We start from the raw sequence: 115343 nt of genomic DNA, 5'->3' as shown, positions 1-115343 counted from the left end.
TATGAATCTAACGTGGAATGGGATACAGAAGCAAAGACTGAGTTACCTTTTGAGCAATTGAAAGATAATGCAATGCAATTTTTAGAGATTATTTCTGGTGATATACACCATAAATACATGCTAGAAGAACAATCTGTTTCGAATGATGATACAGAAGAATTTGATGACGATACAGATGAGGATTTCTTCAATGTGGATGAATATGATGAAGACGAGCATGCAGACGAACATGAAGATGAGCCAACGACTATGTTTACTTTTATCCCATTTTTCCGTGAATACAAATTAGACAAATACTCTGTCCTAATTGAGGTAGGTATACATACAGGAATTATTCGTTCATGTCTGTATAGCGCATTAAATATGGAGGCTATTCGAGGTATTAATACTACACCAATGATTACATTGGAAGAAGCGGATGCTATATATAAACAGAGTTTGCAGATGAAACTTTCACGTTTTGAAGCTATAGATGAAGATGATGAAATGACCATTTATAGCTTAAATTACTCTATTAACGCCCTTTCTGAAAATGGTGTGATTGATAAGATTAATGCTGCAACAGGTGAAGTTACGTACACTGAATCAGATATTGTTAGAGGCTAAAAATTAGTTGTAATGATAAGTATTCTGAATATTCAACTAAATTTTCGTTGACAGTGAAAGTTCGGTACTGTAGACTGTGAACAATGATAATTGAATACAACCTCACTTTCTAATAGTTGAGGTAGAGGCGCGATATCTATTAGTCTATAGTGGAGCTTGAGAAACTATGAAGCTATGGAGAAGGAGATGTCGCCGAAGTTTGTAAAATACTCGTTATTACATGCTGGGTCTGTAGTTAATAGCTGCAGGACTGTCTCAATAAACCTCCCAGTTTATTGAGTTGTGCTATCTCATTTAGGGTAAAGTAGGGTGTTTGGGCTAATATACAAAGCGACCTAAGTTCATCTTGGGCCGCATTTTTTATACGTATATTAGCCTTTTTTAGTATCTTGAAGAAGAATGTGGATATTAACTAAGGGGGAGACATATTATGAAAAAAACATGGTTATTTCTTTCAAGCATGATGCTATTATCGATTTTACTACTAGCAGGTTGTGGGGATAAGGAAACGGATTCAGGATCAGGTGAATCTACTAAAGGGGAAACAAAAAAGGAAATATTCAAAGTGGGTATGGAAGCGGGATACCCTCCGTTTAACTGGACACAAAAAGGCGATTCAAAAGGCGGTGTGAAAATTGACGGTAACTCTGAATACGCAGGTGGTTATGATGTTGAAATTGCTAAACGTGTGGCAGATGCATTAGGTAAAGAATTAGTGATTGTAAAAACAGAGTGGGACGGTCTAGTACCATCATTAACTTCTGGTAAAATTGATGCAATTATGGCAGGTATGTCGCCAATTGCAAAGCGAAAAAAGACAATTGATTTCTCGGATAACTACTACAAATCTGAATTTGTAATGGTCGTTAAAAAAGGCAGCAAATACGAAAAAGCTACATCTATTCAAGATTTTAGTGGTGCAAAAATTACTGCTCAGTTGAATACAACACAATATGCAGTATTAGACCAAATTAAAGGTGTAAAAAAACAAACGGCAATGGATAATTTCCCTTCAATGCGTGTAGCATTAGAATCCGGTGTTATTGATGGTTATTTATCTGAACGTCCAGAAGGTATCAGTTCTTCTACTGCAAATGACAAATTTGCAATGGTTGAATTTACAGATAGTTTTAAGGCATCAGAAGAAGATACATCAGTTGCTGTTGGTATTCAAAAAGGGAGCGAATTAAAAGATAAAATAAATGAAATTTTAAAAGGTATCTCCGAAGAAGAACGTACGGAAATCATGGATTCAGCGATTAAAAACCAACCAGCTGCAAAATAATGTATGTCGGATACCGGCTGCATATAAAGCAGTCGGTATTATTGCTTTTGAAGGAGGAACAGAATGAGTATTGATTGGATTATAAGCATAGTGACTGAAAACTGGGAAATGTTCCTTCGAGGGGCATGGATGACATTATTAGTTGCTGTTTTTGGTACAATTTTTGGTGCTATTATCGGATTATTAATTGGTGTTATAAATACGATACCAAAGCCAGAGCGAGGTATAAAGAGATTATTCCTGAAGTTTATTAATGTAATATTAGCAATCTATGTGGAAATTTTCCGAGGAACACCAATGATTGTACAAGCAATGGTAATCTTTTATGGTTCTGCTCAAGCGTTTGATATAGATATGAATCGTACATTTGCAGCAGTTTTAGTTATTTCTATTAACACAGGCGCGTATATGGCTGAAATTGTACGTGGCGGTATCACAGCTGTTGATAAAGGTCAATTTGAAGCGACACAAGCGATTGGTATGAGTCATTGGCAAGCAATGATTCATGTAGTGCTACCACAAGTTGCGCGCAACATTTTACCAGCAACAGGTAACCAATTTGTTATTAATATTAAGGATTCATCTGTATTGAATGTCATTAGTGTAACTGAGTTATATTTCCAAACAAAATCGATTGCAGGAAACAACTTCCGTTACTTCGAATCGTTCTTTGTAGCGTGTGTTTTATATTTAATCATGACGATTGCGATTACACGTATTTTACGTTACTTTGAAAAACGATTAGATGGTCCACAAAACTATCAAATGCTTGATGATTTAGCTCAAGTAGAAGGTGGAAAAGCATGATTGTGAGCAAAGGAGATAGACTTATGAAAAATGTAATCGAGATACAACATTTAAGCAAATCCTTTGGCACAAATGAAGTTCTTAAAGACATTGATTTCTCTGTAAACAAAGGGGAGGTTGTCTGTGTCATTGGCTCCTCAGGATCGGGGAAATCTACGCTTCTACGTTGTATTAACTTATTAGAAAGACCAAGTGGAGGACTGATTATTTATCAAGGTGAAAATATTCTAGATAACAACCATAATATTAATAATTATCGTACAAAACTTGGTATGGTATTCCAATCATTCAATTTATTTAATAACCTGAATGTATTAACAAATTGTATTGTAGGTCAAACAAAGGTTTTAAAACGCTCTAAAAGTGACGCTGAGAATGTTGCTATGAAGTACTTGAAGGTTGTAGGATTGGATCGTTATGTCAATGCAAAGCCACACCAATTATCAGGTGGTCAAAAGCAACGTGTTGCTATTGCTAGAGCGCTGTCTATGGAACCAGATGTCTTACTTTTTGATGAACCAACATCTGCGCTTGACCCAGAGATGGTTGGAGAAGTTTTAAAGGTTATGAAGGAATTAGCAGGTACAGGTCTTACGATGTTAATCGTGACACATGAAATGGAATTTGCACGTGAGGTTTCAGATCGTGTCGTTTTCATGGATAAAGGGGTCATAGTGGAAGAAGGTTCACCAGAGCAAATTTTTAATCATCCACAAAATGAGCGCACAAAGGCATTTCTAAAACGCACGTTTAAACAATAAGGGTATTGAATAAGAAAGCCGTTCTCTACATCATTCGTTTGATGTAAGAAACGGCTTTTTATATAGGCCACTTATTGTTGATTGCTTTTATGAACATGGAGGTATTCTTTTTACTCCCCATAATAGGTGAATATACATAGGAAAAACTCCGTTTAAATATACGGTCTTCTAATGGGATAACAGCGAGTGTCCCTCTTTTTAATTCATGTTTAATAACACTCTTTGATAGTAGTGTAAGCCCATCAATTCCTTGTGTCATAAATTCTTTTAACCCTTGATTGCTGCTAATGGAGATAAGCGATTTAATATTAATACTATTAGATTCTAGTACATGAAGTAAGTAATTACGTGTACCTGATCCTTCTTCTCGAGTTAGCCATGTGTGATTATGTAAATCTTGAATTGTTACGCTTTCTTTTTGGGCAAGTACATGCGAAGGTGAGGCGACTAACAATAACTCGTCTTCCATAAAAGGTTCTACAATTAACTCTTTATTGGTTGTTTTACCTTCAATCAAGCCGATATCTACCTTCAACAATTGAACAGCTTCGACAACTTCATCGGTATTTCCTATTATTACTTCCAGGTCAAGTTCAGGGTATTTTTGCTGTAAAGTAACGAGTAATGAAGGTAGTACGTATTCGCCAATGGTAAAGCTTGCGCCAATCAGCAGTTTTCCTTTAATTTCATTTTGAAGTGTTAGAATATCCGATTTAGTCTGATCATAAATGGCTAACATTTGTTTAGCGCGGTCATAGAGAATTTCACCAGATGGGGTAATTTTCAGCGATTTAGGTGAGCGTAAAAACAACTGTGTATTAAACTCAGTTTCTAAATTTTTTATGTGTAAACTAACGCTAGGTTGAGAAATATGGAGGTATTCAGCTGTTTTCGTGAAGTTTTTTATTTCCGCTAAAGCAACGAATGTCTTTAAAGCATCGTAATACATTAAATTCCTCCTTATTAGAAATACTAATAGTCATAATTACTTATCTGTATTTTACTGATTATTAATTCTCCAGTAAAGTTTAGGTACAAACAAAATAAATGGGGTTAAAAAAATGAAGAAAATAATAAATGTGCTACCTGGATTGATAACTTGTATTATTATTGCCTTTATTGGAATGGTATTTGGTCGTTTCTTTCCAAGTTTAGGCAGTGGGTTATTTGCTATTTTAATAGGTATTTTGGTTGGTAATTTGAAGTTTGGGTCTAACTCGATGTTAAGGCCAGGAATAAAGTTTTCAGAAAGTAATCTACTATACTATTCAATTATTTTATTGGGTGCAACGCTGACATTTAATTCTTTATTTAATATTGGGTTAACAGGTATCTCTTTTATTCTTATTCAAATGGCTGGGACAATTGTTTTTGTCATTTGGTTGGGAAAAAAATTAAGTTTTGGTGAGGACTTTCGCTTATTGATGGCAAGCGGTAATGCAGTTTGCGGGTCTTCTGCAATTGCTTCAACTGCGCCAGCTATCAATGCGAAAACGTCTGATATGGCTGTATCCATAACAATTGTAAATTTATTGGGTACGGTTTTGATGATTTTTTTACCCGTTATCACGAGTACCGTTTTTCATAATAATGTTTTGCCATCTTCTGCTCTAATCGGTGGGACATTGCAATCGGTAGGGCAAGTAGTTGCTAGTGGGAGCATAGTTGGTGAAGCAGTGAAAGATCAGGCAGAAATTTTTAAAATCAGCAGAATTATTTTCTTAGCGCTGGTTGTGTTTGTTCTAAAACGCGTAAAGATGGCAAATCAGGAAGTTCAAGAAGCTGCTAAAGAAAAATTCAGCATGGGTTCAATTGTACCTTGGTATGTTGCTGGTTTTTTATTACTATGTATTATCAATAGCATTTTACTATTTCCAGCATCAATTACACATCCTATCAAAGTTTTTGGGAACTATTTGGAAATTATAGCGCTTGCAGGTATTGGTATGAGTGTTAATATAAAAGATTTAACACAGCATGGGTGGGAATTATCTGCCTATGCAGGTGGGATTGGTCTATTCCAAATTATTTTCGCGTTGATCCTAATATTTATTTTGCTTTAATACTCTTAAATAGTTAAGTTGTTCGCAGCTCAAAATCATACAGACAGTGAAGTTGAATGGAATATGATAATGAAAAAACCTCTCTTAAATGAGAGGTTAAAGTCTATTTTTTAAATAACAGGTATATGAAGTATGGCGCACCAATAAGAGATACGATAATACCTGCTGGAATGCTACTGAAGCTTATAATATTACGCCCTATAGTATCCGCAAGTAGTAACAGCCAACCGCCAGTTAAAATAGCTACTGGTATGAATAACTGATTTCTCGGTCCTACTAATGCTTTCGCAATGTGAGGCGACAAAAGACCAATGAAGGCAATACCACCCGTCACTGAAACTGCAGAAGCAGCTAAAGCTACAGCAGTTAAAAGTAAAACAATCCTTTCCTTCTCTAGCGAAACGCCCACTCCTATAGCGACAGGTTCACTCAAGTTTAATAAGTTTAGCTTATTCGCCTTAAATAGTGTGAAAGGGATTAATATAGCAAGCCAAGGCAAAATTGCCCAAACAAAAGGCCAGTCAGTTCCCCAAATATTACCCGCAAGCCATTTGGCGATAAAATCCACCTTTGTACGTTCAGCTGATGAGATTAGAACAATCATCACGCCTGAAAGCGCCATTGAAAATCCAATACCGACCAAAACTAAGCGTACTGGTTGTAGACCTTCTTTTTTACTATAAGAAAATGCATATATCAATATAGCCGTTAACAAAGCACCTAAAAAGGCGACTGCCGGTAAGACATATATAAAAGATCCAACATCAACAGGGAAAAATAAAAAGAAAATAGCTACGCCAACTCCGGCACCAGCATTAATCCCGATAATTCCTGGATCAGCTAAATCATTACGTGTAATGCTTTGTAAGATAGAACCAGATAGGGCAAGCGCCATACCTGCTAAAACTGTTATAAGAATACGAGGTAAGCGTATTGAGAAGAGCACGAACTCTTCTTTGAAAGTACCGTTACCGAGAATGGTTGGAATGATACGGTCAAATGAAACAGAAGATGCACCCATTCCTAAACTGATAATAAATGTTGCTATAATTAATACGCATAGTATCAATATGATTAATCGTTGTCTTCTAATCAAATAAGGTGCAATCATGAGAATACTTTGCCCCCTCTACGAACAATGATTAAAAAGAACGGTAGTCCTAAAACAGCAATAATAGCAGCGATAGGCGTTTCATAAGGTGCGTTAATTGTGCGTCCAACTGTATCAGCTAACAGCATAAAGGAAGCCCCTGTAATTGCTGACATGGGAATAACGAGACGATAATCCGTACCGACAATGGCACGCACGATGTGAGGTACCATTAAACCGATGAAGGCCATATTCCCTACAAGTGCTACTGATGTTCCAACTAAGATGATAATGATGAAAAATAAAATGATTTTTACACGCATTGTATTTTGTCCTAGGCCAACTGCTACTTCTTCACTTAAACTTAGTAAAGTGAGCTGTCTTGAGAGAAGGAGAGCTACAATTAGACCTACAATAATAATAGGAATAATTAGCTGTAACTGACTCCATGAAGTGCCCACAAGGCCTCCAGCTGTCCACATAGAAACATTTTGTGAAATTTTAAAGTATAAGGCTACCCCGTCAGCTATTGCATAAAGGAATGCAGAGACTGCAGTTCCAGCTAACACCATTCGCAGTGGAGAAAATCCACCTCTTTTTAACATGCCAATTCCAAATACTAAAACAGCGCCAATTGCGGCACCTATGAAACATGCAATCATAATGCCAAAATAATTTGTGGAGGGTAGAAGAGCAAAGGTGATGGCTAGAGCAGCATTTGCACCAGCGGTTAGTCCAAGTAAACCTGGATCTGCTAATGGATTTCGTGTCATGCCTTGCATAATAGCACCCGCAACAGAAAGGGCGGCACCAACAAAAATGGCGCCGACCTCTCTTGGTAAACGGATTTCTCGAATCATCGTAATGGTATCACTCGCTGAGTCTGAAGTAATAGCTAGCCATACTTCTCTTACAGAAGTATTTGCAGCACCGAATACCATAGCTACTGTAAATATACAGATCAGAACGATAATTCCTACTATGAATTTAATAACAAACGGTATGGATTGTTGTTTTTCTTTTGTCATAGTTAATCATCATTCCTATTTTAAAATTAGTAATACTTATTTTCCTAAGAAATGGTCTTTGAAGAATTCTAATTGATATTCTAGAGTTAGCGGATCATTGAAATAGAATTCATTAGCATTTACTTCATATACATGCCCATTTTTAACAGCAGGAATGTTTTTAAATGTTTCTGTTTTTTGGAATGAATTATCACTATCCGAGAATTTACTTAAGATAACATAGTCACCAGCATAATCAGGTAAGACTTCTTGAGATAGAGCATAATAGCCGTCTTTTAAGACCGATTCTTCTACTTTTTTAGGCATCTTTAATTTCATTTCTTGATATAAAATTTCTGTTCCACGGCCCCAGTGATCGCCGTATACATATAGGTCTTTATTGAAATTTTCAATGACAGAAACTGTTGTATCTTCCCCGATTTTAGCTCGGATTTCATCACCTGCAATAGCAGCACGTTCTTTAAAATCATCAACCCATGCTTTTGCTTCTTTTTCTTTGTTTAATAATTTACCAATTTCTAAATGTTGTGTAAGGTAGTCTACTTTTCCGTAAGTAAATGTTACTGTCGGAGCGATTTCTTTTAGTTTATCAATGTTTTTAGCAGTTGAAAGACCAATGATTAAGTCTGGTTCAAGTTCTATAATTTTCTCTATATCTTCATCTGTTACTTCTTCAACATCTTTTAAAGTTGAATCAAAGCGAGGATTCATTTTTGCCCAAGCATCAACCCCTACAAGTGGTACATCAAGTGACATTACGTTACCTGCAAAAGAACCTAATACTACTACTTTTTGTGGGTTAGCTGGCACTTCTACTGGGCCATTTTCAGATTCATATGTAATCGTCTTCGGCTCATTGTTTTTATCTGCTGAAGTATCCTCAGCTTTATCTTCAGTTTTATTGCCACAACCGGCAATGATTAGAACGAATAATAATAAGAATGGAAAAAATAACTTTTTCATTTTTCTGCTCCTTTTAATAAATCATATGTGACACACATTGGTTTGTTTGTTCTAGGATCTTTTCCGATATGGGCATCGATCGCGAATACTTTTTCAAGTACATCAGCTGTAATAACATCCTCGCAATTTCCTGCCTTCACGATTTCTCCATCTTTTAAAGCAATAATATAATCAGCAAAACGTGCTGCTTGGTTTAAATCATGTAATACCATGATAATAGTACGTTCTTGTTCTTCGTTTAACTTTTGTAAAAGGTTGAGAACTTCTAATTGATGAGCTAAATCTAGATAAGTTGTTGGCTCATCAAGGAAAATAATCTCTGTCTCTTGTGCAAGCGCCATGGCAATCCAAACACGTTGTCTCTGTCCGCCTGATAATGAGTCAACAGAGCGATATTTGAATTCAGTAGTTCCTGTTACATCGAGAGCCCATTCAATGACGTCATAATCCTCTTTTGTTAGTCGACCTAGTCCTTTTTGATAAGGAAATCTTCCATAGGATACAAGTTCTCCGACGGTCAATCCACTAACACTCTCTGGTGTTTGAGGGAGAATAGCCATTTTACTCGCTAAGTCCTTCGTGTTTTGCTTAGCAATATTTTCACCATCTAGCAAGACTGCACCTGATTGCTGTGAAATAATACGAGTCATTGTTTTCAAAAGCGTTGATTTACCACAACCATTTGCGCCGATGATCGTTGTAATTTTCTTATCAGGAATTGATATACTCAATTCTTTGACAATTAAACGGTCACCATAACCAATGCTTAAGTCATCTGTATATAGGCGAACCATGATATGACTAACCTCCGTTTACAAAATAAAATTAATAGTTTACAATTGAGAATGAATTTCAGTATCATTGCACATGCTTAAATATAAGGTCAATGATATTGAAAGTCAATTAATTTGTTGAAATGATGACATTAGATAGATACATAAATTTTTTTATACAAATTAGGAGTGTTAATATATGGAGCTAGAAGAGTTATACGATGTTACTGTCATTGGTGGAGGACCAGCAGGATTATATTCAACTTTTTATAGTGGATTACGTGAAATGAAAACAAAAATCATTGAATATCAACCTTATTTAGGCGGTAAATTACATGTTTATCCAGAAAAAATGATATGGGATGTAGGGGGACATAAGCCACTTCCTGGAGAGCAATTGATAGAGCAGTTAGTCGAACAAGGATTAACGTTTAATCCAACTGTTGTTCTAAATGAAAAAGTAGAATCTATTGTAAAAAATGATGGAAATCTTTTTGAATTAACGACAGCTTCAGGAAACAAGCATTACTCCAAAACGATAATAGTTGCAGTTGGAAGTGGTATCTTGAACCCAACGAAAATTCAAGTTGAAGGTGCAGAGAAATTTGAAGTATCGAACTTGAATTATACAGTAAAATCCATTCAACGTTTCAAAGATAAAACGGTCATCATTTCTGGCGGTGGTAATTCAGCGATTGACTGGGCAAATGAATTAGAGCCAATAGCCAAAAAGGTATATTTGACATATCGAAAAGATCAACTAAATGGACATGAATCACAAGTGAATCATTTATTAGAAAGCACAGTTACATCCTTCTTTAACACATCTATTACAAAATTTATTGCTAGTGATAATCGAGAAATAATTGAAAAAGTAGAATTAACAAATCATCAAAATAATGAAGTAGAGTATGTAGAAATTGATGAAGTCATTATTAATCATGGTTTTGAACAAGATGCATCTTTACTTCAAAATAGCGAAGTTGAAATTGATATTGCGGATAACTTTTATATTGAAAGTAACTCTTCTGGCGAATCATCAGTAGCAGGTTTATATGCAGCAGGTGATATTGTGAAATATGAAGGTAAAGTGAATTTAATTGCTGGCGCTTTCCAAGATGCAGCAAATGCAGTAAATAAGGCTAAGAAGTATATTGAACCTGAAGCAAGTGGTGTTGGAATGGTGTCCTCACATAACGAGTTGTTTAAAAAACGTAATCGGAAGTTAATTGCAAAAATGATGGAATGTTAAAGTATGTTGTTAATTTCAGGATTAGTACTACTAGCCAACCAATTATATAGTATAAAAAAGAAACCCGATAAAGCCAGTACAACAACTGACTGTTTAATCGGGTTTTTATTTTTTTATAAAAGGAAGCTAATTGAAAAATTAATATAATATAGAAAAACAATGCTTTTTATATGAAGGTATTTCCTTAACCATAAATGACCAATCTAACTGCATAAGCACTCATCTGTCACTAAATTGAGAACTAGAACGAAGAGATTTAGTATTTTAACTTTTTCTACTCATCCTCCTATTACCTTGGAATTTGCATTTAATATCTTTGGAGAAAAATATTAAGAATTTAAACAGTTCATTAGTAAACAACTTAAGTCCTCGCGTTCCTTGAATTGACCACAATATTTGTTTAACTTAAAGATTATTTTTTTGATATAAGAAGAGCATTAAGTAAATGTTTTTCCTTGTAAATAGAACAATGGTAAAATGGCTTAGTAATTGCGTTTTCATAAAATAGAGATTTTTAAGCAAATGCATTTTTATTGGTAATTTATTATAGGAGAGTTCTAATGACCAATTTAAGTACTAGGTGGAGGAAGTCCGAGTTGATATGGATAATTCTCATCGCTATTTTGACAGCTATTAGCAGTGAGATAAAAGTGGCACCTTTCAATGGAGAGAATTTTAGATTTGGTCTTGGGAGCATTATGTTCCTTTTACTTATATTAATCCGACCGCCTTATGCAATTATAAGGGCTGGGATTGTTACGGGATTAACGGTAGTTTTATTCCGAATTATGAATGATGTAGCGTTTAATTTGTTTGATTTTACGGAAAGCTTAAAGCAAAATGCTCCCGCCTTTATTTATTACTTTATTTTTTCTAGTGGTTTTCGAATATTTGGCGTTGAAAAGTATCAAGATAAACCATTGCGCTTAGGCATATATGCAACACTTCTTGAAATTGTAGGGAATAGTGCAGAGCATATCATTCGCTCTTTCTTAATAGGTGAAACGAATATTGATCTATATGATCTGGGACTATTAAGTGCAGTTGCTTTATTGAGAAGTTTTTTTGTCGTAGGTTTATATAGTTCAGTCGTTATTTCAGAGCAACATAAACGATTAGAGGAAAAGCTAACGGTAGACTCAGGTTTATATGTAGAGACGTTATATTTACAAAAATCAATGAATCATGTAGAGAAAATTACAGCTTCTAGCTATGATCTATATCGTAAATTAAAGGACATTGAGCAAAGAGAGCTAAGTGTGAAGGCTTTGCATATTGCCCAAGAAATTCATGAAGTAAAGAAAGATGCTCAGCGTATATTCTCGGGTTTATCAAACATCACGCTTAAAAAAACAAATGATGTATATTTTTTATCGAATTTACTGGATTTTGTTACAACGGCCAATAAGAAATATAGTGAGTTATTAGGTAAACAAATTGTTTTTCATGTGAAAATATCCACCGATTTTGAAACGAATCAACAAATTCCGTTATTAGCTATGCTCAATAATCTTGTAGCAAATGCGGTTGAGGCAATAGATGATGTTGGTGAAATTTCAATTGAGGTGTCTGATATAGAAATGAAAACGTGCTTTAAAGTAAGTGATTCTGGCAAAGGCTTATCTAAAGAAGATTTAGATGTTATTTTCGAACCAGGATTTACGACGAAATACAATAAGCAAGGTGTTGCAGCAACTGGAATTGGCTTATCACACGTTCGCGAAATTGTACAAATGCTTGAAGGGGATATTTCCGTTAGAAATCTTGGAATTGGCTTGGTTTTTAGAATCGAAATACCAACGAAGAATATTCGAAAGAGAGTTGAATAATCCTGCGTTATTTTATAGTAGATGATGATGCAGCTAGCCGCCGAATGCTGAAACAAATAATTATTGAAGGTGATTTGGGGGTAGTAATTGGGGAGGCTGATAGTGGAGAAAGTGCATTGCCACTTATTTTGTCAAGCCATCCTGATCTGGTATTAATCGATTTATTAATGCCAAATTTAGATGGTATTGAAACAATAGAACAATTGGGGAAGCAAGGATTTAAAGGTCATTTTGTGATGATTTCACAAGTCGTTAATAAGGAAATGGTAGGACAAGCATACGAAAAAGACGTAGAGTTCTTTATCCATAAACCCATCAATCGAGTGGAAGTGCAAAACGTCTTAAAGAAAACAGCAGAGCGCTTTTTATTAAAACGATCACTGCTCACGATTCGTGAATCATTAGTAAATTTTGAAGAGACCACGAAAGAAGAGACGCATCGAACTATAAGAGATGTAGTGTTATCCATTTTGAATGATATGGGTATTGTAGGGGAAGTAGGAAGTGATGACATTCTATGCATAATGGAATTGCTGATTAATCGTAGTGAATCTTCCATGCAATTGCCGGCTTTAAAGGATTTGTATGAGGAACTTGCATCTGAAACAAAGAATAACGGTGTTGAGATAATGAAAGAAAGTAAGGCCATTGAGCAACGCATTCGTAGAACGATATTGGCCGCAATGAATAATTTAGCAACTTTGGGTGTTGTCGACTATACAAACCCCGAGTTTGAATATTATGCGCCACGCTACTTTGAGTTCTCAGAAATTCGAACATGTATGCGTTCGATTCAAGAGGATTCTAAAATGATTAGGAAGATAAAAGTGAATGTGAAGAAGTTCTTACAAGTGTTATATGTAGAGTCTTTAGAGAAGTATCAACATCCACCTAAATAGGTAGAATAGTTAGTGGAAAAACAATATAATTATTATATTTCAAAATTTTTTAATTAAATAAATGTCGGATTCTGTCGGATTTGATAAGTCGTTAATAAAATGTGAATAAGGCTTTTTCTGTAAAAAGTAAAACAGAACAAAGGGGTGACTTATTGATGAAGAAAAAATTTAAGATAAGTTTAGCTGTCCAAATATTGATCGGGCTTGTGTTAGGTATTACAGTAGGTGCAATTTTCTACGGTAATCCAAAGGTTGAAACTTATTTACAACCAATTGGTACAATATTCTTGAATATGATTAAAATGATCGTTGTGCCGATTATTGTTTCTACATTAATTTTAGGTGTTGCTGGAACAGGTGACATTAAACAGCTTGGTAGATTAGGAATAAAAACACTTATTTACTTTGAAGTTGTAACAACAATTGCAATTGTTGTTGGTTTATTGGTTGCTAATATATTCCAACCGGGTGTTGGTGTAGATATGAGCGCTATCACTAAAGGTGATATTTCTCAATATCTACATACAACTGAAGAAGTTCAAAGTCATAGTTTTGCTGATACAATTATTAATATTGTTCCAACGAATATCATTGATGCTATGGCTAATACGGACATGTTAGCAGTAATCTTCTTCTCTGTATTATTTGGACTTGGTGTAGCTTCTATTGGTGAGAGAGGGAAACCAGTTCTTGCTTTCTTCCAAGGAACAGCAGACGCTATGTTCTGGGTAACAAACACTGTTATGAAATTTGCTCCATTTGGTGTATTCGCATTAATCGGAGTAACCGTTTCAAAATTTGGTTTAGAATCATTAATTCCGTTAGGGAAATTAGCGATTTTAGTCTATGCTGCTATGATATTCTTTATTATCGTAGTATTAGGTTCGATTGCAAAGCTTGTTGGTATTAATATTTTCCGTTTGCTTAGAGTATTAAAAGATGAGCTGATTTTAGCATACTCTACCTCAAGCTCTGAAACTGTATTACCAAAAGTGATGCAAAAAATGGAGAAATTCGGTAGTCCAAAGGATGTTGTATCTTTTGTAATACCAACTGGATATTCGTTTAACTTAGATGGTTCTACGTTATACCAAGCGATTGCAGCCATTTTCATTGCACAAATGTATGGTATTGATCTAAGTATTACAGAGCAAATTACATTAATGCTTGTATTAATGATTACTTCTAAAGGTATTGCAGGCGTACCAGGTGTATCTTTTGTAGTATTATTAGCAACTCTTGGTACTGTAGGAATTCCACTTGAAGGTTTAGCGTTTATCGCTGGTATTGACCGTATTCTTGATATGGCCCGTACAGTTGTAAATGTAGTGGGTAACTCTCTTGCTACAATTGTTATGTCTAAATGGGAAGGTCGCTTCGATTATGAAAAAGCTGCCGCCTACTTTGACACACCAGAAGATTCAGTGCGATAAATAGCTTAGTGAAAGACTTATTTTCACTCGCATCTATTACAAGTCGGACAAGCTTTTAATAAAATATAATGGACTCCACTAACGGCGATGTTAGTGGAGTTTTTTGTTTTCCAATGTCTATTTAATTTTGGGGTAGTTGTCTATGACATCTAGTTGACGTATTGGAATGCTATAATGTTTGAAAAAAGAAATTAACTGCGATTTGGAGGGATTTGTATGGATAAAGTACTCATTGTAGAAGATGAATTTGCGATTAGCCAAGTGCTCAAGGCATATTTACAAAAGGTGAATTTTCAAACAGAGCAGGTCTATGATGGTTCTGATGCAATTAAGAAATTCCATGAATTTAATCCTAATCTCGTGTTATTAGATATTATGCTCCCTAGAAAAAGTGGTTGGGAGATCTTAAAGGAAATACGTCAAATAAGTACTTGTCCAGTTATCATGTTAACAGCTTTAGGAGAAGTCAATTATCGTCTTGAAGGGCTAAATGAAGGTGCCGATGATTACATTACAAAGCCATTTATTGCTGAAGAGGTTGTTGCACGCGTAAAAGCCGTTTTAAGAAGAACACAAGGTGATAAGGCCCTTAAAAGGAAATTTGGTAGCTTAGAAATTAACTTACAATCACATGATGTACATGTGATTGATCAAGAAATAGATTTAACACCAAGAGATTTGTCAGTATTAATGTTTCTAGCAGAGCATCCAAACCAAACATTTACACGAGATCAATTAATTGAGCAAGTGTGGGGATGGGAATATGACGGTAGCGACCGCGCAGTCGATTTAGCAATAAAGAGATTACGTAGATCACTACAAGACTGGCCTGCCGAAGAAGGGGAAATAAAGACACTTCGTGGATTGGGGTATCAGTTAAGTGTTAAAAAACCATAAAAAGAAAAGGGTATCCTTAACGCGCTATTGGACTACGCGCTATTTGTTAACTCTTTGTATAGGGCTAACGATTATTGCGTTTATATCAGCAATCTGGTTACGTCATACAACACTAGCATATCGTTTGGATATGATTGAGTTCATGGCAGAGGAAACGACTCACCGCATCTCAGATAATGTTGATGCAGGAATTCCAAAGGGTGAGAATCCTGGACTATTCAGAGAGCGGGATCGTTTTATGAATATGGATATCAAGCCGGTCATTTATATAGTAGATACTGAAGGTAAAATTATTTCAAGTAATCGTCCTAAAGGACCGCAAGAGCAAAGTATTCAAGCTGATATATTATCGTCTAGTGATGAGGTACAGAAACTTACTTATAAGGGAACGTCAAAAGTTTTTTATGCAGTAAAGAAGAAAATTGAAATTGCCGATGAACAAGTCGGTTGGGTAGTGATTGTAGAATCAAAAGAGAGACTTACACATTTAAATCAAGAGTATGGTCAGTTGGCGATTATGATAGGTAGTTTAGCTTTGCTAGGTTTAGGTGCAATTTATTTTTTATCAAGAAGGTTAGCTACACCAATTAAAGAGGTTGCTGCCGCAGCAAAACAAGTACAAAAGGGCAACTATAATATCAAACTTCCTGAAAATCTAAAGGAAGAAGAAGTGTATGAACTTGTTCGTTCATTTAAAGAGATGGCAATGCGCTTAGAACAACTTGAGTCAATGCGAACTGAATTATTAGCAGGTGTAACACATGAACTAAAAACACCTGTAACCTCTATTAGTGGTCTGTTACAAGCGATTCAAGATGGAGTTGTTTCAGGTGATGATGCTCGTGAATTTGTTAAAATGGCGATAAATGAAACATCAAAATTAAAAACTATGGTTGGCGATTTATTGGCATTCAACTCATTTGCTGTGAACGCTATTCCTGTAAAATTTGAAAAACTTGAGATTAACCAAATGGCAAAAGACGTAGTTAATCAATGGAGGCTAATGCAGGACACTGACGATATCCAGTTAACACTCACCACATTAAAAGAGTTAGTATCAGTGAATATCGATGCTATTCGTTTTCAACAGATTTTCACTAATTTATTTACAAACGCTCAACAAGCTATGAAAGGGCAAGGCAATATTAAAGTCGTTTTGCATGATGAGCAGGAATCGGTTGTTATTACTGTATCTGATTATGGAAGAGGTATCCCAAAGGAAGAACAGGATCTAGTTTTCGAACGCTTCTATCGAGGTGAAAATAAGAAATACGAAGTGAGGGGCTTAGGTTTAGGTTTACCGCTTAGTAAAATGATGGCGCAATCCATCCATGGCGATCTACAACTGGTAGAAAGCTCTGAGAAAGGTACAACATTCAAATTAATAATTCCAAAAGTAAATAAATGATAATGAACAAAAAATCCAATTCGATCATAAAGTCGAATTGGATTTTTTTCTTTCATAAATATAAATCCCGACATTTAGCTGACACATTGATTCTGTAAAGTAGGTTTTGTAAAGAACAGAACATAAGGAAGGATGAAATAAATGACAAACGAAATATCAGAAGATAAAAAAGGGAAGGGTAAACGCCTTATACTCGTTATCGGAATCCCGTTAATTTTTCTAATGGCGTTAATTACCTACTATGTAACAGTACCAAAGGAAGATGATTACGTCGCCAAAATTAACGGGGTAAAAATAACCCAATCAGAGTTAAATAAAGAACTCGTTTCTCAATATGGGACAGATGTACTTAGTACACTGATCACAAATAAAGTCATTGAACTAGAAGCTGCAAAGAAAAAGATTACTGTTTCAGATAAAGAGATTCAAGCGGAGCTAGATGACTTGCAAAATTCTTATGGTGGTCAAGAGGCATTTGAAGCTGCTTTAGAATCTAACGCTATGACATTACAAGATGCAAAGGACAACATCAAGACGTATTTAACAACTACAAAATTAATAGAACCAACAATAGATATTACCGAAAAAGAGCTAAAAAACTATTTTAAAGAAAATAAAGATACTTTTTCTCAAGAAGAACAAGTACAAGCCAGTCATATATTAGTTGAAAATAAAGAAACAGCAAAAGAGGTAGAGAAGAAAATTAAAAAAGGTGAAGACTTTGCAGAACTAGCTAGTGAGTATTCAACTGATACAGCAAGTGCTTCAAATGGGGGTAACCTAGACTATTTTGGAAAAGGTGTAATGGACGAAAGTTTTGAAAAAGCTGCTTTTTCCATGAAAGTGGATGAAATAAGCGAGCCTATTAAAACAGATTATGGCTACCACATTATTCAAGTTACAGGTAAAAAAGCAGCAAAGGAAGCTACATTTGAAAACTCAAAGGATGATGTAAAAACAGCTTTAATGAACGAAAAAATAAATGCCAATTATTCAACATGGCTGTCATCTTTATATGAGGATTATGAAATCGAAAATGCTTTAGCTGATGGGAAATAAGTGATAAAGGGAGCAAGAAAATATGAGATATCAAGATGAGTTTACTGTTAAAGGTCGAAAAGAACTCAAACATGCCATCTCACTAATGGATTACACCATTTTACGTAATAAATTACAACATGTGATGAAACTTGATGCGCATGCTGGTGGTGATGGGAAGTATTTAATTCGTAGCGTGTATTTCGATAACTTTGAAAACAAAATTTTGAATGAGAAAAAAGAAGGTTATTTCAAACGTGATAAATATCGCATCCGTATTTACGGCCATAATTCAGCATTCATTAATCTTGAAAAGAAAAGTAAACGAAACAATTTAACTTTTAAGGAAAAATGCCGTATTTCATGTGATGAATATGAATCAATGCGCATTGGACAGATAGACTGGATGGAAGAGGATGAACGCCAACTTATTCGTGAATTATTTATTCAAATGTCTTTATATCAATTGAGGCCGATGACAGTTGTTGATTATGTTCGCGAAGCGTATGTTTACCCATATGGGAATGTACGTGTGACATTTGATGGCCAAATTAAAACAAGTTTTCGTAATACAGATATTTTTAATCCAGATTTACCTATGGCATCTGTATTTGATCCAACACAAGTAATTTTAGAAGTGAAATACGATGAATATTTACCGGATGTTATCAAAATGATGTTGCAAATTATGGATCGTAGACCTGATGCATATTCAAAATATCAATTAAGCCGTATGTACGGTTAATACTTTTTGGAGGAATTAATAATGGATGCAACAAATTTCACAGATATTTTCAAATCAAGCTTTATAGAGAAAACGTCAGCTTTCTCGCTAACAGATGCATTAATCGGACTCTTTGTCGCATTTATCATTGGCCTTTTTATCTACGCAGTATATAAAAAAACATTTTCTGGTGTAATTTATTCACACACTTTCAATATTTCTTTAATGATTATGACAATGGCCACAGCACTTATTATTATGGGTATTTCTTCAAATGTCCTTTTGTCCCTTGGTATGGTCGGTGCTTTATCAATTGTTCGTTTTAGAACGCCTATCAAAGACCCGATGGATTTAGTTTTTTTATTCTGGTCTATCGTATCAGGTATTTTATGTGGTGCCGGGTTTATTCCATTAGTAATCCTAGGATCAATATTAATTGGCTTAGTGCTAGTACTATTCGTCAATAGAATCACAATTGAAAATCCATATTTATTAATCATAAAATATGCAGATTCAACAGTTGAAAATGCTATGGAAAAAGTTATTTCATCTCAATCAAAAAAACACGCATTAAAATCAAAATCAGTGATGCCTGGTGAAGAGTTAGAAGTAACTTACGAAATTCGAGTAAAAGAAAACGATTCAAAATTCATGAATGATTTAACAGCTATTCAAGGTGTGAAATCAGCAGTAATGCTTAGCTACGATGGTAACTTCACTGCTTGATACAAGGACCACAAATCATCGTAAAGGAGTTACAGCATGATCAAAAATAGAGTAGTATACGGCATTCTCGCTGTACTCGTGATTGTGTTCATATGCGCTGTAGGAATCTTACCCAATCTTTCTTTGAATTCCAAGAATACAGAAACAACTTATACAAATAAGGTATTTAACAAAGATAAAGTAACCACAGTCGATCTTGAAATTTCTGATAAGGATTGGCAAGACATGTTAGATAATCCGCTTGATGAGGAAATTAAAGAAGCAAATGTTACTGTAAATGGAAAAATACTTGAACATGTCGGTGTACGTACAAAAGGTAATTTGTCGTTGCGCGAGGTGGCAAGTGATGAAGATTCAGATCGATACAGCTTGAAAATCGACTTTGATTATTACAATGACGAGCAAAGTTTATATGGTTTGAAGAAGCTGAATGTAAACAACAATTATAGTGATGCAACGCTGATGAGAGAATATCTTTCTTATCAGCTAATGGAAGAAATGGGCTTGCCAACACCCTCATACTCATATATGTATGTAAGGGTGAATGGTGAAGATAGAGGACTTTTCCTAGGTGTTGAACAAGTGGACGAAACTTTTCTAGCCAGAAATTTCTTAACCAATACCGGGTCATTATACAAACCAGATGGTACAGGCAGTGATTTGAAATGGATTAGTGATGATATCGATGATTACACTGGTTTGAATGCAAAAACAAGTACAGATGATTCTGATGAAGAAGCGATGATTAATTTCTTAAGTGCTATTAACAATAAAGGTGCTAGTATTGAAAACACAGTTGATGTGGACAATATGTTGCGCTATTTTGCAACAAATACAGCACTAGTAAACCTAGATAGTTATCAAGGTAACATGAAGCATAACTATTATTTATATGAAGAAAAAGGCAAGTTCTCCATTATTCCTTGGGATTACAATATGAGCTTTGGAGGTTTTGGTGCAGGGGGAGGCGGTGGCGGCCGTGGCGGCCGTGATAGACCCCAAGAAAACACTAACGAAAATACAGAAAAAGATTCTTTAGCTACTAAAGATGATGGCAATTCTGAAACAAAATCAACTACTGAGAGTAAAGCTCAAGCAGGCTCAAATAGTGATGAACAAATGGATATGAAGGGTATGCCTACACCTCCAGAAGATGCGCAAGGTCAACCACCTAGTGATGGTGGACAAATGCAGCCACCACAGGAAAATGAAGAAGTAAGACCTAATCAAGTTCTTACAAATAATGCTAATCAAGAGGCATCAACAGACACTACAATAACTTCTGAATCAAACATAAAAGAGGCTAACGGAACATCAGATGTCACTAAGGATAAAAATGTTATCGAAAAACGTGGAGGTATGGGCGCAGGAAATGGTCAGTTGATTTCTGATTCAAGTATCAATTTCAGTGTAACAACACCGGTCTCTGGGACGTCTTTAGAAGAGCGTCCATTATTAAATGCTCTACTATCAAATGATGAATATCGTAAAAAATATGAAGAATATTTAAATGATATCGCTACAAAATATTTAACAGAGGATAAAATTGCAATAGAGACTGCTAAAATTGCAAAATTAATCACTCCTTATGTTGAAAAAGATCCAACGAAATTTTATACAACGGAAGAATTTAAAGCGGCAGTAACAGGTGATAGTAGCTTACCTGAATTTGCAAAACAACGTTCACAATCAATTTTGAAACAACTATCAGGTGAATTGGTTGTAGATTCATCCACCTCTACAGGTGATAAAGTAAATCAAAAAAATCAACTAAATACAAATGCTGATAAAGATACTACCGCAAAAACTAACGCGGAAACCAAAGAAGAGGGTATACCAAATCTACCTGGTAGCGAAGATTTTGATCCAAACAATATGCCTGAAAGAGGACAACCTCCATATGGTATGCAAGGTGGTCGTGGAGGAGATGGTGTGCAGAATCTAGGTGTACCCGATAAAGAAAATCAGCAAATAAAGGGTTATTCAAGAGACACGACTATAATAAGTTCTATAGCTATTGGATGCCTAATTATAGCCACGATTTTCGTCTTCCTATTTAAACGCAGACGATAAAAGTAACAAATGAATAATCACTGCCGGTACCAGATTACCGGTACTGGCAGAGAACCCACCCAACTTACTCTTTAAAAGAGACAAAAGGTTGCCAATTGATTGTATAGCACATCAATCTATGGCAACCTTTTGTTATTTAAAAAGTTAGTGGTTAGTGCTGTTAACTAAATCAACTGATGTTAGTGGAATTTCTTATATGTATGTCTTCCTCCGATTATTAATAAAGTAAGTAGTTAGATTTTTGTTGAAGTTAATAAAATATAACTCAAAGAATATAAAAGAAGCTAGCTGTGTCGAGCAGCTAGCTTAAAAAAAAGGTATTTTGTCGTTGAAACATTTAAATAAGCGGAACTTATTCTTCAGATTTTGAAATCCAAAGTTCACGGCTCATTTAAGCATTTAATAAAAACGGATTGAGAAGAGTGAGTTAGTAAATGAATAAAAGAATTTAGCCTCCGTTGCTAGACCCTAGAGTTCATTTATAACTTCTCGAACAATTATTAGAAAGGTTTTCAGATTCAAATCTGCACGATGTGAATCACGAAGTCGTTGCCTTAGGAAGTTGAATTCCAATATTGAGTTCGTTTGTAATGTACGATTCCTCATTGAACGAACGGTTTCTTCAGCATAAAAACGAATGATTCTCACCAATTACAGCACCACTACTAGTAATGAAGGAAGCTCATTTTGCTAAATAAGTCGTTTAATTCACAAATTCCCTTCCGTTAAATTATTATTAAATTGTGAGACCATTATAAGTTAAAATTATTAGATAATCAAAAGTTTTAATTGTGAAATATTTAATATTAAAGATTGGGTGAACAAAATATGAATGAACTACAATTTGATCAGCTTTTACAAATTGAGACTACAGGCAATCAGTATGGCTATCCAACATTGACGCATTACCACCGCTATGAGCCTACGCCATACGCCGCACTAGAACAACTTTTTGAGAAATATAGTCTTGAAAGTACGGATTGTGTGGTGGATATGGGGTGTGGTAAAGGACGTGTACCTTTTTATGTGCATCACCGCTTTCATACAAATGTTGTTGGGGTTGAAATGAATTCAACTTTTTATGAAAATGCTTTAACGAATAAAGTTCAATATATGAAGAAACACAGTGTGAAAAATGGTGCAATTGATTTTGAATGTGTGTTAGCACAAGATTATTTAGTTCAGAAAAAAGATAATGTGTTTTTCTTTTTTAATCCATTTTCAGTTCAAATATTCCGTAAAGTTGTAAATAATATATTACGCTCAATTGAATTGGAGCCTCGTCAAACTAGCCTTATTTTATATTATCCATCAATAGATTATGTGCAGTTTTTACAATATGAGACTAATTTTGAATTAGAGAATGAGATATTTCTTAGAGAAGTTTCCATTCATAATGTAAATGAGCGAATATTAGTATTTAATTATATGTAAATTATATCCATAAAAAGTTACTGTAAAGACTTATGTCGTATAACTTTTATGAATAAATAGGCTCTTTAAAGAAGAACTTTACATTTCACTAATAAATATTTTAATGTTAAAATATATTTGTGGATAAAAGGAGTTGTGATAAATGAGAAAATTAGATGAAAAAGTAGTAATTATTACTGGTGGAGCTGGCGGTATCGGTGGCGGTATGGCAAAAGCAATGGTTAAAGAAGGCGCAATCGTTGCAATCGTTGACTTAAATGAAGAAGCTGGAGAAGCAATGGCTAAAGAATTACAAGAAATTTCTCCAAAATCATCATTTATCCAAGCTAACCTTATGGATCGTGAGAATTTAGGCAATATCGTGAAGACAGTCGCCGAAAAATATGGTAAAATTGATGTCTTAGTAAACAATGCTCATGCATCAAAACAAGTATCTATTGAGGAAACAACTCAAGCAGATCTTGATCTATCATTTGGGACAGGTTTCTACGCAACATTCTATTTAATGCAAGCTGCACTTCCATACTTGAAGGAAACAAAAGGAAATGTTATTAACTTTGCTTCAGGTGCTGGTTTAGCTGGACATGAAACGCAAGGTGTATATGCTGCAGCTAAAGAAGCAATTCGTGGTATTACACGTGTAGCTGCTAACGAATGGGGCCGTTTCGGTATCAACGTTAACATAATTGGACCGCTTGCAAATTCACAAGGTGTAGAAGCTTGGGCAAAAGCACAACCAGAATATTATGAAACAGTTAAAAACAAAATTCCTTTGGGACGTTTTGGTGATGTTGAAAATGATATCGGTCGCGTAGCAGTATTCTTAGCTTCTGAGGATTCTCAATATATTACTGGTCAAACAATTATGGCTGACGGTGGATCAATAATGCTTAGATAAGTTTTTCTGCAATCAGGGGAGGACAAATTGAGAGACACGAATATTTTTAAACTTATACATGCAGTTGAATTAGTTAACAATGCTAATATCATTCGATTTTCACAAATGTTTCCACATAATATAGGCATATCACCTATATTAGCTCTGAGTGAGTTAAAGATAAACGGACCACAAAAGCAGACTGTTTTAGCAGATAAACTCGGTTATACGCCAGGCGCTATGACGAATATTGCAACAAAGTTAGTAAAAAATGGCTTTGCGGAACGTCAATATAATGCTAATGACCGTCGTCATGTTTTATTAGCTATTACAGAAATGGGAAGTAAGGTGTTAATTGATGCCCAGTCAAAGGGACATGATTTAGCATTGGAACTTTTCAGCGTATTAAGTGAGGAAGAGGTCGATCAATATTTGGCCATCCAAAATAAATTGTTGAAAAATGTAGCAAAAGAAGAGTTATAAAAAAGCTTAGTTCTCACATGGGAACTAAGCTTTTTTTATAAGATTATAAGCTTGTAGAGCACGTTTTCTTGCAAAATTATGTTCAACAATAGGGAAAGGATAGTCTTTACCTAATTCTATATGTGCTAATGCTAATATTTCTTCCGAGGCTTCCCATGGTTGATGAATAAATTTTTTGGGAAGATGCTTCAATTCGGGTATCCATTGACGAACGTAATCGCCATTTGGATCAAAACGTTTGCCTTGAGCGACTGGATTAAAGATACGGAAATAGGGAGCAGAGTCAATGCCACAGCCAGTTGTCCATTGCCAGCCCATAGCATTATTGGCGACATCAAAATCGATTAGCTTTTGCGCGAACCATTTAGATCCCTCTGTCCAGGGAACTAGTAAATGTTTAACCAAGAATGAAGCAACTACCATTCGTACTCGATTATGCATATAGCCTGTCGCTTGCAATTCCCGCATACCAGCATCCACTAATGGATAACCAGTTTGTCCTAACGTCCATTTGTTGAAATCACTTGATGTACCTTCCCATTGAAAAGTGTTAAATGCTTCTCGCAATGGCTTTTTAGGCATAGAAGGGAAGCGGATTAGCTGATCATATGCAAAATCACGCCAAACCAGTTGTCTTAAAAACGTTTCAGTAGATGGACCTTGTATTTCGTGAGATTGAATAGAATGCCAAATCGATTTCACACTAATATTCCCCCAAACTAAATAAGGAGATAGAAGTGATGTAGCCTGTGCGCTAGGCAAATCTTTATAGCGTTCATATTTATTAAGTCCATATTCCAGAAACTCTGTCCAATGACTAATCGCTGCTTGTTCCCCCATTTCCCAATGTAGATCTAGCCTAGGTTCTAAGCTGTTAGGTGATAATAATTGTAGTTCATGTATTTCTAATGATTTAGGTAATGTATCTAGAGTAGAAGTCATCTTCGGAATGGCATAAGGAGTGGGTACATGCTCTTGCATAGTTCTCTTCCAGTAAGAAGTGAATACTTTATATGGTTCATGGTTTTTATTTAAAATGTTGCATTGTTGATAGAGAAGATTACCGGGAAATGATTGTACTTCAATTTTGGACTTAGAAAGTTGTATTTCAATCTCAAATAAGGATTGCACCATGAAAGGTTCGTAGCATCTATTATAAAAAACCGCGTCAGCAGAAGTTTCTTTTATAAGCTGCAATAACTCATTTTGGATATTGCCATTACGTATAATAAGAGGTATTCCTTTTGTTGCTAAATCTTGTTTCAGCGAAATTAATGATTGATGAAGTGACCATTTTGCAGCAATACTATCCGTATAATCGAATTCTTGATCAGATGGCCAAATAAAAACAGGTATTATATATCCTTGTTGAGCAGCTTCAAAAAGTGCGGCATGATCGTGGATTCTTAAATCTTTTCTGAACCAAACGATTATTTTTTTTATAGTAATACCTCCATTTGTAGTCCAGTAAATAATTAGGAAAGGGTGATTGTAGTGAGAAAAAAAGATTTCTTAATAAAGAGTATTATTGCAGGTACTATCGCAGGTCTTTTCCTAGGCTTCCTTTTTAAATATGTTGAAGTCACTTTCAACATAAGAGTGTACACATTGTTGTTGAATATTGATTTTATTCCCATTTTGGGAAAGTATAATTATCCGGAAACTGTGGAATTTCTATTGCATCTACTTATTGCCGTTGGGTTATCGGCTTTTATGGTATACATAATTTACTTTAAAAAATTAATAAAAAGACATCAATTAATTGTAGTGGTTTTGGTATCGGTATTAATCGCTTTAGTGTATTTTCCAACGACAGTACTATCTAATAGAACACCTGACTTTACCTCGATTGAAGCTTTAGTTGTGTGGATAGTTGGTCACCTTTTATTTGGTATAGTATTGGCCAGTCTTTATTTTATATTGTTCAAAAATAAAAAGGTTTAGGTATTTTTATTGAACACCTAAACCTCTAAGATAAAAATCAACAATTTGTTTTGTCGCTTCATCTATAGAAGGGAATATGGGCTGCGATTCTGCATCTCGGTAATTTCCTACGTTTAATAAAGACATGAAGGAGTGTGTGGCGAATTTAGGGTCGAACTTTGGCATTTCACCTTTGTTCATAGCTTCTATTAATACATTTTCCATTGCTTTATACATTTGCTCTTCAGATTCTTTCATCATTTGTAGCTGTTGATCGGATAAATGCGTTTTGGCATCTCGCATAAAGCTTCCCATATCGACATCAATTGTTGCGGATAACTGAATTTTAACAAGCTGATATAATCTTGCTTTTAAAGGTGCATCTGTTGCTAAAATTTGTGAAATACTCAAAGCAATTCGCTGCATCATATGAACCATAGCATCTGTAAATAAATCTGCTTTCGAGGAGTAATAATAATAAACACTCGCTTTTGTAATGTCACATTCTTTCGCGACATCATCCATGGAAACAATTTTATAGCCGTGTTGAATAAATAATTTTGTTGCTGTATCTAAAATAATCGTTTTTGTTGGTTTTGTAGTTTGGTTTTGACGAGGTCTCCCAAGGCTACGTGATTTCGGCCTCACTTGAACGCCTCCTACTTGGTTATTTTACGTATATTATAGCATATTAATTTAAACCACTTGAAAAATTAACTAACCAGTATATATAATAAAAGCAAATGCATTAGGAAGGTGGTAAAACGTGAAAAAACATCCATTAGAAGCATGGGGAGAATTAGTTGGAGGAAAGAAGTCACGTTGGATTGCACTTATAACATGGGTATTGCTCGTAACGGTTTTATCATTCATGTGGCCACAAGTAAACAGTATTGATAATGCATCAGCTGAAAATGTTCCAGCTGATGCATTGTCTCAACAAGCTACTAAGTTAATCGAACAGGAGTTTTCCGATAACTCGGGTAATCCATTATTAGTTGTATGGCATAGGGATGGGAAATTATCGAAAGCTGATTATTCAGCTATTCAAAATGTATATAAGAAATTAGCTGATAACCCATTAGAACAACAAACAGTATTACCTCCATTAGGTAAGTTACCACCCAAAGCTTTAGCTGCAAGTGCATCTGAAAATGGTACAACAATTGTAACGCCTATTTTCTTTGATAAAGATGCTATTACAGACGACCTTGAAAAAAGCACAGATGAATTTAAAAAACTTGTAAAAGAAGAATTAGGGAAAGACCCATTTGTTGCAAAATTAGGTAGCGATGAGTTGCAACTACGTCTATCAGGACCAGTTGGAATTCAAATTGATGCAGTTAGTTTGTTCTCTTCAGCAGATATTAAACTAATGATTGCAACAGTATTACTTGTTTTAGTCCTACTTATTTTGTTATACAAATCACCGCTACTAGCAATAATTCCACTTATTATCGTTGGATTTGCTTATGGGATTATTAGTCCTTCATTAGGTTTCTTTGCAGAGCAAGGATGGATTAGTAAAGATGCGCAGGCCGTATCAATTATGACCGTTCTACTATTTGGGGCAGGAACAGATTATTGTTTATTTTTAATATCAAAATATCGTGAAATATTACTAGTGGAAGAAGATAAGTACAACGCGATGAAACTTGCTATTAGAGATTCAGGCGGTGCTATTGCAATGAGTGCTTTGACAGTTGTTATTGGTCTAGGCACGCTTGGACTCGCACATTATGGATCTTTCCAAAGATTTGCAGTGCCATTTAGTTTTGCAATATTAATAATGGGAGTTGCAGCACTAACGTTATTACCAGCATTACTAGTTCTATTTGGACGTGTAGCATTTTATCCGTTTGTCCCACGTACAGTGGATATGGAAAAAGCTAGAGCTAGGCATAAAAATACACCTTATAAAGAACCGAAACCACAGCATAAATTTAGCCGTAAAGTGGGTCATTTGGTAACGCATAGGCCTTGGCTTGTTATTACGGCAACTATAATTTTACTTGGAGGCTTAGCGGCTTTCGTGCCACGAGTACAATTTACTTTTGATATTCTTTCTTCATTCCCGGAAGAGATGGAATCACGAGAAGGATTTAAGCTTATTTCAGACAATTTTTCTCCTGGAGAACTCGCTCCAGTGAAGGTGATTGTTGATACAAAAGGTAAGGATGTAAATATACAAAAAAATCTAGCTAAATTAGATTTTATAGATGGCGTAAGTGAAGTGCGTCAAGGTAGTAATAATAAAGATATTCAGTTGTATGAATTAACACTATCTGATAATCCATATTCTGCTGAATCATTAGAGTACATTCCTGATTTGAAGAAGGAAGTTAATTTGTTATTAAAAGAAGCTGATATAGAGAATCCCACAAATAGTTTTTGGATTGGTGGCGAAACTGCCACTCAATATGATACAAAAACGACGATTGCCCGAGATGAATCAGTTATTATGCCGACAATGATTGCTATCATAGCGTTACTATTATTAGTGTATTTGCGGTCAATTACAGCAACTGTTTATCTATTAGGTACTGTTGTTCTTTCGTTTTTAGGTGCACTGGGTGCAGGATGGCTAGTGTTGCATTATGGTTTTGGAGCAGACGCAATTCAAGGATCTATTCCACTGTATTCTTTCGTATTCTTAGTCGCATTAGGTGAAGATTATAATATTTTCATGGTATCAGAGATATGGAAGAAACGACGGACTCATAGTCATAAGGATGCAGTAGCTGACGGTGTTGTGCATACGAGTAGTGTCATTACATCTGCAGGACTAATTTTAGCGGGGACTTTTGCTGTATTAGCAACATTGCCGATTCAGGTACTTGTACAATTTGGAGTTGTGACTGCAATTGGTATTTTGTTAGATACATTTATCGTTCGTCCATTATTAGTACCAGCATTAACGACGGTTTCTGGACGCTTCGCATTTTGGCCAGGAAAATTATCAAAAAAAGAAAATAGCTAATTTTAATAAAGAAACCTCGAGGGATTATATTTCTCGAGGTTTCTTTATTAATTTGAAATGACATAAATATACTATTTGAAAAGGAAAATGGTAAATAAATAGTATGAATTAATAATATCAACATAATATATAAGAGTATTTTTAGAAAATTGATAAATGATATAGACGTAAATGGAGAGTGTTTTAATATATTGAATGTACTTCTATATATGTAAAAAACGGATGTTATATTAAAAATTATTTTACTGTATTGCTTATAGTAATCTAATTGTTTATAATTATCAGAAATATCTAAAAATATAGTATTATACTTAAAGGGGGATTCATATGATATCAAAAAACAAACTAAAAAGATTTGCTTCAGTATTCCTAGCTTCTTCATTGATCATAGGTGCTTTAGCAGCCTGTGGTGCAAAAGATGATGCAACTAGCGGCGGTAGTAGTAGCGGTGGGAAAGACAGTGACGGAATTAAAATCGGTATGAACTTAGAGCTATCAGGTGGTGTAGCGTCTTACGGTTCAGGTGTTGCAGCAGGGGCAGAATTAGCAATTGCTGAGATTAACGATGCAGGCGGTATTGATGGTAAACAAATTATACCCGTTAAAATTGATAACAAATCAGATGCAGCTGAAGCAACGTCAGCTGCAATTAAATTAGCAACTCAAGAAAAGGTAGTGGCACAAATTGGTTCTGCAACATCGGGTAATACAGTAGCGGCAGTGCAAATTGCAAATAAAAATAAAATGCCGATTATTGGACCATCTGCTACATCTACGACTGTAACAGTAAACGAAGACGGATCTGTCAATGATTATGCGTTCCGTACGTGCTTCATTGACCCATTCCAAGGGAAAATTGCAGCAAATTTTGCAACAAAAACTCTAAATCTTAAGAATGTAGCAATTTATGCTGATAGTTCTAGTGACTATGCAAAAGGCTTAGCTAAATCTTTTAAAGAAACAGTAGAAGCTAATGGTGGTAAGGTAGTTGCTGAAGAAGCATATATCGCAAAAGATACAGATTTCAAATCTATTTTGACTCGTTTAAAAGCTAAAAAACCAGAATTCATTTATATTCCTGGTTACTATGAAGAAGTTGGTTTGATTGTAAAACAAGCTCGTGAAGCAGGTATTGATGTACCTCTTATGGGTGGTGATGGTTGGGATTCACCAAAAATGGTTGAGTTAGCTGGTAAAGAATCATTAAATAACACATTCTTTACTAACCATTATTCTTCTGAAGATCCAGATGAAAAGATCCAAAAATTCGTATCAGCATTTAAAGCAGCAAATAAAGATAAAGCACCAGATGCGTTTAACGCTCTTGGTTATGACACTGTTTATTGGTTAAAAGATGCTATAGAACGTGCAGGGTCGACAGATGGTGAAGCAGTTCAAAAAGCTTTAGCAGCTACAAAAGATCTGCCATTAGTAACAGGTACATTCTCAGTTGATGAAAATCATCATCCAGTAAAAACAGCAACGGTTCTTGAATTTAAAGACGGTAAACAAGTGTTCAACTCTAAAGTTAATCCTTAATGATTTTCTTACAGAAAGGGGAGGCACTGACCTCCCTTTTCGCGTTTTAACTTACCCAATGCGGGTTTAAAAGGAGTGAGATTTTATGGAATGGGTGCAACAACTAGTAAACGGTATTTCACTCGGTAGTATTTATGCACTTATCGCATTAGGTTATACGATGGTTTACGGTATTATCAAGCTAATTAACTTTGCACACGGTGATGTATTTATGATAGGTGCATTTATCGGGTTTTATGCAATATCAGGATGGGGCTTAGGTTTCTTTCCAGCATTGCTTTTAGCGATGGTAGTCTGTGCGATTTTTGGGGTACTCATTGAGCGTATTGCGTATAAAAGGCTTCGGAATGCTACGAGAATAGCTGCGTTAATCACAGCAATCGGTGTGTCATTATTAATCGAATACAGTGTAATTTATTTCCGCGGAGCTCAACCAGAGGCGTATCCAGATGTCTTATCAAAAAGTACATTCAATTTTTTGGGCGCACAGATTAGTGCTCAGTCAATTATGATATTGTCAGTCTCATTAAGCTTAATGATTATTTTACAATTTATTGTACATAAAACGAAAATTGGTAAGGCGATGCGTGCAGTATCACATGATGTAGAGGCAGCTCGTTTAATGGGCATCAATGTAGATAATACAATCTCTGCGACCTTCGCTATTGGATCAGCTTTAGCTGGAGCAGCAGGTGTAATTTTCGGTGTATATTATACAAAAATTGACCCATTAATGGGAGTTATTCCAGGGATTAAAGCTTTCGTAGCAGCAGTGCTTGGGGGAATTGGTATTATCCCAGGTGCAATGGCTGGTGGTATGGTACTAGGTGTTGTAGAGTCAATTGTTAGTGCTCTAGGTTTCTCTTTATGGCGAGATGCCGCAGCATTTGTCATTTTAATCTTAATTTTAATCTTTAGACCGTCGGGTATCTTTGGTAAAAACACCCGTGAGAAAGTGTAGGTGAGTGGTACTTATGAAAAAGTCTAAAGTATTTTGGCTATATGCAATCATTGCCCTTATTGTTTACGCCATTGTTCAATTCATGATTACTAGTAATCAATTGGATATGTATTACTCAAATTTATTGATCACGATTGCCATTAATATCATTTTGGCTGTAAGTTTGCATCTGGTCATAGGGATTACGGGACAATTCTCGATTGGTCATGCGGGATTCTTAGCAGTAGGTGCTTACATTTCGGCAATTTGTACAATGCATTTTGACCTACCATTCCCAGTTGCATTATTTATTGGGGCAGTTGTAGCAGCACTTGCAGGATTAGTTGTTGGTATTCCATCTTTACGATTGAAAGGTGACTATTTAGCAATTGCTACGCTGGGTTTTGCTGAAATCATTCGTATAATTTTCCTGAATACGGATTATGTTGGTGGCGCAGCAGGTATGCAGATTACACAAATGACTACTTGGACTTATGCATTCTTTGGTGTTTTCATTACTGTCATTATTATTGCAAACTTTACTAAGTCTAGGCATGGTCGCGCATGTATAGCTGTTCGTGAAGACGAGATTGCAGCAGATGCTATGGGGATTAACACAACCTATTATAAAGTTGTTGCCTTTGCGTTAGGTTCATTCTTTGCTGGGCTTGCAGGTGGTTTGTTCTCACATAACTTCTATATCATTCAACCTTCGCAATTCGGCTTTTTAAAATCTTTTGATATTTTAATTTACGTTGTATTAGGTGGTTTAGGGAGTTTGTCAGGTGCAATTATTGCAGCGATACTTTTGACAGTTGTCTCAATGTATCTAACAGAATTCCCAGAAACGCGTATGATTATTTATAGTTTAGTGTTAATTATCGTAATGCTTTATCGTCCATCAGGTTTGATGGGTACAAAAGAGATTACAGACTATTTTAAATTGGGTAAGCGTTCTAAAGGAGGTAATCTAGATGACCAATAACCTTCTTCTGAAAGTAGAAAATGTCGGTATTCAATTTGGTGGATTAAAGGCAGTGCAAGGGTTGAATCTAGAGTTATTTCAAGGCGAATTAATTGGTTTAATTGGACCGAATGGTGCCGGTAAAACGACGAGCTTCAATATGCTAACAGGTGTGTATAAACCGACTGAAGGTGAAATCTTGTTTGATGGTAAGCGAACAAATAATATGTCACCGCACCAAGTAACAAAAAGTGGTGTCAGTCGTACATTCCAAAATATTCGTCTCTTTAAAGAATTATCTGTATTAGATAATGTTAAAGTAGCAAATCATTCGTTAGCGAAGCACTCCATATTCAGTTCAGTATTTCGTTTACCTAGCTTTTTTTCTGGAGAAGCCAAAATGGAAGAAGTATCGATTGAATTCTTGAAAATATTTGGTCTAGATAAATATAGAGACGAATTAGCTAAAAACTTACCATATGGAATGCAGCGTCGACTTGAAATTGCACGTGCATTAGCTGCAGGTCCAAAACTACTGCTTCTTGATGAACCTGCAGCAGGTATGAATCCACAAGAAACGAAGGACCTTATGGAATTAATAGCATTAATCCGAAAGAAATTCGATTTGACTATTTTACTAATTGAGCATGATATGGGATTGGTAATGGGCATTTGTGAACGAATTTATGTATTGGATCATGGTCTATTAATAGCGGATGGAACCCCCGAAGAAATTCGTAACAATCCAAAGGTTATTGAAGCTTACCTTGGTGAGGAGGTTACAGAATAATATGCTTAAAGTAAATGACATCAATGTATTTTATGGTAATATTCAAGCATTAAAAGGCGTCTCCTTGGAGGTAAATGAAGGTGAGATAGTAACATTAATTGGTGCCAATGGAGCAGGTAAAAGTACGCTATTAAAAACATTATCGGGTTTATTAAAACCTAAGCAGGGAACAATTGAGTATTTAGGTTCCTCTATTGCAGGGAAGCAAGCACAATCTATTGTTAAAGCGGGTATTTCACATGTGCCTGAGGGGCGTCGTGTATTTGCAAATATGACAGTTGAAGAAAATTTGGAGTTAGGTGCCTATTTACGTAAAGATAAAGATGGTATAGCAAAGGACTTACAACGAGTTTTTGAGCTATTCCCTCGTTTGCTAGAACGTCGTAAACAGCAGTCAGGTACTTTATCTGGCGGTGAGCAACAAATGCTCGCAATGGGTCGTGCAATTATGGCAAAACCAAAGTTATTATTGCTTGATGAGCCATCTATGGGTCTTGCGCCTCTTATGGTAAAAACGATTTTTAGTATTGTAAAGGAAATAAATAAAGAAGGTACTACAATATTACTTGTGGAACAAAATGCACATATGGCATTATCTGTTGCGGATCGCGCTTATGTTATTGAGACTGGGAGAGTAGTTTTATCCGGAACAGCAAAAGAACTGAAGGAAACTGAACAAGTTAAAGCAGCTTATCTAGGTGGGTTGTAAAAGATATGTCTCAACTTTAATTTATAAAAAAATAGAAACACCTTCGGAGCGAGTATGTAAATAATACATACAACTAATCGAAGGTGTTTTATGTAATGCAAAAAAATAAATAAATTAATAGGGTCTTATAGCGGGGAGTATATCTTAGTAAAATCTATAAATCATAATGTGGTAAATAGCTATTAAGTCTGGAGTGAATACTAATGATTAATATAACCATATTGGATAATGACGAATCATTTATAGATATCCACGATGGAGAAGTGCACTGGTCGAATCTATTTGAGTTTAATGCTATTCTCACGTTTGCTTATGGTGATAATGGTAAGTGTGAATTTGAAACGATGCACCATTTTATGTTAATAGAAAGTATGTGCCAAGGAATTCTAAATTTACTATTGCAACAGAAGCAATCCAGCTATTCTGATTTCGGGAAGACTTCTGATAATAAATTAGCTTTCAAAATCAAAAATCATGATGTAAATATTACTGTTCATCCCTCGAAGGGTGAAAATACTTTAGCTAAAACAACTCCAAAAGTTTTAGCTTTAGATTTTTTAAGAGTATTAAAAAATCTAAAAAAACTTTATTTATCCTATAGAATGGATGATTTGTGTGATACTGAGTTGAAAGCGCTCGATCATTATTTTCATTCCATCTCCAAAGCATTAAATAAAATAAGCTAATGAATAAGGCTACTATTGAATTTAGTAGCCATACGTACTTTCTGAACAAGCTAAGTGTCCAGCGCCTTGTTTATTGGGGACTGGAGAATGAATCATAACGATAATATATATTGTCTGAGCATTTTGTGCCTTTCATATGTTGAATTACCATTTAATTTCTCTAGGGTATTTTAATGGGAGCTTCATTTTATGAATAGGGCTTTTGGTAATGCGGGCTGTTTCTAGTAATTGTTTTTTCAATGCGAGGTATTCAGTGTCTTCAAATGCAATTTTATAAGCAAAAGTTAATAACTTTGATTGCCGTTCTTCTGGTGTCATCTCGATGAACTTCAGGTTTAAGAGATCTATATATTGAACAGCATATTCTGCTATAGATGTTTGATGGACTTGAAGCATATTAATGAAAAGTTTGAAATCACTGGGGTTCATTGAATCTTTCAGACAATTAATTACATTGGCTTGGAATTTCCGAATGGTAGCCATATGTAAATTCCACTCATGAGCATTGTTATGTTCTCGCTGTAATCGGTATAATTCACTTAGAGCGATTATTGTGAAAAGTAACTCAGGCCACAATACTTCAACTGATAGATATACATTTTGTTCGGGAACAATGACATTCTGTGACTTTATAATGTCTTTGTGCATTCCATTTTTGACGAATTCGATATTATGCTTACCTTTAGCAGCAAGTCGTATATCGTAGCAGACACCTAAAACCCTAATGCAAACGCCTTCATAGGAGGATTGTAGATCGTCAAGAGTCGTGATGTGGTGCAAAGCATGGACAAGCTCTTCGAAGTCCCAAAAGTCGCCACTAATGCAGGCACCAGTCAAATTTTTTGTACTCTTGATTGAAATCATTGTCTAGCCCTCCCAAATATCTATCATTTTCATTTAATTAATTTTTAGGTTTATAATTCAGTAAACGGAATAGCTCTGAGCTTTCTTTATCAGTTAGGTCACGCCATTCACCGACACGTAGGCCATCGAGTTCGATATTCATAATACGAATACGTTGTAGGCTTGTTACGGCATAGCCTAAAGAGGAACACATTCTACGAATTTGGCGGTTCAAACCTTGTGTTAAAATGATTTTAAATGTGTTGCTAGATAATTTTTCAACTTTACAAGGTAACGTAGTAGTATCTAAAATATCTACGCCTTCAGCCATTCTCTTTAAGAAGTGAGTAGTGATAGGTTGATCAACTTTAACAATATATTCTTTTTCATGTTTGTTTTCAGAACGTAATATCTCATTTACAATATCGCCATCATTTGTTAATAATATAAGTCCTTCTGAATCTTTATCTAAGCGACCTATATGGAAAATTCGTAGTGGGTGATTGACGAAGTCTACGATATTTCCTTTAATATGCTTTTCTGTTGTACTTGTTATACCAACTGGTTTGTTTAATTTAATGTATACAAATTGATTTTGTTTACCTACTGGTTTACCGTCTACACACACTTTATCCCCGTCTTCTACTTGGCTCCCTAAAGTTGCTGGTTCACCATTAATTGTTACTTTACCGTCTGCTATCCATTTGTCAGCTCCGCGTCTTGAAACTATTCCTGCTTCGCTTAAATACTTATTTATACGCATAATCTTCCACCTTTTTTTGAGTAATATAATTATACATGATAGCATAAATTCTTTTCAGAAAAATTGAGCTCTTTAAGTTGTAATTTATTCTAAAATAAGGGAATATAGTAAATGTAGACAACCACTTGAACGATAGAATATATTTTTTAAAAATGTAAATGTAAGCGTATTCTATGTGAGCGGTTTTAAATTATTGCAAAAGGGGAGATAAATAATGATTTATGCTAATCCTAATTCTGAAGGTGCTTTAGTCAACTTTAAAGAGCAATATGAAAACTTTATTGGAGGCGAATGGGTAGCACCAGTAAATGGTCAATATTTTGAGAACGTATCACCAGTAACAGGGCAAGTGTTTACAAAAGTAGCACGCTCAACTTCTGAAGATATTGAACTTGCATTAGACGCGGCACATGCAGCAAAAGATAGTTGGGGGACTACTTCTGTTACTGAACGTGCGCGGATCTTAAATAAAATCGCTGATCGTATAGAAGAAAACCTTGAACTTTTAGCGGTAGCTGAGAGTTGGGATAATGGTAAAGCTGTACGTGAAACATTAAATGCTGATTTACCATTGGCAATCGATCACTTCAGATATTTCGCTGGTGCTATCCGAGCTCAAGAAGGTTCAATTAGTCAAATTGATAATGATACAGTAGCATATCATTTCCATGAGCCAATCGGCGTTGTTGGACAAATTATCCCTTGGAATTTCCCTATATTAATGGGTGTTTGGAAAATGGCTCCAGCCTTAGCGGCAGGAAACTGTATCGTTTTAAAACCAGCTGAGCAAACACCAACATCAATCCTTGTATTATTAGAATTAATCCAAGATCTATTACCAGCAGGTGTATTAAACGTTGTTAATGGATTTGGTCTAGAAGCAGGTAAACCACTTGCTACAAGTACAAGAATTGGTAAAATTGCTTTTACTGGTGAAACGACTACTGGTCGTTTAATTATGCAATATGCAACGCAAAATTTAATTCCTGTTACTCTTGAGCTTGGTGGTAAATCACCAAATATCTTCTTTGAAGATGTAATGGATCAAGATGATGCATTTTTAGATAAAGCGGTTGAAGGTTTTGTTATGTTTGCCCTAAACCAAGGTGAAGTATGTACATGTCCTTCACGTGCTTTAATTCAAGAATCTATTTATGATAGATTCATAGAAAAAGCATTAAAACGCGTTGCTGAGATTAAGATTGGTAATCCTCTTGATACCGATGTCATGATGGGTGCTCAAGCTTCTCATGAACAACTTGAGAAAATCCTTTCATACATTGATATTGGTAAACAAGAAGGTGCAGAGTGCTTAATCGGTGGTGGACAAAACGAACTTGATGGTGAACTTGCAACTGGTTATTACGTAAAACCAACTGTCTTCAAAGGAAATAACAAAATGCGCATTTTCCAAGAAGAAATTTTTGGACCTGTGCTTTCAGTGACAACTTTCAAAGACAAAGCAGAGGCGCTTGAAATTGCAAATGATACTCTATACGGATTAGGTGCAGGTGTTTGGTCCCGTGATATGAATACAGCTTACCGCATGGGTCGTGAAATCCAAGCAGGTCGTGTTTGGACAAACACATATCACCAATACCCAGCACATGCTGCATTTGGTGGTTATAAGTTATCTGGTATTGGCCGCGAAAATCACAAAATGATGCTGGATCATTACCAACAAACTAAAAACTTACTAGTAAGTTACGCTGAAGGCGCACAAGGGTTCTTCTAAGAAAGGTGTGTTCAGAGCATGGTAGTACGTGTTATTGCAACAGATGAGGCGTTAGCGTTAATCGACTTGCTTAAAAGTAAACATGGACCTATTATGTTTCACCAATCAGGTGGATGTTGTGATGGTTCTTCACCGATGTGCTATGCAGAAGGGGATTTAATCCTAGGGGATGTTGATGTACTTCTTGGTTCAATAGGAGAAGTTCCTTTCTATATGCACGAAAGCCAATATGATTATTGGAAGCATACTCAGCTTATTATTGATGTTGTGAATGGGCGTGGAGGCATGTTTTCCCTTGAAGGTGTTGAAGGTAAACGTTTTTTAACACGTTCGCGTGCCTTTACTGAAGAAGAATATATAGAAGTGAAAAAGCTTTTATAAAAGAAAAGGGTCTCTAGCGTTAAGTAGCTAGAGACCCTTTTGCGTTCCTTATTCTTCAAGAGTTTTTGTATGATCATTTAGCCAGATTGTACCGTATTCGATAAGTGGTTTCATTGCAATAACTTTTGTGATGGCTTGCCCTAACGTCCCATAATGTACATGTTCAGAATGCGCCTTTTCAAATGAGTTACCAATCTCAAGGAAGCGGTCTGAATCTACATTTAACATATCAAAGGTAATCCATTGGCGCTTACCCTCGATTAACATAGCCGCCCCTTGACGAGATGTATTTTGTACATTTGCAAGGTACTCTGATAAATGAAGTGCTGTACAAGAATCATAATCAACACCAATTAATAATACCTTCATATCGTGTTGAAGCATTTTGCCAAGAGGTGATGCAAGTCCAAATGAGCTTTCAATTGGATGCGAACTCATCCATTCTTTTGCATTTAGTCCCCATGCCATAAAGGAATGTGCTGGATGCATGCTACGAACCGTTGAGGGGTGTCTTAGAAAGCATTCTGCTATTTTCCCCATACCACGCAAGGAAGATAAATGCGGATCATATGCTGGCATTGAATCACGAATTGCTTGATGCCAAGGCTCTGGTACAGGTGGTAGGGCCCAATATGATGGTTCAGAATTGGTAGCGGATTGGGAGGGCATAACGATTGTACCTTTATCAGTTATGATTGCCATTAAAGCCTCAATTACGGCCTGTTCAGCACCTGCAATCCATCCCATTTTGCTAAGGGAAGAGTGAACAATTATAGAATCACCGGCACCTATGCTAAGTTCTTGGAGTTGTACTTTTAATGTGTCTTTTGATTGAAAGATATTCGTTTGTTGTATGATATCAAATTCTGTCATGCTACTCACCTCATTCGTAAATTATTTACATTATAACAAAATGAAACCAGTCATTAACTAATACGTATTATTTAAAAAAGGAGATGGATAATATGGAATTGATGCAAGTGAAGCGGGATATACAAGATACATATGGAAGATTGAAAAATGCAGTGAGCTGGGGTGTAGATAAACGCATTTTAATCTCTATAGCTAGCTATTATGTTATAACTGGGCGTACTTTTGATGCAAAACGATATATAGAAATATCAGATGAAATTAAAGCACAAACAAAATTATTATCACCTCTAAGATCCCATATTCATCATAGTATGGTTGCTTTCTTAGATAGCACAGATGAGATGCCAGGTACAGCAGTTGGGCAATTAATAGCACGTGAAGAGACCCTAAAGCAAGCAGGATTTAAGCGGTCGATGTATTCCTATTTAGCAGCTCTTTTTATCAACGGTGATGTTATACCCGAAGAGAAACAAGTAATGAAAGGGAAAGAGCTTTATGATGCAATTCGAAAGCATCATCCGTTTCTTACGTCACATGAGGATATTCCATTTGCTGTGCTACTAAGTAAACAAGAAGGGGATATACAAGAACGCGCTACGACAATGAATGATTATTTTAAAGATTTAAAGGGGAATGGTTTTTATAGTAGTGATGAATTACAATGGACGTCACAAATTATGACCATTACAAACGCTAGCTATAACCGCCAAATTGTAGAAAATGTGTTGTATGTACGTGATTATTTTAAAAAAACGGGTATTAAAGTAAAGAAATCGCATTATATGGTAATCGGTTTGTTGGGAGCTATTGGTGCGAAAGATGAACTCCTACAGCAAATTGTTGATGTCTATTATGAACTTGAACAAATGAAGCTCTTTAAATGGGGTTATAAAGAGATGATTTTACCTATTGCGGTTCAGCTTGAAACAAAGCATTTAATCGAAACACAAACTGGAACGACAATGACAGTACTCGCATCCATAGAATCCATTTTACAGGCCCAGCAAGCTGCAATGATTTCAACCGCTGTAATTGTCAGTGCATCTACTGCAGCAAATAGCAATGGTGGTAATTAAACGCCCACCTGCACCGGTCTAAAAAAATAGTGATAATATGGAAGGGGTAGTGATCTACATATAGGAGGACTTAAAATGGAAGAGAAGAAACTTTGGATAGATGGTAAATGGCAAGATACAGTAGAAAGCTATGAACTACAATCTCCTTATAGTGGTGAAGTAATTGCTAAAGTGGCAAAGGCAACATCAGCAGATGTAAAGCGAGCTATAGAAGGAGCACATAATGCCTTTCAATCTTTTAAAAAAACAACGGCATACGAAAGAGCAGAAATTTTATATCGTGTTGTTGAAATTATACGTAGACGTCGTGAGGAATTAGCAGAAATTTTAACATTAGAGGCGGGAAAACCAATTACAGCTAGCTTAGGTGAGGTGGATCGTACTATTGCAACGTATCAATTTGCAGCAGAGGAAGCAAAACAACTACATGGTGTGACAGTACCGATGGACGCAGCACCTGGGGTAACTAATCGAATCGGTTGGACGAAGCGAGTACCACTTGGTGTGGTCGCTGCTATTACACCATTTAACTTTCCATTTAATTTGGTGGCACATAAATTAGGTCCAGCTTTTGCTGTAGGAAATGCGGTTGTCTTAAAGCCAGCATCTCAAACGCCATTAAGTAGTATTGTGATGGCAGAGATTTTTAAAGAAGCGGGTTTACCAGACGGTGTGCTTCAAATTGTTACAGGTAGCGGCAGTGAGCTAAGTGAGGAGCTTGTTACAAATTCAGCAGTAAAAAAGGTAACTTTTACAGGCAGTGGAGCTGTTGGATTGAAAATCAAAGAACAGGTCGGCTTACGTAAAATCACACTCGAACTTGGTTCAAATGCGGGGTTAATCATAGAGCCAAGTGCACCGATTGAAAAAATTGTAGGACGCTGTGTAAACGGCGCATTCGGTTTTGCAGGGCAAGTTTGTATTTCATTACAACGCATTTTTGTTCATGAATCGATTTACGATGAATTTACAAAGGCGTTCGTGGTAGAAACAAAAAAATTAAAAGTGGGTGATCCGTTTGATAAATCGACGGATGTTAGCGCAATGATTAATCCGAAAGAAGTAATAAGAATTACAGAGTGGATAGAAGAAGCAAAAACTCAAGGGGCAGTCGTTGCAACTGGCGGAACATTCACTGAACGTACGTTGACACCAACCGTCATGACAAATGTCGAAACAGATATGAAAGTGGTTTGTCAAGAAGTATTTGCACCTATTGTGTCGATTGTTCCATATGAAACATTCGACAAAGCGATCGAGTTATTAAATGCATCTGACCTTGGTTTGAATGCAGGTATTTTCACAAATAAGCTAGACGATGCTATGCGTGCTGCCGATGAATTAGAAGCAGGATCTGTAATTATTAATGATATTCCCACATTCCGTACAGATAATATGCCATATGGTGGCGTGAAAATGAGTGGTTATGGTCGGGAAGGAGTCAAATTTGCAGTTGAAGGAATGACAGAATTGAAATTTATTACGGTAAATACTGTTCTTTAAAATAACATAATGATCCTTTCGAGAATACGAATGGCTTTATCTGGAGAAGCTATGAAATGAAATCTACAAAGGATCATTAGTTTATTAAGAAAGGTTTCCTTAGGATATTTTAAATTAGTAAACGGTCATTAATGATTTTAAATATTATTTTAATCTTAATTGTAGAAAAACAAACGCATTAACTTTAAAATAACATTAGCGTGAGAAAACAAAATGATCTAGGAGCGTGTTTAGAAAATGACAGAAGCAATTCCAATGAAACAGTCTCGTACTATACAATCGAGATTAGTCTTGCCCCCAGATACAAATCATATGAATTCTATTTTTGGTGGGAAAGTTTTAGCTTATATTGACGAAATTGCTGCAATTACATCAATGAAGCATGCAAAAAGTGCTGTTGTTACCGCTTCTATTGATTCAGTTGATTTTGTATCACCAGCTCATGTAGGTGATGTTTTAGAATTAGAAAGTATAGTGACTTCTACTGGCCGATCTTCTATGGAAGTGTATGTACGTGTAATTTCCCGTGATCTATTAACAGGGGAACAAAAATTAACTACGGAATCATTTGTAACAATGGTTGCAGTTGATGAAAATGGTAAACCTATTCCTGTGTCCGGTGTGTTCCCAGAAACAGAAGCGGAAAAACGATTATTCGATACTGGTCCTGCACGTCGTGAGCATCGTAAAGCAAAGCGTTTAATGCCACACTGATAATAAACCGTCCTTCATGCATGAAATCATGTATAGAAGGACGGTTTTTTTATTCAAAATGTGAAGTGTCACCAATTATTTGAAAAGTTGTTTGTCCATCACTATCTATTTCTACAACGGTTAAGCTCGTACCGTGAATAAAAGGGGGATCCCAAAGAGAATTTAATGGATTCCCTTTAAAATAATTAATAAGTAATTTTTTCACCACACTATGTGTAACGATTAAGACATCTCCTTCTGGGTCTGCTTCAATTATACGATTTAAAACTGAAAGAACTCGCTTTTCAACATCGTGGAAACTTTCCCCGGATGTGGGTTTGAACTGCTCAGGCTGCTCATAATAAGCAACGTATTGTTCAGGGAATGTGGATTCAATATGACTTAAAGTCATCCCTTGCCATTCTCCTGCATTAATCTCTCGTAAATCTTCGTCTAAAATGGTTGTCACTTGGCGTCCCTTTAAAAGAATTTCTGCAGTTTTTACAGTGCGTCCGCTTGGGCTAATATAGGCTGTTGAAAATGGGATATTCTTTAATTTATGAGCTAATTTCTCCGCATCTTGATGTCCTTTTTCTGTTAAAGGAGAGTCAGACCAACCCTGCATCCTCTTTGCTACATTCCACACTGTTTGTCCATGTCTAGTTATATATAAAGTAACCAAAAAATTCACCCTCTCCCGATTATTCTTTTAGTTTATCAAAATAAATGAAACCATTTCATTAACTATTTCGTATGTTAATAAAAGGTAAAAATGGGAGGTTAGATAAATGTTGCAACAAATAGATGGTCGACAAGCAGAATTAAAGCTTGAAATGGATAAGAGAGATAAAGTTTTGCGTCGTCAAATTGCGCTTCAAGAACAGCTTGAAGAGATAGGTAGACGTTCAGAAAGATATTATAGAAAGTTACAGAAAGAGACAAAGGATGTCGATAAACTAGATCGATTTTCGTTTTTAAATATGTTTAGAACTTGGACAGGCAAGCAGGATGAAATCCGTTTAAAGGAATTGTCGGAAATGGCAGCAGCCGAAGCGAAGTGGCGTGAGGCTGAGAAGATGAAAGGGATTTTACAAGTTGATTTAGCAGAGATACAGACAGAACTTAATAATCCTAGATGGCAAAATATTGACGATAGATGGTATGCGATTATTAAGGAAAAGGAAGATTTTATTTTCAAAAATAATTTACCTGAGTGTCGTCTATTGGGAGACTTGTATGAAGAAAGAACGTTACTAACGACCTTAAGTTGGGAAATTAAAGAAGCAATGAAAGCTGGGGACGTGGCAAAGAGATCACTACAGTTTGCACTAAAACGATTAGATAATGCTGAAGGCTACTCTACATGGGATACGTTTTTAGGAGGTGGTTTTATTGCGACTGCTTTAAAACACGGTGAATTAGATGATACCGAAAATGCTATACATAAAGCGCAGGTCGCACTTCAAAATTTTCAAACGGAATTATTAGACGTGAGGGAAATTCAAGTTGGAAATTTACAAGTCGAAAGAGGTTCATTTATAACATTTGCGGATTATATGTTTGATGATATCTTCTCTGAATGGTCATTGCATTCACGTATTAAATCATCACAAAAGCATGTAGAACAAACATTGAATCAAGTAATTGCTACTTGTGATGAACTTTGTAAACGTTTTGAAATGACAGAAGAGAAAGAAACGCAAATTCAAAAAAAAATTGATGCTATTTTAAGTTGAAGTAAACTTAGTCATAGCAAGGTATGGAGCGTTTAAATGAAAAAAATTTTGACAAAGAGTTAGCTAATTAAAATATATCACTTGCGTTTTCCCTTTTTTTAGGTGTACCATGTAACTAGTACACTAGAACATGTGAGGGATACTTATGGAAAAATGGAAAGGCCTATTTCAAAGAGAGTGGTTATTATATCGTTCTTGGATATGGGGAGTTATATTGGCCACTGTGGTAACAATTTTTCTGATACCAGTAGGACTAATGAAGATGTTCGACTTGGATGGGATGTACGTGGAAATCGCACTTGTGTTGACTGGTATATGGTTTCTCTTACAGAGTTTTATCGTATTGATCCAATTCTGTATAAGTTTAAATCAAGATGCTAAAAGAATAGATGTGTGGTTACATACACCTGCTACGACGGGGCAAATCTTAAGCTCTAAAATTGCTTTTGGTATCCTTTTTGAAATTGTTGTGTTTACTGTGTTGGGTGTATTGGGTATTACTTTGCTAGTCACTAGCCATATAGCTGAATTAGGAGAGTTAATTTTACTTGGGGTTCAACTTCTTCTTCTACTCGTGTCAAACTCATTGTTTATGTTTGTTGTCGTGTTATTGTTATGGATTTTCCATATGAAAATGAGATATTACACAGGGAAATTTACTGGGTTTATTACCATGGTTGTTGGAATTGTGGCCTCTTTACTTTGGTCAAAAATGTTAGAGCTAGCATGGATGAAAAAGTGGCTTAATACGATTGAAATCAAATCGACTGTAGTTGAGAAAGTGGTACCAAAGATTACTAATATCCAAGGCACACTAGAAATTCAAAATCTTTATTTAGGTACTGTCCTATTTTATGCCATTGTAACAATTCTCTTCTACGTTATAGCGTTAAAGTGGTTCGACCGAGGAGTTGAACAACGATGAGTGTTGATTTCTTGAAGGATAAACCAATTTATCAACAGCTTGTAGATCGTATATGCGGTGATATTATTCGTGGAAGCTTAAAATCGGGAGATCGCCTTCCATCAGTTCGGGAATATGCTGTTGAAGCCGGGGTTAATGCGAATACAATGCAGCGTGTATACAAGGAGTTGGAGCAAATGGATATTACGGAAACGAAGCGTGGTCAAGGTACATTCGTAACTGAAAACCGTGAGCGACTAGCTGAACTACGCGAAGAGATGAAGCTGGGATTAGTTGAAAGCTTTATTCATAACATGGAGTCATTAGGTTTTACTCAAAGAGAAATGATAGAGATACTGCAATCCAAGGAACGGGGTGAGTAAGTATGATTGCAGTTGATAATATTTCAAAAAAATATGGCAAAAAAACTGTATTATCCGATGTTTCTTTTACCATTCCAAAAGGGAAAATTATTGGGTTAGCTGGAGAAAATGGTAGTGGTAAATCTACACTGCTAAAAATTATTGCTGGTTTATTACATCCTACGAGTGGAAGAGTACAGCTAGATGGTAGAAGGGTAAACCGAGGAAGTGCGGAGCACATCGCTTACTTACCTGACTTGGATTTATTTTATCCATACTTTACGGGAGAAGAACTTTTCCGTTATTACGACACGCAATTTGTAGACTTCCATTATGACAAAGCTTGTATTGTGGCGCAATTTTTGAATATTCCATTAGATGTAAAACTAAAGAATATGTCTAAGGGTAGTCGTGGTCGTGTGAAAATGGCAGCTACACTAGGGCGAGATGCGTCTTATTATTTAATGGATGAACCATTCTCTGGTTTTGACCCACTTGTACGCGAGAATTTGATTAAAGGGCTTATTCAATTTACAGATCCAGAAACACAAACAATATTCCTTTCGACTCATGAAATTAGAGAAGTTGAGCCTTTGTTAGATAGTATTATCGTTCTTCAAAAAGGACAAATAGTGGCTCAGGAAGAAATTGAAAACATCCGCGAAGAATACAACCAAGATACCATTACATGGTTGAAAAATTTATTGAAGGAAGGTGACAAAGTTGGACAATAAACCAATTGTTGAACTGAAGAATTTATCGAAAACAATTAAAGGTAAGAAGATTATCCATGATTTAAATTTAGCTTTGTATCCCGGTCAAATTACGGGATTTTTAGGGCCAAATGGAGCGGGGAAAACGACAACAATTCGTATGATGGTAGGTCTTATGAAGCCAACAAGCGGTGAGGTTTTCATCGATGGCCAGTCGGTACAAAGTCATTTTGAGGAAGCGATTAGCAAAGTAGGTGTAATCGTAGAAAACCCTGAGATGTATAAATACTTATCGGGCTATAAAAACCTTGAACATTTTGCACGTATGAATAAAAACGTAACAAAAGAGCGAATTGATGAAGTTATTCGTCAAGTAGGTTTAGAAAAGCGTATTCGTGAAAAAGTATCGACGTACTCGTTAGGGATGCGTCAACGTTTAGGTTTAGCACAGGCTTTGCTAAATAAACCGAAGTTTTTAATATTAGATGAACCTACGAATGGCTTGGATCCAGCAGGTATTCGAGAATTCCGTAACTATTTACGTAAAATTGCGGAGGAGGAAGGCGTCGCTGTTTTCGTATCAAGTCACTTACTCTCTGAAATAGAATTAATGTGTGACAGAATTGCAGTTATTCAAAATGGTAAGCTGATTGATATGCGTGAAATGAAAAATGACGAGCAGTCACATTACTATATCGAAACAGAACAAAATGCTAATATCACGACAGTCTTTGCTGATGCAGGTATTGTTTTTGAACAGCATGAAAAAGGATGGCTCGTACAGGCTGAGAAAACACAAATTCCAGCAATTGTGCAGTCACTTGTTGCTAGTGATATTAATATTTATGCAGTGAATCCTTATCATCAAACATTAGAAGATCAATTCTTAGAAATGACAGGAGGTGGCCAAATTGCTGAAACTAATTCAAAATGAGTGGATGAAGTTGTGGCGTAAAAAAGCCACTTGGATTATGTTAATTATGCTCATCGTACTAGTAATTGGTATGGCTGGGTTAAATAAGTGGATATCAAGTAAATATGGTTCTGCAGATGATTCAACTGGTGGAGCCGTGACTATAGAAAAGGCTGATGGGAAAGATGCACCGAAGCTGAGTTGGCAAGAACAAGAAAAGGCTGCTATTGCTGAGAATGACAAAATGCTAAAAGAAGATGGTCTATCTAAAGATGAAAAAGAAAATCTAATTGAGCAAAAAAGTATATCAGAATATCGCCTGAAGAATGATATTGCACCTGAAAATGAAACGAGTATGGAAAGCTTTGTGTTAGGCTCTCATGGTATATTGTCGTTAGTTACTATGTTTGTTGTTGTTATTGCGGCTGGAATTGTGGCAATTGAGTTTTCAGAAGGTACAATTAAAATGTTATTAACGCGACCAGTAAAGCGTTGGAAAATACTGACGTCTAAGTTTGCTACGGTATTATTATTCGGGATAGCAATGGCAGCAGTCACTTGGATCACCTCTGTAATTATTGGTCTTATACTATTTGATTCAAGTGGTGTAGGTTACTTGAAATGGAATGGCAGTGAAGTAGTAGAACAGTCGATTTGGCTACGCTCATTGTATTTATATTTAATTTCATCAGTTAATATTTTCGTGACTGCAACATTTGCCTTTATGATTGGATCTGTTTTCCGTTCAAATGCTTTAGCAATTGGTATTTCGATGTTCCTATGGTTTATGGGAAGTAATATTGTACTCTTCTTAGGAAAATATGAATTTGTAAAATACCTATTCTTTACGTATACGGATTTAACGCAGTTTGTATATGGTAATGCATTTGTTGAAGGTACAACAATGTCACTTGCACTTGCAGTGTTATCAGTTTACGTAGTCATTTTCATGGCAATTAGTTATATTGTTTTCACCAAACGAGATATTACAGCGTAATATAGTTTAGTTGGGATGGATAAAGGATGTCAGAAATGATGTGCATTATAGCAATCATTTTAGTTGGAGTTTTCTTTATATTTGGTGGCTTTTATGGAATAAAGAGATTTTATCAATAATATAAGACAGGCTGTTCACTATGAATCTCATAGCGAACAGCCTGTTTTTCTTAATTTAATTGGCTCGTAATTTCAATAAGATGGTCAGATGATGCAGATACTTGAGCAGCTCCTTGGCTCAAATCTTCAAGTAAATGAGAAATACTAGTGATGTCTTTTGTTGTATTTTCATTTTTTTCTTTTATACCTGCAACCGCCTCTGCGATTATGTGGAATGATTGAGAAAGGGTATTTTGCATATCAACGCCTTTAGAGATTTGAACATCGACATCCTTAACTGAACCGGACATATTCTCAATGTTATTTTCGGTGTCTTTAATAAGAAGTGATACATTTCGAACAGCACTCTTCGTTTCCTCAGCTAATTTACGTACTTCATCAGCAACAACAGCGAAGCCTTTACCATGTTCACCAGCACGAGCTGCCTCAATCGATGCATTTAATGCAAGCAAATTAGTTTGATCTGCAATGTCTGTTACTAGACGAACAATTTGTGTGATTTCATTAGAAGAAATACGTAGTCTATTCATTGTTTCATCTAATAAAGTGACGCTTGAAGACATCTTGTTCATCAATTTTGTTTGTGCGTCTAATAGCTCTCTGCCACTATCAGATTTTTCTTGAGTAGAAGTTACGAACATTAAACCTTGTTGAGTTGATTGAGCAATGTCATCTGATTGGCTAGCTAAAGATTGTAGTGAAGCAGTTGTTTCTTGGCTAATAGCACTAAGCTCCTGTGCCGTACTTTGAACTGAGATGACAACTTTTTGTTGCTTTTCATCTGAATTCTCCCTAATACGATCTTGTTCATTTTCATATGCCTCAATGACTAGTTGTTGTTCAAGATTTATTAATTTTGAAAATGCACTAATTGCTAAAGTCGATTCCTTTGCACTTAGATCTAGACTATTAACAAAATGAATGAAAGAGGTAGTTAAAGATTGGAATGAATTAATATACCACTTCGATTGTAGGCCTATGCGAACGTGTACTTGTGCGATAATCTTGCGTTGTTCAATGTAATCATCATTAATATTACATTCAAACATTTCAGATAAGTGACGTGTTAATGTTACTTTTAATTTGTTGATTTTAGAATGCTTTTGAATAATACCCACTAAAGTGTCAGATTGGCTAATAGCTTCATAAAATTTCTCAACCATTTCGTTGATGAGATCCTGAGTTAATGGCTGTAGTTGTTTTAAAATAGCTAAATCTTGCTTAGTTAGATCTAATAATTGAAATTGTTTTTGTATATCATGATGTCTAGTCACGTTTAAAGTAACTCGATTCATATAGTGCTCTGTTTGAAAATAGGGTTCTTTTTCTTTTCTTGTTCTTCTCATTGTCCAAATTGACACGTCAATTTCTCCATTCTACTATAAGCGAAGTTTAGTTTATGATGATTCTATTCTACCATTTATAACATATCTATAGACATAACATAGATTTCTTTTTATTAAGAAATTAGTAATAATTTCTTAATAAATAGGGGATTTTGAAGTTGATATTGAAGGTATAAAGTAATGCATTGAAGATTTGATGGAACTGCGTATTAAAAAGGTCGCTTAAAATTAATAAAGAGAAGTGAACAATCGATGTCACATATTATTTCACTGTGTTCTTATAGGGTGTCCATGCTACAATAAAAGAAATGTCTTGAAGAAAAGGATGTATTGGTCAATGGATCGTAAGCGAGGAATGAAATTTGCGTTACCAATTATGGCAGTAGTAGTGGTATCGGCATTGATGTTATTGAATGAGGATTATACAGACGTTCCTTTGGACTCACGTATAATGATTGCTGTAGGTGCAGCGTTATTTTCAGGTGCCATTTCATTTGTATTATTTGGTTTAAAAGATGCTAAAGATGATGAAATAAAGTAAAACGCAGACTCTCCTCAAATTGTGGGGAACCTGCGTTTTTTTATGGTTTAAATAAGTCGAACCAACCCTTGTATTTAAACCAAACTAACATGGATACGGCAATAAGAAGCATAATAGCTATAACGATAAAGTAGCTGTAATACCAATGTAATTCAGGCATATTTTCAAAGTTCATACCGTAAACACCTGCTATGAAGGTTAGTGGAATGAAAATAGATGAGATAATGGTCAAGATCATCATAATACCGTTCATGCGACTGGCATTCATAGACATATGACTATCCCGCATATCAGCGGTAAGTTCACGGTTGGATTCAACCATTTCTGTGAGTTTTATCAAATGGTCATGAATGTCGGCAAAGTAAGCACGTTCGGATTTGGTCAATGTAAAGCGTGCCGAGTTTAAAATACGATATACAAGGTCACGCATCGGTAAAATGGTACGACGAATATGAAGTAAATCACTACGCAAATCAAATACATAGCGCATAGATTTTGTGTTGCTTTGATAATTTAGCTCATCCTCAATCGTATTTAAATGGTCTTCAATGTTGTAGACCATTGGGAAATAGCTATCTACGATTTTATCTAGTGCTTGATAAGTGACGAAAATAGCACCACTTTTCCAATACTGTGGTTGATCATTTATACGCGAACGGACGATATCAAATTCAGGAACTGGCGATTTATGAAAAGTCACAACAAATTTTTCGGAAACGAACATATTAACCTCTTCGGCTTCAAAGGTCTCTTCGTTTAACTTATGCGCAACTAAAAATTGGTAGTCGTCATAATAATCGAGTTTTGGTCGTTGTAATCGCAATAAACAGTCTTCAATAGCTAGTGGATGAAAGTGAAAGAATGTGTCTAGCAGTAGTTCTTCCTCCACAGTAGGTTCATCAAAATCAATCCAATACCATTCAAAAGAATTATTTCGTATCTCCTCTAGCGGAAAATCCATTTTTAGTTCTTGATTATTAGTAATGCCAATGGTTCGAATCATAGATCGTCCTCATTTCAACTAGTGTATAACTATCCTCTCATAAACGGTGTCGTATTGTCACGAGAAGAAGTTGAATGAAACATAAGATAAATAATAAAGAGGGCGCTTATGCATAGCGGCCCTCTTTTATATTTTATGGTATTTAGTTATCACTTAGGAAAAGGCTTGATATAAATTGACCTCTATGACTTTTATCGGTTGAGTCTTCTCTAGTATTCTGATCTTGATACAGGACATCAGACTCACTTATTGAATTGATGATTTTTATTTTATGCTCAATGGTTTTAGAGCATGAGGAAGTTTTAGATTCGCAATCATTAGAAAATGAATTTTTCAATAAACAATAAGGCATTGCAATGAAAATGATTAAGCATAGTGCGATGCTACCGATGAATAATAATGCTTTTTTCAAAGGAAAAACTCCTCCCTTTCTTTTGTTACTTCAGAGGACGAATCGAAATAAAGAATGTTCCTCTTTTGATGAGAATATGAAACTAATGAATTTCTGAATCGTATAAATAGAAAAAGAAGTATATTAATTTATGAAAGTGAGTTGCTCTAAATGGAATCAAAAGGATTAAAAGTGATTCTTCATGCAAGTGCATTTTTTGCTCCGTGTTTATTGCCAATCCTATTTTATATATTTATTGATGATCAACAAATTAAGCGTTTGTCCATTCAAGCGCTATTGTTCCAATTTGTTATGTGGGTATTAGTTATTGTATCAGGGATCTTTAGTTTTTTATTAATTGGACTTCCATTCTTAGTAGTCTTTTTGATTACGGGTGTTGTCGTTCCAGTAATAGGTATTGTGAAGGCTCTTAATGATACAGATTGGAATTACCCGATTGTTGGAAAATGGTATTAATACGAAAAAACCGCGATGGCACTTGCTATCGCGGTTTTTTGTTTGGGCCGAATATTAGATTGGTGAAACGGGTATCTTGAGACAGTAGAATGCTTTTTGTGCAACTGTTACGATGGGATGTCTAAGACTTATGTTGTCTTCCTTAAAACGAGTGTTTTTAGTACTTCTTCGGCTTATCCAGTGTCAGCAAGACTCCGAGGTATGGGTGCTTCTTGAGGCTAAACGGACACCTTTCACAATTCAATGAGCATTTCAATTGCGTGTTTTTTATAAGGCTGTGTATAATGTAGTCAAATATAGTCAAAGATAGTCAAAGTCAGTGATGCAAGCGAGGTGGAATTTGAAATGCGTAATATCTCTGACATAATAGAAGGTTATTTGAAAGAGGTTATCGAATTAGGTGGGAAAGGACATATTGAGATTAAACGGAGTGAAATTGCTGATAAATTTCAATGCGTACCCTCCCAGATTAATTATGTGATAAATACTCGATTTACCGCCGAGCGTGGCTATTTGGTTGAAAGTAAACGAGGCGGTGGAGGATATATACGAATTTTACGTGTCAAAGCTAGTTCAAAGTCAGATTTAATTGACCAAGTGATTGAGCAAGTAAACGAAGGTGCTTCACAAACTATGACGAATGATTTAATTTTCCGTTTAATTGACGAAGGGGTAATTACGAAAAGAGAAGCTAAAATGATGTTAGCAGCTCTTGATCGTTCTGTGTTACGAATAAATTTACCGGTACGTGATGAGCTTCGCGCGCGTATCCTACAAGCAATGCTACTGACTATAAAATATGACAAGCAATTGTAAAAGAGGTGCGAGGGTATGATTTGTGAAAACTGTAAACAAAGACCGGCCACTATCACGGTGACACAAATGAAGAATGGCAAAAAAACGACAAGGCATTTCTGTGAAGTGTGCAATAAACAACTTGATTCTTTCCATTTGAACCTCGACTTTAATGCTGATCCAATTTCAATGCATAAACTTTTTTCAAATTGGTTTGGTACACCGAGTTGGTCAGTTGCAGCACCAAATGTAAATGAGCAGAAAACGCAGGAACAGGAGAATTGTCCTGAATGCGGTATGACATACCATCAATTTTTGAACGAGGGGAAATTTAATTGCCCTGGATGTTATGAAACTTTTAAAGAGCAGCTACCTCAGGTCTTAAAACGGTTGCATAATGGAGCCGTGGAACACGTTGGAAAAGTGCCAGGTTCTATTAATGAGCTATATCAATTAAAAAGACAAATTGAGGCAATTCGTTTGGACATGAAAGTGGCCATAGAGGAAGAGCGGTTTGAAGATGCAGCAACTATGCGGGATAATGTCCGTGCTCTTGAAAAAAAGTTGCAAGTAGGAGGTGGGTCTCAAGGTGAACATTGAGCACTTTTTACACAATCCAACGACCAATTGGATGCAAGAAGAAGGACAATATGGTGATATCGTCATGAGTACTCGTATCAGGTTAGCGCGTAACTTAACAGATTTCTGTTTTCCAAGAGCTTTTTCTGATGAAGAGGCAATGCAAATTGATAAAGCTGTTTCGAATGTATTGATTGATGCAGATGATGAGGAAGAACAACATTTTCAGTTCTCTTATTTTTCTTTGCATGACATGCCTGCATTACAGCGTAAAGTATTAGTAGAAAAGCATTTAATCAGTCCTCAGCTTGCAGAGAAAGAGAGAGTTGGATCGGTTTTACTGTCAAAAGATGAATCGATTAGCGTAATGATTAATGAAGAGGATCATATTCGTATTCAATGTTTACAGCCAGGGTTACAAATAGAAAAAGCTTATGAAAGTGCCGATCAGATTGATCGTCTATTAGAGCATCATTTACCGTATGCTTTTGATGATACATTTGGTTATTTAACAAGTTGCCCTACAAATACAGGAACAGGTTTGAGGGCGTCTATTATGATGCATCTACCTGCATTAACTATGACAAACCAAATTGGTTCTCTCATAAGTACGATGCCACGACTTGGTATGGTTGTGAGAGGAATGTATGGTGAGGGGACGGAATCGGTAGGCAATTATTATCAAATCTCCAATCAAATCACACTTGGTAAATCAGAAAAGGATATTTTATTAGACTTACAAAGTGTAACTGAACAAATAATTCAAAAAGAGAAAGAAGCACGTACAGCATTAATAGAACATGCATCAATTGCTTTAGCTGATCGTCTCAATCGTTCATTGGGAACTTTACTATATGCCAGAATTTTAACCAGCGAGGAAGCAGCAAATTGTTTATCTAACGTTCGATTGGGTATATATTTGGGTATAATCCAGAATATACCTATTGCTGTATTGAACGAATGTATGCTTTATATGCAGCCGGGCTTTTTACAACAACATGCAGGTACTACACTTCAACCAAATGAACGAGATGTGTATCGGGCAAATTTGTTGCGAGAACGATTGCAATGTAATAGAGAATTAAAAAAAGGTCATTTTGACGAAGAGGGAGAGGATTCTTATGATGTTTAATCGATTTACTCAACGCGCACAAAAGGTGCTTCAACTGGCACAAGAAGAAGCTATTCGTATGAAACATGAATCAATCGGTACAGAGCACATTTTACTTGGCTTAATTCGTGAAGGTGGCGGTATAGCAGCTAAAGCGCTTGAAGCAATTGATATTAGCTCTGAAATGATAGAAGAAGGTATTGAGGAGTTAGTTGGTGTAGGTACAAAAGACGTTGGCCCAATCGTACATTACACACCTCGTGCAAAAAAAGTAATCGAACTATCTGTCGATGAATCACGTAAACTAGGTCACTCGTATATCGGTACAGAGCACTTATTATTAGCCCTTATTCGTGAAGGAGAAGGCGTAGCAGCTCGTGTTTTAAACAATGCGGGAGTTAGTTTAAATAAAGCGCGTCAACAGGTGTTACAACTGTTAGGTAGTCACGATCATGCACAAAATGCAAATAGTGCTACACAAGCTGCAAGTACACCAACTTTAGATAGCTTGGCACGTGATTTGACTCAAGTTGCAAGAGACGGTAGCTTAGATCCAGTGATTGGCCGTAGTAAGGAAATTACACGAGTTATTGAGGTACTATCTCGTCGTACTAAAAACAACCCAGTTTTAATCGGGGAACCAGGTGTTGGTAAAACGGCAATTGCGGAAGGCTTAGCTCAACAAATCGTAAACAATGAAGTACCTGAAATTTTACGTGACAAACGTGTTATGACACTTGATATGGGAACAGTCGTGGCGGGTACAAAATACCGTGGTGAATTCGAGGATCGCTTGAAAAAAGTGATGGATGAAATTCGCCAAGCAGGTAATGTTATTCTCTTTATTGATGAACTTCACACATTAATTGGAGCAGGTGGAGCAGAAGGTGCAATTGATGCATCGAACATCTTGAAGCCATCGCTAGCACGTGGAGAATTACAATGTATCGGTGCAACAACATTGGATGAATATCGTAAATACATCGAAAAGGATGCTGCATTGGAGCGTCGTTTCCAACCAATTCAAGTCGATGAACCAACTGTTGAGGAAGCCATACTAATTATTAAAGGTTTACGTGACCGCTATGAAGCGCATCACCGTGTGAAAATTACGGATGAAGCCATTGATGCGGCTGCGAAAATGTCGGATCGCTATATTTCGGATCGTTTCTTACCAGATAAGGCTATTGATTTAATTGATGAAGCTGGATCTAAAGTAAGGTTGCGTTCTTATACAACTCCTCCAAACTTAAAAGAACTTGAGCAAAGACTAGAAGCGATTCGGTCAGAGAAAAACGCATCTGTTCAAAGTCAGGAATTTGAAAAAGCGGCTTCGCTTCGCGATACTGAACAAAAATTAAAAGAAGAATTAGAATCTACAAAGAAATCGTGGAAAGAAAAACAAGGTAAAGAAGAATCAAAAGTAACTGTTAATGACGTGGCTGAAGTTGTTTCTGTGTGGACGGGGATACCGGTATCGAAGTTAGCACAAGAGGAATCAGCAAAATTACTTAACCTCGAAGAAGAGCTGCACAAACGTCTTGTTGGTCAAACTGAGGCAGTAGAAGCCATCTCTAGAGCAATTCGCCGCGCGCGTGCAGGCTTAAAAGATCCGAAGCGTCCAATCGGTTCATTTATTTTCCTTGGACCAACGGGGGTTGGTAAAACGGAACTTGCTCGTGCGTTAGCAGAAGTAATGTTTGGTGATGAAGATTCTATGATCCGAGTTGATATGTCTGAGTATATGGAAAAACATTCGACTTCAAGACTTGTCGGCTCACCTCCAGGGTATGTAGGGTTTGAAGAGGGCGGTCAGTTGACAGAAAAAGTCCGTCGTAAACCATATTCTGTTATTTTACTTGATGAAATTGAAAAAGCACATCCAGATGTCTTCAATATTCTATTACAAGTATTAGAAGATGGTCGTTTAACAGATTCTAAAGGACGCGTAGTAGATTTTAGAAATACAGTTGTTATCATGACATCAAACGTAGGTGCTTCAGAACTACAATATAGAAAATCACTCGGTTTTAGCTCAGCTAATGCAAAAGACATACACAAAGATAATAAGAGTGTTACAATGTCAGAATTGAAAAAAGCATTCCGCCCTGAGTTCTTAAACCGTATTGATGAAATGATTGTCTTCCATGCATTGCAAAAAGAAGAATTAACGAAAATTGTTGCACTGATGGCAAAACAATTGACAAAACGTTTGCAAGAACAACATATCGAACTAGAATTAACGGACGCAGCTTTAGATAAAATCGCTAAAGAAGGCTATGATCCACAGTATGGTGCTCGTCCTTTACGTCGAGCAATACAAAAACATGTGGAAGACCGTTTATCTGAAGAGATTTTAAAAGGCACAGTGTTAACAGGTCAGCGTGTCATTTTCGATGTTGAAAACGATGGATTTGTTGTTAATATTAAAGAGTTTGTAACCAAATAATTCATTCTAACGATGAAATTGTGTAATTCGCTACTTATTTCATCAAAGGTCTGAGTAAGCAGGGCATTCCGAACAACATGTTTGGAGTGCCTTGTTTTATAATAGAAAGAACAATAGAAGTATTACTGGGAGGAAATATGGTTAAAAAGAAAACGAAATTTTTATGTAATTCTTGTGGCTATGAATCACCTAAATGGATGGGAAGATGTCCAGGGTGTGGTGAATGGAATAAGATGGTAGAAGAAGTAGAAGTCATTTCTAAAGGGCCTAGAGGAGCGTTTCAGCACTCATCAAGTACTTCTCAAAAGGCTATGCCTATTATTTCGATTGAGACAGAAGATGCTCCTAGAGTTGAAACAGAACTAAATGAATTGAATCGTGTACTTGGTGGAGGCGTAGTACCAGGTTCTTTAGTGTTAATTGGTGGCGATCCTGGAATCGGTAAATCTACACTACTTTTGCAAGTTTCGGCGTTGCTCTCTAATAAAGGTCATAGGGTACTCTATATTTCTGGTGAGGAATCTATTCGTCAAACAAAATTACGTGCGGAGCGACTGGGTGTGAAGTCTGCTGAGTTATATATTTACTCTGAAACGAATTTGGAGTTTTTAAATCAAACAATAGAGGAAGTTCAACCAAAGTTTGTCATTGTTGACTCCATACAAACCGTGCATCATCCAGAGATAACTTCTGCACCAGGTAGTGTATCACAAGTGCGTGAGTGTACTGCTGAGTTAATGCGTATTGCTAAGACAAAAAATATTGCCATTTTCCTTGTTGGGCATGTAACAAAAGAAGGGCAAATAGCAGGCCCGCGTATTTTAGAACATATGGTAGATACGGTTCTTTATTTTGAAGGAGAGCGTCATCATACGTATAGAATATTGCGTAGTCAAAAAAACCGATTTGGGTCAACGAATGAAATTGCCATTTTTGAAATGTTACAGGGTGGTTTAAAAGAAGTATTAAATCCTTCTGAATTGTTCTTGCAAGAACGTTCGCAAGGAGCTGCGGGTTCTAGCGTCGTTGCCTCAATGGAAGGAACACGCCCAATACTAGTTGAGATCCAAGCTTTAGTTACGCCTTCAAGCTTTAACTATCCGAAACGTATGGCTACAGGCATTGATCAGAACCGTGTGTCGTTGTTGATGGCAGTACTTGAAAAACGTATGGGTATGTTGCTACAAGCCCAAGATGCGTATATTAAAGTCGCGGGTGGCGTAAAATTAGATGAACCGGCAATAGATTTAGCAGTCTTAACAAGTATTGTTTCAAGCTATCAGGACCGTGCTGTGAGTGCAGGAGACTGTATTATAGGTGAAGTAGGTTTAACAGGTGAAGTGCGTCGTGTATCGCGTGTGGAGCAGCGTGTACAAGAGGCTGCGAAGCTAGGCTTTAAACGTGCAATTGTCCCGGCTTCTAACATAGGAGGTTGGGATTATCCAGCAGGTATTGAAGTAGTTGGGGTAGAGACGGTAAACGAGGCGCTGAAACTTTGCTTCCGTGATTTATGATGTAGGGAAAGAAAGCGACAACCAAAAGGTTGTCGCTTTTTTCTAAAATGATTGGTTATTTGTTTGTAAGTGAGCCGTTTTTTCTTTTTCTACTGGTTTAGTAATAATTCCGAAGGGTTTACCTAAAGGTAAAAATTCAAAACCAAAATGTTTGTTCAAAACATTTGCGCCAGCACCGTATAAAGATAGGATTGCAATGCCAAACTCAGAATAAGCCGCTAAAAGGTACATGCCGTGTTCCATGATGCCAAGTGAACTCAGTGATAAGCCAACGAATAAAAAATTGATTAAGAAGAAAATGAAGAATAGTACTTTATTTGTTTCTAATGCACCGATGGTCATGAATATTGTAAAAACAAGGTATCCTATGTAGACGAAACCTAATTGATGTACATCAGCACTTTCTTGTAACGTTAATCCAAAGGTTCCAGATTGAACAAACCAAGTTGTAGCCACTGCCATCCAAAAAAGTCCATAAGCTCCGAAAGCAGTAGTACCAAATGTATTATTATGCTTAGAATCTAGTATAGAGGCATAAAATTGTGCTATACCACCTAAGAATATTGCCCAGGGAATGAGGAGCCCTACACCTTCAGTCCACCCTAATTTTTGAGATGAGGCTACAAGTGTAACGATGGCCAGTCCGAAAAGTCCGATGCCTGATGGATCTGCAGTTGTAATTTTAATGTTTTTTGTTTGATTCATAACAATCCTCCTGTGTTGCGTTGTAAATTTTCTCGAACATGAAGATTGTAACCGATTTCAAGAAATGTGACATAGAGATGTCACATTTGACTAAAGGATGGTCATTAACAGGAGGGATTTCTGTTGTAAAGAGCATATTTCGTTTAATTTATAAATTCAGTTTTTTGCGTAAAAAGTTGTTTTTTCTAGAGGATTGAAAGTGGAAAGTAGAAAAAACAAGCAATTTAATTGATTTGAATTGTCCAAGGGGTTTGCCGAGCAAATAAAAGGGAAACTATGTATAATTAAAACTATTAAGGAGGTGTTCATTTTGTTGAAAATAGTTATTCAAGTTGCTTTCTTATTTATCGGAGGTACATTGGGTTTATTATTTTTACCGCCATTATACGAATTCATTCATTTATCCTCAAACCCATGGCTAAATAATCCATATGTGTCAGTTACAATTGGCGCATTCATTTTATTTGGATTTTCATTTTTATTTTCCGATTCATGTGTCCGTTTTATTCGTTGGATGGAAGACAAGTTATTGAAAGCTCCAGTTGGTGATTTGTTATTTGGTACATTAGGTTTGATTGTAGGATTAATTGTGGCGTATTTTGTTGGGTTTTCGATTGATAGTATACAACTTCCAATCATTACGACAGTTTTACCGATCTTGTTATCTATTGTTCTTGGATATTTAGGATTTCAAGTAGGTTTTAAAAAACGTGATGAATTGCTTCAGGTTTTTTCGGCAGCAAGAGCAAGTAATTTAGCTAAAAAGAAAAGTTCTGATGAAGTGGCTTCAGAAACACCGGCAACCTCTTATAAGCTACTAGATACGAGTGTTATTATTGATGGGCGTATTGCTGATATTTCGAGAACTGGTTTTATAGAAGGTACATTAGTCGTTCCACAGTTTGTATTAACAGAATTACAACATATTGCAGATTCGTCAGATACACTGAAACGTACCCGCGGTCGTCGAGGTCTTGATATTTTGAGAACTTTACAGGATGAACGAGCAACGGATATTTTAATTACAGAAGTGGATTTTGACGATATTCAAGAAGTGGATTTAAAATTAGTTCGTTTAGCTAAAAAAATGAGTGGGCAGATTTTAACCAACGACTTTAATTTAAATAAAGTATGTGATCTCCATAATGTTGCGGTCCTAAATATTAATGATTTAGCCAATGCAGTGAAGCCTGTCGTTATTCCAGGTGAGGAAATGCATGTAGTTGTAATCAAGGATGGTAAGGAACACAATCAAGGTGTTGCTTATTTAGATGATGGTACAATGATTGTCGTTGAGGAAGGAAAATCTTATATTGGGCAAGCAATTGTAGTCGTTGTGACGAGTGTTTTACAGACTTCTGCTGGTCGTATGATTTTTGCAAAACCAAAAAATGGCGGTAAAGCAGCATAATAGAAAACAAAAAGAGACAGGGCATTTTGCCTTGTCCTTTTCCATGAGTAGGACGTGAAAATTTTGATGCAATATGATGTTATTTTACCTGCAGCTGGTAGCGGTAAGCGTATGGGTGCGGGACATAACAAATTGTTCTTAGAACTACGCGAAAAGCCAATTTTAATCCACACACTCGAGGTCTTTGAACAAGACTCTGCATGTAAGGGGATTTGGTTAGCGGTAAAGCCTGAAGAACGAGAATATATCCAATCTCTCCTTGTGAAATATAATATTAAAAAAGTTAAAGCTTTACCGGATGGTGGAGCAGAACGCCAAGATAGCGTGTATTCTTGTGTTAAAAAAGTAGAAGATGGTGAAATTGTACTCGTTCATGATGCTGCTAGACCGTTTATCACAATTCCGGTTATTCACAAGCTAGTAGAGGCTGCAGAAGAGAAGGGCGCAGTAATTGCTGGTGTGCGTACAAAGGATACGATGAAAAAGGTTGAAAATGGTGTCATAGTTGAGACGGTAGATCGTTCTAACTTATGGATGATTCAAACGCCTCAAGCATTTCAGTTTACAATTTTACAAGAAGCAGAACATGCAGCAGAGAAGGATCAATTCTTAGGAACTGATGAGGCAATGTTAGTTGAACGTTTAGGACAAGTCGTACATATTGTTGAAAGTAGCTACGACAACGTTAAAATAACAACAAAAGAAGATTTAGTATTTGGAGAGGCGATTTTAAGCCAACGTATAGGAGGATAACTATGTTTCGAGTAGGACAAGGGTTTGATGTACATGCATTTGAAGAAGGCCGACCATTAATTATCGGAGGTATTACAATTCCTCACGAAAAAGGTTTAGTAGGTCATTCGGATGCTGATGTTTTATTACACACAATAACGGACGCTGCTTTGGGTGCAATCGGTGAAGGGGATATCGGTCGTCATTTCCCAGACACAGATCCTGCATTTAAAGATGCTGACTCAGCAAAGTTATTAGAATATATTTGGAAAATTGTTGAAGATGAAGGATATGTACTGGGTAATGTAGATTGCACAATTATGGCACAACGACCTAAAATGGCACCATATATTGAACCTATGCGTAATCGAATTGCAGAACTCTTAAATGCAGAACCTAATCAAGTAAATGTCAAAGCAACAACAACTGAAAAACTAGGATTCACAGGTCGCGAAGAAGGAATTGCTTCAATGGCGACTATTTTACTAATAAAAAAATGACTTCCTTTAAATTTTAAACTTGCAGTGGTAAAATGAACGAAGTGAATTTTTGCAGGAAAACTAGGAGGATTATATCATGACTAAAAAAGTTCGTGTTCGTTATGCACCAAGCCCAACAGGACATTTACACATTGGTGGCGCACGTACAGCTTTATTTAACTATTTATACGCAAGACACCATAACGGAGATTTCATCGTTCGTATTGAAGATACAGATATTGAGCGTAATATCGAGGGTGGCGAAGCTTCTCAATTAGATAATTTAAAATGGTTAGGTTTGGAGTATGATGAATCAGTTGATATCGGTGGACCTTATGCACCGTATCGTCAAATGGAGCGTTTAGACATCTATCGTGACCATGCGCATCAATTAATTGAAAAAGGTATGGCTTATAAATGCTTCTGTACTTCAGAAGAATTAGAAGCTGATCGCGAAGTACAAAAGTCAAATGGTGTAGCTGCTCCAATGTACAATGGGAAATGCCGTCATTTATCTGCTGAAGAAGTTGCAGCAAAAGAAACTGCTGGTGAAGCGTTCACAATCCGTATGCGCGTTCCTGAAGGCGTTACATACAAATTCGATGATTTAGTTCGAGGTGAGGTATCATTCGAATCTAAAGATGTTGGTGAGTGGGTACTAGTCAAAGCAAATGGAATTCCAACATATAATTATGCAGTTGTATTAGATGATCACTTCATGGAAATGACTCATGTATTCCGCGGTGAGGAGCATTTATCAAATACACCAAAACAATTAATGATTTTTAATGCGTTTGGCTGGGAAGCTCCAAGCTACGGTCATATGACTTTGATTGTTAATGAAAATCACAAAAAATTATCAAAACGTGATGAATCTATTATCCAATTTGTTTCACAATATCGTGATCTTGGTTATTTACCAGAAGCAATGTTCAATTTCTTCGGTTTATTAGGCTGGTCACCAGAAGGCGAAGAAGAAATCTTCTCTAAAGAAGACTTCATCCGTCTATTTGATGAAAAACGTCTTTCAAAATCTCCATCTATGTTTGATAAACAAAAATTAACATGGATGAACAACCAATATATTAAAAAATTATCTCATGAAAAAGTAGTAGAACTGGCATTACCACATTTACAAAAAGCAGGTCTATTGCCAGCTGAATTAACAGAAGAGCAACATGCTTGGGCATCTGGTTTAATCGGCCTCTATCATGAACAAATGAGCTTTGGTGCTGAAATTGTTGAGTTATCTCAATTGTTCTTTACGGATGAACTTGCATATAATGAAGAAGAAAATGAAATATTAGCTGGTGAACAAGTTCCAGAAGTAATGGCTTCATTCAAAGTACAATTAGAAGGTTTAGAAGAATTTGAACCAGCAGCTATTAAAGCAGCTATTAAAGCAGTGCAAAAGGAAACTGGCCACAAAGGTAAAAATCTATTCATGCCGATCCGTGTTGCTACAACAGGCGAAATGCATGGCCCAGAGCTTCCAAACTCAATAGCATTACTAGGTAAAGAAACAGTTATTAAACGTGTAGAAGAATTTATCAAGTAATTTAGTTTGCTTTTTTCCAGCTTCATTGTAAAATGAAGCTACTATCGATAAAAAAGCGTTGAAGAGGAGAAGTATGTAGAGCAAGCTCTGTAGAGAGGACCATCACCGGCTGAAAGTGGTCTGAGCCAATGTACTACAGAAATGCACCTCAGAGCACTGAGTTGAACGTTAAGTAGGCTTAGTCGGTAAGTCACCGTTATAGACTTTAAGCGGGAAGTGTTTTTTAATACTTCCAACCAGAGTGGAACCGCGCATATCCAGCGTCTCTGTCCTATAGGGCAGAGGCGTTTTTATTTTGAAAAAAGAGGGGAGCTTTGAATAGATGTTCAAAACTATAAGGGAAGATGTTGCGACGATTTTTGAAAATGATCCTGCTGCACGAAGCACCTTGGAAGTTGTGTTAACTTATTCTGGTTTGCATGCGGTTTGGGGACACCGCATTGCACATGCTTTTTACAAGAGGAAATTTTACTTTATGGCACGTTTTATCTCTCAGGTAAGTAGATTCTTCACGGGGATTGAAATTCATCCAGGTGCAAAAATCGGTCGACGTTTCTTTATTGACCATGGAATGGGCGTTGTTATTGGAGAGACATGTGAGATTGGCAATGACGTCACCTTATATCAAGGTGTAACACTTGGTGGTACAGGAAAAGAGAAGGGGAAACGTCACCCGACACTAGAAGATAATGTACTTGTTGCAACAGGTGCTAAGGTGCTTGGTTCTATAACGATTGGTGCAAATAGCAAAATTGGTGCAGGTTCTGTTGTGTTAAAAGCCGTACCTCCCAATGCTACAGTCGTTGGTATTCCAGGGAAAATTGTCATTCAAGACGGTATCAAAGTAGAGAATAAACAAAAACTAGATCATCAAAATATTCCAGATCCAGTAGAGGATCGTTGTTCTACGTTAGAACGGAAAATAGAAGAACTTCAAAAACAGATTGTACTAAGTGAAAAGGAGATGTAGATTACAATGGGTGTTCAAATTTTTAACTCATTAACTCGACAAAAAGAGGATTTCGTACCACTTGAAGAAGGAAAAGTGAAAATGTATGTGTGTGGTCCTACTGTTTATAACTACATTCATATCGGGAATTCTCGTCCTGTAATTGTATATGATACGGTTCGTCGTTACTTAACTTATAAAGGCTTTGAGGTAACGTATGTATCAAATTTCACGGATGTAGACGATAAAATTATTAAAGCGGCAAATGAACTTGGTGAAGATGTATCAGATTTAACAAATCGCTTTATTCAAGCTTATTTTGAGGATATTACAGCATTAGGTTGCCAAAAAGCAGATTCACATCCACGTGTTACGGAGCATATGGATCAAATTATTGAATTTATCGCTGTACTAATTGAAAAAGGTTATGCCTACGAATCTCAAGGGGATGTTTATTATCGTCCGCGTAAATTTGCAGGTTACGGAAAACTTTCCCATCAGTCTGTAGATGATTTGAAAGTTGGTGCCCGCATCGAAACTGGTGACAAAAAAGAAGATGCTTTGGACTTTGCTCTTTGGAAAGCCGCTAAACCAGGTGAAATCTTCTGGGAAAGTCCATGGGGTCAAGGTAGACCAGGCTGGCATATTGAGTGTTCTGTAATGGTACATGAGCATTTTGGTGATACTATTGATATCCACGCAGGTGGGCAAGATTTAACATTCCCGCACCATGAAAATGAAATAGCTCAATCTGAGGCATATACAGGCAAGCAATTTGCGCGTTACTGGATGCATAATGGCTATATTAATATCGACAACGAAAAAATGTCTAAGTCACTCGGTAACTTCATTCTTGTAAATGATATTCGCAAGCAAATTGACCCTCAAGTTTTAAGGTTCTTTATACTATCAGTACACTATCGCAATCCAATTAACTTTGCGCAAGATTTAGTAGAAGCTGCAGCTGCGGGATTAGAACGTATCCGTACTTCTTACAACAACTTGCAACATAGATTAACTGCAACAGCTAATTTAGGGGAAGAAAAAGACGAGTGGTTAGCAAATATTGCTGAAGTAAAAGGACAGTTTGAACTTGCTATGGATGATGATTTTAACACTGCAAATGCAATTGCGGCGCTATTTGAGTTATCAGCAACCGCCAATAAATATTTACTTGAACCAAATACGAATGAAGAAGTATTAACGAAATTTGCCGATACTTTAAGTGCGTTAGCTGATGTACTCGGAATTGAATTAGATATAGCAGAAGAATTATTGGATGAAGAGATTGATGCGCTTATTGAAGAACGTATTCAAGCTCGTAAGAATCGTGATTTTAAACGTGCTGACGAAATTCGTGATCAACTAAAAGAGATGAATATTATTTTAGAGGATACACGCCAAGGCATTAGATGGAAACGAGGTTAATGGCAGTGGGAGAGCTTCGCAACCAAGATGTCAAACAATTAAATGCATTGGCGTTGGCGTATATGGGAGATGCTGTATTGGAAATCGCAGTACGTGAGCATCTGTTACGCTCTGGACGCGTCAAACCGAATATTCTTCATAAAGAGGCAACGCATTATGTTTCTGCAAAGGCTCAGTCAAGTGTTATTCACCGAATGATGGATGAAGAGTTTTTTTCAGAAGAAGAAATGGCGGTCCTAAAACGCGGTCGCAATGCAAAATCAGGCTCGGTACCAAAGAACACTGATGTCCAAACATACCGCTATAGCTCAGCGTATGAAGCTGTAATTGGCAGCTTATATTTAACAGGTCAAATGGATCGAGTAAATGAAATAATCCAATATACAATTGATATTATTGAAGAATCAAAAGGAGTGTCAAAAGATGACGGAAGAACAGTCAAATGAGATGATTGCCGGGAAAAACCCGGTATTAGAGGCACTTCGTGCAGCAAGAGAAATGAATAAAATTTGGATTGCAGAAGGTGTTCAGCACGGTAGCTTAACGGAGCTTCTTGCATTAGCGAAAGAACAGGGAATTATCGTACAATTCGTTCCGAAGAAAAAATTAGATCAGTTAACAGATGCTAATCACCAAGGGATTGTGGCATCTGTTGCCGCTTATAAATATGCTGAATTAGATGACTTGTTTAAATTGGCAGAAAGTCGTGGAGAAGATCCGTTTTTCCTTATTCTCGATGAATTAGAAGATCCGCATAATTTAGGTTCTATTATGAGAACTGCAGATGCAGTGGGTGCCCATGGTATTATCATTCCAAGACGTCGTGCAGTTGGCTTAACGGCTGTTGTAGCGAAAGCGTCTACAGGCGCGATTGAACATATTCCAACTGTTCGTGTTAATAATCTTTCGCAAACGGTAGATGAGTTAAAAAAACGTGGTGTTTGGATTGCGGGAACAGACGCAAAAGGCTCAGCAGACTATCGTAAAATGGATGCAACTTTGCCACTAGCGGTTATTATCGGTAGTGAAGGAAAAGGTATGAGTCGTCTATTAACAGAAAAATGTGATTTCCTATATAATTTACCAATGGTGGGTCGTGTTACATCGCTAAATGCATCTGTTGCTGCTGCTTTATTGATGTACGAAGTATTGCGTAAACGCCAAGAAGTTTAAGGTGAATGCCATGAATATACTGTTGGTTGATGGTTATAACATTATTGGTGCTTGGGAAGAACTCAGAAGATTAAAAGAGCAAAGGCTAATAGATGCGAGAGACCGACTGGTAGAAATGATGGCAGAGTATAAGGCGTATTCTGGCTGGCGCGTCATTGTTATCTTTGACGCGTATCTCGTGCCAGGAATTGAAACAAAAAATATACAGCATGACGTAGAAGTTATATATACGAGAGCTAGAGAAACTGCGGATGAAAGGATTGAAAAGCTTACTGCTTCTTTAATTAGTAAAAGAGTCCGTATTTATGTAGCAACATCTGATATGACAGAGCAAAATGTCGTATTCGGACATGGGGCGTTAAGAAAATCTGCTAGAGAATTAGAAATTGAAATGCAATCTACACAATCTAAAATCACGCAAACAGTAAGGGATATTCAAGTGCAAAGGCCCAGTTCTAAGATACAATTAAGAGATGATATTGCTGCAAAGTTTGAGTTATGGCGAAGAGGAAATAAAATGAATGATTGACTCATATTTTCCAATTCCGGTATACTGTTTTTAACAATGCTAGCGCAATTGGAGTGATACTATTGATTATTAGCGATCATTTACACTTGAAGCAGCAACAACAATATGAGCAATTTACCGACGAAGAGCTAGTGGGAATGGTCCATAGTGGTGATAGTGAAGCGTTAGACTTCCTCATTACGAAGTATAAATCATTCGTTCGTATGAAAGTGAAGTCGTATTTTCTCATTGGTGCTGATAAAGAGGATATTGTGCAAGAAGGTATGATTGGACTTTACAAGGCTATTCGCGATTTTAAAGGAGATAAGTTATCCTCTTTTAAGGCTTTCGCGGAACTATGTATTACACGTCAAATCATCACTGCAATAAAAACTGCAACTAGACAAAAGCATATTCCACTTAATTCATACATCTCATTGGACAAACCAATTTTTGATGAAGAATCCCAGCGCACGTTAATGGATGTGTTAACGGGTTCGGTTGTCGACGATCCAGAGGAGCTTATCATTCATCGTGAAGAATTTAGCTACATGGAAGAAAAAATTGGCGAAATATTAAGTGATCTCGAACGTCAGGTGTTGGCACTCTATTTAGATGGACAATCTTATCACGAAATTTCCGCTGAATTGAACAGGCATGTGAAGTCAATTGACAATGCCTTACAACGCGTAAAACGGAAATTAGAACGTCATTTAGATATTGAATGATTGCAAGAATGCTAGCTGTAGGCAAGTTGACAGTAGTTGTGATAGGTGTTAGTCTTTATAAGGACAAATGCCGAAAAGGTGATAAAATGGCAAAAAAAGTCGTGCTTAGCTGTGAAAAGTGTGGTTCAAGAAACTATTCACTTCCTGCATCTAAAGACAGTGCAACTGCAAGGATGGAACTGAAAAAATATTGTTCTCACTGTAATGAACATACATTACATAAACAAACTAGATAATACGATTCGATTTGTATATATGATTTTATTCGGGGGTTAGTTAAATGGGTAAGATTAGTAGCTTTTTCCGCGGCGTTATGTCGGAAATGCAAAAAACAAGCTGGCCTAAGCGTAAAGAACTTACGAAATACACAATTGTTGTTATTTCAACTTTACTTTTCATGGCTGCATTTTTCATGTTAGTAGACTTAGGGATTTCTAAATTATTCCGCATGTATTTGGATTTATAATTGAATTAATGTTAATATTTTTGAAATGGCCCGTGAATGATCTGTAACGGGTTTTTTCATTTGCCTTTAGCGAAGGAGGGAAGGACGAGTAGTCCTATCTATTATGGAAAAAAATTGGTATGTAGTTCATACTTACTCTGGTTATGAAAATAAAGTTAAAGCAAACCTAGAAAAACGTGTTGAAACAATGGGTATGCAAGATAAAATTTTCCGCGTTATCATTCCTGAACAACAAGAGACGGAAGTAAAAGATGGCCGCAAAAAAGAATATATGCGTAAAACATTCCCTGGTTATGTACTAGTGGAGTTAATTATGACAGATGATGCATGGTACGTAGTGCGTAATACACCAGGTGTTACTGGATTTATCGGTTCATCAGGCGGTGGGGTAAAACCTACACCATTATTACCTGAAGAAGTTGAATTCATCCTTAAACAAATGGGTATGCAAGAGAAATCACTTGAAATCGATTTCGCTATTGGCGATTTAGTTGAAGTGCTAGAAGGACCGTTTGCTCATTTCCAAGGTAAGGTCGAAGAGATTGTTGCTGATAAAGGAAAAGTTAAAGTAACTATTGATATGTTCGGTCGCGAAACTAAAATGGAATTAGACTACGATCAAGTGTTAAAAGTATAATTGACAATTATACTTGCCTTAGAATGTTAAAAGTGGTATCATTTCAAAGGTCAGACTGTCATTTTATTATGGACTGGCATTTTTATTTTTAATGTTATCGGAATAAGCCGACAGACAGATATTGAGTGGGAGGGGCAACCCAATTACCACATCACGGACTTAAGGAGGTGTGTCTCGTGGCTAAAAAAGTTATTAAAGTTGTAAAACTTCAGATTCCAGCTGGTAAAGCAAACCCAGCGCCACCGGTAGGTCCTGCATTAGGTCAAGCAGGTGTTAACATCATGGGATTCTGTAAAGAATTCAACGCTCGTACTGCGGACCAAGCAGGTTTAATCATTCCAGTAGAGATTTCTGTATTCGAAGATCGTTCATTCACTTTCGTTACAAAAACTCCGCCGGCAGCAGTTTTACTTAAAGTAGCAGCTGGTATCCAATCAGGATCAGGTGAACCTAACCGTAAAAAAGTAGCTACAGTGAAACGCGATAAAGTTCGCGAAATCGCTGAAACTAAAATGCCAGACCTTAACGCTGCAACAGTTGAAGCAGCTATGTTAATGGTTGAAGGTACTGCGCGTAGCATGGGTATTGTTATCGAAGACTAATCCCATTACTTGATAGAAGTATTGTTTTTTGAGGGTTGCGAATGTTTCTAATAGTCATATTTGAAACTCGCAGCCTTTATTCGTGGGAGGTTTATTCCGCTACAACCACAATCAAGGAGGAAATTTAAAATGGCTAAAAAAGGTAAAAAACTGCAAGATGCAGCTAAATTAGTAGACCGTACTCAAGTGTATTCTGTACAAGAAGCAGTTGAATTGGCTAAAAAAACAAGCACTGTTAACTTTGATGCAACTGTTGAAGTAGCATTTAACTTAAATATTGATACACGTAAAAATGACCAACAAATCCGTGGAGCAGTAGTACTTCCAAACGGAACTGGTAAAACTCAACGCGTATTAGTTTTCGCTAAAGGCGAAAAACTTAAAGAAGCTGAAGCAGCTGGTGCAGACTTCGCTGGTGATGCTGAATATATCGCTAAAATCCAACAAGGATGGTTTGACTTCGATGTAATCGTTGCAACTCCTGATATGATGGGTGAAGTTGGTAAATTAGGTCGCGTATTAGGACCAAAAGGCTTAATGCCAAACCCTAAAACTGGAACAGTTACTTTCGACGTTGCTAAAGCAATCGCTGAAATCAAAGCTGGTAAAGTTGAATACCGTGCTGATAAAGCTGGTATCGTTCACGCTCCAATCGGTAAAGCTTCATTCGAAGCTGATAAATTAGCTGAAAACTTATCAACTCTAGTTGATGTAATTATTAAAGCTAAGCCTGCTGCAGCTAAAGGTACTTACATGAAATCAGTACACGTAACAACTACAATGGGACCATCAATCAAAGTTGATGCTTCTACTTCAGTTGCTGCGAAATAATTTTTGATTGACAAACGGCATCATATTTTGGTATGATGTACAACGTTGTGAATCATCCATTTGTACCGTAGACCGTAGGGGCAAGTAATTGCTTAATCAACCTACCGAGGACAAAGGAACTCAGACTCTTATTTAAGATGATGACTTTCCGCCTCTTTGTCTACATAGACAGGAGGCTTTTCTTTTGTTGGTATAAATGACCCATTCTTATAGGAGGTGTCAAAATGAACAAAGCAGTTGAAGCTAAACAAGCTGTCGTTCAAGAAATCGCTGACAAGTTCAAAAGCGCTGCATCCGTAGTAGTTGTTGACTATCGTGGTCTTTCTGTTGCTCAAGTAACAGAACTACGTAAACAACTTCGCGAAGCTGGTGTTGAATTCAAAGTATACAAAAATACTTTAGTACGCCGTGCTACTGCAGAAGTTGAACAAGAAGAACTTAATGAATTCCTTACAGGTCCAAACGCAATCGCATTCTCAACTGAAGATGTAATTGCTCCTGCTAAAATCATTAACGATTTCGCAAAAGCTAACGAACAACTTGAAATTAAAGCTGGTCTTATCGAAGGTACATTTGCATCTGCTGAAGATGTTAAAGCATTGGCAGAACTTCCATCACGCGAAGGTCTACTTTCTATGCTATTATCTGTGCTTCAAGCACCAGTACGCAATTTCGCTCTTGCAACAAAAGCTGTTGCAGAACAAAAAGAAGAGCAAGGCGCTTAATTTTAAGCGTAGCTTAATCTTCTCGGCATAATATGCCAAAACAAAACTAATATTCCGTATAGGAGGAAATTATAATGAACAATGAACAAATCTTAGAAGCTATCAAAGCTATGACAGTTCTTGAATTAAACGATTTAGTAAAAGCAATCGAAGACGAATTCGGTGTTACTGCTGCTGCTCCTGTAGCTGCTGCTGGTGGTGCTGCTGCTGCAGTAGAAGAAAAAACTGAATTTGACGTAATCCTTGCTTCTGCAGGCGAATCAAAAATTAAAGTAATCAAAGTGGTACGTGAAATCACTGGTCTTGGCTTAAAAGAAGCTAAAGAAGTAGTAGATAACGCTCCTAAAGCTATTAAAGAAGGCGTTTCTGCAGCTGACGCTGAAGAAATCAAAGCTAAACTTGAAGAAGTTGGCGCTAGCGTAGAAGTTAAATAATTTCTACTTTCTATTTGAAAAAAGCTCGTCAATTATGACGGGCTTTTTCTTCATTTTACGTGATGGAGGGCATTTTCTTGTCAGAACATTATTATTCAAAAAAACCTCAAGTCGGAAGTAATCCGAGTAAATGGAAATTCACTCTTCGGGGATTTTCTTTTGTATTTGAAACAGATGCAGGGGTTTTTAGTAAAAGCGAAGTAGATTTTGGCTCCCGTGTGTTAATTGATAGTTTTGAAATGCCTAATGTTGAAGGGTGTATTTTGGATGTGGGATGTGGCTACGGTCCGATCGGCTTGTCTATTGCAAAAAGTTATCCTGAACGGGTCATTCATATGATGGATGTTAACGAACGTGCGGTTTCATTAGCGGAGAAAAACGCTGAGGTGAACGGGGTACAAAATGTGCAGATTTTTGAGAGCGATGGACTTTCCGCTGTTCAAGAAGAACAAGTCGCTGCCGTTATGACAAATCCTCCGATCCGAGCGGGAAAAGATACAATCTTCCGTTTTTATGATCAAGCTTTTGAAAAACTTGTGGATAACGGTGAGTTGTGGATAGTTATTCAGAAGAAGCAAGGTGCACCATCGACTATTGCGCATTTAGAAGAGAAGTTTACTGAAGTAACAGTCGTAGAGAAGAAAAAAGGCTATTGGATTATCAAGGCCAAAAAATAATCTGTTAAAGTTTATAGATTGACTTGACAAATTAGCTGTGATATTATAATAAAATGCAAAAATATTAATTTGAATAGGTCTGTCCTTTTGTATAAAAACTATATCAATATGGTTAGACTTTTCAAAGTTATGTTTGGTTAATCGAAAATGAGCTCTTTAACGAACTCGTTTTCTTTTTGTCTTTCGATATCATACACCATTTGTATGATTTCGCAAAGACCTATTATCGCTTTATTGAGGGGTGAATGAGTTGACAGGTCAACTAGTTCAGTACGGACAACACCGCCAGCGTAGAAGCTTTGCGCGTATTAATGAGGTGCTGGAACTTCCGAATCTAATTGAGATTCAAACCGCATCTAACGAGTGGTTTCTTGAAGAAGGTTTACGTGAAATGTTCCGCGATATTTCACCGATTGAAGACTTTACAGGGAATCTTTCACTTGAATTCGTCGACTACAGTCTCGGAGAACCGAAATATGATGTCGATGAATGTAAAGAACGCGATGTTACTTACGCTGCACCATTACGTGTAAAAGTACGTTTACACAACAAAGAAACAGACGAAGTGAAAGAACAAGAAGTATTTATGGGTGACTTCCCACTTATGACTGAAACTGGCACTTTCGTTATCAACGGCGCAGAACGCGTTATCGTTTCACAATTAGTTAGATCACCAAGTGTATACTATCACGATAAAACAGATAAAAACGGTAAAAAAGGCTTCGGCGCAACAGTGATTCCTAACCGTGGAGCATGGTTAGAGTACGAAACAGACGCAAAAGATGTTGTCTATGTTCGTATCGACCGTACACGTAAATTACCTGTAACAGTACTTTTGCGTGCTTTAGGTTTTGCTTCAGACCAAGAAATCATCGAGCTTATTGGTGATAACGAATATTTACGTAATACTTTAGAAAAAGATAACACTGAAAGTACAGAGAAAGCGTTGTTGGAAATTTACGAACGTCTACGTCCGGGTGAACCACCTACAGTAGAAAGCGCTAAAAACCTCTTGTACTCACGTTTCTTTGACCCAAAACGCTATGATTTAGCTAATGTTGGTCGTTATAAAATGAACAAAAAGCTTGATATTAAAAATCGTCTATTCAATCAAACAGTGGCAGAGACACTAGTTGATCCTGAAACAGGTGAAATTTTAGTTGAAGCTGGAACTTTAATCGATCGTCGTGTACTAGATCGCTTAATTCCACATCTAGAAAAAGGCATTGGCTTCCAAACAATGTCTAAAGTTGCAGGCGTTTTAGAAGGCGACGTTTTAATTCAAGAAATTAAAATATTTGCACCTAATGATGAAGCGCAAAAAGAAATTAAAGTAATCAGTAATGCATACGTAGAAGAAGAAGTGAAACATATCACTCCTGCTGACGTAATCGCTTCTGTATCTTACTTCTTCAACTTATTATATGGTGTTGGTAACACAGATGATATCGATCATTTAGGTAATCGTCGCTTACGTTCTGTAGGTGAATTATTACAAAATCAATTCCGTATCGGTTTATCTCGTATGGAACGTGTTGTACGTGAACGTATGTCGATTAACGATACACAATCTATTGTTCCACAACAATTAATCAATATTCGTCCTGTAATTGCTTCTATCAAGGAATTCTTTGGTAGTTCTCAATTATCTCAATTCATGGACCAAACAAACCCGTTAGCTGAATTAACGCACAAACGTCGTCTATCAGCTTTAGGACCTGGTGGTTTAACTCGTGAACGTGCTGGTTTCGAAGTACGTGACGTTCACTACTCACACTATGGTCGTATGTGTCCAATTGAGACTCCTGAGGGTCCAAATATTGGATTAATTAACTCACTTTCAAGTTTCGCGAAAGTGAATAAATTTGGCTTCATCGAAACACCTTACCGTCGTGTTGATCCTGAAACAAGTCGAGTTACTGGTCATATCGATTATTTAACTGCAGACGAAGAAGACAACTACGTAGTAGCACAAGCGAATTCAATCTTAAATCCAGATGGTTCATTTGCTAAAGAAGAAGTTGTAGGTCGTTTCCGTGGTGATAATACTATATTCAAACGTGAAAACGTTGACTACATGGACGTATCACCAAAACAAGTTGTTTCTGCTGCGACAGCATGTATTCCTTTCTTAGAAAACGATGACTCTAACCGTGCTCTAATGGGAGCGAACATGCAACGTCAAGCTGTTCCATTATTAAATCCAGAGGCGCCATTCGTTGGTACTGGTATGGAACACGTAGATGCACGTGATTCTGGTGCTGCAGTAGTTGCAAAATACCCAGGTATTGTTGAACATGTTGAAGCTCGCTCTATTCACATTCGTCGCATTGAAGAAATCGACGGTAAAGAAGTAAAAGGCGACTTAACTAAATATAAATTACAGAAATTCATTCGTTCTAACCAAGGTACAAGTTATAACCAACGTCCAATTGTTAAAGTTGGCGACCGCGTAAATCCACGTGATATTCTTGCTGATGGTCCTTCAATGGAATGTGGCGAGCTAGCTCTTGGCCGTAACGTAGTAGTTGGCTTCATGACTTGGAACGGTTATAACTATGAAGATGCCGTAATCATGAGTGAACGTCTTGTTAAAGATGACGTTTATACATCTGTTCATATTGAAGAATATGAATCAGAAGCTCGTGATACTAAATTAGGACCTGAAGAAATCACTCGTGATATTCCGAATGTTGGTGAAGAAGCATTACGCAATCTTGACGAACGTGGAATTATCCGTATTGGTGCTGAAGTTAATGATGGAGATATCCTTGTAGGTAAAGTGACTCCTAAAGGTGTAACTGAATTGACAGCTGAAGAACGCTTATTACATGCAATCTTCGGTGAAAAAGCACGTGAAGTACGTGATACATCGCTACGTGTTCCTCATGGTGCAGGCGGTATTGTTCTTGATGTTAAAGTCTTCAATCGTGAAGATGGCGACGAATTACCTCCAGGCGTTAACCAACTTGTACGCGCATATATCGTTCAAAAACGTAAAATTCGCGTAGGGGATAAAATGGCCGGACGTCACGGTAACAAGGGTGTAATTTCTCGTATTCTTCCAGAAGAAGATATGCCATTCCTTCCTGACGGCACACCAATTGATATCATGTTAAACCCACTTGGTGTACCATCACGTATGAACATCGGTCAAGTATTAGAGCTACATTTAGGTATGGCAGCTCGCTACTTAGGCGTTCACATGGCAACACCAGTATTTGATGGTGCCAACGAAGAAGATGTTTGGGAAACGATGGAAGAAGCGGGTATGAACCGTGATGGTAAAACAATTCTTTATGATGGACGTTCAGGTGAACCTTTTGATAACCGAGTATCTGTTGGTGTCATGTACATGATCAAACTTGCTCACATGGTTGATGATAAACTTCACGCACGTTCAACAGGACCATACTCATTAGTAACGCAACAACCATTGGGTGGTAAAGCTCAATTCGGTGGACAACGTTTCGGTGAGATGGAAGTTTGGGCTCTTGAGGCTTATGGCGCTGCTTATACTCTTCAAGAAATCTTGACAGTTAAATCCGATGACGTTGTAGGTCGTGTGAAAACATACGAAGCAATTGTTAAAGGTGAAAGTGTTCCAGAACCAGGCGTACCTGAATCATTTAAAGTATTAATTAAAGAACTTCAAAGTTTAGGTTTAGATGTGAAAATGCTATCAATTGACGACGAAGAAATTGAGCTTCGTGACATGGATGAAGATGAAGATCTTCAACCAGCAGACGCGCTTAATATCTTACCGAGCGCTGATGAAGAAGCACCAGTAGGATCTGTTGAATAATTATAAATAACAAATAATTGAATGGCGGGCAGGTCCATTAGGGCTTGTCCAGCTTTCCAATTATCATTAAATCAATCGTCGAGCTAAGAATAAAGTCGAAAAGACTTCATACTAAAGGGAGGTAGGCTCCTTGATAGACGTTAATAATTTTGAGTATATGAAAATTGGTTTAGCTTCACCTGATAAAATCCGCTCATGGTCTTATGGAGAAGTAAAAAAACCAGAAACTATTAACTATCGTACACTCAAACCAGAAAAAGATGGTTTGTTCTGTGAACGAATTTTCGGACCTACAAAGGACTGGGAATGTCACTGCGGTAAGTACAAGCGTGTACGCTATAAAGGTGTAGTTTGTGATCGTTGTGGAGTTGAAGTAACACGTGCAAAAGTACGTCGTGAGCGCATGGGTCATATTGAATTAGCTGCTCCAGTCTCACACATTTGGTATTTCAAAGGAATTCCAAGCCGTATGGGGCTTATTTTAGATATGTCTCCACGTGCATTAGAAGAAGTAATCTACTTCGCTTCTTATGTTGTAGTAGAGCCTGGCGATACTGCACTTGAGAAAAAACAATTGCTTTCAGAAAAAGAATATCGCGCGTATCGTGAAAAATACGGCAATACATTCCAAGCTGCAATGGGCGCTGAAGCAATTAAACGTCTTTTACAAGAAATCGATCTTGATAAAGAAACAGAATCTTTAAAAGAAGAACTTAAAACTGCACAAGGTCAACGCCGTACTCGTGCAATTAAACGTTTAGAAGTTGTTGAGTCATTCCGTCATTCTGGTAACCGTCCTGATTGGATGATTTTAGACGTACTACCTGTTATTCCACCAGAGCTTCGTCCAATGGTGCAATTAGATGGTGGGCGTTTTGCAACAAGTGACTTGAATGATTTATATCGTCGAGTTATTAACCGTAACAACCGTTTAAAACGTCTTCTTGATCTTGGAGCACCTGGTATTATCGTTCAAAACGAAAAACGTATGCTTCAAGAAGCAGTAGATGCATTAATCGATAATGGTCGTCGTGGCCGTCCAGTAACTGGTCCAGGTAACCGTCCATTAAAATCTCTTTCTCATATGTTAAAAGGTAAACAAGGTCGTTTCCGTCAAAACTTACTTGGTAAACGTGTTGACTATTCAGGTCGTTCTGTAATCGTTGTAGGACCTAGCTTGAAAATGTATCAATGTGGTTTACCGAAAGAAATGGCAATCGAATTGTTTAAACCTTTCGTTATGAAAGAACTTGTTGAACGCGGTCTTGCTCACAACATTAAATCGGCAAAACGTAAAATTGAACGTATGCACTACGAAGTATGGGATGTTTTAGAAGATATAATCCGAGAACACCCAGTATTACTTAACCGTGCACCGACTCTTCACAGACTTGGTATTCAAGCTTTCGAACCAACTTTAGTTGAAGGGAAAGCAATCCGTCTTCACCCATTAGTATGTACAGCATATAACGCTGACTTTGATGGTGACCAAATGGCGGTTCACGTTCCTTTATCAGCAGAAGCACAAGCAGAAGCACGTTTATTAATGCTTGCAGCTCAAAATATCTTGAACCCTAAAGATGGTAAACCTGTTGTTACACCATCTCAAGATATGGTACTAGGTAACTACTACCTTACGCTTGAACGAAAAGGTGCTCGAGGCGAAGGCGCTGTATTCTTTGGTCCTGAGGAATTAATGGTTGCTTATGAAAACAGTGAAGTCCACTTGCATACACGTATCGCTATTAAAGCTTCATCTTTGAATAACCAAACATTTACAGAAGAACAAAGTAGCAAGTTGTTATTAACTTCAGTTGGTAAGGTAATATTTAATGAAATTTTACCGGAATCATTCCCGTACATTAATGAACCAACAATTACTAATTTACAAGTTGAAACACCAGCTAAATATTTTGTTCCTACAAATACAGATGTTAAGAAATATTTATCAGAAGTTGATCCAGTTAAGCCATTTACGAAGAGCTATTTAGGTAAAGTTATTGCTGAAGTATTTGCTAACTTCCACATTACTGAAACTTCTAAAATGCTTGACCGCCTTAAAGATCTTGGTTTCAAATATGCAACTAAAGCTGGTATTACAATCGGTATCTCAGATATCCTAGTATTACCTGACAAACAAGAGATTCTTGAAGAGGCTCAAGAAAAAGTTGATAAAGTATTGAAACAGTTCCGTCGTGGTTTAATTACAGAAGAAGAACGTTACGATCGTGTAATCTCTTATTGGAGTGCAGCGAAAGACGTAATCCAAGAGAAACTTATGAAGTCATTAGATAGCTTTAACCCTATCTTCATGATGAGTGACTCTGGTGCCCGTGGTAACGCATCTAACTTTACTCAACTTGCTGGTATGCGTGGTCTTATGGCCAATCCAGCTGGTCGTATTATCGAACTTCCAATCAAGTCTTCATTCCGTGAAGGTTTAACAGTATTGGAATACTTCATCTCTACACATGGTGCTCGTAAAGGTCTTACCGATACAGCACTTAAAACGGCCGATTCAGGTTACCTTACTCGTCGCCTAGTTGACGTAGCACAAGATGTTATTGTCCGCGAAGATGACTGTGGTACTGACCGTGGTTTAACAATAGGTTCATTAAAAGAGGGTACAGAAGTAATCGAAGCTCTTGAAGAACGTATTCTTGGCCGTTATGTTAAGAAAACAATTCGTCATCCAGAAACAAATGAAGTTATGGTTGAAAGAAATGCATTAGTAACACCAGAACTAGCTCGTAAAGTAATTGAAGCAGGAATTGAAGAAGTAACAATCCGCTCAGCATTTACATGTAACACTAAACATGGTGTATGTAAAAAATGTTACGGCATGAACTTAGCGACTGGTGATAAAGTTGAAGTCGGCGAAGCAGTTGGTATTATCGCAGCTCAATCTATCGGTGAGCCAGGTACACAGTTAACAATGCGTACTTTCCATACAGGTGGGGTAGCAAGTAGCGATATTACACAAGGTCTTCCACGTATCCAAGAGATTTTCGAAGCGCGTAACCCTAAAGGTCAAGCGGTTATTACGGAAATCGCAGGTACTGTAGTTGACATTGACGAGATTCGCGAAGGTCAAAAAGAAATTACAATTCAAGGTACAGTAGAAACTCGTAAATATTTGGCTCCGTACAATGGTCGTATTATAGTACAAGTTAACGATCAAGTTCACCACGGACAAACGCTTACTGAAGGTTCTATCGATCCAAAAGAATTGATTAAAGTAACTGATGTAGCAACAGTTCAAGAATACTTATTGAAAGAAGTTCAAAAAGTATATCGTATGCAAGGTGTAGAAATTGGAGACAAACATATCGAAGTAATGGTTCGTCAAATGCTTCGTAAAGTGCGTGTAATTGAAGCTGGTGAAACAGATGTACTACCTGGTTCACTACTTGATATTCACCAATTCTCTGAAGCCAATGCAGAGGCGTTGTTAAATGGAAAACTTCCAGCAACTTGTCGCCCTCTTATCCTTGGTATCACTAAAGCATCTCTTGAAACTGAATCATTCTTATCTGCAGCATCATTCCAAGAAACAACTCGTGTGTTAACGGATGCAGCTATTAAAGGTAAGCGTGATGAACTACTAGGTCTAAAAGAAAATGTAATCTTAGGTAAACTTGTTCCTGCTGGTACAGGTATGCAACGATATCGCCAAATCAAAATTGAGGACAGCGAAATTGAAGATGCTGAACCAGCTTTAGCTGAATAATAAAATGATCCGGGAGGAAGCGGTTTTCCCTTCTTCTCGGGATTTTTATGATTTTAATTGACAATAAATACATTGAGTGATAATATATTTTAGGTTGATAGTTGATTGTCTATCATTTCGGAGGATATGCAAATGTCTTATGAAAAAGTCAAAAAGGCTAAAAAAACAATCATGGGTACTAAGCAAGCAGTAAAAGCAATGTGTACTGGTCATGTTACTGAAATTTTCGTTGCTCTAAATGCAGATGATCGAATTACCACGCATGCGGTGCAATTAGCACAAAAAAATGGTATTCCCATTGTATTTGTAGACTCGAAAAAAGAACTTGGTAGAGCCTGCGGAATTCAAGTAGGTGCTGCAGTTGTTGCAATTACTGAATGATGGTTTTTGTGTATGATACACAAAGACTTTGTTTTTTACCTAAAAATGAACCACCTGGATGTGTGGATTTAAACTGAAGATATGAAGGGAGGAAAAACCGATGCCTACAATTAACCAATTATTACGTAAGCCTCGCCAATCCAAAAGCAAGAAATCAAACTCACCAGCGTTAAACAAAAGTTATAACAGCTTCCAAAAAGCTTTAACTGATGTTAACTCACCACAAAAACGCGGTGTATGTACACGTGTTGGTACAATGACACCTAAAAAACCTAACTCAGCGTTACGTAAATACGCTCGTGTACGTTTAACAAACCAAATCGAGGTTAACGCTTATATTCCTGGTGAAGGCCACAACTTACAAGAACACAGTGTTGTACTTATCCGTGGAGGTCGTGTAAAAGACTTACCAGGTGTACGTTATCACATCGTTCGTGGTGCGCTTGATACTGCTGCAGTATCTGGCCGTATGCAATCTCGTTCTCTATATGGTGCTAAAAAACCAAAAGAAAAAAAATAATTAAAATTAAGCTCTAATCGAAAGGAGGAAAACACATGCCTCGTAAAGGTCCTGTTTCCAAACGTGACGTGTTACCAGATCCAATTTATAATTCAAAACTAGTAACTCGTTTAATCAATAAAATGATGGTAGATGGTAAAAGAGGTACTTCTCAAAAGATTTTATACGGTGCGTTCGAATTAGTTAAAGAACGTTCTGGTAATAATCCAATCGAAGTATTTGAAGCTGCATTAAACAATGTAATGCCAGTTCTTGAAGTTCGTGCTCGCCGTGTAGGTGGTACTAACTATCAAGTACCAGTAGAAGTACGTCCAGAACGTCGTACAACTCTTGGTCTTCGTTACCTAGTAAACTACTCTCGTCTTCGTGGCGAAAAAACTATGGAAGAACGTCTAGCTAACGAAATTCTAGATGCTTCTAACAACACTGGTGCGTCAGTTAAAAAACGTGAAGATATGCACAAAATGGCAGAAGCAAATAAAGCATTTGCTCACTACCGTTGGTAATATAAAATCGGCTTAACCCCAATATGGAAGGAGAAATTTCCTATGAAACGCGAATTCTCACTTGAGAATACTCGTAATATTGGGATCATGGCTCACATTGATGCTGGTAAAACAACAACAACTGAGCGTATCCTTTATTACACTGGTAAGATTCACAAAATCGGTGAAACTCATGAAGGTGCTTCTCAAATGGACTGGATGGAGCAAGAGCAAGAACGTGGTATTACAATCACTTCTGCTGCAACAACAGCCCAATGGGAAGGCCACCGTGTAAATATCATCGATACTCCTGGACACGTAGACTTCACTGTTGAAGTAGAACGTTCATTACGCGTACTTGACGGTGCTGTAACAGTACTTGATGCTCAATCTGGTGTTGAGCCTCAAACTGAAACTGTATGGCGTCAAGCTACAACATACGGTGTTCCACGTATTGTATTCATTAACAAAATGGATAAAACAGGAGCTGATTTCTTATATTCTGTAGGAACTCTTCATGAGCGTTTACAAGCAAACGCACACCCTGTTCAATTACCAATCGGCGCTGAAGATGAGTTCTCTGCAATCATCGACTTAGTTGAAATGAAAGCTACTTTCTACGGCGACGAAAAAGGTACAGCAGTAACTGAAGGAGAAATTCCTGAAGAACACCGCGCACAAGCTGAAGAATACCGTGAAAAATTAATTGATGCTGTTGCAAGTGTTGATGAAGAAATCATGGAAAAATATTTAGAAGGCGAAGAAATTACTGTTGCTGAACTTAAAGCGGCTATTCGTCGTGCTACGATCGCAGTAGAATTTTACCCAGTAATCTGTGGTACAGCATTCAAACACAAAGGCGTACGCCCTATGTTAAATGCAGTTATCGATTACTTACCATCTCCATTAGATGTGCCAGCAATCAAAGGTACAGATATTGATGGTGACGAGGAATTAGAACGTCATCCTTCTGATGAAGAGCCATTCTCAGCTCTTGCATTCAAAGTTATGACTGACCCATTCGTAGGTAAATTAACTTTCTTCCGTGTGTACTCTGGAACATTAGATTCAGGTTCATACGTACAAAACTCTTCTAAAGGTAAACGTGAACGCGTAGGTCGTATCCTACAAATGCACGCTAACTCTCGTGAAGAAATCGCTAAAGTGTTTGCTGGGGACATCGCAGCAGCAGTAGGTCTTAAAGATACTACTACTGGTGATACTCTATGTGACGAGAAAAACCTAGTTATTCTTGAATCAATGGAATTCCCTGAGCCAGTAATCTCACTTTCTGTAGAACCAAAATCTAAAGCAGACCAAGATAAAATGGGTCAAGCTTTACAAAAACTACAAGAAGAAGATCCAACTTTCCGTGCTCACACTGACACTGAAACTGGTCAAACAATCATCTCTGGTATGGGTGAGCTTCACCTTGATATCTTAGTTGACCGTATGCGCCGTGAATTCAAAGTAGAAGCTAACGTAGGTGCTCCAATGGTATCTTACCGTGAAACATTCCGTAGCTCTGCAAAAGTTCAAGGTAAATTCACTCGCCAATCTGGTGGTCGTGGACAATACGGAGACGTTACGATTGAGTTCTCTCCAAATGAAGAAGGTAAAGGCTTTGAATTCGAAAACGCTATCGTTGGTGGTGTAGTACCTCGTGAATACATTCCTGCAGTAGAAGCGGGTCTTCGTGACTCTCTTGACCGCGGTGTAGTTGCTGGATACCCACTAATCGACATTAAAGCGAAATTAGTATTCGGTTCTTACCATGACGTTGACTCGAATGAGATGGCGTTCAAAATTGCTGCATCTATGGCTCTTAAAGAAGCTTCGAAACAATGTGACGCTGTTATCTTAGAACCAATGATGAAAGTTGAAGTTGTAATTCCAGAAGAATATCTTGGTGAAATCATGGGTAACATTACTGCTCGTCGCGGACGCGTTGAGGGTATGGATGCTCGCGGTAACTCTCAAGTAGTCCGTGCTATGGTTCCACTATCTGAAATGTTCGGATATGCTACAACTTTACGTTCTGGTACACAAGGTCGCGGTGTATTCTCTATGACATTTGATCATTATGAAGAAGTACCAAAATCAATTGCTGCCGAAATCATCAAAAAAAATAAAGGTGAATAATTTCTAAGTTGAATTTTCACTCTAATTAAAGTATAAATAACTTGTATGCTATATATGGAAGAGGATAGGGCCCTATTCTCTGAAATATATGACTATAAAACTAAAAAATTATAAACATAATTGAGGAGGCATTTTCTAATGGCTAAAGAAAAATTTGACCGTTCTAAAACGCATGCTAACATTGGTACAATCGGACACGTTGACCATGGTAAAACAACTTTAACTGCTGCAATCGCTACAGTTCTTTCTAAAAAAATGGGTGGAGAAGCTAAGTCATATGCTGATATCGACAACGCTCCAGAAGAAAAAGAACGTGGTATCACAATCAATACTTCTCACGTAGAATATGAAACTGATACTCGTCACTATGCACACGTTGACTGCCCAGGACACGCCGACTATGTTAAAAACATGATCACAGGCGCTGCTCAAATGGATGGCGGTATCTTAGTAGTATCTGCTGCTGATGGTCCAATGCCACAAACTCGTGAACACATCCTTTTATCTCGTCAAGTAGGTGTTCCATACCTAGTAGTATTCATGAACAAATGTGATATGGTTGACGACGAAGAACTACTTGAATTAGTAGAAATGGAAGTTCGTGACCTATTATCTGAATATGATTTCCCAGGCGATGATCTTCCTGTAATTAAAGGTTCTGCTCTTAAAGCTCTTGAAGGCGAAGCAGAATGGGAAGAAAAAATCGTTGAATTAATGGACGCTGTTGATTCTTATATCCCAACTCCAGAACGTCAAACTGACAAACCATTCATGATGCCAGTAGAGGATGTATTCTCTATCACTGGTCGTGGTACAGTTGCAACTGGCCGTGTTGAACGTGGTCAAGTTAAAGTCGGCGACGTTGTAGACATCGTTGGTATTGCTGAAGAAGCTAAACAAACAACTGTAACAGGTGTTGAAATGTTCCGTAAATTATTAGACTACGCTGAAGCTGGAGACAACATTGGTGCTCTTCTTCGTGGTGTAGCTCGTGAAGATATCCAACGTGGACAAGTACTTGCTAAACCAGGTTCAATCACTCCACACACAGACTTCAAAGCTGAAGTTTATGTTCTTTCTAAAGAAGAGGGTGGACGTCATACTCCATTCTTCTCAAACTACCGTCCTCAGTTCTACTTCCGTACAACTGACGTAACTGGTGTTTGTAATCTTCCTGAAGGCGTAGAAATGGTTATGCCTGGAGATAACATCGAAATGACTGTTTCTTTGATCTCTCCTATCGCTCTTGAAGAAGGTACTAAGTTCTCTATCCGTGAGGGTGGACGTACTGTAGGCGCTGGCGTTGTAGCTACAATCACTAAGTAATTTCTATTACTTTTTTAAAACCATCTCGTGACGACGAGATGGTTTTTTATATATATATTTATAGAAGTTTTCCCTTTACTGGAGAAAACTTTTTTTATTTGCTCTATTTCTTGTACAATATAGTATGAGAGGGTGAAAGTATGATGAAAGTTTTTATTATTGAAGATGATCAGGCAATTTTTGAAATTATTCAAGAACGATTTAGTCAATGGTCAATGGAAGTTACAAAACCTGTGGATTTCCAAAAAGTGATGGAATGTTTTCATGATGAAACTCCGCAATTAGTTATTATTGATATTCAGTTACCTGCATTCGATGGTTTCCACTGGTGTCGTGAAATTCGTCATATTTCAAAAGTGCCAATTATCTTTTTGTCTTCACGAGATCATCCTATGGATCAAGTTATGGCCATGCAAATGGGCGCAGATGATTTTATACAAAAACCGTTTAATATGGATGTACTATTGGCTAAAGTACAAGCCATTGTACGGAGAACATACGATTATAAACAGGAAAGACTACATACTGCATTATGGAATGGGGCAACCATTGATTATTCAAGAGGTACCATTACTCAACAAGACTGTTTAGTTGAATTAACAAAAAATGAATTATTTATTTTAAGAATTTTAATAGAACATTTAAATCAAATTGTATCTCGTGATGAATTAATGAGAAAGCTATGGGATGATGAACGCTTTGTTAATGATAATACGTTATCAGTGAATGTGAATCGTTTACGCTTGAAGCTTGAAGAAATTGGATTGGAAGAAGTTATTCTTACAAAAAAAGGATTGGGCTATATGGCTATTACTAAGGAGGTCTAATTTGTAATGCTTTTAATATTTCTTAAGGAAAGAAGGTCATGGATTCTTTTTTTTATAGCCGTTCAGCTGTGGTTAAATTTAGTTCTTTTTTTAGATGTAGGATTATCCAATATATCGGCAGTTTATCTTAATTTAACTAATACAGTTTTATTTATTCTTTTTTTAATATGGCGATATATAAAAGAGACCAAATCAATTCGTAGACTGAAACATTTCCTGGGGAATGATTTAGATATAGAAAGTGTTCTACCTGCTCCTTCAGAAAAACTATCGAGTTTTGAAACGGTATTTTTTAATGTGATTGAAAATGTTGAAGTAAAGAGACAGGAACAAATAAACAATGTACATGTTGAGTTTTCAGAAGATCAAGACAGAGCAATAGGATGGATTCATGAAGTGAAGACGCCTTTAACTGCGATGAAGCTTATGATTGACTCACTAGAGGACACTACTTTAAAGAAGCGCCTTGAAATTGAGTGGTTAAGAATCCATTTGCTACTTGATCAGGAATTACATCATATTAGACTTTCTACAATAGAGAATGACAACAGGATGGAGATAATATCAATTAGGCAAACAATACTAAGAGAGATTAAGAATTTGCAAACATGGTGTATTGAGAAAGGTATTGGCTTTGATATTGAGAATCTTGATGCTGAAGTACTAACTGATCAAAAATGGACATCCTTTATTATTCGTCAATTACTTTCTAATGCAGTCAAATATAGTAATGATAATTCAGATATACACGTTTACACATCAAAGGATTCAGACGGTCATGTATATCTATATATTAAAGACTCGGGTATAGGGATTAGCCAGGCTGACTTGCCACGCATTTTTAATAAGTCTTTTACTGGTAAAATTGGTCGGCATCAAACTGCTTCAACTGGAATGGGGTTATATTTGGCCAAAAATGCAGCATCAAAACTAGGTATCCAAATATTTGTGCAGTCTGAAGAGAAAGTAGGAACAGTCTTTTCCCTACGTTTTCCTTTAAAAAATGAATTCATTAAAATCATGAGTAGATGACGAAAATGTCACCTACTTTTTTTGTTTGTCATGTTAATCAAACGATTCTTATTTTGAAATTATATAGAATGGTCATATAAGTGAGAGGGAGGAATTGTAATGGCTATTTTAAAAGCGCGTAAAGTTAAAAAAGTATATGGACGTAAATTAACTGCTCAAGAAGTCTTGAAAGGTATTGATATAGAGGTTAATGAAGGGGAATTTGTTGGTATCATGGGTCCATCAGGTTCAGGGAAGACGACTTTGTTAAATGTTCTATGTTCAATTGACAATGCAACTGAAGGTGTCATAGAAATTGGTGGTAATGATTTAAGGAAGATGAAAGAGAAAGAGCTATCGAAGTTTCGCCGGGAACAGTTAGGTTTTATATTTCAAGACTATAACTTACTAGATACATTAACTGTGAAAGAGAATATATTACTACCTCTATCTATTAGTAAAGTATCAAAATCTGAAGCTGAAAGTCGTTTCAATACACTAACAGATTTATTAGATATACGTGAGTTGGCTAATAAATATCCGAATGAAATATCGGGTGGGCAAAAACAAAGAACATCTGCCGCACGTGCACTTATTTCAAATCCATCGATCGTATTTGGGGATGAGCCAACAGGGGCGCTAGATTCAAAATCAGCTACAGCTCTGTTAGAGAACTTAGCTACTATTAATGAGAAGCAAAGGGTGACAATCATGATGGTTACCCATGATCCAGTAGCAGCGAGTTTTTGTAGTCGAGTATTATTCTTGAAAGACGGTCAACTCTATACAGAGCTTTATAAAGGTGAAAAAAACCGTAAAATGTTCTTCCAAGAAATAATGAATACGCAAGGTGTTTTAGGCGGTGACGGTTATGACAATTAGTCAACTCGTACTCCGAAGTATGAAAAAGAATATTACACATTATTATTTATACTTTTTTGCTTTGATATTTAGTGTGACATTGTACTTTGCGTTTGTGACTTTGCAATTTAACCCGAGTGTTTCAGAAATGACAAAAGAAAGTCCTACAGGTACAGCAGGATTTAAAGCTGCTTCAGTGATGTTAGTATTCATTGTGACGTTTTTTGTAATTTACGCTAACCATCTTTTTATGAAGCGCAGAAGTAAAGAAATCGGTTTATATCAATTAATAGGAATGTCGAAGAGCACAGTTGTACGTCTATTAGCGATTGAAAATATATTATTGTGGACAGGTGCAACAGCTGTAGGGGTAAGTATTGGTTTTTTAACATCACGGGTATTTGCGATGATGCTATTGAAGCTAATTGCTAAAAAGGCTCTTGTGGACATTGTATTTTCTTCACAGGCACTTTTCCAAACACTTGTTGTTTTTTTAATTCTATTGGTAGTAATAACTATTCAAACTATTTTCGTGATTCGTCGTTCAACGTTACTTGATTTGTTTTCTGCAAGTAAAAAAGGTGATACGCGTGTGAAACATTTTGGATTGTTTCAAATGTTATTAGGTCTAGTAGGCTTAGTATTAATCATCTTTGGATATTATAAATCAACACATTTATTTGATTTTGATTCTGCTACTATTAATCAGTTAGTAATAAAGATGGTTACAATACTAGCTTCAACTATTATAGGGACCTTCTTTGTTTTCCGTTTTTCAGTATCTTTAATTATGAATATAATTCGTAAAGGGAAGAAAGGACATCTATCATTAACTGATGTACTGGCATTAACACCTATTATGCATCGCATGAAGGGAAATGCGAAGTCTTTAACACTTATTACAGTAATGACTGCAGTTGCTTTAGCTATTATGTCATTATCTTATATTGCGTACTATTCAGCAGGTGCGAGTGCAAAGCAAGCTGTCCCTTTTGACGTCATTACATTAAATGAACAAAATAAAACGTTTGAAGAACAACTTCAAAAAGAAAATATAAACTTTAAAAAATATGAGTTTTCTTTGTTGAATGTAGATATTGATATTTCAAGCTTGATGAAGAAACCAATATCTAGTGATATTAAAGGAAATATACGACTTGATTCTATAGTGACAAAGGTAAGCGATATGAAGAAAATTTACCCTGAAGCTAGTTTAAAAGAGGGAGAAGCCTATCTAGTAGGATATAGCGGTATGCTTGCAGAATTAATGCCTCTAGAAGTTGGTAAGTCTATGACTGTGCATACAACAGAAGGTAAATCAAAACTAAAAATGATCGGACTTGAAAAAAGAGGGATTATTACAAGTCAACTTTCATATGGCAGTGCAGCTATCGTTGTTACAGACCAATATTTTGATAAGTTAGCAACAGATGCGAAAATTCAGAAGAACACCATTTGGTATGAGCAAGAAGGTTACTCATTTGAAGAAAAAGATTTGGAGAAGGTTCAAGGAATATATATAAAGACAACCAATGACGGAAAATTCACCACAAAGGATACAAAGGGGAAAGAAAAACAATTTTTTGCATGGACTCAGGAAGGTAATAAAACTGCTGCATTAGAATTATGGGGTAATGTCATTTTCATTACAGCATTCCTCGGCTTAGCATTCTTACTGGCAACAGGTAGCGTTTTATACTTTAAGCAAATGTCCGATGCAGAAGATGAAAGAGAATCTTATACAGTTCTTCGTAAAATCGGCTTTACAAAGTCAGAGATTATGAAGGGTATATATATGAAACAAACTTTTAACTTTGGTGTACCACTTCTGATAGGGTTATTACACAGTTATTTTGCTGTTAAATCAGGCTGGATGTTATTTGGTACAGAGCTAACAACACCATTAATTCTGACAATGAGTATTTACGCGTTACTTTATTCGGTATTTGCATTGTTGTCCGTTACGTATTACCGCAAAGTTGTAAATGAAAGTTTATAATTACAGAAGAAATCCCACGTAGAGTATTACTTTGCGTGGGATTTTTTATTGACAATAATAATTAATCTACTTATAATTACTTTATCGAACTAGAGAGCTAGAGTATGAAAGTGAAGTGAAAAATATGAATGCAGTAATTATAGCAATAGCTGTCATGTTGATATTAAGTTTATTGCGTATAAATGTTGTTCTTTCACTTGTATTAGGTGCGTTTGCAGGGGGCCTAACAAGTGGTATGGGAATTTCTAAAACTGTAGAAACATTTACAGAAGGGTTAGGAGCAGGGGCAACAATAGCTTTGAGTTATGGATTATTAGGTGGTTTTGCAATGGCCATTTCAAAAACAGGCATTCCTGAACTAATGATTGCATCGATTCTAAAAATCTTAAATAAAAACGGGGAAAATAATAAACGAGGATTAGTGAAGGCTTTGATCTTCTTTCTAATTTTTGCAATGGCCGTATTCTCTCAAAACTTAATTCCGATTCATATAGCATTTATTCCATTATTGATTCCGCCAATTTTGAAAATCCTAAATATGCTTGAAGTAGATCGTCGAATCATCTCTACAATTATTGCCGTTGGTTTAGTAGGCACATATAGTTTTGTACCTTCAGGATTTGGTTCCATTTTCCAAGAGATAATAGCAACTCAAGTAACAAAGGCTGGTATGGATGTATCTGTGAATGATGTTCCGATAGCAATGGCCATTCCTGTGTTAGGGATGCTGATTGGTTTAGTTGTCGCTTTATTCTTTTATCGTAAACCTCGCCGCTATGAAGAAGCAGGAGTTGAAACTTCTTCTATAGAACTAAAGGTTAGTAAAAGAGTAATTATTTCAACTATCATGGCATTAATTGCAGCGCTCTATACACAGATTGCAACTGATTCCATGATAGTTGGTGCATTTGCAGGTATTACCGTTATGTATGTGACTGGAGCTTTGAAATGGAGAGAAGCGGATGAAGTTTTAACAGATGGAATGCGCATGATGTCATTTATCGGCTTTGTTATGATTGCAGCAAACGGCTTTGCTTCTGTTATAAATGCAACAGGAGATATAGATAGCCTAATCAGCAGTTCGTTGAGTATATTCGAAGGAAATACTAGTTTAGCTGTATTTGTTATGCTAATCATTGGTTTAATCGTAACGATGGGAATTGGTTCATCCTTTGCGACAATTCCGATCATTGCAACACTATTTGTTCCTTTGTCTGTAGAACTTGGGTTAAGCCCATTAGCAATTATGTGTTTGATTGGGACAGCGGGTGCTCTTGGAGATGCTGGATCGCCAGCTTCTGATACAACTCTAGGACCAACAGCTGGATTGAACGTCGACGGACAGCACGATCATATTTGGGATACATGTGTACCGACGTTTATCTTCGTCAATATTCCACTCATTGTCTTTGGTTGGATTGCTTGTGTATACTTCTTATAATAGTAAGGATGCAATTCGAATTGAATTGCATCCTTTTTTATTACTTATAGTTTGCAATATAGCTATATTTTTTATATACTTGAAATCTGCTGAAGAGCAAAAGGTGAAGATAACACAGAATAAACATGACATTGAAAAGAGTTTAGCGAAAACACTTGCTTATTCTTTTTTTTATGTGTATAATATCAAATGTTGGTCTTCGACTGCGATGAAGCGGGAGGTTGCCGACACACCCGGCCGCATTGCCATGGCGCGTGTGACGGAGAAATTTCCGTGGAGAATGTCTAGGAAATAGGCGAAAAGGAGGGAAAATAATGGCAAAACAAAAGATCCGTATCCGTTTGAAAGCATATGATCATAGAATTCTTGATCAATCTGCTGAGAAAATTGTGGAAACTGCTAAACGTTCAGGTGCAAGTGTATCAGGTCCGATTCCACTTCCAACTGAAAAATCGGTGTACACAATTCTGCGTGCCGTGCATAAGTACAAAGATTCTCGTGAGCAATTCGAGATGCGTACTCATAAACGTCTGATCGATATCGTTAACCCAACACCACAAACTGTTGACGCGTTAATGAAACTTGATTTACCATCTGGCGTTGATATTGAAATCAAACTTTAATGGTAAAAATGAAAATAGAAAAACAATAATCACAGGAGGTGTGACAAATGACCAAAGGAATCTTAGGTAGAAAAATCGGTATGACGCAAGTTTTTGCTGAGAACGGTGATTTAATCCCTGTAACTGTTGTTGAAGCTACTCCAAACGTAGTACTTCAAAAGAAATCAGTTGATACAGACGGTTACGAAGCAATCCAAATCGGTTTCGAAGATAAGCGCGAAAAGCTTTCTAACAAACCTGAAAAAGGACACGTAGCTAAAGCAAGCACTGCTCCTAAGCGCTTCATCCGCGAAATCCGCGATGTAAACTTAGCTGAGTACGAGGTTGGTCAAGAAGTCAAAGTTGAAATTTTCGCAGAAGGCGATGTAGTAGATGTAACAGGTGTTACTAAGGGTAAAGGTTTCCAAGGTGTTATTAAACGCCACGGACAATCTCGTGGTCCAATGTCCCACGGTTCTCGTTACCACCGTCGTCCTGGTTCAATGGGTCCAGTTGCTCCGAACCGCGTATTCAAACAAAAGAAATTACCTGGTCAAATGGGTGGCGGAGTTGTTACAATCCAAAACTTGGAAATTGTAAAAGTTGACGTTGAACGCAACTTACTACTTATTAAAGGTAATGTTCCTGGTTCTCGTAAAGCATTAGTAACAGTTAAAGCTGCTATTAAAGCTAACTAACTTACCGAAGAAAGGAGGAAACAGGAATGACAAAAGTATCTTTGCTTAGTCAAACGGGTTCTTCTGTTGGTGAAATCGAATTAAACGATGCAATCTTCGGAATCGAACCAAACCAAAACGTGTTATTCGACGCAGTTATCGCTCAACGCGCTTCATTACGTCAAGGTAACCATAAAGTAAAAAACCGTTCTGAAGTTGCTGGCGGTGGTCGTAAACCATGGAAGCAAAAAGGAACAGGACGTGCTCGTCAAGGTTCTATCCGCTCTCCACAATGGCGTGGCGGTGGCGTAGTATTCGGTCCAGTACCTCGTAGCTATAGCTACAAACTACCGAAAAAAGTACGTCGTTTAGCTCTTAAATCAGCTCTATCTGCTAAAGTATTAGAAACTAATTTCTTAGTACTAGATGCTCTTAAACTAGACACACCAAAAACTAAAGATTTCGTAAAAGTTCTTAAAGATCTTTCAATCGAATCTAAAGCATTATTCGTAACTGCTAATTTAGATGAAAACGTAGCATTGTCTGCTCGTAACATCCAAGGCATTACTGTTGTACCAGCTGCTGGTATTAACGTTCTTGATCTTTTAGGTCACGAAAAAGTAGTTTTCACTAAAGCTGCTGTAGAAAAAGTTGAGGAGGTGCTTGGTTAATGGAAGCACGTGATATTTTAAAACGTCCTGTCATTACTGAGCGTTCTTCAGAACTAATGGCAGAAAACAAATATACATTTGAAGTTGACACTCGTGCCAACAAAACTGAAGTTAAAGACGCTGTTGAATCTATCTTTGGTGTTAAAGTTGAGAAAGTAAACATCATGAACTACAAAGGTAAATACAAACGCGTTGGTAAATTCGGTGGTTACACAAACAAACGCCGTAAAGCAATCGTTAAATTAGTTGCTGGCAACGAAATCGAATTATTCGAAATGTAATTTTCGTTCATTATTGAACAATAAAGAAGGAGGGAACTCAAATGGCGATTAAAAAGTATAAGCCTACCTCAAATGGTCGTCGTAACATGACGTCATCTGACTTTGCTGAAATCACAACTAACAAGCCTGAGAAATCATTGTTAGAACCGACTAAACGCAAAGCTGGTCGTAATAACCAAGGTAAAATCACTGTTCGTCATAACGGTGGTGGCCATAAACGCCAATATCGTGTCATTGATTTCAAACGTTTGAAAGATGGCATTCCAGGACGCGTTGCTACTATCGAATATGATCCAAACCGTTCTGCAAACATTGCACTAATTAATTATGCAGATGGTGAAAAACGCTACATCCTAGCACCTAAAGGTCTAGTTGTAGGAATGACAATTTTATCAGGTGCAGATGTTGATATTAAAGTAGGTAACGCGTTACCACTTGAAAATATGCCAATGGGTACTACAATCCATAACATCGAAATGAAACCTGGTAAAGGTGGACAATTAGTACGTTCTGCTGGTACATCAGCTCAAATCCTTGGTAAAGAGGGTAAATACGTAATAGTTCGTCTTCAATCTGGTGAAGTTCGCATGATCCTTGCTACTTGCCGTGCTACAATTGGTCAAGTTGGTAACGAACAACACGAATTAATCAAAATCGGTAAAGCAGGTCGTACTCGTTGGTTAGGCAAACGCCCAACTGTACGTGGATCTGTAATGAACCCGAACGATCACCCACACGGTGGTGGTGAAGGACGTTCTCCAATCGGACGTAAATCACCAATGACACCATGGGGTAAACCAGCTCTTGGTTATAAAACTCGTAACAAGAAAAATAAATCCGACAAACTTATCATTCGTCGTCGTAAAAAATAAAGTGATTAGACTGCGGTTCGTTGAAAGAACCGTAGTGGGATCACGGAGGGAGGCTCCAATATGGGTCGCAGCTTGAAAAAAGGACCTTTTGTCGATGACCACTTAATGAAAAAAGTGGAAGCACAAGAGGCTTCTGAGAAAAAACAAGTTATCAAGACTTGGTCTCGCCGTTCTACAATCTTCCCGAACTTTATCGGACTAACTATCGCTGTATATGATGGACGTAAACATGTTCCTGTATACGTGACTGAAGATATGGTAGGTCATAAACTAGGTGAGTTCGCACCAACACGCACATATAAAGGTCATGGTGCAGATGATAAGAAAACATCAGTACGCTAATATGAGGGGAGGTAAATCCTGATGCAAGAAGCTAAAGCTATTGCTCGCACAGTTCGCATTGCTCCTCGTAAAGTCCGCTTAGTGGTTGATTTGATCCGAGGTAAGCAAATTGGCGAAGCGGTTGCAATTTTACGTCACACTCCAAGAGCAGCGTCTCCTGTAGTTGAAAAAGTACTAAAATCTGCAGTTGCAAATGCTGAACATAACTATGATTTAGATGTAAATAACTTAGTTATTTCAGAAGTATTCGTTGATGAAGGTCCAACGTTAAAACGTTTCCGTCCACGCGCACAAGGACGTGCAAGCGCAATTAACAAACGTACAAGCCACATTACTCTAGTGGTATCTGAGAAGAAGGAGGGATAATACGTGGGTCAAAAAGTACATCCAATAGGATTACGTGTTGGTGTCATTCGTGATTGGGAATCTAGATGGTACGCTGAAAAAGAGTACGCTACTTTACTTCATGAAGACATTAAAGTACGTAAATACATTGAAACAAGCTTAAAAGAAGCTTCAGTTTCTAAAGTAGAAATCGAACGCGCTGCAAACCGTGTTAATATTACAATTCACACTGCAAAACCAGGTATGGTAATTGGTAAGGGCGGTACTGAAGTGGAATCACTTCGTAAAAACCTTGGCAAAATCACTGGTAAACGCGTTCACATCAATATTGTTGAAATCAAACGTGCGGATCTTGACGCTAAATTGGTAGCAGAGAACATTGCTCGCCAATTAGAAAACCGTGTATCATTCCGTCGTGCACAAAAACAAACTATTCAACGCACAATGCGTGCAGGCGCTAAAGGGATTAAAACTCAAGTATCTGGTCGTCTAGGCGGCGCTGATATCGCGCGTGCTGAACATTATAGTGAAGGAACTGTTCCGCTTCATACTCTTCGTGCTGACATTGATTATGCTCATGCAGAAGCTGACACTACTTATGGTAAATTAGGTGTTAAAGTATGGATTTACCGCGGTGAAGTCCTTCCAGTGAAGAAGAACTCTGAGGAAGGAGGCAAATAATATGTTATTGCCAAAACGCGTAAAATACCGTCGTGTACACCGCGGAAAAATGCGTGGAGAAGCGAAAGGCGGTAAAGAAATTGCATTCGGCGAATTCGGTTTACAAGCAACTGAAGCTAGCTGGATCACTAACCGTCAAATCGAATCTGCACGTATCGCGATGACTCGTTACATGAAACGTGGCGGTAAAGTTTGGATTAAAATCTTCCCACATAAACCATATACGAAAAAGCCTCTAGAAGTGCGTATGGGTTCAGGTAAAGGTGCTCCTGAAGGATGGGTAGCAGTAGTTAAACCAGGAAAAATTATGTTCGAAATCGGAGGCGTTTCTGAGGAAATCTCTCGTGAAGCACTTCGTTTAGCATCTCATAAGCTTCCTGTGAAATGTAAGATTGTTAAACGTGAAGAAATTGGTGGTGAATCTAATGAAAGCTAATGAAATCCGTGAACTTACAACAGCAGAAATCGAAACTAAAGTAAAATCACTGAAAGAAGAGCTTTTTAACCTTCGCTTCCAATTGGCGACTGGTCAATTAGAAAACACAGCTCGCATCCGCGAAGTACGCAAAGCAATTGCGCGTATGAAAACTGTGATTCGTGAAAGAGAAATCAGTGCAAATAACTGATAAAGGAGGTTTGCAGCATGACTGAGCGTAACCAACGCAAAGTTTACACTGGCCGCGTAGTTTCAGATAAAATGGATAAAACTATCTCAGTTTTAATTGAAACTCACAAAAAGCATAAGCTTTATGGCAAACGTGTAAAATACTCTAAGAAATTCAAGGCGCATGATGAAAACAACGAAGCAAAAGTTGGAGATATCGTCCGCATTATGGAAACTCGTCCGCTATCAGCTACTAAACGTTTCCGTTTGGTTGAAGTAGTAGAAAAAGCGGTTATTATCTAATTAAATTTCGGAACTAACAACGTCCGAAGGGAGGTAACCTAAGTGATCCAACAAGAAACCCGTTTAAAAGTTGCTGACAACTCAGGTGCGAAAGAAGTATTAACTATCAAAGTACTTGGTGGTTCTGGACGTAAGACTGCGAACATCGGCGATGTAATCGTATGTACTGTCAAGAAAGCAACACCAGGTGGCGTTGTCAAGAAGGGTGAAGTAGTTAAAGCTGTAATCGTTCGTACGAAAAGCGGCGTTCGTCGTAAAGACGGTACTTACATCAAATTCGATGAGAACGCATGTGTAATCATCAAAGATGACAAATCACCACGCGGAACTCGTATTTTCGGACCTGTAGCACGTGAATTACGTGACAACAGTTTCATGAAAATCGTATCTTTAGCTCCGGAAGTTCTTTAATTTTCATGAAAGTGCCAATCAAGGAGGTGCGACAGAATGCATGTTAAAAAAGGCGACAAGGTAAAGGTTATTTCAGGTAAAGAAAAAGGCAAAACAGGTGTAATTCTTGCTGCTTTCCCTAAAAATGATCGTGTACTAGTTGAAGGTGTAAACATCGTCAAAAAACACGTAAAACCTAACCAAGTTAACCCACAAGGTGGAATTGTCAGCCAAGAGGCAGCAATTCACGTTTCGAACGTAATGCTAATCGATCCAAAATCTGGCGAGCCGACTCGCGTAGGTTACAAAATCGAAGATGGCAAAAAAGTTCGTGTAGCAAAAAAATCAGGTGCAGTAATCGATAAATAAGTTATAGAGAAGGGAGGTACAAACACATGAGCCGCCTAAAAGAAAAATTTGTAAACGAGGTTTCACCTGCTCTTATGAGCAAGTTTGAATATACATCAGTTATGCAAGTTCCTAAAGTTGACAAAATCGTTATTAACATGGGTGTTGGTGACGCAGTTCAAAACTCTAAAGTTCTTGACTCAGCTGTTGAAGAATTAGCATTAATCACAGGTCAAAAACCTGTTGTAACTAAAGCTAAAAAATCTATCGCAGGTTTCCGTCTTCGTGAAGGAATGCCAATCGGTGCGAAAGTTACATTACGCGGTGAGCGTATGTATGAATTCTTGGATAAACTAATCGCTGTTTCTCTTCCACGTGTACGTGACTTCCGTGGTGTTTCTAAAAAAGCATTTGACGGTCGCGGTAACTATACTCTTGGTATTAAAGAGCAATTAATCTTCCCAGAAATCGACTACGATAAAGTTTCTAAAGTACGCGGTATGGATATCGTTATCGTAACTACTGCGAACTCTGATGAAGAAGCTCGCGAGTTACTAACTCAATTCGGTATGCCGTTCCAAAAGTAATAAAACAAGGAGGGCGAAAACGTGGCTAAAAAATCAATGATCGTTAAACAACAACGCACGCAAAAGTTTAAAGTGCAAGAATACACTCGTTGTGAACGCTGTGGGCGTCCACACTCTGTATACCGCAAATTTAAACTTTGCCGTATTTGTTTCCGAGAACTTGCATATAAGGGACAAATTCCTGGCGTGAAAAAAGCCAGCTGGTAATCCCCTAATTTGGGAAGGAGGTAAATGTAATGACAATGACAGATCCGATTGCAGATATGCTTACACGCATTCGTAATGCTAACATGGTCCGTCACGAGAAATTAGAGGTTCCGGCTTCTAATATCAAAAAAGAGATCGCTGAAATTCTTAAGCGTGAAGGTTTTGTACGTGACGTTGAGTATGTAGAAGATGACAAACAAGGTATCATCCGTATCTTCTTAAAATATGGCCAAGAAAACGAACGTGTTATTACAGGATTAAAACGTATTTCTAAACCAGGTTTACGCGTTTATGCGAAAACTAACGAAGTACCTAAAGTGTTGAACGGACTAGGAATCGCTTTAGTTTCAACTTCAAACGGTTTATTAACTGATAAAGAAGCTCGCGCTAAACAAGTTGGCGGAGAAATCTTAGCTTACGTTTGGTAATTAGCAACAAAAGAATGGAGGTGCAACATAAATGTCTCGCGTAGGTAAAAAACCAATCGAGGTACCTGCTACTGTTACTGTAACTGTCGCTGCTGACAACACAGTAACTGTTAAAGGACCAAAAGGTGAACTTGTTCGCTCTTTTAACAAAGATATGAAAATTGAACAAGAAGGTAACGTGATTACAGTATCTCGTCCTTCTGAGTCAAAAGACCACCGTACTAACCATGGTACAACTCGTGCTCTTTTAGCAAACATGATCACTGGTGTTTCTGAAGGATTTGAACGTGCACTTGAATTAGTTGGGGTAGGTTACCGTGCTCAATTACAAGGAACTAAACTTGTATTGAACGTAGGTTACTCACATCCAGTTGAGTTCACACCTGAAGAAGGAGTAACTGTAGAAGTTCCTTCAAACACTAAAGTTATCGTTAAAGGGATTAGCAAAGAACGTGTTGGAGCACTTGCTTCTAACATTCGTCAAGTGCGTCCACCAGAGCCTTATAAAGGTAAAGGGATTCGTTATGAAGGCGAATTCGTTCGTCGTAAAGAAGGTAAAACAGGTAAATAATGCTGCTTAAAGCATTAGAAAGGAGTGACCTCTGTGATTACGAAACAAGATAAGAATCAAGTTCGTAAAAAACGTCATGCGCGCGTGCGTTCTAAAATTACTGGTACTGCTGAATGTCCACGTTTAAACGTATTCCGTTCAAACAAACACATTTACGCGCAACTTATCGATGATTCTAAAGGCCTAACACTAGTAAGTGCTTCAACTATGGATAAAGAGTTTGAAGGAACTGCTGGTAACTTAGAAGCTGCTACAAAAATCGGTGAAACTATCGCTAAAGGCGCTGCGGAAAAAAACATCAAAGCTGTTGTATTTGACCGTGGTGGTTACTTATATCATGGACGTGTTAAAGCTTTAGCTGAAGCTGCACGTACAAATGGTTTAGAATTTTAATAAGAAGGAGGTACACATTTCATGAGTCGCATTGACGCAAACAAACTAGAACTTGAAGAACGCGTTGTTACGATCAACCGCGTTGCTAAAGTTGTTAAAGGTGGACGTCGTTTCCGCTTCACTGCACTAGTAGTGGTTGGAGACCGTAATGGCCATGTTGGTTTCGGTACAGGTAAAGCTCAGGAAGTACCTGATGCAATTCGCAAAGCAGTAGAAGATGCGAAGAAAAACTTGATCGAAGTTCCACGTGTTGGTGGTACAACACCACACTTAATCATGGGTCGCTTCGGTGCAGGTAACATCATGATTAAACCTGCTGCTCCTGGTACAGGAGTTATCGCTGGTGGACCAGTTCGTGCTGTATTAGAGCTTGCTGGTATCACTGATATTCTTTCAAAATCACTTGGTTCAAATACGCCAATTAACATGGTTCGCGCTACTGTTAGAGGTTTATCTGAACTTAAACATGCTGAAGAAGTTGCAAAACTTCGCGGTAAATCAGTAGAAGAACTATTAGGTTAAGGGGGGGAATAATATGTCAACTAAACTACAAATTACCCTTACTAAAAGTTTAATCGGTACTAAACCTGCTCAACGTAAAACAATCGAAGCGCTTGGCTTACGTAAAGTAAATCATACTGTTGAACATCCAGACAATGTGGCTGTTCGCGGTGCGATCACAAAAGTAGCACACTTAGTTACTGTTACAGAGATTTAATTCGAAAAATCAATAACAAGGAGGTGCCACCCATATGAAACTTCATGAGTTAGAACCAGCTTTAGGTTCACGTAAAGAACGTAACCGCGTAGGTCGTGGTATCGGTTCTGGTAACGGTAAAACTTCTGGTAAGGGGCATAAAGGTCAAAATTCTCGTTCTGGCGGCGGCGTTCGTCCAGGATTTGAAGGCGGTCAAAACCCATTGTTCCGTCGTTTACCTAAACGTGGATTTACGAACATTAATCGTAAAGAATACGCTATCGTAAACCTTGACGCTTTAAATCGTTTTGAAGACGGCACAGAAGTAACACCAGCTTTATTAATTGAAACTGGTGTTGTGAGCAACGAGAAAGCTGGAATCAAAGTTCTAGGTAATGGAACTGTTGAGAAAAAGCTTACTGTTAAAGCTCATAAATTCTCAGCTTCTGCTAAAGAAGCAATTGAGAATGCCGGCGGACAAATCGAGGTGATTTAATGTTTCAAACAATCTCTAACTTTATGCGCGTGAGAGATATTAGAAATAAAATCATTTTCACTCTTTTGATGTTGGTCGTATTCCGTCTTGGAACGTTTATACCGGTACCAAACGTCGACGCCAATGTATTAAAAGCCACTGATCAGTACAGTTTAGTTGGTTTCTTAAATACATTTGGTGGAGGAGCTTTGAAAAACTTCTCGATTTTTGCTATGGGTATTATGCCTTACATTACGGCTTCAATCATAGTTCAGCTATTGCAAATGGATGTTGTCCAAAAGTTCACCGAGTGGTCAAAACAAGGTGAAGTTGGTCGACGTAAAATCGCTCAATTTACACGTTACTTCGCAATTATCCTTGCATTTATTCAATCAATCGCAATGTCTTACGGTTTCAACCGTATGTACGGCGGTTCATTGATTAAAGATGAGGGTGTTATGACGTACTTAACAATTGCGATTGTGTTAACTGCTGGTACTGCATTTTTACTTTGGTTAGGTGAGCTAATTACTGAAAAAGGTGTAGGAAATGGTATTTCCATTATCATCTTCGCAGGTATCGTAGCTGCATTGCCAAACACTGTGAATCAAATTTATGCTTCACAATTCGAAAATGCGGGAGAGCAATTGTTCATCCGTATTATCGTAATGGCTCTTATTGTATTGGCCGCTCTTGTAATTGTTGTGGGTGTTATTTACGTTCAACAAGCGTTGCGTAAAATTCCTATTCAATATGCAAAACGTGCTGGTGCTCAAAGAGGTGCACAACAATCCCATTTACCATTGAAAGTAAATGCTGCTGGGGTTATCCCAGTTATCTTTGCTGTTGCGTTTATCGTAACGCCTAGAACAATTGCAACTTTCTTTGGAGATAATAAAGTAACTCAGTTCATTGAAAGAACGTTTGATTATTCTCAACCAGTTGGGATGATCATCTATGTAGCGTTAATTATAGCGTTTGCATATTTCTATGCGTTCGTTCAAGTGAATCCTGAAAAAGTTGCGGATAATTTGAAAAAGCAAGGTGCCTATATACCGGGTATTCGCCCAGGTAAAAGCACTCAAGATTATCTAACAACTGTTTTATATCGCTTAACGTTTGTAGGTGCGATCTTCTTGTCGCTTGTTGCGATTCTTCCAATCATTTTTATTAATGTTGCGAAGCTTCCAGCATCGGCTCAAATTGGCGGTACTAGTCTACTAATCGTTGTCGGTGTTGCACTGGAAACGATGAAACAATTAGAATCACAACTTGTGAAACGCCACTACAAAGGTTTCATGAAATAATGTTGGTTTTTAGGGACGATTTTCGTTCCTTAAACCTTCACAATAACTTGAGGGGGCTCTCTCCGTATGAATATCGTTTTGATGGGTTTGCCTGGTGCTGGTAAAGGCACTCAAGCAGATAAAATTGTTGAGAAGTACGCAATCCCTCATATTTCTACAGGCGATATGTTCCGTGCAGCTATTAAAGGTGGTACGGAATTAGGTCTTTTAGCGAAATCGTTTATTGATAAAGGTGCTCTTGTACCTGATGAAGTGACGATTGGAATCGTTCGCGAACGCTTAAGCCAACCTGATTGTGATCAAGGCTTCCTACTAGATGGTTTTCCACGTACTATTGAACAAGCTGATGCGTTAGATAATATTTTATCTGATCTTGGTAAGAGAATAGAATATGTAGTAAATATTCAAGTAGAACAAGAAGAGTTGATTAAACGTTTAACAGGTCGTCGTATCTGTAAAGTATGTGGCTCGGCTTATCACTTAGTGTTTAATCCTTCTAAAGAGGAAGGCATTTGTGATAAAGACGGAGGAGAACTTTATCAAAGAGCAGACGATAATCCAGAAACGGTTTCTAATCGCCTGGAAATAAATATCAAACAAACACAACCTTTACTTGATTTTTATCAAGCTAAAAACGTGTTAACAAATATCAACGGACAGCAAGATATCTCAGATGTTTTTGCTGACGTAGATGCTCTATTACAGGGCAGCCGCAACTAATACCCGAATCCCGGGTGCAGATAACTGCCTCCGCGGGGAGTATGCGGTAGCAACGGAAATGTATTTTCGAGAGCTGCAAAAGCATATTGTGCCCGGTCTATGCACTGATGAATTAGATGTATCGGTATACGGGATACCCTTTGTCCTCGATGCAATCCTAGTTCTGAAAGGGTATAATGGGTTTCGTGGAAGCATCTATGTAAACGGGTATGGAAGGATCTTATCCAAGGCAATTCCGGATGGTCATGTTGACATGAGGGAAACAAGGTTCAAACGGAAAGTCAATTCCATGGGTTGTAAGAAGCGAAACCTGATGAGCGTCTTTCGAACATCTCTCATACAATCCAAACATATGTTGAGACGAGTCGTTTCTTTCATGAAAGAAAAAAACTTGAAGCAAATTCCGTTTGATTTGAAGATGGGAACCTGAATTGCATATAGAAGGGAGACAGGGTCGATGGCGAAAGACGATGTAATTGAAATCGAAGGCACAGTTGTTGAGACTTTGCCAAACGCGATGTTTAAGGTAGAATTAGAAAATGGTCATACAGTTCTTGCTCATGTATCAGGCAAAATTCGTATGCACTTTATTCGCATCTTGCCTGGAGATAAAGTAACTATTGAGTTATCTCCATATGACTTAACTCGCGGTCGTATCACATACCGTTTTAAATAATCTTTTGCACTCCGGACCACTAAGGAGGTTAGGTTAGATGAAAGTGAGACCATCTGTGAAACCGATCTGCGAAAAATGTAAAGTTATTCGCCGACGCGGTAAAGTAATGGTAATCTGTGAAAATCCTAAACACAAACAAAAACAAGGTTAATTTGAAGGAGGTGCACAACGTATATGGCACGTATTGCTGGTGTTGACATTCCTCGCGACAAACGCGTTGTAATTTCATTAACTTACATTTACGGAGTAGGTAACACTACTGCTAAGCAAGTTCTTGCTGGAGCAGGTGTTTCTGAAAGTACTCGAGTTCGCGATCTTACTGAAGACGAACTTAACAAAATCCGTGAACAATTAGACACATACAAACTAGAAGGTGATCTTCGTCGTGAGATCTCTCTAAACATCAAACGTTTGATGGAAATCGGATCTTTCCGTGGTATCCGTCACCGTCGCGGTTTACCTGTTCGCGGTCAAAATACGAAGAACAATGCGCGTACGCGTAAAGGTCCTCGTAAAACTGTAGCGAACAAGAAAAAATAATCGGTAAAGGAGGTTTCTTCTTAACATGGCACGTAAACAACAAACTCGTAAACGTCGTGTGAAAAAGAATATCGAATCTGGTATTGCTCACATCCGTTCTACATTTAATAATACAATTGTAACCATCACTGACATGCAAGGTAACGCTGTTTCTTGGTCAAGTGCAGGTGCTCTAGGATTCCGTGGTTCTCGTAAATCAACTCCTTTTGCTGCACAAATGGCTGCTGAAGCTGCTGCTAAAACATCAATCGAGCATGGTTTAAAAACTTTAGAAGTAACTGTTAAGGGTCCTGGTGCAGGTCGTGAAGCTGCTATTCGTGCGCTTCAAGCTGCAGGTTTAGACGTTACAGCAATTAAAGATGTAACTCCAGTTCCACATAACGGTTGTCGCCCACCAAAACGTCGTCGTGTATAATTGATGAATCTCAATCTATTGATTGAGAATCTCATTTCTTGTACAAACTGAATTGTGCAGACACATGATTGATTAGACATTCGATTTAATGTAGGAAATAAAAATCATACATTCGATGTTTTGAAGGAGGGTAAATTTGAATGATCGAAATTGAAAAACCAAAGATTGAAACCGTTGAGATCAGCGATGATGCCAAATACGGCAAGTTTGTTGTAGAACCACTTGAACGTGGATATGGAAACACTTTGGGAAATTCTTTACGTCGTATCCTTCTGTCTTCTTTACCAGGAGCTGCTGTTACTTCAATCCAAATTGACGGCGTACTACACGAGTTCTCTACTATTGAGGGCGTTGTAGAAGATGTTGCATCAATTATTTTGAATATTAAAAAGCTAGCTTTAAAAATCTATTCTGATGAAGAAAAAGTCATTGAAATAGATTTCAAAGGTGACGGAGTAATAACTGCTGCGGATATTACGCATGACAGTGACGTTGAAGTGTTAAACCCAGATCTATATATTGCAACTATTGCTAAAAATGGTCATCTTCGTATGCGTATGTATGCGCAACGTGGACGTGGTTACACTCCTGCTGATCAAAACAAACGCGAGGATCTTCCAATTGGCGTGATCCCGATCGACTCTATTTACACTCCAGTTTCACGCGTCAACTTTCAAGTAGAAAATACTCGTGTTGGACAATCGTCTGATTTCGATAAACTTTCTCTTGATGTATGGACAGATGGTAGCATCGGTCCTAAAGAGGCGATTTCGCTCGGAGCAAAAATATTAACCGAGCACTTAAATATCTTCGTTGGTTTAACAGACGAGGCACAAACTGCTGAAATCATGGTTGAAAAAGAAGAAGACCAAAAAGAAAAAGTCTTAGAGATGACTATCGAAGAGCTTGATCTTTCTGTGCGTTCTTACAACTGTTTAAAACGAGCAGGTATCAACACTGTTCTTGAACTTGCAAACAAGTCTGAGGACGACATGATGAAAGTTCGTAACCTAGGACGTAAATCATTAGAAGAAGTAAAAGCGAAGTTAGAAGAGCTTGGTTTAGGGTTACGCGAAGAAGACTAAGCGAACTTTTATATAAAAGACTGATCAGTTATTGAACAAAGGAGGGAAACATCCATGGGTTACAGAAAACTTGGACGTACAAGTTCTCAACGTAAAGCGATGTTACGCGATTTAGCTACTGACTTAATCATCAATGAGCGTATTGAAACGACAGAAACTCGTGCTAAAGAATTACGTTCGGTTGTTGAGAAAATGATTACTTTAGGCAAACGCGGAGACTTGCATGCTCGTCGTCAAGCAGCTACATTTATTCGTCGTGAATTAGCTACTACAACTGACGCTGAAGGCAATGAATCAACAGTTTACGCTTTGCAAAAATTGTTCGATGATGTAGCACCACGCTACGCTGAACGCCAAGGCGGTTATACACGCATTATGAAAATGGGACCTCGCCGCGGTGACGGTGCGCCTGTAGTTGTGATTGAACTAGTTTAATCATACGATGCGGAGGAGGGTGTTTGGTTCATAGCTATTTGAACTGCACCCTCTTTTTTTAAAAATTAGAATTTAGATTTATACGACAAATTTAAAAGCAGAGTGTTATGATGAGCGGACATAAGTGCCGTCTCGTTTAGCTCTACGCACCTCATTCACTCTTAAAGTCTGAGCAACTTTAAGAACGGAGATACGAAACAAAGCGCATTTCTCTGAATGGGGTGCGCGCTTTTTTATTTAATTTGGAAGAGCCCTTGCTCATGTCCACTAAATATTAGTAATGAAGAGAATCGACTTTCGCCGTTATAAGCAAAAGTCGTATTTTTCTAATGTAGAAACTTTTCAGCTAGTAATCATACATAAAACAGTGTAAGTTAGAGAGAACAGCGGAGCGAAGTTGAGCGAGAGGAGTTTGAACATATGGATGAAATCTTATCACTGGATCACATAACATTTTCATATTCCCAGGATGACCCGGATATTAAGAACGCGGTTGAAGACGTGTCATTTACTGTGCATGAAGGCGAATGGATTGCGATTGTTGGCCATAACGGATCTGGCAAATCCACTATCGCGCGCCTTATGAACGGCTTATTGTTCCCACAAGAAGGAGCGATTAAGGTTTTGAATCAGTCATTAACGGAAGAAAATCTTTGGGATATAAGATCTCAAATGGGTATGGTATTCCAAAATCCTGATAATCAGTTTGTAGGAGCGACTGTACAGGATGATGTTGCGTTTGCACTTGAAAACAATGGTATACCATATGAAGAAATGGTTAAACGTGTACATGAAGCACTAAGACAGGTAAAGATGGATCAGTTTTTAAACCATGAGCCACAGCATTTATCAGGTGGTCAAAAGCAACGTGTGGCCATTGCAGGTGCACTTGCACTAAAACCGAGATTACTGATTTTGGATGAAGCGACATCAATGCTCGATCCTCAAGGTCGTGCTGAAGTGCTTGCTACTGTACAAGCATTACGTGAAGAGACAGGTTTAACGGTCCTATCAATTACGCATGATTTAGAAGAAGCTATTTTAGCTGATCGTATGTTATTTATGAATGGTGGCAAGAAATTTGCTGAAGGAACACCATCGGAAATTTTCGCTTTAGGCGACCAATTAGTAGAGCTTGGATTAGATTTACCATTTGCTATGAAGCTAACAAAGCTTTTGAAACAAAATGGTGTGAAGCTTCTTGGCGAGCACATGACAGAAGAAGAGCTGGTGAATGACTTATGGACATCCAACTTCAAAAAGTAAGTTATGCTTATGCACAAGGAACGCCTTTTGAAAAGAGAGCGTTATTTGATGTTGAATTGGCTATTCCTTCAGGTAGCTATCAAGCAATTATTGGTCATACAGGTTCAGGGAAGTCTACGATATTACTGCATCTAAATGCCCTTTTAAAACCTACAGAAGGTACTATACAAATAGGGGACAAGACTATTACAGCTGGTAAAAAGGCGAAGGATTTAAAACCGGTTCGTCAAAAAGTAGGGATTGTATTTCAATTTCCCGAACATCAGTTATTTGAGGAAACGGTTTTAAAAGATATTATTTTTGGTCCGATGAACTTTGGTATCTCTGAAGACGAAGCGACAAAACGTGCGCAGCACTTAATTGAGCTCGTAGGTTTACCTCTTACGGTACTTGATAAATCACCATTTGATTTATCGGGTGGTCAAATGCGACGAGTTGCTATTGCAGGGGTACTTGCTATGGAACCAGAAGTAATTGTCCTTGATGAGCCAACGGCAGGACTTGATCCTCGAGGCAGAAAAGAAATTATGGATTTATTCCTAAAGCTTCACAAGGAAAGAAATTTAACGACAATCCTTGTGACACATAGTATGGAAGATGCGGCACGTTATGCAGATCGAATTGCAATTATGCATGAAGGCAAATGTGTACTAACAGGAAATCCGCAGGAAATATTTGGTGATACTGAGCAGCTGGCGAAGTATCGATTAGAGCCCCCGCGTATTGTACGTTTCCAGAAAGAATTTGAAGAGAAGGTCGGTCGCAATTTACCAACGCTTTGTCTAACGGAAGAAGAGCTCGCATCAGCGATTGCGGAAGCTGTTCGAGAGGAGCGTGCGGGTCAATGATGGAGAAAATGATTTTTGGCCGCTTTATGCCAGGGGATTCCTTCGTGCATAAATTAGATCCTCGCTCGAAACTATTATTTGTATTCGCATTTATCATTATCGTATTTTTAGCGAACAATCCTGTGACGTATGCAGCTCTGTTTGTGTTTACATTACTTGTTATCTTTATTTCGCAGATAAAATTATACTTCTTAATAAATGGCTTGAAGCCGGTTATTATATTAATGGCATTTACATTCTTACTTCATATTTTTTTCACGAAGGAAGGTGAACTTCTTTATCACTGGAAGTTTATCAGTATATATGAAGAAGGTTTGAAGCAAGGTATTTTCATTTCTATTAGATTTTTAGTATTAGTCTTTATGACATCCATTTTGACGCTAACAACTTCACCGATTTCAATTACAGATGGATTAGAAGTTCTGTTGAATCCATTCAAAAAATTAAAATTACCTGTACATGAGTTAGCATTAATGATGTCTATATCGCTTCGCTTCATCCCTACACTAATGGATGAGACGGATAAAATTATGAAGGCACAAATGGCGCGTGGGTCGGATCTTAGTACAGGGCCAATAAAAGAACGTGTTAAAGCCGTTGTACCATTGCTAGTACCACTCTTCGTTAGCGCATTTAAGCGTGCAGAGGATTTGGCAACAGCAATGGAAGTACGTGGTTATCGTGGCGGAGAAGGACGTACACGCTACCGCCAGCTGAAGTGGGATAGTAAGGATACATTAGCGATCCTGTTACTTGTAGTCATGACAGCATTATTAATAACCCTTCGTAGTTAATGAATGAGGAGATTGCATAACGATGAAAAGAAGAATGAAAGCTACAATCACATATGATGGAACGAATTTCTCTGGTTACCAAGTGCAACCTGAGAAACGTACAGTGCAAGAAGAGCTTCAGAAAGTACTTACCGTCATGCATAAAAATGAGATTGTCCAGGTGACAGCAAGTGGGAGAACAGATGCTAAGGTGCATGCAACCGGCCAAGTAATCCATTTTGATACGACACTGTCCATTCCTCTTGATCGTTATGCACAAGCATTAAACGTCCAATTACCGAGAGACATCCGAATTGTTCAAATAGAAGAGGTGTCTGATGACTTTCACGCGAGGTTTAGCGTCCATGGTAAGCGATATCGCTATATCTGGTCGTGTGAAGCCGTACAGAGCCCTTTTAGACGTTTTTATGCGACACCTACCAATGGTGTAAAGCCAAATGTTATGGCTATGCAAGAAGCAGCACAGTATATTCTAGGGACACATGATTTTTCATGCTTTTGTGCAGCCAATACAAGTGTGAAAGATAAAGTGCGTACTGTTGCAAAGTTAGACTTTGAATGGCATGGTGAGGAATTGCATATGACAATTGAAGGAAATGGTTTTTTGTATAATATGGTGCGAATTATTGCAGGTACTTTATGGGAAGTCGGAATTGGTAAACGCCCAGCTGATGAACTTGCCTCAATTATTGCTTCATTGAATCGAGGAAATGCCGGTAAAACCGCGCCGCCACACGGATTGTACTTAGAATCTGTGTTCTATAACGACTGAAGCAACATCTCCAGGTGTTTTTGGTTAAGCACTTGACAAAAGTTGTTATTCGTTATAATATGACATATGGTATTTTCATTACCCCACTCGATAAGCCCCGAATCTTATAGTGTTGTGGATAAAGAAAACAATTGGAACAGAAAATAGAAACAATTAGTAGGAGGATACTAACATGCGTACAACATTCATGGCTAAAGGTCACGAAGTAGAGCGTAAATGGTTAGTAGTTGATGCAGAAGGCAAAACTCTTGGTCGTTTAGCTTCTGAAGTAGCTGCTATCTTACGCGGTAAACATAAAGCAATTTTCACACCAAACGTTGACACTGGGGATCACGTAATCCTTATCAACGCTGGTAAAATCGAATTAACAGGTAAAAAATTACAAGATAAAATTTATTACCGTCACACTCAATTTGCAGGTGGTTTAAAAACTCGTACTGCAGGTGAAATGAAAGAAAAATATCCAAAACAAATGCTAGAATTAGCTATCAAAGGGATGCTTCCTAAAAACTCTTTAGGTCGTCAAATGTTCACTAAACTTCACGTATACGCTGGAGCAGAACACCCACACGCAGCACAAAAACCAGAAGCTTATGAGCTTCGCGGATAATTATTAGAGGAGGAAATACCCTTGGCACAAGTTCAATATATCGGCACAGGTCGTCGTAAAAGTTCTGTAGCTCGCGTACGTTTAGTACCAGGCGAAGGAAATATCGTTATTAACAACCGCGACGTTGAAAACTACGTCCCATTCGCAGCTTTACGCGAAATTATTAAACAACCATTAGTAGCAACTGATACAGTTGGAAGCTACGACATTCACGTTAACGTGAATGGTGGTGGATACACAGGTCAAGCTGGCGCAATCCGTCACGGTATTGCACGTGCATTACTAACAGTTGATCCTGATTTCCGTCCAGCACTTAAATCAGCAGGTCTACTTACTCGTGACCCACGTATGAAAGAACGTAAGAAGCCAGGTCTTCGCGGCGCTCGTCGTGCACCTCAATTCTCAAAACGTTAATCATTCGTTTATGCGAATTCAAACCGTCCCATTTTATGGGGCGGTTTTTTTTGTTCTAAAATACTTGGTGTCATGTAAATGATTTTATATTAGCTTATCATTGCGACATATCGTCCAAGCATATGGCATATATTAATGCAAAAGGGCGGTGTCGTTATTTGAAGCGGTGGCTTATTTTAGGGACAATTTTACTTTGCTGTATACTATTTGTTGTATATGGAGTAAAGGCATCAGATCGTGGTTTTTTTATTTCAGAAACACTTGGCGGAGTGAAAATAGTAGTAGATGCCGGGCATGGTGGGATAGATGGAGGTGCATCTAAAGCTGATATTATTGAAAAAGATATTACACTTGCCATTGCACAAAAGGTAGAGAAGAGGCTAAAGAAAAAAGGTGCGACTGTATTTATGACGCGTACTAAAAATGGTGATGTTATTGCGGAACATGCTTCGGATCAAACTTACAATACATTAAGGGAACGTAAGAGAGAAGATATTTTCTTGAGAGAACGACTTGTAGCTAAACAAAAACCGGATCTCTTTATAAGTATTCATGCTAATGCAATCCCTGAAACAAAGTGGAGAGGTGCTCAGGTATTCTACCATGCAAATGGACATCCTGGCGGTGAGTTTTTGGCAAAAGAAATTCAGTCTTCTATACGAGAGAATTTGAAGAATACAAAAAGAGAAGCGCTGTCTATTAGGCAAGTGTATTTATTGAAAAAAGCTACGATGCCTTCAGCACTAATAGAGACAGGCTTTATCAGTAATCCAGAAGAACAAAAATTACTTATTTCACCGAAATACCAAGATCAAATGGCAGATGCGATTGTCCAGGGGATTGAACAATATTTTGAGATTAATATTGAATAAAGCAACTCATAAACCTAATTCATACCCTTTGTGATATACTAAAATTCGAAAAAAGATATTTACTAGAGGAGTGTCTATTGTGATTAATGAACAACAAGTCCGTGAATTAGTCGGAGAACTAAAAGATCCTTTTTTACATAAAACATTAGCAGAAACAAACGGTATTGCGAATGTCTCAATAAAAGAAGAAAAAAACCATGTAAGTGTGAAAGTGGCGATTGCTAAAACTGGTACACCAGAGCAAATGCAATTACAAATGCAAGTTGTAGATGCATTAAAAAACGCTGGAGTAGAAACAGTGGGTATTCGTTTTGAAGACCTTCCTCAAGAAACTTTAGAGCTATTCCGTGGTACAGCTACAAGAGCAGAAGCACAAGATGTATTATCTCCACTTAGTAATGTAAAATTCATATCAATCGCTTCAGGTAAAGGCGGTGTAGGTAAATCAACAGTATCAGTTAACCTTGCTGTAGCGCTTGCGCGTCTTGGCAAAAAAGTCGGCCTAATTGATGCTGATATCTATGGTTTCAGTGTGCCTGATATGATGGGTGTACAAACAATGCCGGTAGTAGAAGAAAATCGTATTATTCCGGTTGATCGCTTAGGTGTGAAAATGATTTCTATGGGCTTCTTTGTTGAAGATAACGCACCAGTAGTATGGCGCGGACCAATGCTTGGGAAAGTGTTAGACCAATTCTTCCGCGATGTAGAATGGGGCGAGCTTGACTACTTACTTTTGGACTTACCTCCAGGTACAGGGGATATTGCACTTGATATTCACCAAATGTTACCTGAATCAAATGAAATCGTTGTGACAACACCTCATCCAACTGCTGCATTCGTAGCAGCTCGAGCAGGCGCAATGGCGATTAAAACAGATCATAACATCCTTGGTGTTATTGAGAATATGTCTTGGTTCCAATCAAAAGTATCTGGCGAACGTGAATTTGTCTTCGGAGAAGGCGGCGGCCCTAAATTGGCAGAAGAGCTTCGTACAGAATTACTTGGTCAGATTCCATTGGGTCAACCTGACTGGAATGATGTTGATTTCGCACCATCTGTTTATGCAAAAAATCACTCTACAGGTCAAATTTATCTTGATATCGCACGTAACGTAATTGGAAAGTTAGAAAAATAATCAAAAGAAGAAGCGGGCCCCTTTATAAAGGAGCCTGCTTCTTCTTTTGTATGCTGATCATTATCCCTCTTGTTTCTTTTTATCACTACTGGATTCATTGCCGCTTTTACCGCCCTTGGATTTTCCTTCACCACCAGCAGATTCACCAGCAGATTGAATGAGTTTTAGCCATTTTTCTTGTAGAAGTGGACTTTCAATCGTTTCCGCAATAATTTTTTCCAAATTTTCTTTTGAATTGGCCGATTTTAAAATCTTCTCAAGCTGTTTTTGCATATCAGGCTGACCAAAAAATTGTTCAAGATCTTTTTGGAATGAAGCGTCTTTAATTAAGTCTTTCATAACGCCTTCTTGTTCCTTCTTCATACTTTTAGCAAATGTTTCGCGGAATTTTGGATCTTCAAACTGTTTCTTCCAATATTCTTCAGATTTTTTGGATAGCAATGTTTCCTCAATTGCCTTTTTCACTTCTTCGTTTTCCAATATAAGTAAATCCCGAAAGCTGTTATCTTCTAGAAGCTGTCGTATTGCTTTTTTGCCATCTTCAGATTGCAGTGCATCGAGCATTATTTTCTTTACTTCATCATAAGACTGAGTATTTTGTTGGTTTGCAGAACAACCTGCCAAGAAAACGATGAAGCAAAATGAAAAGACGATCCTTTTGACCATTCTAATCCCTCACTTTCTTCATATTGCTTTCAATTATTGTTCACAATTAACGAAGTAATATGTATTGATTTGCAGGAGAAATAGATTTTTTGCGGATTCGTTGTTAGAATGAAACAAGAAATTGTTTTTACAAACGGAGGACTTTTAGTCGTGACGATACGAAATTGGTTTAAATTTTTCTTAAATGCAATGTTGATCGGTGGTTCCATTACAGGAGTTTTTAGCTTATTCATTAGATGGAACGACTTTTATGCTGTGCATTTCTTAAATGGAGAATGGGCAGAGTTCTTTTCAGGATTTATTTGGTTTGTTATTTTAGGTTTTACAATGAGTGTTATTGCACAGATGGGATTCTTTGCATATTTAACTGTGCATCAAATTGGAGTGAACATTTTCCGTTCTTTAACATTATGGAATTGGGTACAAATGCTAATTATAGTTGTTACGTTAGTTGATTTAGTATTGTTCCGCTTTAAACCATATGCTCATACTGCTCAAGATTGGTTATTGTATATAGTTTTATTGCTTGTCTTATTGGCAGGATCAATTGCAACAGCTATTCAAAAGACGAGGCTAACAAAGAAACATGTTCTCGTTCCAGCTTTATTTTTCATGATTGTTGTAACCTCTCTAGAATGGTTAATCGCTTTATGGGTGCGTACTGATGGTGGAGATGAATACGTAACGTTATTACTATTCCCTCTTTTAGCGGTCAATGCTTTCCAATTACTAATTTTGCCGAAGTATAATGCAAAATCAGATGAAGATCGATTAAAATTGGAAGAACGTCGTAAAGCACGCCGATTAGCCGAAGCATCTAAAGTAAAGTAATAAGTAAAGTGATGTCCTTATGATAGATGGACATCACTTTTTTGTAGAAAAACATTAATATTCAACTAGTAGTTATGAAACACTATAATATGCTATATATAATTTTAAATAGTAAATAATAGGAAGTGTTAAGTGGTAATTATATCTCTATCGGGAATGAAAATTCGCTTAAGGGAACTTCTTATCTTTCACTTCGTATCCAAAGATTGTCTTTTCTAAAGTAGAGAATTCGTATTTAGCGCGCAATTCATCAATTTTTTTAAAACTTATGCGTTCTTCTTGATGCATAGGAGCAGTAATAATATCACCTTTTACAAGTATAGGTAGTTTATCGTTCGTCCATACTTTAGAAGATCCGAGCATGTTAATTTGTTCTTGCCATAACTGTTGACGCATATCACTAGGGAATAGTTGGTCCTTCGTTCTAAACCATAATGGTTTTACACCAAAATGCTTTTCATAAATAGCGATTTCTTCCTCCAGGGCCAGTAGGTTACTTTCGTAATATGTGCTCTCTTTTCCTAATAATCCAGTAGGAATCCTTTTCTCTTTAATTAATTGTAAAATCGCAGGGGAACGATTAATCCAATCCTTATCTAATAGTAATAGAGGATAAGGAGGGGACAAAGCCTTTACCCATTGCTCTAGTTCCTGGTCTCCGAATGAAACATCAATTGTTAACGTTTGACCATAAGTACCTTTTGCGATTACATCTGGACTATCTGTTACGTTAAAAACTTCTAAAAGTTTCTCTTTCGTAGGTATAAGTAATAAAAAAACAACCAAAATAAAACTACTAAAAATGATAGTTTTCCGCATCATATCAACGCTCCCGCCCATTTTTTATTAACACTGATAAAATCCCCTATTACTTTTTTATGATAATGTGTTGACAATAATGCAAAAAGGATGATAAGATATGTAAGTCGTCAAAACAAAACGACAAAATGAACCTTGAAAACTGAACATGCAAGACGTTAATCAATAAATGTTTTTGAACATCAACCCTGTTGATGTATCAAAACAAAAATAGATATCATCTTCGGATGATACGCTAGCAAAGCTAATGAGCTTTCAAACTACTTTTATGGAGAGTTTGATCCTGGCTCAGG

At 37.2% G+C, this 115343-nt stretch carries 129 protein-coding genes, 1 riboswitch and 2 other annotated features (1 of these 132 running past the window's edge); of the genes, 112 read left to right on the top strand and 17 right to left on the bottom strand.

Annotation, left to right across the window (positions count from 1 at the left end; translation table 11 throughout):
• The 4 genes from ACQKM9_RS10080 to ACQKM9_RS10065 form a co-directional block, all read left to right on the top strand.
• Positions 1-606, top strand: partial view of a hypothetical protein gene (locus ACQKM9_RS10080; protein WP_427734234.1) — the 3' end only. 843 nt of this gene lie to the left of the window's left edge; the window shows 606 of its 1449 coding nt (coding positions 844-1449); its start codon lies off the left edge, out of view; it ends in the stop codon at positions 604-606.
• A 114-nt stretch (positions 607-720) separates the two neighbouring features.
• A riboswitch (Lysine riboswitch) is annotated at positions 721-902 on the top strand.
• A gap of 134 nt (positions 903-1036) precedes the next feature.
• A complete protein-coding gene (locus tag ACQKM9_RS10075) occupies positions 1037-1891 on the top strand; it encodes a transporter substrate-binding domain-containing protein (RefSeq protein ID WP_427734233.1) in 855 nt (284 codons plus the stop codon).
• 63 nt (positions 1892-1954) lie between these two features.
• A complete protein-coding gene (locus ACQKM9_RS10070) occupies positions 1955-2698 on the top strand; it encodes an amino acid ABC transporter permease (protein ID WP_427734232.1) in 744 nt (247 codons plus the stop codon).
• 23 nt (positions 2699-2721) lie between these two features.
• Complete coding sequence (locus tag ACQKM9_RS10065; protein WP_427734231.1) at positions 2722-3459, top strand: amino acid ABC transporter ATP-binding protein; 738 nt, start codon at positions 2722-2724, stop codon at positions 3457-3459.
• A 58-nt stretch (positions 3460-3517) separates the two neighbouring features.
• Here the strand turns inward: ACQKM9_RS10065 and ACQKM9_RS10060 are convergent, their stop codons facing one another.
• Complete coding sequence (locus tag ACQKM9_RS10060; RefSeq protein ID WP_427734230.1) at positions 3518-4408, bottom strand: LysR family transcriptional regulator; 891 nt, start codon at positions 4406-4408, stop codon at positions 3518-3520.
• A gap of 112 nt (positions 4409-4520) precedes the next feature.
• Between ACQKM9_RS10060 and ACQKM9_RS10055 the strand changes: the two genes are divergently transcribed.
• Positions 4521-5522, top strand: coding sequence for a YeiH family protein (locus tag ACQKM9_RS10055; protein WP_427734229.1), 1002 nt, complete (start codon positions 4521-4523; stop codon positions 5520-5522).
• Between the two features lie 103 nt (positions 5523-5625).
• Here ACQKM9_RS10055 and ACQKM9_RS10050 read toward each other — a convergent pair whose 3' ends face one another.
• From ACQKM9_RS10050 to ACQKM9_RS10035, 4 genes are read right to left on the bottom strand one after another with little or no spacing between them, the layout of a single operon-like run.
• The gene (locus tag ACQKM9_RS10050) at positions 5626-6633 is read right to left on the bottom strand and encodes a FecCD family ABC transporter permease (protein ID WP_427734228.1); all 1008 of its coding nucleotides are present in this window, start codon (positions 6631-6633) and stop codon (positions 5626-5628) included.
• The gene (locus ACQKM9_RS10045) at positions 6630-7640 is read right to left on the bottom strand and encodes a FecCD family ABC transporter permease (protein ID WP_427734227.1); all 1011 of its coding nucleotides are present in this window, start codon (positions 7638-7640) and stop codon (positions 6630-6632) included. The genes ACQKM9_RS10050 and ACQKM9_RS10045 overlap by 4 nt, the downstream gene beginning before the upstream one ends.
• A gap of 36 nt (positions 7641-7676) precedes the next feature.
• On the bottom strand, positions 7677-8603 hold the full coding sequence (locus tag ACQKM9_RS10040) for an iron-hydroxamate ABC transporter substrate-binding protein (protein ID WP_427734226.1): 927 nt from the start codon (positions 8601-8603) through the stop codon (positions 7677-7679).
• The gene (locus tag ACQKM9_RS10035; protein ID WP_427734225.1) at positions 8600-9397 is read right to left on the bottom strand and encodes an ABC transporter ATP-binding protein; all 798 of its coding nucleotides are present in this window, start codon (positions 9395-9397) and stop codon (positions 8600-8602) included. Before ACQKM9_RS10035 ends, ACQKM9_RS10040 begins: the two co-directional genes overlap by 4 nt.
• Before the next feature lie 178 nt (positions 9398-9575).
• On the opposite strand from ACQKM9_RS10035, the gene ACQKM9_RS10030 reads away from it, so the two are divergent.
• The 13 genes from ACQKM9_RS10030 to ACQKM9_RS09970 all read left to right on the top strand — a co-directional run bounded on the left by ACQKM9_RS10030 (position 9576) and on the right by ACQKM9_RS09970 (position 24449).
• The gene (locus tag ACQKM9_RS10030) at positions 9576-10628 is read left to right on the top strand and encodes an NAD(P)/FAD-dependent oxidoreductase (protein ID WP_427734224.1); all 1053 of its coding nucleotides are present in this window, start codon (positions 9576-9578) and stop codon (positions 10626-10628) included.
• A 596-nt stretch (positions 10629-11224) separates the two neighbouring features.
• Complete coding sequence (locus ACQKM9_RS10025; RefSeq protein WP_427734223.1) at positions 11225-12457, top strand: ATP-binding protein; 1233 nt, start codon at positions 11225-11227, stop codon at positions 12455-12457.
• Between the two features lie 2 nt (positions 12458-12459).
• Entirely contained in the window at positions 12460-13356 is an 897-nt protein-coding gene (locus tag ACQKM9_RS10020; protein WP_427734308.1) for a response regulator, read from the top strand.
• Positions 13357-13511: 155 nt separating this feature from the next.
• On the top strand, positions 13512-14789 hold the full coding sequence (locus tag ACQKM9_RS10015) for a cation:dicarboxylate symporter family transporter (protein ID WP_427734222.1): 1278 nt from the start codon (positions 13512-13514) through the stop codon (positions 14787-14789).
• 216 nt (positions 14790-15005) lie between these two features.
• Complete coding sequence (locus ACQKM9_RS10010) at positions 15006-15686, top strand: response regulator transcription factor (protein WP_427734221.1); 681 nt, start codon at positions 15006-15008, stop codon at positions 15684-15686.
• Positions 15670-17094 (top strand): HAMP domain-containing sensor histidine kinase, encoded by a 1425-nt coding sequence (locus ACQKM9_RS10005; RefSeq protein ID WP_427734220.1) that lies wholly within the window; start codon positions 15670-15672, stop codon positions 17092-17094. Before ACQKM9_RS10010 ends, ACQKM9_RS10005 begins: the two co-directional genes overlap by 17 nt.
• Positions 17095-17235: 141 nt before the next feature.
• Positions 17236-18153: a peptidylprolyl isomerase gene (locus ACQKM9_RS10000; protein WP_427734219.1), complete on the top strand. Its 918-nt coding sequence runs from the start codon at positions 17236-17238 to the stop codon at positions 18151-18153.
• 22 nt (positions 18154-18175) lie between these two features.
• Entirely contained in the window at positions 18176-18877 is a 702-nt protein-coding gene (locus ACQKM9_RS09995; protein WP_427734218.1) for a polyphosphate polymerase domain-containing protein, read from the top strand.
• A gap of 21 nt (positions 18878-18898) precedes the next feature.
• Positions 18899-19582: a DUF4956 domain-containing protein gene (locus tag ACQKM9_RS09990; RefSeq protein WP_427734217.1), complete on the top strand. Its 684-nt coding sequence runs from the start codon at positions 18899-18901 to the stop codon at positions 19580-19582.
• A gap of 36 nt (positions 19583-19618) precedes the next feature.
• A complete protein-coding gene (locus ACQKM9_RS09985) occupies positions 19619-21655 on the top strand; it encodes a CotH kinase family protein (protein ID WP_427734216.1) in 2037 nt (678 codons plus the stop codon).
• Between the two features lie 828 nt (positions 21656-22483).
• Positions 22484-23089 (top strand): SAM-dependent methyltransferase, encoded by a 606-nt coding sequence (locus tag ACQKM9_RS09980; RefSeq protein ID WP_427734215.1) that lies wholly within the window; start codon positions 22484-22486, stop codon positions 23087-23089.
• 142 nt (positions 23090-23231) lie between these two features.
• Positions 23232-23987 (top strand): SDR family NAD(P)-dependent oxidoreductase, encoded by a 756-nt coding sequence (locus tag ACQKM9_RS09975; protein WP_427734214.1) that lies wholly within the window; start codon positions 23232-23234, stop codon positions 23985-23987.
• Positions 23988-24014: 27 nt separating this feature from the next.
• Positions 24015-24449, top strand: a complete 435-nt coding sequence (locus tag ACQKM9_RS09970; protein ID WP_038178946.1) for a MarR family winged helix-turn-helix transcriptional regulator — start codon at positions 24015-24017, stop codon at positions 24447-24449.
• 24 nt (positions 24450-24473) lie between these two features.
• Here ACQKM9_RS09970 and ACQKM9_RS09965 read toward each other — a convergent pair whose 3' ends face one another.
• Positions 24474-25853: a cryptochrome/photolyase family protein gene (locus ACQKM9_RS09965; RefSeq protein WP_427734307.1), complete on the bottom strand. Its 1380-nt coding sequence runs from the start codon at positions 25851-25853 to the stop codon at positions 24474-24476.
• Positions 25854-25943: 90 nt separating this feature from the next.
• Between ACQKM9_RS09965 and ACQKM9_RS09960 the strand changes: the two genes are divergently transcribed.
• Positions 25944-26393: a hypothetical protein gene (locus ACQKM9_RS09960; protein ID WP_427734213.1), complete on the top strand. Its 450-nt coding sequence runs from the start codon at positions 25944-25946 to the stop codon at positions 26391-26393.
• Between the two features lie 6 nt (positions 26394-26399).
• Here ACQKM9_RS09960 and ACQKM9_RS09955 read toward each other — a convergent pair whose 3' ends face one another.
• Complete coding sequence (locus ACQKM9_RS09955) at positions 26400-27020, bottom strand: TetR/AcrR family transcriptional regulator (protein ID WP_427734212.1); 621 nt, start codon at positions 27018-27020, stop codon at positions 26400-26402.
• Positions 27021-27138: 118 nt separating this feature from the next.
• On the opposite strand from ACQKM9_RS09955, the gene ACQKM9_RS09950 reads away from it, so the two are divergent.
• From ACQKM9_RS09950 to ACQKM9_RS09920, 7 genes are all read left to right on the top strand, one after another.
• A complete protein-coding gene (locus ACQKM9_RS09950) occupies positions 27139-29352 on the top strand; it encodes an MMPL family transporter (protein ID WP_427734211.1) in 2214 nt (737 codons plus the stop codon).
• A 327-nt stretch (positions 29353-29679) separates the two neighbouring features.
• Complete coding sequence (locus ACQKM9_RS09945; protein ID WP_427734210.1) at positions 29680-30891, top strand: ABC transporter substrate-binding protein; 1212 nt, start codon at positions 29680-29682, stop codon at positions 30889-30891.
• Between the two features lie 85 nt (positions 30892-30976).
• Positions 30977-31852: a branched-chain amino acid ABC transporter permease gene (locus tag ACQKM9_RS09940; RefSeq protein ID WP_427734209.1), complete on the top strand. Its 876-nt coding sequence runs from the start codon at positions 30977-30979 to the stop codon at positions 31850-31852.
• 13 nt (positions 31853-31865) lie between these two features.
• Entirely contained in the window at positions 31866-32816 is a 951-nt protein-coding gene (locus tag ACQKM9_RS09935) for a branched-chain amino acid ABC transporter permease (protein WP_427734208.1), read from the top strand.
• On the top strand, positions 32806-33585 hold the full coding sequence (locus ACQKM9_RS09930) for an ABC transporter ATP-binding protein (protein ID WP_427734207.1): 780 nt from the start codon (positions 32806-32808) through the stop codon (positions 33583-33585). Before ACQKM9_RS09935 ends, ACQKM9_RS09930 begins: the two co-directional genes overlap by 11 nt.
• Before the next feature lies 1 nt (position 33586).
• Positions 33587-34294 (top strand): ABC transporter ATP-binding protein, encoded by a 708-nt coding sequence (locus tag ACQKM9_RS09925; RefSeq protein ID WP_053418495.1) that lies wholly within the window; start codon positions 33587-33589, stop codon positions 34292-34294.
• A gap of 203 nt (positions 34295-34497) precedes the next feature.
• Positions 34498-34980, top strand: a complete 483-nt coding sequence (locus tag ACQKM9_RS09920; protein ID WP_427734206.1) for a hypothetical protein — start codon at positions 34498-34500, stop codon at positions 34978-34980.
• A 144-nt stretch (positions 34981-35124) separates the two neighbouring features.
• Here the strand turns inward: ACQKM9_RS09920 and ACQKM9_RS09915 are convergent, their stop codons facing one another.
• Both ACQKM9_RS09915 and rluF read right to left on the bottom strand, forming a co-directional pair.
• Positions 35125-35844 (bottom strand): DUF6904 family protein, encoded by a 720-nt coding sequence (locus ACQKM9_RS09915; RefSeq protein WP_427734205.1) that lies wholly within the window; start codon positions 35842-35844, stop codon positions 35125-35127.
• Positions 35845-35881: 37 nt separating this feature from the next.
• Positions 35882-36586, bottom strand: a complete 705-nt coding sequence (gene rluF / locus ACQKM9_RS09910) for a 23S rRNA pseudouridine(2604) synthase RluF (RefSeq protein WP_053418498.1) — start codon at positions 36584-36586, stop codon at positions 35882-35884.
• A gap of 214 nt (positions 36587-36800) precedes the next feature.
• On the opposite strand from rluF, the gene adh reads away from it, so the two are divergent.
• Positions 36801-38321: an aldehyde dehydrogenase gene (adh, locus tag ACQKM9_RS09905; protein ID WP_427734204.1), complete on the top strand. Its 1521-nt coding sequence runs from the start codon at positions 36801-36803 to the stop codon at positions 38319-38321.
• An 18-nt stretch (positions 38322-38339) separates the two neighbouring features.
• Entirely contained in the window at positions 38340-38702 is a 363-nt protein-coding gene (locus ACQKM9_RS09900) for a DUF779 domain-containing protein (protein ID WP_340711664.1), read from the top strand.
• A 48-nt stretch (positions 38703-38750) separates the two neighbouring features.
• Here ACQKM9_RS09900 and ACQKM9_RS09895 read toward each other — a convergent pair whose 3' ends face one another.
• Complete coding sequence (locus ACQKM9_RS09895; protein ID WP_427734203.1) at positions 38751-39575, bottom strand: aminoglycoside N(3)-acetyltransferase; 825 nt, start codon at positions 39573-39575, stop codon at positions 38751-38753.
• Positions 39576-39667: 92 nt separating this feature from the next.
• Between ACQKM9_RS09895 and ACQKM9_RS09890 the strand changes: the two genes are divergently transcribed.
• The 3 genes from ACQKM9_RS09890 to ACQKM9_RS09880 all read left to right on the top strand — a co-directional run bounded on the left by ACQKM9_RS09890 (position 39668) and on the right by ACQKM9_RS09880 (position 42868).
• Positions 39668-40651 carry a DUF4003 family protein gene (locus ACQKM9_RS09890; protein ID WP_427734202.1) on the top strand — a complete coding sequence of 328 codons (984 nt, stop codon included), beginning with the start codon at positions 39668-39670 and terminating at the stop codon, positions 40649-40651.
• A 75-nt stretch (positions 40652-40726) separates the two neighbouring features.
• Positions 40727-42154: an aldehyde dehydrogenase family protein gene (locus ACQKM9_RS09885; RefSeq protein WP_427734201.1), complete on the top strand. Its 1428-nt coding sequence runs from the start codon at positions 40727-40729 to the stop codon at positions 42152-42154.
• 237 nt (positions 42155-42391) lie between these two features.
• Positions 42392-42868 (top strand): acyl-CoA thioesterase, encoded by a 477-nt coding sequence (locus tag ACQKM9_RS09880; RefSeq protein WP_427734200.1) that lies wholly within the window; start codon positions 42392-42394, stop codon positions 42866-42868.
• A gap of 49 nt (positions 42869-42917) precedes the next feature.
• Here the strand turns inward: ACQKM9_RS09880 and ACQKM9_RS09875 are convergent, their stop codons facing one another.
• Positions 42918-43529, bottom strand: coding sequence for a histidine phosphatase family protein (locus ACQKM9_RS09875; protein WP_427734199.1), 612 nt, complete (start codon positions 43527-43529; stop codon positions 42918-42920).
• A gap of 106 nt (positions 43530-43635) precedes the next feature.
• Here ACQKM9_RS09875 and ACQKM9_RS09870 point away from each other — a divergent pair, with 106 nt between their 5' ends.
• The 6 genes from ACQKM9_RS09870 (at position 43636) to ACQKM9_RS09845 (ending at position 48472) form a co-directional block, all read left to right on the top strand.
• Positions 43636-44583: a hypothetical protein gene (locus ACQKM9_RS09870; RefSeq protein ID WP_427734198.1), complete on the top strand. Its 948-nt coding sequence runs from the start codon at positions 43636-43638 to the stop codon at positions 44581-44583.
• Between the two features lie 145 nt (positions 44584-44728).
• The gene (locus tag ACQKM9_RS09865) at positions 44729-45508 is read left to right on the top strand and encodes a hypothetical protein (RefSeq protein ID WP_427734197.1); all 780 of its coding nucleotides are present in this window, start codon (positions 44729-44731) and stop codon (positions 45506-45508) included.
• On the top strand, positions 45505-45870 hold the full coding sequence (locus ACQKM9_RS09860) for a GntR family transcriptional regulator (RefSeq protein ID WP_427734196.1): 366 nt from the start codon (positions 45505-45507) through the stop codon (positions 45868-45870). The genes ACQKM9_RS09865 and ACQKM9_RS09860 overlap by 4 nt, the downstream gene beginning before the upstream one ends.
• 2 nt (positions 45871-45872) lie before the next feature.
• Entirely contained in the window at positions 45873-46583 is a 711-nt protein-coding gene (locus ACQKM9_RS09855; protein WP_427734195.1) for an ABC transporter ATP-binding protein, read from the top strand.
• Positions 46573-47496 (top strand): ABC transporter ATP-binding protein, encoded by a 924-nt coding sequence (locus ACQKM9_RS09850; RefSeq protein ID WP_427734194.1) that lies wholly within the window; start codon positions 46573-46575, stop codon positions 47494-47496. Before ACQKM9_RS09855 ends, ACQKM9_RS09850 begins: the two co-directional genes overlap by 11 nt.
• Positions 47474-48472 (top strand): ABC transporter permease subunit, encoded by a 999-nt coding sequence (locus ACQKM9_RS09845; RefSeq protein WP_427734193.1) that lies wholly within the window; start codon positions 47474-47476, stop codon positions 48470-48472. Before ACQKM9_RS09850 ends, ACQKM9_RS09845 begins: the two co-directional genes overlap by 23 nt.
• Before the next feature lie 169 nt (positions 48473-48641).
• Here ACQKM9_RS09845 and ACQKM9_RS09840 read toward each other — a convergent pair whose 3' ends face one another.
• On the bottom strand, positions 48642-49937 hold the full coding sequence (locus tag ACQKM9_RS09840) for a protoglobin domain-containing protein (RefSeq protein WP_427734192.1): 1296 nt from the start codon (positions 49935-49937) through the stop codon (positions 48642-48644).
• 337 nt (positions 49938-50274) lie between these two features.
• Here ACQKM9_RS09840 and ACQKM9_RS09835 point away from each other — a divergent pair, with 337 nt between their 5' ends.
• A complete protein-coding gene (locus tag ACQKM9_RS09835; protein WP_427734191.1) occupies positions 50275-50478 on the top strand; it encodes a hypothetical protein in 204 nt (67 codons plus the stop codon).
• A gap of 40 nt (positions 50479-50518) precedes the next feature.
• Here the strand turns inward: ACQKM9_RS09835 and corA are convergent, their stop codons facing one another.
• On the bottom strand, positions 50519-51481 hold the full coding sequence (gene corA / locus ACQKM9_RS09830; protein ID WP_427734190.1) for a magnesium/cobalt transporter CorA: 963 nt from the start codon (positions 51479-51481) through the stop codon (positions 50519-50521).
• A 142-nt stretch (positions 51482-51623) separates the two neighbouring features.
• Positions 51624-51893 (bottom strand): hypothetical protein, encoded by a 270-nt coding sequence (locus ACQKM9_RS09825; protein ID WP_427734189.1) that lies wholly within the window; start codon positions 51891-51893, stop codon positions 51624-51626.
• A gap of 150 nt (positions 51894-52043) precedes the next feature.
• Between ACQKM9_RS09825 and ACQKM9_RS09820 the strand changes: the two genes are divergently transcribed.
• From ACQKM9_RS09820 to radA, 6 genes are all read left to right on the top strand, one after another.
• Positions 52044-52349 carry a DUF4870 domain-containing protein gene (locus ACQKM9_RS09820; RefSeq protein WP_427734188.1) on the top strand — a complete coding sequence of 102 codons (306 nt, stop codon included), beginning with the start codon at positions 52044-52046 and terminating at the stop codon, positions 52347-52349.
• A gap of 345 nt (positions 52350-52694) precedes the next feature.
• Positions 52695-53165: a CtsR family transcriptional regulator gene (locus ACQKM9_RS09815; RefSeq protein WP_427734187.1), complete on the top strand. Its 471-nt coding sequence runs from the start codon at positions 52695-52697 to the stop codon at positions 53163-53165.
• Positions 53166-53231: 66 nt separating this feature from the next.
• A complete protein-coding gene (locus ACQKM9_RS09810; RefSeq protein ID WP_427734186.1) occupies positions 53232-53744 on the top strand; it encodes a UvrB/UvrC motif-containing protein in 513 nt (170 codons plus the stop codon).
• Positions 53734-54855: a protein arginine kinase gene (locus tag ACQKM9_RS09805; protein WP_427734185.1), complete on the top strand. Its 1122-nt coding sequence runs from the start codon at positions 53734-53736 to the stop codon at positions 54853-54855. Before ACQKM9_RS09810 ends, ACQKM9_RS09805 begins: the two co-directional genes overlap by 11 nt.
• Positions 54845-57283: an ATP-dependent Clp protease ATP-binding subunit gene (locus tag ACQKM9_RS09800; RefSeq protein ID WP_427734184.1), complete on the top strand. Its 2439-nt coding sequence runs from the start codon at positions 54845-54847 to the stop codon at positions 57281-57283. The genes ACQKM9_RS09805 and ACQKM9_RS09800 overlap by 11 nt, the downstream gene beginning before the upstream one ends.
• Before the next feature lie 137 nt (positions 57284-57420).
• Positions 57421-58797, top strand: a complete 1377-nt coding sequence (gene radA / locus ACQKM9_RS09795) for a DNA repair protein RadA (protein ID WP_427734183.1) — start codon at positions 57421-57423, stop codon at positions 58795-58797.
• Between the two features lie 42 nt (positions 58798-58839).
• Here the strand turns inward: radA and ACQKM9_RS09790 are convergent, their stop codons facing one another.
• Entirely contained in the window at positions 58840-59502 is a 663-nt protein-coding gene (locus tag ACQKM9_RS09790) for an acetate uptake transporter (RefSeq protein WP_427734182.1), read from the bottom strand.
• A gap of 310 nt (positions 59503-59812) precedes the next feature.
• On the opposite strand from ACQKM9_RS09790, the gene ACQKM9_RS09785 reads away from it, so the two are divergent.
• The 67 genes from ACQKM9_RS09785 (at position 59813) to ACQKM9_RS09455 (ending at position 112734) form a co-directional block, all read left to right on the top strand.
• Positions 59813-60913 (top strand): PIN/TRAM domain-containing protein, encoded by a 1101-nt coding sequence (locus ACQKM9_RS09785; protein ID WP_427734181.1) that lies wholly within the window; start codon positions 59813-59815, stop codon positions 60911-60913.
• Positions 60914-60979: 66 nt separating this feature from the next.
• On the top strand, positions 60980-61666 hold the full coding sequence (ispD, locus tag ACQKM9_RS09780) for a 2-C-methyl-D-erythritol 4-phosphate cytidylyltransferase (protein WP_427734306.1): 687 nt from the start codon (positions 60980-60982) through the stop codon (positions 61664-61666).
• A 2-nt stretch (positions 61667-61668) separates the two neighbouring features.
• Entirely contained in the window at positions 61669-62145 is a 477-nt protein-coding gene (gene ispF, locus ACQKM9_RS09775; protein ID WP_427734180.1) for a 2-C-methyl-D-erythritol 2,4-cyclodiphosphate synthase, read from the top strand.
• Positions 62146-62221: 76 nt separating this feature from the next.
• Positions 62222-63682 (top strand): glutamate--tRNA ligase, encoded by a 1461-nt coding sequence (gene gltX / locus ACQKM9_RS09770; RefSeq protein ID WP_427734179.1) that lies wholly within the window; start codon positions 62222-62224, stop codon positions 63680-63682.
• Positions 63683-63731: 49 nt separating this feature from the next.
• Positions 63732-63953, top strand: a binding site (T-box leader).
• A 51-nt stretch (positions 63954-64004) separates the two neighbouring features.
• Positions 64005-64652, top strand: coding sequence for a serine O-acetyltransferase (cysE, locus tag ACQKM9_RS09765; RefSeq protein WP_427734178.1), 648 nt, complete (start codon positions 64005-64007; stop codon positions 64650-64652).
• 6 nt (positions 64653-64658) lie between these two features.
• On the top strand, positions 64659-66059 hold the full coding sequence (cysS, locus tag ACQKM9_RS09760; RefSeq protein WP_427734177.1) for a cysteine--tRNA ligase: 1401 nt from the start codon (positions 64659-64661) through the stop codon (positions 66057-66059).
• The gene (locus ACQKM9_RS09755) at positions 66044-66505 is read left to right on the top strand and encodes a Mini-ribonuclease 3 (RefSeq protein ID WP_193737999.1); all 462 of its coding nucleotides are present in this window, start codon (positions 66044-66046) and stop codon (positions 66503-66505) included. Before cysS ends, ACQKM9_RS09755 begins: the two co-directional genes overlap by 16 nt.
• Entirely contained in the window at positions 66483-67232 is a 750-nt protein-coding gene (rlmB, locus tag ACQKM9_RS09750; protein ID WP_427734176.1) for a 23S rRNA (guanosine(2251)-2'-O)-methyltransferase RlmB, read from the top strand. Before ACQKM9_RS09755 ends, rlmB begins: the two co-directional genes overlap by 23 nt.
• Before the next feature lie 10 nt (positions 67233-67242).
• Complete coding sequence (locus ACQKM9_RS09745) at positions 67243-67761, top strand: NYN domain-containing protein (RefSeq protein WP_427734175.1); 519 nt, start codon at positions 67243-67245, stop codon at positions 67759-67761.
• A gap of 62 nt (positions 67762-67823) precedes the next feature.
• Positions 67824-68468, top strand: coding sequence for an RNA polymerase sporulation sigma factor SigH (gene sigH / locus ACQKM9_RS09740; protein WP_427734174.1), 645 nt, complete (start codon positions 67824-67826; stop codon positions 68466-68468).
• A complete protein-coding gene (rpmG, locus tag ACQKM9_RS09735; RefSeq protein WP_427734173.1) occupies positions 68465-68704 on the top strand; it encodes a 50S ribosomal protein L33 in 240 nt (79 codons plus the stop codon). The genes sigH and rpmG overlap by 4 nt, the downstream gene beginning before the upstream one ends.
• A gap of 44 nt (positions 68705-68748) precedes the next feature.
• On the top strand, positions 68749-68934 hold the full coding sequence (gene secE / locus ACQKM9_RS09730) for a preprotein translocase subunit SecE (protein ID WP_427734172.1): 186 nt from the start codon (positions 68749-68751) through the stop codon (positions 68932-68934).
• A 103-nt stretch (positions 68935-69037) separates the two neighbouring features.
• Positions 69038-69571: a transcription termination/antitermination protein NusG gene (gene nusG / locus ACQKM9_RS09725; RefSeq protein ID WP_053418529.1), complete on the top strand. Its 534-nt coding sequence runs from the start codon at positions 69038-69040 to the stop codon at positions 69569-69571.
• 176 nt (positions 69572-69747) lie between these two features.
• On the top strand, positions 69748-70173 hold the full coding sequence (rplK, locus tag ACQKM9_RS09720) for a 50S ribosomal protein L11 (RefSeq protein ID WP_053418530.1): 426 nt from the start codon (positions 69748-69750) through the stop codon (positions 70171-70173).
• Positions 70174-70302: 129 nt separating this feature from the next.
• Positions 70303-71004 carry a 50S ribosomal protein L1 gene (rplA, locus tag ACQKM9_RS09715; protein WP_053418531.1) on the top strand — a complete coding sequence of 234 codons (702 nt, stop codon included), beginning with the start codon at positions 70303-70305 and terminating at the stop codon, positions 71002-71004.
• A 47-nt stretch (positions 71005-71051) separates the two neighbouring features.
• Positions 71052-71196: a sequence feature (ribosomal protein L10 leader region), on the top strand.
• Positions 71197-71228: 32 nt separating this feature from the next.
• A complete protein-coding gene (rplJ, locus tag ACQKM9_RS09710; protein ID WP_427734171.1) occupies positions 71229-71729 on the top strand; it encodes a 50S ribosomal protein L10 in 501 nt (166 codons plus the stop codon).
• 74 nt (positions 71730-71803) lie between these two features.
• Positions 71804-72163, top strand: a complete 360-nt coding sequence (gene rplL, locus ACQKM9_RS09705; protein ID WP_427734170.1) for a 50S ribosomal protein L7/L12 — start codon at positions 71804-71806, stop codon at positions 72161-72163.
• Between the two features lie 77 nt (positions 72164-72240).
• On the top strand, positions 72241-72840 hold the full coding sequence (locus ACQKM9_RS09700; RefSeq protein ID WP_427734169.1) for a class I SAM-dependent methyltransferase: 600 nt from the start codon (positions 72241-72243) through the stop codon (positions 72838-72840).
• Between the two features lie 241 nt (positions 72841-73081).
• Complete coding sequence (gene rpoB / locus ACQKM9_RS09695; RefSeq protein WP_427734168.1) at positions 73082-76645, top strand: DNA-directed RNA polymerase subunit beta; 3564 nt, start codon at positions 73082-73084, stop codon at positions 76643-76645.
• A 130-nt stretch (positions 76646-76775) separates the two neighbouring features.
• Positions 76776-80375 carry a DNA-directed RNA polymerase subunit beta' gene (gene rpoC, locus ACQKM9_RS09690; RefSeq protein ID WP_427734167.1) on the top strand — a complete coding sequence of 1200 codons (3600 nt, stop codon included), beginning with the start codon at positions 76776-76778 and terminating at the stop codon, positions 80373-80375.
• Positions 80376-80507: 132 nt separating this feature from the next.
• Positions 80508-80756 carry a ribosomal L7Ae/L30e/S12e/Gadd45 family protein gene (locus tag ACQKM9_RS09685; protein WP_427734166.1) on the top strand — a complete coding sequence of 83 codons (249 nt, stop codon included), beginning with the start codon at positions 80508-80510 and terminating at the stop codon, positions 80754-80756.
• A gap of 100 nt (positions 80757-80856) precedes the next feature.
• On the top strand, positions 80857-81276 hold the full coding sequence (gene rpsL / locus ACQKM9_RS09680) for a 30S ribosomal protein S12 (protein WP_053418537.1): 420 nt from the start codon (positions 80857-80859) through the stop codon (positions 81274-81276).
• Between the two features lie 35 nt (positions 81277-81311).
• Complete coding sequence (rpsG, locus tag ACQKM9_RS09675) at positions 81312-81782, top strand: 30S ribosomal protein S7 (RefSeq protein WP_038179053.1); 471 nt, start codon at positions 81312-81314, stop codon at positions 81780-81782.
• Positions 81783-81824: 42 nt separating this feature from the next.
• Entirely contained in the window at positions 81825-83903 is a 2079-nt protein-coding gene (gene fusA / locus ACQKM9_RS09670) for an elongation factor G (protein WP_427734165.1), read from the top strand.
• A gap of 138 nt (positions 83904-84041) precedes the next feature.
• Positions 84042-85229: an elongation factor Tu gene (gene tuf / locus ACQKM9_RS09665; RefSeq protein ID WP_427734164.1), complete on the top strand. Its 1188-nt coding sequence runs from the start codon at positions 84042-84044 to the stop codon at positions 85227-85229.
• Between the two features lie 143 nt (positions 85230-85372).
• On the top strand, positions 85373-86056 hold the full coding sequence (locus ACQKM9_RS09660) for a response regulator transcription factor (RefSeq protein ID WP_427734305.1): 684 nt from the start codon (positions 85373-85375) through the stop codon (positions 86054-86056).
• Between the two features lie 6 nt (positions 86057-86062).
• The gene (locus ACQKM9_RS09655; RefSeq protein WP_427734163.1) at positions 86063-87088 is read left to right on the top strand and encodes a sensor histidine kinase; all 1026 of its coding nucleotides are present in this window, start codon (positions 86063-86065) and stop codon (positions 87086-87088) included.
• A gap of 99 nt (positions 87089-87187) precedes the next feature.
• Positions 87188-87949, top strand: a complete 762-nt coding sequence (locus ACQKM9_RS09650) for an ABC transporter ATP-binding protein (protein ID WP_427734162.1) — start codon at positions 87188-87190, stop codon at positions 87947-87949.
• Positions 87939-89927, top strand: coding sequence for an ABC transporter permease (locus tag ACQKM9_RS09645; RefSeq protein ID WP_427734161.1), 1989 nt, complete (start codon positions 87939-87941; stop codon positions 89925-89927). Before ACQKM9_RS09650 ends, ACQKM9_RS09645 begins: the two co-directional genes overlap by 11 nt.
• Positions 89928-90051: 124 nt before the next feature.
• Positions 90052-91368 (top strand): Na+/H+ antiporter family protein, encoded by a 1317-nt coding sequence (locus tag ACQKM9_RS09640; protein ID WP_427734160.1) that lies wholly within the window; start codon positions 90052-90054, stop codon positions 91366-91368.
• Between the two features lie 314 nt (positions 91369-91682).
• Complete coding sequence (rpsJ, locus tag ACQKM9_RS09635; RefSeq protein WP_004233624.1) at positions 91683-91991, top strand: 30S ribosomal protein S10; 309 nt, start codon at positions 91683-91685, stop codon at positions 91989-91991.
• A 47-nt stretch (positions 91992-92038) separates the two neighbouring features.
• Positions 92039-92668: a 50S ribosomal protein L3 gene (gene rplC, locus ACQKM9_RS09630; RefSeq protein ID WP_038179068.1), complete on the top strand. Its 630-nt coding sequence runs from the start codon at positions 92039-92041 to the stop codon at positions 92666-92668.
• 26 nt (positions 92669-92694) lie between these two features.
• On the top strand, positions 92695-93318 hold the full coding sequence (rplD, locus tag ACQKM9_RS09625) for a 50S ribosomal protein L4 (RefSeq protein WP_427734159.1): 624 nt from the start codon (positions 92695-92697) through the stop codon (positions 93316-93318).
• Entirely contained in the window at positions 93318-93599 is a 282-nt protein-coding gene (gene rplW, locus ACQKM9_RS09620) for a 50S ribosomal protein L23 (RefSeq protein ID WP_038179071.1), read from the top strand. Before rplD ends, rplW begins: the two co-directional genes overlap by 1 nt.
• Before the next feature lie 41 nt (positions 93600-93640).
• Positions 93641-94471: a 50S ribosomal protein L2 gene (gene rplB / locus ACQKM9_RS09615; RefSeq protein WP_427734158.1), complete on the top strand. Its 831-nt coding sequence runs from the start codon at positions 93641-93643 to the stop codon at positions 94469-94471.
• Positions 94472-94531: 60 nt separating this feature from the next.
• Positions 94532-94813, top strand: a complete 282-nt coding sequence (gene rpsS / locus ACQKM9_RS09610) for a 30S ribosomal protein S19 (protein WP_038179075.1) — start codon at positions 94532-94534, stop codon at positions 94811-94813.
• A gap of 21 nt (positions 94814-94834) precedes the next feature.
• Positions 94835-95179 (top strand): 50S ribosomal protein L22, encoded by a 345-nt coding sequence (gene rplV / locus ACQKM9_RS09605; RefSeq protein WP_038179077.1) that lies wholly within the window; start codon positions 94835-94837, stop codon positions 95177-95179.
• Between the two features lie 3 nt (positions 95180-95182).
• Positions 95183-95839: a 30S ribosomal protein S3 gene (gene rpsC / locus ACQKM9_RS09600; RefSeq protein WP_038179079.1), complete on the top strand. Its 657-nt coding sequence runs from the start codon at positions 95183-95185 to the stop codon at positions 95837-95839.
• Position 95840: 1 nt separating this feature from the next.
• Positions 95841-96275 carry a 50S ribosomal protein L16 gene (gene rplP / locus ACQKM9_RS09595; protein WP_427734157.1) on the top strand — a complete coding sequence of 145 codons (435 nt, stop codon included), beginning with the start codon at positions 95841-95843 and terminating at the stop codon, positions 96273-96275.
• Positions 96265-96465 carry a 50S ribosomal protein L29 gene (gene rpmC / locus ACQKM9_RS09590; protein ID WP_038179082.1) on the top strand — a complete coding sequence of 67 codons (201 nt, stop codon included), beginning with the start codon at positions 96265-96267 and terminating at the stop codon, positions 96463-96465. Before rplP ends, rpmC begins: the two co-directional genes overlap by 11 nt.
• A gap of 17 nt (positions 96466-96482) precedes the next feature.
• Positions 96483-96746, top strand: coding sequence for a 30S ribosomal protein S17 (rpsQ, locus tag ACQKM9_RS09585; RefSeq protein ID WP_038179084.1), 264 nt, complete (start codon positions 96483-96485; stop codon positions 96744-96746).
• Positions 96747-96788: 42 nt separating this feature from the next.
• Positions 96789-97157: a 50S ribosomal protein L14 gene (rplN, locus tag ACQKM9_RS09580; protein ID WP_038179086.1), complete on the top strand. Its 369-nt coding sequence runs from the start codon at positions 96789-96791 to the stop codon at positions 97155-97157.
• A 36-nt stretch (positions 97158-97193) separates the two neighbouring features.
• Positions 97194-97505: a 50S ribosomal protein L24 gene (gene rplX, locus ACQKM9_RS09575; protein ID WP_038179088.1), complete on the top strand. Its 312-nt coding sequence runs from the start codon at positions 97194-97196 to the stop codon at positions 97503-97505.
• A gap of 26 nt (positions 97506-97531) precedes the next feature.
• Positions 97532-98071, top strand: coding sequence for a 50S ribosomal protein L5 (rplE, locus tag ACQKM9_RS09570; RefSeq protein WP_427734156.1), 540 nt, complete (start codon positions 97532-97534; stop codon positions 98069-98071).
• Positions 98072-98092: 21 nt separating this feature from the next.
• Complete coding sequence (rpsN, locus tag ACQKM9_RS09565) at positions 98093-98278, top strand: 30S ribosomal protein S14 (protein ID WP_008406949.1); 186 nt, start codon at positions 98093-98095, stop codon at positions 98276-98278.
• A 29-nt stretch (positions 98279-98307) separates the two neighbouring features.
• Positions 98308-98706, top strand: coding sequence for a 30S ribosomal protein S8 (rpsH, locus tag ACQKM9_RS09560; protein ID WP_038179093.1), 399 nt, complete (start codon positions 98308-98310; stop codon positions 98704-98706).
• A 31-nt stretch (positions 98707-98737) separates the two neighbouring features.
• On the top strand, positions 98738-99277 hold the full coding sequence (gene rplF, locus ACQKM9_RS09555; protein ID WP_038179095.1) for a 50S ribosomal protein L6: 540 nt from the start codon (positions 98738-98740) through the stop codon (positions 99275-99277).
• Between the two features lie 33 nt (positions 99278-99310).
• Entirely contained in the window at positions 99311-99670 is a 360-nt protein-coding gene (rplR, locus tag ACQKM9_RS09550; RefSeq protein WP_427734155.1) for a 50S ribosomal protein L18, read from the top strand.
• Positions 99671-99691: 21 nt separating this feature from the next.
• On the top strand, positions 99692-100192 hold the full coding sequence (rpsE, locus tag ACQKM9_RS09545) for a 30S ribosomal protein S5 (protein WP_038179099.1): 501 nt from the start codon (positions 99692-99694) through the stop codon (positions 100190-100192).
• A 13-nt stretch (positions 100193-100205) separates the two neighbouring features.
• Positions 100206-100388: a 50S ribosomal protein L30 gene (gene rpmD, locus ACQKM9_RS09540; RefSeq protein WP_038179101.1), complete on the top strand. Its 183-nt coding sequence runs from the start codon at positions 100206-100208 to the stop codon at positions 100386-100388.
• Positions 100389-100422: 34 nt separating this feature from the next.
• Positions 100423-100863, top strand: coding sequence for a 50S ribosomal protein L15 (gene rplO / locus ACQKM9_RS09535; protein WP_053418547.1), 441 nt, complete (start codon positions 100423-100425; stop codon positions 100861-100863).
• Positions 100863-102149 carry a preprotein translocase subunit SecY gene (secY, locus tag ACQKM9_RS09530; protein WP_427734154.1) on the top strand — a complete coding sequence of 429 codons (1287 nt, stop codon included), beginning with the start codon at positions 100863-100865 and terminating at the stop codon, positions 102147-102149. Before rplO ends, secY begins: the two co-directional genes overlap by 1 nt.
• 66 nt (positions 102150-102215) lie before the next feature.
• Entirely contained in the window at positions 102216-102869 is a 654-nt protein-coding gene (locus ACQKM9_RS09525; RefSeq protein WP_427734153.1) for an adenylate kinase, read from the top strand.
• A 457-nt stretch (positions 102870-103326) separates the two neighbouring features.
• Positions 103327-103545, top strand: coding sequence for a translation initiation factor IF-1 (gene infA / locus ACQKM9_RS09520; RefSeq protein ID WP_038179110.1), 219 nt, complete (start codon positions 103327-103329; stop codon positions 103543-103545).
• Positions 103546-103582: 37 nt separating this feature from the next.
• Complete coding sequence (rpmJ, locus tag ACQKM9_RS09515) at positions 103583-103696, top strand: 50S ribosomal protein L36 (RefSeq protein ID WP_000868344.1); 114 nt, start codon at positions 103583-103585, stop codon at positions 103694-103696.
• A gap of 23 nt (positions 103697-103719) precedes the next feature.
• On the top strand, positions 103720-104085 hold the full coding sequence (rpsM, locus tag ACQKM9_RS09510) for a 30S ribosomal protein S13 (RefSeq protein ID WP_038179120.1): 366 nt from the start codon (positions 103720-103722) through the stop codon (positions 104083-104085).
• A gap of 25 nt (positions 104086-104110) precedes the next feature.
• On the top strand, positions 104111-104500 hold the full coding sequence (rpsK, locus tag ACQKM9_RS09505; protein ID WP_427734152.1) for a 30S ribosomal protein S11: 390 nt from the start codon (positions 104111-104113) through the stop codon (positions 104498-104500).
• 140 nt (positions 104501-104640) lie between these two features.
• Positions 104641-105585: a DNA-directed RNA polymerase subunit alpha gene (locus tag ACQKM9_RS09500; protein ID WP_427734151.1), complete on the top strand. Its 945-nt coding sequence runs from the start codon at positions 104641-104643 to the stop codon at positions 105583-105585.
• Between the two features lie 54 nt (positions 105586-105639).
• Positions 105640-106020, top strand: coding sequence for a 50S ribosomal protein L17 (rplQ, locus tag ACQKM9_RS09495; RefSeq protein WP_038179125.1), 381 nt, complete (start codon positions 105640-105642; stop codon positions 106018-106020).
• A 420-nt stretch (positions 106021-106440) separates the two neighbouring features.
• Positions 106441-107286 (top strand): energy-coupling factor ABC transporter ATP-binding protein, encoded by an 846-nt coding sequence (locus tag ACQKM9_RS09490; RefSeq protein WP_427734150.1) that lies wholly within the window; start codon positions 106441-106443, stop codon positions 107284-107286.
• Positions 107262-108134: an energy-coupling factor ABC transporter ATP-binding protein gene (locus tag ACQKM9_RS09485; protein ID WP_427734149.1), complete on the top strand. Its 873-nt coding sequence runs from the start codon at positions 107262-107264 to the stop codon at positions 108132-108134. The genes ACQKM9_RS09490 and ACQKM9_RS09485 overlap by 25 nt, the downstream gene beginning before the upstream one ends.
• On the top strand, positions 108131-108928 hold the full coding sequence (locus ACQKM9_RS09480; RefSeq protein ID WP_427734148.1) for an energy-coupling factor transporter transmembrane component T family protein: 798 nt from the start codon (positions 108131-108133) through the stop codon (positions 108926-108928). Before ACQKM9_RS09485 ends, ACQKM9_RS09480 begins: the two co-directional genes overlap by 4 nt.
• Positions 108929-108950: 22 nt before the next feature.
• Complete coding sequence (gene truA / locus ACQKM9_RS09475) at positions 108951-109700, top strand: tRNA pseudouridine(38-40) synthase TruA (RefSeq protein WP_427734147.1); 750 nt, start codon at positions 108951-108953, stop codon at positions 109698-109700.
• A gap of 172 nt (positions 109701-109872) precedes the next feature.
• Positions 109873-110310, top strand: coding sequence for a 50S ribosomal protein L13 (gene rplM / locus ACQKM9_RS09470; RefSeq protein ID WP_038179134.1), 438 nt, complete (start codon positions 109873-109875; stop codon positions 110308-110310).
• A gap of 21 nt (positions 110311-110331) precedes the next feature.
• Positions 110332-110724: a 30S ribosomal protein S9 gene (gene rpsI / locus ACQKM9_RS09465; protein WP_427734146.1), complete on the top strand. Its 393-nt coding sequence runs from the start codon at positions 110332-110334 to the stop codon at positions 110722-110724.
• 158 nt (positions 110725-110882) lie between these two features.
• Positions 110883-111596 (top strand): N-acetylmuramoyl-L-alanine amidase, encoded by a 714-nt coding sequence (locus tag ACQKM9_RS09460; RefSeq protein WP_427734304.1) that lies wholly within the window; start codon positions 110883-110885, stop codon positions 111594-111596.
• Positions 111597-111675: 79 nt separating this feature from the next.
• Positions 111676-112734 carry a P-loop NTPase gene (locus ACQKM9_RS09455; protein WP_427734145.1) on the top strand — a complete coding sequence of 353 codons (1059 nt, stop codon included), beginning with the start codon at positions 111676-111678 and terminating at the stop codon, positions 112732-112734.
• A gap of 60 nt (positions 112735-112794) precedes the next feature.
• Here the strand turns inward: ACQKM9_RS09455 and gerD are convergent, their stop codons facing one another.
• A complete protein-coding gene (gene gerD / locus ACQKM9_RS09450; protein ID WP_427734144.1) occupies positions 112795-113400 on the bottom strand; it encodes a spore germination lipoprotein GerD in 606 nt (201 codons plus the stop codon).
• 150 nt (positions 113401-113550) lie between these two features.
• Here gerD and ACQKM9_RS09445 point away from each other — a divergent pair, with 150 nt between their 5' ends.
• Positions 113551-114231: a KinB-signaling pathway activation protein gene (locus ACQKM9_RS09445; RefSeq protein WP_427734303.1), complete on the top strand. Its 681-nt coding sequence runs from the start codon at positions 113551-113553 to the stop codon at positions 114229-114231.
• Between the two features lie 168 nt (positions 114232-114399).
• Here the strand turns inward: ACQKM9_RS09445 and ACQKM9_RS09440 are convergent, their stop codons facing one another.
• Positions 114400-115050 carry a hypothetical protein gene (locus tag ACQKM9_RS09440; RefSeq protein WP_427734143.1) on the bottom strand — a complete coding sequence of 217 codons (651 nt, stop codon included), beginning with the start codon at positions 115048-115050 and terminating at the stop codon, positions 114400-114402.
• Positions 115051-115343 lie beyond the last annotated feature (293 nt).

The organism is Viridibacillus sp. NPDC093762 (assembly GCF_050279675.1).
Classification (GTDB): domain Bacteria; phylum Bacillota; class Bacilli; order Bacillales_A; family Planococcaceae; genus Viridibacillus.
This window is presented reverse-complemented; position numbering and strand designations above follow the sequence as displayed.

What these genes read in the sequence shown, in the direction of transcription:
- ACQKM9_RS10075 (WP_427734233.1), top strand. Translation starts at nt 1,037, where the DNA reads ATGAAAAAAACATGGTTATTTCTTTCAAGCATGATGCTATTATCGATT.
- ACQKM9_RS10070 (WP_427734232.1), top strand. Translation starts at nt 1,955, where the DNA reads ATGAGTATTGATTGGATTATAAGCATAGTGACTGAAAACTGGGAAATG.
- ACQKM9_RS10065 (WP_427734231.1), top strand. Translation starts at nt 2,722, where the DNA reads ATGAAAAATGTAATCGAGATACAACATTTAAGCAAATCCTTTGGCACA.
- ACQKM9_RS10060 (WP_427734230.1), bottom strand. Translation starts at nt 4,408, where the DNA reads ATGTATTACGATGCTTTAAAGACATTCGTTGCTTTAGCGGAAATAAAA.
- ACQKM9_RS10055 (WP_427734229.1), top strand. Translation starts at nt 4,521, where the DNA reads ATGAAGAAAATAATAAATGTGCTACCTGGATTGATAACTTGTATTATT.
- ACQKM9_RS10050 (WP_427734228.1), bottom strand. Translation starts at nt 6,633, where the DNA reads ATGATTGCACCTTATTTGATTAGAAGACAACGATTAATCATATTGATA.
- ACQKM9_RS10045 (WP_427734227.1), bottom strand. Translation starts at nt 7,640, where the DNA reads ATGACAAAAGAAAAACAACAATCCATACCGTTTGTTATTAAATTCATA.
- ACQKM9_RS10040 (WP_427734226.1), bottom strand. Translation starts at nt 8,603, where the DNA reads ATGAAAAAGTTATTTTTTCCATTCTTATTATTATTCGTTCTAATCATT.
- ACQKM9_RS10035 (WP_427734225.1), bottom strand. Translation starts at nt 9,397, where the DNA reads ATGGTTCGCCTATATACAGATGACTTAAGCATTGGTTATGGTGACCGT.
- ACQKM9_RS10030 (WP_427734224.1), top strand. Translation starts at nt 9,576, where the DNA reads ATGGAGCTAGAAGAGTTATACGATGTTACTGTCATTGGTGGAGGACCA.
- ACQKM9_RS10015 (WP_427734222.1), top strand. Translation starts at nt 13,512, where the DNA reads ATGAAGAAAAAATTTAAGATAAGTTTAGCTGTCCAAATATTGATCGGG.
- ACQKM9_RS10010 (WP_427734221.1), top strand. Translation starts at nt 15,006, where the DNA reads ATGGATAAAGTACTCATTGTAGAAGATGAATTTGCGATTAGCCAAGTG.
- ACQKM9_RS10000 (WP_427734219.1), top strand. Translation starts at nt 17,236, where the DNA reads ATGACAAACGAAATATCAGAAGATAAAAAAGGGAAGGGTAAACGCCTT.
- ACQKM9_RS09995 (WP_427734218.1), top strand. Translation starts at nt 18,176, where the DNA reads ATGAGATATCAAGATGAGTTTACTGTTAAAGGTCGAAAAGAACTCAAA.
- ACQKM9_RS09990 (WP_427734217.1), top strand. Translation starts at nt 18,899, where the DNA reads ATGGATGCAACAAATTTCACAGATATTTTCAAATCAAGCTTTATAGAG.
- ACQKM9_RS09985 (WP_427734216.1), top strand. Translation starts at nt 19,619, where the DNA reads ATGATCAAAAATAGAGTAGTATACGGCATTCTCGCTGTACTCGTGATT.
- ACQKM9_RS09980 (WP_427734215.1), top strand. Translation starts at nt 22,484, where the DNA reads ATGAATGAACTACAATTTGATCAGCTTTTACAAATTGAGACTACAGGC.
- ACQKM9_RS09975 (WP_427734214.1), top strand. Translation starts at nt 23,232, where the DNA reads ATGAGAAAATTAGATGAAAAAGTAGTAATTATTACTGGTGGAGCTGGC.
- ACQKM9_RS09945 (WP_427734210.1), top strand. Translation starts at nt 29,680, where the DNA reads ATGATATCAAAAAACAAACTAAAAAGATTTGCTTCAGTATTCCTAGCT.
- ACQKM9_RS09940 (WP_427734209.1), top strand. Translation starts at nt 30,977, where the DNA reads ATGGAATGGGTGCAACAACTAGTAAACGGTATTTCACTCGGTAGTATT.
- ACQKM9_RS09935 (WP_427734208.1), top strand. Translation starts at nt 31,866, where the DNA reads ATGAAAAAGTCTAAAGTATTTTGGCTATATGCAATCATTGCCCTTATT.
- ACQKM9_RS09930 (WP_427734207.1), top strand. Translation starts at nt 32,806, where the DNA reads ATGACCAATAACCTTCTTCTGAAAGTAGAAAATGTCGGTATTCAATTT.
- ACQKM9_RS09925 (WP_053418495.1), top strand. Translation starts at nt 33,587, where the DNA reads ATGCTTAAAGTAAATGACATCAATGTATTTTATGGTAATATTCAAGCA.
- ACQKM9_RS09920 (WP_427734206.1), top strand. Translation starts at nt 34,498, where the DNA reads ATGATTAATATAACCATATTGGATAATGACGAATCATTTATAGATATC.
- ACQKM9_RS09915 (WP_427734205.1), bottom strand. Translation starts at nt 35,844, where the DNA reads ATGATTTCAATCAAGAGTACAAAAAATTTGACTGGTGCCTGCATTAGT.
- rluF (WP_053418498.1), bottom strand. Translation starts at nt 36,586, where the DNA reads ATGCGTATAAATAAGTATTTAAGCGAAGCAGGAATAGTTTCAAGACGC.
- adh (WP_427734204.1), top strand. Translation starts at nt 36,801, where the DNA reads ATGATTTATGCTAATCCTAATTCTGAAGGTGCTTTAGTCAACTTTAAA.
- ACQKM9_RS09900 (WP_340711664.1), top strand. Translation starts at nt 38,340, where the DNA reads ATGGTAGTACGTGTTATTGCAACAGATGAGGCGTTAGCGTTAATCGAC.
- ACQKM9_RS09895 (WP_427734203.1), bottom strand. Translation starts at nt 39,575, where the DNA reads ATGACAGAATTTGATATCATACAACAAACGAATATCTTTCAATCAAAA.
- ACQKM9_RS09890 (WP_427734202.1), top strand. Translation starts at nt 39,668, where the DNA reads ATGGAATTGATGCAAGTGAAGCGGGATATACAAGATACATATGGAAGA.
- ACQKM9_RS09885 (WP_427734201.1), top strand. Translation starts at nt 40,727, where the DNA reads ATGGAAGAGAAGAAACTTTGGATAGATGGTAAATGGCAAGATACAGTA.
- ACQKM9_RS09880 (WP_427734200.1), top strand. Translation starts at nt 42,392, where the DNA reads ATGACAGAAGCAATTCCAATGAAACAGTCTCGTACTATACAATCGAGA.
- ACQKM9_RS09870 (WP_427734198.1), top strand. Translation starts at nt 43,636, where the DNA reads ATGTTGCAACAAATAGATGGTCGACAAGCAGAATTAAAGCTTGAAATG.
- ACQKM9_RS09865 (WP_427734197.1), top strand. Translation starts at nt 44,729, where the DNA reads ATGGAAAAATGGAAAGGCCTATTTCAAAGAGAGTGGTTATTATATCGT.
- ACQKM9_RS09860 (WP_427734196.1), top strand. Translation starts at nt 45,505, where the DNA reads ATGAGTGTTGATTTCTTGAAGGATAAACCAATTTATCAACAGCTTGTA.
- ACQKM9_RS09855 (WP_427734195.1), top strand. Translation starts at nt 45,873, where the DNA reads ATGATTGCAGTTGATAATATTTCAAAAAAATATGGCAAAAAAACTGTA.
- ACQKM9_RS09840 (WP_427734192.1), bottom strand. Translation starts at nt 49,937, where the DNA reads ATGAGAAGAACAAGAAAAGAAAAAGAACCCTATTTTCAAACAGAGCAC.
- ACQKM9_RS09835 (WP_427734191.1), top strand. Translation starts at nt 50,275, where the DNA reads ATGGATCGTAAGCGAGGAATGAAATTTGCGTTACCAATTATGGCAGTA.
- corA (WP_427734190.1), bottom strand. Translation starts at nt 51,481, where the DNA reads ATGATTCGAACCATTGGCATTACTAATAATCAAGAACTAAAAATGGAT.
- ACQKM9_RS09820 (WP_427734188.1), top strand. Translation starts at nt 52,044, where the DNA reads ATGGAATCAAAAGGATTAAAAGTGATTCTTCATGCAAGTGCATTTTTT.
- ACQKM9_RS09815 (WP_427734187.1), top strand. Translation starts at nt 52,695, where the DNA reads ATGCGTAATATCTCTGACATAATAGAAGGTTATTTGAAAGAGGTTATC.
- ACQKM9_RS09810 (WP_427734186.1), top strand. Translation starts at nt 53,232, where the DNA reads ATGAAGAATGGCAAAAAAACGACAAGGCATTTCTGTGAAGTGTGCAAT.
- ACQKM9_RS09800 (WP_427734184.1), top strand. Translation starts at nt 54,845, where the DNA reads ATGATGTTTAATCGATTTACTCAACGCGCACAAAAGGTGCTTCAACTG.
- radA (WP_427734183.1), top strand. Translation starts at nt 57,421, where the DNA reads ATGGTTAAAAAGAAAACGAAATTTTTATGTAATTCTTGTGGCTATGAA.
- ACQKM9_RS09790 (WP_427734182.1), bottom strand. Translation starts at nt 59,502, where the DNA reads ATGAATCAAACAAAAAACATTAAAATTACAACTGCAGATCCATCAGGC.
- ispD (WP_427734306.1), top strand. Translation starts at nt 60,980, where the DNA reads ATGCAATATGATGTTATTTTACCTGCAGCTGGTAGCGGTAAGCGTATG.
- ispF (WP_427734180.1), top strand. Translation starts at nt 61,669, where the DNA reads ATGTTTCGAGTAGGACAAGGGTTTGATGTACATGCATTTGAAGAAGGC.
- gltX (WP_427734179.1), top strand. Translation starts at nt 62,222, where the DNA reads ATGACTAAAAAAGTTCGTGTTCGTTATGCACCAAGCCCAACAGGACAT.
- cysE (WP_427734178.1), top strand. Translation starts at nt 64,005, where the DNA reads ATGTTCAAAACTATAAGGGAAGATGTTGCGACGATTTTTGAAAATGAT.
- cysS (WP_427734177.1), top strand. Translation starts at nt 64,659, where the DNA reads ATGGGTGTTCAAATTTTTAACTCATTAACTCGACAAAAAGAGGATTTC.
- ACQKM9_RS09755 (WP_193737999.1), top strand. Translation starts at nt 66,044, where the DNA reads ATGGAAACGAGGTTAATGGCAGTGGGAGAGCTTCGCAACCAAGATGTC.
- rlmB (WP_427734176.1), top strand. Translation starts at nt 66,483, where the DNA reads ATGACGGAAGAACAGTCAAATGAGATGATTGCCGGGAAAAACCCGGTA.
- ACQKM9_RS09745 (WP_427734175.1), top strand. Translation starts at nt 67,243, where the DNA reads ATGAATATACTGTTGGTTGATGGTTATAACATTATTGGTGCTTGGGAA.
- rpmG (WP_427734173.1), top strand. Translation starts at nt 68,465, where the DNA reads ATGATTGCAAGAATGCTAGCTGTAGGCAAGTTGACAGTAGTTGTGATA.
- secE (WP_427734172.1), top strand. Translation starts at nt 68,749, where the DNA reads ATGGGTAAGATTAGTAGCTTTTTCCGCGGCGTTATGTCGGAAATGCAA.
- nusG (WP_053418529.1), top strand. Translation starts at nt 69,038, where the DNA reads ATGGAAAAAAATTGGTATGTAGTTCATACTTACTCTGGTTATGAAAAT.
- rplA (WP_053418531.1), top strand. Translation starts at nt 70,303, where the DNA reads ATGGCTAAAAAAGGTAAAAAACTGCAAGATGCAGCTAAATTAGTAGAC.
- rplJ (WP_427734171.1), top strand. Translation starts at nt 71,229, where the DNA reads ATGAACAAAGCAGTTGAAGCTAAACAAGCTGTCGTTCAAGAAATCGCT.
- rplL (WP_427734170.1), top strand. Translation starts at nt 71,804, where the DNA reads ATGAACAATGAACAAATCTTAGAAGCTATCAAAGCTATGACAGTTCTT.
- ACQKM9_RS09685 (WP_427734166.1), top strand. Translation starts at nt 80,508, where the DNA reads ATGTCTTATGAAAAAGTCAAAAAGGCTAAAAAAACAATCATGGGTACT.
- rpsL (WP_053418537.1), top strand. Translation starts at nt 80,857, where the DNA reads ATGCCTACAATTAACCAATTATTACGTAAGCCTCGCCAATCCAAAAGC.
- rpsG (WP_038179053.1), top strand. Translation starts at nt 81,312, where the DNA reads ATGCCTCGTAAAGGTCCTGTTTCCAAACGTGACGTGTTACCAGATCCA.
- fusA (WP_427734165.1), top strand. Translation starts at nt 81,825, where the DNA reads ATGAAACGCGAATTCTCACTTGAGAATACTCGTAATATTGGGATCATG.
- tuf (WP_427734164.1), top strand. Translation starts at nt 84,042, where the DNA reads ATGGCTAAAGAAAAATTTGACCGTTCTAAAACGCATGCTAACATTGGT.
- ACQKM9_RS09660 (WP_427734305.1), top strand. Translation starts at nt 85,373, where the DNA reads ATGAAAGTTTTTATTATTGAAGATGATCAGGCAATTTTTGAAATTATT.
- ACQKM9_RS09655 (WP_427734163.1), top strand. Translation starts at nt 86,063, where the DNA reads ATGCTTTTAATATTTCTTAAGGAAAGAAGGTCATGGATTCTTTTTTTT.
- ACQKM9_RS09650 (WP_427734162.1), top strand. Translation starts at nt 87,188, where the DNA reads ATGGCTATTTTAAAAGCGCGTAAAGTTAAAAAAGTATATGGACGTAAA.
- ACQKM9_RS09645 (WP_427734161.1), top strand. Translation starts at nt 87,939, where the DNA reads ATGACAATTAGTCAACTCGTACTCCGAAGTATGAAAAAGAATATTACA.
- ACQKM9_RS09640 (WP_427734160.1), top strand. Translation starts at nt 90,052, where the DNA reads ATGAATGCAGTAATTATAGCAATAGCTGTCATGTTGATATTAAGTTTA.
- rpsJ (WP_004233624.1), top strand. Translation starts at nt 91,683, where the DNA reads ATGGCAAAACAAAAGATCCGTATCCGTTTGAAAGCATATGATCATAGA.
- rplC (WP_038179068.1), top strand. Translation starts at nt 92,039, where the DNA reads ATGACCAAAGGAATCTTAGGTAGAAAAATCGGTATGACGCAAGTTTTT.
- rplD (WP_427734159.1), top strand. Translation starts at nt 92,695, where the DNA reads ATGACAAAAGTATCTTTGCTTAGTCAAACGGGTTCTTCTGTTGGTGAA.
- rplW (WP_038179071.1), top strand. Translation starts at nt 93,318, where the DNA reads ATGGAAGCACGTGATATTTTAAAACGTCCTGTCATTACTGAGCGTTCT.
- rplB (WP_427734158.1), top strand. Translation starts at nt 93,641, where the DNA reads ATGGCGATTAAAAAGTATAAGCCTACCTCAAATGGTCGTCGTAACATG.
- rpsS (WP_038179075.1), top strand. Translation starts at nt 94,532, where the DNA reads ATGGGTCGCAGCTTGAAAAAAGGACCTTTTGTCGATGACCACTTAATG.
- rplV (WP_038179077.1), top strand. Translation starts at nt 94,835, where the DNA reads ATGCAAGAAGCTAAAGCTATTGCTCGCACAGTTCGCATTGCTCCTCGT.
- rplP (WP_427734157.1), top strand. Translation starts at nt 95,841, where the DNA reads ATGTTATTGCCAAAACGCGTAAAATACCGTCGTGTACACCGCGGAAAA.
- rpmC (WP_038179082.1), top strand. Translation starts at nt 96,265, where the DNA reads ATGAAAGCTAATGAAATCCGTGAACTTACAACAGCAGAAATCGAAACT.
- rpsQ (WP_038179084.1), top strand. Translation starts at nt 96,483, where the DNA reads ATGACTGAGCGTAACCAACGCAAAGTTTACACTGGCCGCGTAGTTTCA.
- rplX (WP_038179088.1), top strand. Translation starts at nt 97,194, where the DNA reads ATGCATGTTAAAAAAGGCGACAAGGTAAAGGTTATTTCAGGTAAAGAA.
- rplE (WP_427734156.1), top strand. Translation starts at nt 97,532, where the DNA reads ATGAGCCGCCTAAAAGAAAAATTTGTAAACGAGGTTTCACCTGCTCTT.
- rpsH (WP_038179093.1), top strand. Translation starts at nt 98,308, where the DNA reads ATGACAATGACAGATCCGATTGCAGATATGCTTACACGCATTCGTAAT.
- rplF (WP_038179095.1), top strand. Translation starts at nt 98,738, where the DNA reads ATGTCTCGCGTAGGTAAAAAACCAATCGAGGTACCTGCTACTGTTACT.
- rpsE (WP_038179099.1), top strand. Translation starts at nt 99,692, where the DNA reads ATGAGTCGCATTGACGCAAACAAACTAGAACTTGAAGAACGCGTTGTT.
- rpmD (WP_038179101.1), top strand. Translation starts at nt 100,206, where the DNA reads ATGTCAACTAAACTACAAATTACCCTTACTAAAAGTTTAATCGGTACT.
- rplO (WP_053418547.1), top strand. Translation starts at nt 100,423, where the DNA reads ATGAAACTTCATGAGTTAGAACCAGCTTTAGGTTCACGTAAAGAACGT.
- secY (WP_427734154.1), top strand. Translation starts at nt 100,863, where the DNA reads ATGTTTCAAACAATCTCTAACTTTATGCGCGTGAGAGATATTAGAAAT.
- ACQKM9_RS09525 (WP_427734153.1), top strand. Translation starts at nt 102,216, where the DNA reads ATGAATATCGTTTTGATGGGTTTGCCTGGTGCTGGTAAAGGCACTCAA.
- infA (WP_038179110.1), top strand. Translation starts at nt 103,327, where the DNA reads ATGGCGAAAGACGATGTAATTGAAATCGAAGGCACAGTTGTTGAGACT.
- rpmJ (WP_000868344.1), top strand. Translation starts at nt 103,583, where the DNA reads ATGAAAGTGAGACCATCTGTGAAACCGATCTGCGAAAAATGTAAAGTT.
- rpsM (WP_038179120.1), top strand. Translation starts at nt 103,720, where the DNA reads ATGGCACGTATTGCTGGTGTTGACATTCCTCGCGACAAACGCGTTGTA.
- rpsK (WP_427734152.1), top strand. Translation starts at nt 104,111, where the DNA reads ATGGCACGTAAACAACAAACTCGTAAACGTCGTGTGAAAAAGAATATC.
- ACQKM9_RS09500 (WP_427734151.1), top strand. Translation starts at nt 104,641, where the DNA reads ATGATCGAAATTGAAAAACCAAAGATTGAAACCGTTGAGATCAGCGAT.
- rplQ (WP_038179125.1), top strand. Translation starts at nt 105,640, where the DNA reads ATGGGTTACAGAAAACTTGGACGTACAAGTTCTCAACGTAAAGCGATG.
- ACQKM9_RS09490 (WP_427734150.1), top strand. Translation starts at nt 106,441, where the DNA reads ATGGATGAAATCTTATCACTGGATCACATAACATTTTCATATTCCCAG.
- ACQKM9_RS09485 (WP_427734149.1), top strand. Translation starts at nt 107,262, where the DNA reads ATGGACATCCAACTTCAAAAAGTAAGTTATGCTTATGCACAAGGAACG.
- ACQKM9_RS09480 (WP_427734148.1), top strand. Translation starts at nt 108,131, where the DNA reads ATGATGGAGAAAATGATTTTTGGCCGCTTTATGCCAGGGGATTCCTTC.
- truA (WP_427734147.1), top strand. Translation starts at nt 108,951, where the DNA reads ATGAAAAGAAGAATGAAAGCTACAATCACATATGATGGAACGAATTTC.
- rplM (WP_038179134.1), top strand. Translation starts at nt 109,873, where the DNA reads ATGCGTACAACATTCATGGCTAAAGGTCACGAAGTAGAGCGTAAATGG.
- gerD (WP_427734144.1), bottom strand. Translation starts at nt 113,400, where the DNA reads ATGGTCAAAAGGATCGTCTTTTCATTTTGCTTCATCGTTTTCTTGGCA.
- ACQKM9_RS09440 (WP_427734143.1), bottom strand. Translation starts at nt 115,050, where the DNA reads ATGCGGAAAACTATCATTTTTAGTAGTTTTATTTTGGTTGTTTTTTTA.